This is a genomic window from Nocardia sp. NPDC051030, from assembly GCF_040683015.1.
Classification (GTDB): domain Bacteria; phylum Actinomycetota; class Actinomycetes; order Mycobacteriales; family Mycobacteriaceae; genus Nocardia.
Genome location: NZ_JBFBCD010000001.1, coordinates 294,277 through 409,619, shown reverse-complemented (window position 1 = coordinate 409,619; position 115,343 = coordinate 294,277). Strand labels below are relative to the sequence as shown.

At 67.0% G+C, this 115,343-nt stretch carries 101 protein-coding genes, 1 tRNA gene and 1 pseudogene (1 of these 103 running past the window's edge); 49 read left to right on the top strand and 54 right to left on the bottom strand.

The features are described from left to right. Positions 1–938, bottom strand: partial view of a LysR family transcriptional regulator gene (locus AB0N05_RS01880; protein ID WP_364686223.1) — the 5' portion only. 43 nt of this gene lie to the left of the window's left edge; 938 of the gene's 981 nt are visible here — the first part of the coding sequence; the start codon lies at positions 936–938; its stop codon lies beyond the left edge, outside the window. A gap of 411 nt (positions 939–1,349) precedes the next feature. On the opposite strand from AB0N05_RS01880, the gene sdhC reads away from it, so the two are divergent. Both sdhC and AB0N05_RS01870 read left to right on the top strand, forming a co-directional pair. After that, positions 1,350–1,754, top strand: coding sequence for a succinate dehydrogenase, cytochrome b556 subunit (gene sdhC / locus AB0N05_RS01875; protein ID WP_364686220.1), 405 nt, complete (start codon positions 1,350–1,352; stop codon positions 1,752–1,754). Positions 1,755–1,763: 9 nt separating this feature from the next. Further along, positions 1,764–2,216: a succinate dehydrogenase gene (locus AB0N05_RS01870; protein WP_364686217.1), complete on the top strand. Its 453-nt coding sequence runs from the start codon at positions 1,764–1,766 to the stop codon at positions 2,214–2,216. A gap of 135 nt (positions 2,217–2,351) precedes the next feature. On the opposite strand, the gene AB0N05_RS01865 is transcribed toward AB0N05_RS01870, so the two are convergent. Both AB0N05_RS01865 and AB0N05_RS01860 read right to left on the bottom strand, forming a co-directional pair. Beyond that, positions 2,352–3,593 carry a sigma-70 family RNA polymerase sigma factor gene (locus AB0N05_RS01865; RefSeq protein ID WP_364686214.1) on the bottom strand — a complete coding sequence of 414 codons (1,242 nt, stop codon included), beginning with the start codon at positions 3,591–3,593 and terminating at the stop codon, positions 2,352–2,354. Continuing rightward, entirely contained in the window at positions 3,580–3,927 is a 348-nt protein-coding gene (locus AB0N05_RS01860; RefSeq protein ID WP_364686211.1) for a YciI family protein, read from the bottom strand. Before AB0N05_RS01860 ends, AB0N05_RS01865 begins: the two co-directional genes overlap by 14 nt. 168 nt (positions 3,928–4,095) lie before the next feature. On the opposite strand from AB0N05_RS01860, the gene AB0N05_RS01855 reads away from it, so the two are divergent. Further along, positions 4,096–4,428 carry an EthD family reductase gene (locus tag AB0N05_RS01855; RefSeq protein WP_364686208.1) on the top strand — a complete coding sequence of 111 codons (333 nt, stop codon included), beginning with the start codon at positions 4,096–4,098 and terminating at the stop codon, positions 4,426–4,428. Positions 4,429–4,439: 11 nt separating this feature from the next. On the opposite strand, the gene AB0N05_RS01850 is transcribed toward AB0N05_RS01855, so the two are convergent. Further along, positions 4,440–4,976 (bottom strand): MarR family transcriptional regulator, encoded by a 537-nt coding sequence (locus AB0N05_RS01850; RefSeq protein WP_364686205.1) that lies wholly within the window; start codon positions 4,974–4,976, stop codon positions 4,440–4,442. Between the two features lie 99 nt (positions 4,977–5,075). Between AB0N05_RS01850 and AB0N05_RS01845 the strand changes: the two genes are divergently transcribed. The 3 genes from AB0N05_RS01845 (at position 5,076) to AB0N05_RS01835 (ending at position 8,266) form a co-directional block, all read left to right on the top strand. Next, positions 5,076–5,990 (top strand): EamA family transporter, encoded by a 915-nt coding sequence (locus AB0N05_RS01845; RefSeq protein WP_364686202.1) that lies wholly within the window; start codon positions 5,076–5,078, stop codon positions 5,988–5,990. After that, positions 5,987–6,556, top strand: a complete 570-nt coding sequence (locus AB0N05_RS01840) for an NADPH-dependent FMN reductase (protein ID WP_364686199.1) — start codon at positions 5,987–5,989, stop codon at positions 6,554–6,556. The genes AB0N05_RS01845 and AB0N05_RS01840 overlap by 4 nt, the downstream gene beginning before the upstream one ends. Positions 6,557–6,766: 210 nt before the next feature. Continuing rightward, positions 6,767–8,266 (top strand): serine hydrolase domain-containing protein, encoded by a 1,500-nt coding sequence (locus AB0N05_RS01835; protein ID WP_364686196.1) that lies wholly within the window; start codon positions 6,767–6,769, stop codon positions 8,264–8,266. Between the two features lie 116 nt (positions 8,267–8,382). Here AB0N05_RS01835 and AB0N05_RS01830 read toward each other — a convergent pair whose 3' ends face one another. After that, positions 8,383–9,756 carry an FAD-binding oxidoreductase gene (locus AB0N05_RS01830; RefSeq protein WP_364686193.1) on the bottom strand — a complete coding sequence of 458 codons (1,374 nt, stop codon included), beginning with the start codon at positions 9,754–9,756 and terminating at the stop codon, positions 8,383–8,385. Between the two features lie 87 nt (positions 9,757–9,843). On the opposite strand from AB0N05_RS01830, the gene AB0N05_RS01825 reads away from it, so the two are divergent. Then, a complete protein-coding gene (locus AB0N05_RS01825) occupies positions 9,844–10,935 on the top strand; it encodes a helix-turn-helix transcriptional regulator (protein WP_364686190.1) in 1,092 nt (363 codons plus the stop codon). A gap of 21 nt (positions 10,936–10,956) precedes the next feature. Here the strand turns inward: AB0N05_RS01825 and AB0N05_RS01820 are convergent, their stop codons facing one another. Together AB0N05_RS01820 and AB0N05_RS01815 are read right to left on the bottom strand one after the other, a co-directional pair. Further along, entirely contained in the window at positions 10,957–11,514 is a 558-nt protein-coding gene (locus tag AB0N05_RS01820) for a dihydrofolate reductase family protein (protein ID WP_364686187.1), read from the bottom strand. Between the two features lie 86 nt (positions 11,515–11,600). Beyond that, the gene (locus AB0N05_RS01815; protein ID WP_364686184.1) at positions 11,601–11,918 is read right to left on the bottom strand and encodes a hypothetical protein; all 318 of its coding nucleotides are present in this window, start codon (positions 11,916–11,918) and stop codon (positions 11,601–11,603) included. Between the two features lie 125 nt (positions 11,919–12,043). Between AB0N05_RS01815 and AB0N05_RS01810 the strand changes: the two genes are divergently transcribed. Then, positions 12,044–13,051 (top strand): AraC family transcriptional regulator ligand-binding domain-containing protein, encoded by a 1,008-nt coding sequence (locus AB0N05_RS01810; RefSeq protein ID WP_364686181.1) that lies wholly within the window; start codon positions 12,044–12,046, stop codon positions 13,049–13,051. Positions 13,052–13,067: 16 nt separating this feature from the next. Here AB0N05_RS01810 and AB0N05_RS01805 read toward each other — a convergent pair whose 3' ends face one another. After that, complete coding sequence (locus AB0N05_RS01805; RefSeq protein ID WP_364686178.1) at positions 13,068–13,682, bottom strand: TetR/AcrR family transcriptional regulator; 615 nt, start codon at positions 13,680–13,682, stop codon at positions 13,068–13,070. A 99-nt stretch (positions 13,683–13,781) separates the two neighbouring features. Between AB0N05_RS01805 and AB0N05_RS01800 the strand changes: the two genes are divergently transcribed. Beyond that, entirely contained in the window at positions 13,782–15,269 is a 1,488-nt protein-coding gene (locus AB0N05_RS01800) for an amidase (protein ID WP_364686175.1), read from the top strand. A gap of 216 nt (positions 15,270–15,485) precedes the next feature. Here AB0N05_RS01800 and AB0N05_RS01795 read toward each other — a convergent pair whose 3' ends face one another. Continuing rightward, positions 15,486–16,952: an MDR family MFS transporter gene (locus tag AB0N05_RS01795; RefSeq protein WP_364686172.1), complete on the bottom strand. Its 1,467-nt coding sequence runs from the start codon at positions 16,950–16,952 to the stop codon at positions 15,486–15,488. A gap of 307 nt (positions 16,953–17,259) precedes the next feature. Between AB0N05_RS01795 and AB0N05_RS01790 the strand changes: the two genes are divergently transcribed. Beyond that, positions 17,260–17,661, top strand: a complete 402-nt coding sequence (locus AB0N05_RS01790; protein WP_364686169.1) for a nuclear transport factor 2 family protein — start codon at positions 17,260–17,262, stop codon at positions 17,659–17,661. Here AB0N05_RS01790 and AB0N05_RS01785 read toward each other — a convergent pair whose 3' ends face one another. From AB0N05_RS01785 to AB0N05_RS01765, 5 genes are all read right to left on the bottom strand, one after another. After that, positions 17,662–18,264, bottom strand: coding sequence for a pyridoxamine 5'-phosphate oxidase family protein (locus tag AB0N05_RS01785; RefSeq protein WP_364686166.1), 603 nt, complete (start codon positions 18,262–18,264; stop codon positions 17,662–17,664). Between the two features lie 123 nt (positions 18,265–18,387). Continuing rightward, positions 18,388–19,092, bottom strand: a complete 705-nt coding sequence (locus tag AB0N05_RS01780; protein WP_364686163.1) for a dihydrofolate reductase family protein — start codon at positions 19,090–19,092, stop codon at positions 18,388–18,390. A gap of 164 nt (positions 19,093–19,256) precedes the next feature. Further along, on the bottom strand, positions 19,257–19,478 hold the full coding sequence (locus AB0N05_RS01775) for a GNAT family N-acetyltransferase (protein WP_364686160.1): 222 nt from the start codon (positions 19,476–19,478) through the stop codon (positions 19,257–19,259). Continuing rightward, complete coding sequence (locus AB0N05_RS01770; RefSeq protein WP_364686157.1) at positions 19,445–19,834, bottom strand: hypothetical protein; 390 nt, start codon at positions 19,832–19,834, stop codon at positions 19,445–19,447. Before AB0N05_RS01770 ends, AB0N05_RS01775 begins: the two co-directional genes overlap by 34 nt. 77 nt (positions 19,835–19,911) lie before the next feature. Then, complete coding sequence (locus AB0N05_RS01765) at positions 19,912–20,391, bottom strand: hypothetical protein (RefSeq protein ID WP_364686154.1); 480 nt, start codon at positions 20,389–20,391, stop codon at positions 19,912–19,914. Positions 20,392–20,551: 160 nt separating this feature from the next. Between AB0N05_RS01765 and AB0N05_RS01760 the strand changes: the two genes are divergently transcribed. Continuing rightward, a complete protein-coding gene (locus AB0N05_RS01760) occupies positions 20,552–20,833 on the top strand; it encodes a Clp protease N-terminal domain-containing protein (protein WP_364686151.1) in 282 nt (93 codons plus the stop codon). On the opposite strand, the gene AB0N05_RS01755 is transcribed toward AB0N05_RS01760, so the two are convergent. From AB0N05_RS01755 to AB0N05_RS01740, 4 genes are all read right to left on the bottom strand, one after another. Beyond that, complete coding sequence (locus tag AB0N05_RS01755) at positions 20,826–21,638, bottom strand: inositol monophosphatase family protein (RefSeq protein WP_364686148.1); 813 nt, start codon at positions 21,636–21,638, stop codon at positions 20,826–20,828. The two genes, AB0N05_RS01760 and AB0N05_RS01755, sit on opposite strands and share 8 nt — an antisense overlap. Before the next feature lie 103 nt (positions 21,639–21,741). Further along, entirely contained in the window at positions 21,742–22,779 is a 1,038-nt protein-coding gene (locus AB0N05_RS01750; RefSeq protein WP_364686145.1) for an SIS domain-containing protein, read from the bottom strand. Beyond that, a complete protein-coding gene (locus AB0N05_RS01745; RefSeq protein ID WP_364686142.1) occupies positions 22,776–23,741 on the bottom strand; it encodes an ROK family protein in 966 nt (321 codons plus the stop codon). Before AB0N05_RS01745 ends, AB0N05_RS01750 begins: the two co-directional genes overlap by 4 nt. A gap of 60 nt (positions 23,742–23,801) precedes the next feature. Beyond that, entirely contained in the window at positions 23,802–25,271 is a 1,470-nt protein-coding gene (locus tag AB0N05_RS01740; protein ID WP_364686135.1) for an APC family permease, read from the bottom strand. Between the two features lie 133 nt (positions 25,272–25,404). Between AB0N05_RS01740 and AB0N05_RS01735 the strand changes: the two genes are divergently transcribed. Beyond that, on the top strand, positions 25,405–26,574 hold the full coding sequence (locus tag AB0N05_RS01735; RefSeq protein WP_364686132.1) for an ROK family transcriptional regulator: 1,170 nt from the start codon (positions 25,405–25,407) through the stop codon (positions 26,572–26,574). A 1-nt stretch (position 26,575) separates the two neighbouring features. Here the strand turns inward: AB0N05_RS01735 and AB0N05_RS01730 are convergent, their stop codons facing one another. Continuing rightward, positions 26,576–27,226 carry an SDR family oxidoreductase gene (locus tag AB0N05_RS01730; protein WP_364686130.1) on the bottom strand — a complete coding sequence of 217 codons (651 nt, stop codon included), beginning with the start codon at positions 27,224–27,226 and terminating at the stop codon, positions 26,576–26,578. Positions 27,227–27,388: 162 nt separating this feature from the next. Between AB0N05_RS01730 and AB0N05_RS01725 the strand changes: the two genes are divergently transcribed. Continuing rightward, positions 27,389–28,117 (top strand): alpha/beta hydrolase, encoded by a 729-nt coding sequence (locus AB0N05_RS01725; protein WP_364686127.1) that lies wholly within the window; start codon positions 27,389–27,391, stop codon positions 28,115–28,117. Here AB0N05_RS01725 and AB0N05_RS01720 read toward each other — a convergent pair whose 3' ends face one another. Together AB0N05_RS01720 and AB0N05_RS01715 are read right to left on the bottom strand one after the other, a co-directional pair. After that, entirely contained in the window at positions 28,118–31,480 is a 3,363-nt protein-coding gene (locus AB0N05_RS01720) for a BTAD domain-containing putative transcriptional regulator (protein ID WP_364686124.1), read from the bottom strand. 62 nt (positions 31,481–31,542) lie between these two features. Beyond that, complete coding sequence (locus AB0N05_RS01715; protein WP_364686121.1) at positions 31,543–31,977, bottom strand: helix-turn-helix domain-containing protein; 435 nt, start codon at positions 31,975–31,977, stop codon at positions 31,543–31,545. Positions 31,978–32,069: 92 nt separating this feature from the next. Between AB0N05_RS01715 and AB0N05_RS01710 the strand changes: the two genes are divergently transcribed. The 3 genes and pseudogenes from AB0N05_RS01710 (at position 32,070) to AB0N05_RS01700 (ending at position 33,946) form a co-directional block, all read left to right on the top strand. Beyond that, the gene (locus AB0N05_RS01710; protein ID WP_364686118.1) at positions 32,070–33,458 is read left to right on the top strand and encodes an MFS transporter; all 1,389 of its coding nucleotides are present in this window, start codon (positions 32,070–32,072) and stop codon (positions 33,456–33,458) included. Positions 33,459–33,481: 23 nt separating this feature from the next. Further along, a pseudogene (locus tag AB0N05_RS01705) lies at positions 33,482–33,592 on the top strand (sigma factor); the annotation flags it as partial. 48 nt (positions 33,593–33,640) lie between these two features. Further along, positions 33,641–33,946: a sigma factor-like helix-turn-helix DNA-binding protein gene (locus tag AB0N05_RS01700; protein WP_364686115.1), complete on the top strand. Its 306-nt coding sequence runs from the start codon at positions 33,641–33,643 to the stop codon at positions 33,944–33,946. Between the two features lie 35 nt (positions 33,947–33,981). On the opposite strand, the gene AB0N05_RS01695 is transcribed toward AB0N05_RS01700, so the two are convergent. From AB0N05_RS01695 to AB0N05_RS01680, 4 genes are all read right to left on the bottom strand, one after another. Then, the gene (locus AB0N05_RS01695) at positions 33,982–34,839 is read right to left on the bottom strand and encodes a universal stress protein (RefSeq protein WP_364686112.1); all 858 of its coding nucleotides are present in this window, start codon (positions 34,837–34,839) and stop codon (positions 33,982–33,984) included. Positions 34,840–35,018: 179 nt separating this feature from the next. Beyond that, the gene (locus AB0N05_RS01690; protein WP_364686109.1) at positions 35,019–35,711 is read right to left on the bottom strand and encodes an NUDIX hydrolase; all 693 of its coding nucleotides are present in this window, start codon (positions 35,709–35,711) and stop codon (positions 35,019–35,021) included. 81 nt (positions 35,712–35,792) lie between these two features. After that, positions 35,793–36,272, bottom strand: a complete 480-nt coding sequence (locus AB0N05_RS01685) for a hypothetical protein (RefSeq protein WP_364686106.1) — start codon at positions 36,270–36,272, stop codon at positions 35,793–35,795. Then, positions 36,269–37,516: a hypothetical protein gene (locus tag AB0N05_RS01680; RefSeq protein WP_364686103.1), complete on the bottom strand. Its 1,248-nt coding sequence runs from the start codon at positions 37,514–37,516 to the stop codon at positions 36,269–36,271. Before AB0N05_RS01680 ends, AB0N05_RS01685 begins: the two co-directional genes overlap by 4 nt. A gap of 181 nt (positions 37,517–37,697) precedes the next feature. Here AB0N05_RS01680 and AB0N05_RS01675 point away from each other — a divergent pair, with 181 nt between their 5' ends. The 8 genes from AB0N05_RS01675 (at position 37,698) to AB0N05_RS01640 (ending at position 45,527) form a co-directional block, all read left to right on the top strand. Continuing rightward, positions 37,698–38,060: a hypothetical protein gene (locus tag AB0N05_RS01675; protein ID WP_364686100.1), complete on the top strand. Its 363-nt coding sequence runs from the start codon at positions 37,698–37,700 to the stop codon at positions 38,058–38,060. A gap of 72 nt (positions 38,061–38,132) precedes the next feature. Continuing rightward, positions 38,133–39,095 carry a hypothetical protein gene (locus AB0N05_RS01670; protein WP_364686097.1) on the top strand — a complete coding sequence of 321 codons (963 nt, stop codon included), beginning with the start codon at positions 38,133–38,135 and terminating at the stop codon, positions 39,093–39,095. A 156-nt stretch (positions 39,096–39,251) separates the two neighbouring features. Beyond that, on the top strand, positions 39,252–41,210 hold the full coding sequence (locus AB0N05_RS01665; RefSeq protein WP_364686094.1) for a glycosyltransferase family 39 protein: 1,959 nt from the start codon (positions 39,252–39,254) through the stop codon (positions 41,208–41,210). A 135-nt stretch (positions 41,211–41,345) separates the two neighbouring features. After that, positions 41,346–42,473, top strand: a complete 1,128-nt coding sequence (locus AB0N05_RS01660; protein WP_364686091.1) for a BTAD domain-containing putative transcriptional regulator — start codon at positions 41,346–41,348, stop codon at positions 42,471–42,473. Between the two features lie 63 nt (positions 42,474–42,536). Continuing rightward, positions 42,537–43,772, top strand: coding sequence for a cytochrome P450 (locus AB0N05_RS01655; protein WP_364686088.1), 1,236 nt, complete (start codon positions 42,537–42,539; stop codon positions 43,770–43,772). A gap of 136 nt (positions 43,773–43,908) precedes the next feature. Next, the gene (locus AB0N05_RS01650) at positions 43,909–44,478 is read left to right on the top strand and encodes a helix-turn-helix domain-containing protein (RefSeq protein ID WP_364686085.1); all 570 of its coding nucleotides are present in this window, start codon (positions 43,909–43,911) and stop codon (positions 44,476–44,478) included. Positions 44,479–44,493: 15 nt separating this feature from the next. Beyond that, a complete protein-coding gene (locus AB0N05_RS01645) occupies positions 44,494–44,781 on the top strand; it encodes a chorismate mutase (RefSeq protein ID WP_364686082.1) in 288 nt (95 codons plus the stop codon). 119 nt (positions 44,782–44,900) lie between these two features. Continuing rightward, positions 44,901–45,527, top strand: a complete 627-nt coding sequence (locus AB0N05_RS01640; RefSeq protein ID WP_364686079.1) for a helix-turn-helix domain-containing protein — start codon at positions 44,901–44,903, stop codon at positions 45,525–45,527. Here the strand turns inward: AB0N05_RS01640 and AB0N05_RS01635 are convergent. Then, on the bottom strand, positions 45,516–45,734 hold the full coding sequence (locus tag AB0N05_RS01635; RefSeq protein WP_364686076.1) for a hypothetical protein: 219 nt from the start codon (positions 45,732–45,734) through the stop codon (positions 45,516–45,518). The two genes, AB0N05_RS01640 and AB0N05_RS01635, sit on opposite strands and share 12 nt — an antisense overlap. 7 nt (positions 45,735–45,741) lie before the next feature. Continuing rightward, positions 45,742–47,205: an NAD(P)/FAD-dependent oxidoreductase gene (locus AB0N05_RS01630; protein WP_364686073.1), complete on the bottom strand. Its 1,464-nt coding sequence runs from the start codon at positions 47,203–47,205 to the stop codon at positions 45,742–45,744. A 140-nt stretch (positions 47,206–47,345) separates the two neighbouring features. On the opposite strand from AB0N05_RS01630, the gene AB0N05_RS01625 reads away from it, so the two are divergent. Beyond that, entirely contained in the window at positions 47,346–48,386 is a 1,041-nt protein-coding gene (locus tag AB0N05_RS01625) for an NAD(P)-dependent alcohol dehydrogenase (protein ID WP_364686070.1), read from the top strand. A gap of 1 nt (position 48,387) precedes the next feature. On the opposite strand, the gene AB0N05_RS01620 is transcribed toward AB0N05_RS01625, so the two are convergent. Together AB0N05_RS01620 and AB0N05_RS01615 are read right to left on the bottom strand one after the other, a co-directional pair. Then, on the bottom strand, positions 48,388–49,326 hold the full coding sequence (locus AB0N05_RS01620; RefSeq protein ID WP_364686067.1) for an alpha/beta hydrolase: 939 nt from the start codon (positions 49,324–49,326) through the stop codon (positions 48,388–48,390). A gap of 16 nt (positions 49,327–49,342) precedes the next feature. Beyond that, positions 49,343–50,215 (bottom strand): hypothetical protein, encoded by an 873-nt coding sequence (locus AB0N05_RS01615; protein ID WP_364686064.1) that lies wholly within the window; start codon positions 50,213–50,215, stop codon positions 49,343–49,345. Positions 50,216–50,525: 310 nt separating this feature from the next. Between AB0N05_RS01615 and AB0N05_RS01610 the strand changes: the two genes are divergently transcribed. Further along, complete coding sequence (locus AB0N05_RS01610; protein WP_364687423.1) at positions 50,526–52,043, top strand: amino acid permease; 1,518 nt, start codon at positions 50,526–50,528, stop codon at positions 52,041–52,043. Between the two features lie 176 nt (positions 52,044–52,219). Next, entirely contained in the window at positions 52,220–52,507 is a 288-nt protein-coding gene (locus tag AB0N05_RS01605) for a hypothetical protein (protein WP_364687421.1), read from the top strand. A gap of 47 nt (positions 52,508–52,554) precedes the next feature. On the opposite strand, the gene AB0N05_RS01600 is transcribed toward AB0N05_RS01605, so the two are convergent. After that, positions 52,555–53,217 carry a DUF305 domain-containing protein gene (locus AB0N05_RS01600; protein WP_364686061.1) on the bottom strand — a complete coding sequence of 221 codons (663 nt, stop codon included), beginning with the start codon at positions 53,215–53,217 and terminating at the stop codon, positions 52,555–52,557. 112 nt (positions 53,218–53,329) lie between these two features. After that, complete coding sequence (locus AB0N05_RS01595) at positions 53,330–53,791, bottom strand: DUF6153 family protein (RefSeq protein ID WP_364686058.1); 462 nt, start codon at positions 53,789–53,791, stop codon at positions 53,330–53,332. Positions 53,792–54,128: 337 nt separating this feature from the next. Between AB0N05_RS01595 and AB0N05_RS01590 the strand changes: the two genes are divergently transcribed. The 6 genes from AB0N05_RS01590 to AB0N05_RS01565 all read left to right on the top strand — a co-directional run bounded on the left by AB0N05_RS01590 (position 54,129) and on the right by AB0N05_RS01565 (position 61,749). Next, positions 54,129–55,046: a ribonuclease Z gene (locus tag AB0N05_RS01590; RefSeq protein WP_364686055.1), complete on the top strand. Its 918-nt coding sequence runs from the start codon at positions 54,129–54,131 to the stop codon at positions 55,044–55,046. A gap of 84 nt (positions 55,047–55,130) precedes the next feature. Continuing rightward, positions 55,131–56,807: a DUF885 domain-containing protein gene (locus AB0N05_RS01585; RefSeq protein WP_364686052.1), complete on the top strand. Its 1,677-nt coding sequence runs from the start codon at positions 55,131–55,133 to the stop codon at positions 56,805–56,807. A gap of 202 nt (positions 56,808–57,009) precedes the next feature. After that, complete coding sequence (locus AB0N05_RS01580) at positions 57,010–58,374, top strand: MDR family MFS transporter (RefSeq protein ID WP_364686049.1); 1,365 nt, start codon at positions 57,010–57,012, stop codon at positions 58,372–58,374. A gap of 201 nt (positions 58,375–58,575) precedes the next feature. Then, positions 58,576–59,724 carry a methyltransferase gene (locus AB0N05_RS01575; RefSeq protein ID WP_364686046.1) on the top strand — a complete coding sequence of 383 codons (1,149 nt, stop codon included), beginning with the start codon at positions 58,576–58,578 and terminating at the stop codon, positions 59,722–59,724. 98 nt (positions 59,725–59,822) lie between these two features. Continuing rightward, entirely contained in the window at positions 59,823–60,749 is a 927-nt protein-coding gene (locus tag AB0N05_RS01570) for an LLM class F420-dependent oxidoreductase (protein ID WP_364687419.1), read from the top strand. A gap of 136 nt (positions 60,750–60,885) precedes the next feature. Next, positions 60,886–61,749 (top strand): Bax inhibitor-1/YccA family protein, encoded by an 864-nt coding sequence (locus tag AB0N05_RS01565; RefSeq protein WP_364686044.1) that lies wholly within the window; start codon positions 60,886–60,888, stop codon positions 61,747–61,749. Between the two features lie 92 nt (positions 61,750–61,841). Here the strand turns inward: AB0N05_RS01565 and AB0N05_RS01560 are convergent, their stop codons facing one another. The 3 genes from AB0N05_RS01560 to AB0N05_RS01550 all read right to left on the bottom strand — a co-directional run bounded on the left by AB0N05_RS01560 (position 61,842) and on the right by AB0N05_RS01550 (position 64,339). Continuing rightward, positions 61,842–62,180 carry a DUF1330 domain-containing protein gene (locus tag AB0N05_RS01560; protein WP_364686041.1) on the bottom strand — a complete coding sequence of 113 codons (339 nt, stop codon included), beginning with the start codon at positions 62,178–62,180 and terminating at the stop codon, positions 61,842–61,844. A gap of 186 nt (positions 62,181–62,366) precedes the next feature. Further along, entirely contained in the window at positions 62,367–63,587 is a 1,221-nt protein-coding gene (locus tag AB0N05_RS01555; RefSeq protein WP_364686039.1) for an acetyl-CoA C-acetyltransferase, read from the bottom strand. A 185-nt stretch (positions 63,588–63,772) separates the two neighbouring features. Further along, entirely contained in the window at positions 63,773–64,339 is a 567-nt protein-coding gene (locus AB0N05_RS01550; protein ID WP_364686036.1) for a hypothetical protein, read from the bottom strand. 81 nt (positions 64,340–64,420) lie between these two features. Here AB0N05_RS01550 and AB0N05_RS01545 point away from each other — a divergent pair, with 81 nt between their 5' ends. The 4 genes from AB0N05_RS01545 to AB0N05_RS01530 all read left to right on the top strand — a co-directional run bounded on the left by AB0N05_RS01545 (position 64,421) and on the right by AB0N05_RS01530 (position 69,651). Continuing rightward, positions 64,421–65,809 carry a cystathionine beta-synthase gene (locus tag AB0N05_RS01545; RefSeq protein ID WP_364686033.1) on the top strand — a complete coding sequence of 463 codons (1,389 nt, stop codon included), beginning with the start codon at positions 64,421–64,423 and terminating at the stop codon, positions 65,807–65,809. Between the two features lie 248 nt (positions 65,810–66,057). Then, positions 66,058–67,176, top strand: coding sequence for an AbrB family transcriptional regulator (locus tag AB0N05_RS01540; protein WP_364686030.1), 1,119 nt, complete (start codon positions 66,058–66,060; stop codon positions 67,174–67,176). 691 nt (positions 67,177–67,867) lie between these two features. After that, the gene (locus AB0N05_RS01535; RefSeq protein ID WP_364686027.1) at positions 67,868–68,482 is read left to right on the top strand and encodes a transglycosylase SLT domain-containing protein; all 615 of its coding nucleotides are present in this window, start codon (positions 67,868–67,870) and stop codon (positions 68,480–68,482) included. A 137-nt stretch (positions 68,483–68,619) separates the two neighbouring features. Beyond that, positions 68,620–69,651, top strand: coding sequence for a hypothetical protein (locus tag AB0N05_RS01530; protein WP_364686024.1), 1,032 nt, complete (start codon positions 68,620–68,622; stop codon positions 69,649–69,651). Positions 69,652–69,796: 145 nt separating this feature from the next. Here the strand turns inward: AB0N05_RS01530 and AB0N05_RS01525 are convergent, their stop codons facing one another. Then, positions 69,797–70,141 (bottom strand): DUF6401 family natural product biosynthesis protein, encoded by a 345-nt coding sequence (locus AB0N05_RS01525; protein WP_364686021.1) that lies wholly within the window; start codon positions 70,139–70,141, stop codon positions 69,797–69,799. A gap of 155 nt (positions 70,142–70,296) precedes the next feature. After that, positions 70,297–71,472, bottom strand: a complete 1,176-nt coding sequence (locus tag AB0N05_RS01520; RefSeq protein ID WP_364686018.1) for an acyl-CoA dehydrogenase family protein — start codon at positions 71,470–71,472, stop codon at positions 70,297–70,299. 209 nt (positions 71,473–71,681) lie between these two features. Here AB0N05_RS01520 and AB0N05_RS01515 point away from each other — a divergent pair, with 209 nt between their 5' ends. Continuing rightward, the gene (locus AB0N05_RS01515; RefSeq protein WP_364686015.1) at positions 71,682–72,827 is read left to right on the top strand and encodes a cystathionine gamma-synthase; all 1,146 of its coding nucleotides are present in this window, start codon (positions 71,682–71,684) and stop codon (positions 72,825–72,827) included. Between the two features lie 270 nt (positions 72,828–73,097). On the opposite strand, the gene greA is transcribed toward AB0N05_RS01515, so the two are convergent. Together greA and AB0N05_RS01505 are read right to left on the bottom strand one after the other, a co-directional pair. Next, positions 73,098–73,589, bottom strand: a complete 492-nt coding sequence (greA, locus tag AB0N05_RS01510; RefSeq protein ID WP_364686013.1) for a transcription elongation factor GreA — start codon at positions 73,587–73,589, stop codon at positions 73,098–73,100. Between the two features lie 244 nt (positions 73,590–73,833). Then, positions 73,834–74,250, bottom strand: coding sequence for a DUF4307 domain-containing protein (locus AB0N05_RS01505; RefSeq protein ID WP_364686010.1), 417 nt, complete (start codon positions 74,248–74,250; stop codon positions 73,834–73,836). A gap of 153 nt (positions 74,251–74,403) precedes the next feature. Here AB0N05_RS01505 and mca point away from each other — a divergent pair, with 153 nt between their 5' ends. Continuing rightward, the gene (gene mca, locus AB0N05_RS01500; protein ID WP_364687417.1) at positions 74,404–75,285 is read left to right on the top strand and encodes a mycothiol conjugate amidase Mca; all 882 of its coding nucleotides are present in this window, start codon (positions 74,404–74,406) and stop codon (positions 75,283–75,285) included. Next, a complete protein-coding gene (locus AB0N05_RS01495) occupies positions 75,282–75,563 on the top strand; it encodes a hypothetical protein (RefSeq protein WP_364686007.1) in 282 nt (93 codons plus the stop codon). Before mca ends, AB0N05_RS01495 begins: the two co-directional genes overlap by 4 nt. A 109-nt stretch (positions 75,564–75,672) precedes the next feature. Here AB0N05_RS01495 and AB0N05_RS01490 read toward each other — a convergent pair whose 3' ends face one another. The 5 genes from AB0N05_RS01490 to AB0N05_RS01470 form a co-directional block, all read right to left on the bottom strand. Continuing rightward, positions 75,673–77,301 carry a TROVE domain-containing protein gene (locus AB0N05_RS01490; protein WP_364686004.1) on the bottom strand — a complete coding sequence of 543 codons (1,629 nt, stop codon included), beginning with the start codon at positions 77,299–77,301 and terminating at the stop codon, positions 75,673–75,675. 362 nt (positions 77,302–77,663) lie between these two features. Beyond that, positions 77,664–77,734, bottom strand: a tRNA-OTHER gene (locus tag AB0N05_RS01485). A 61-nt stretch (positions 77,735–77,795) separates the two neighbouring features. Then, a complete protein-coding gene (locus AB0N05_RS01480; protein WP_364686001.1) occupies positions 77,796–78,908 on the bottom strand; it encodes an FAD-dependent monooxygenase in 1,113 nt (370 codons plus the stop codon). A 408-nt stretch (positions 78,909–79,316) separates the two neighbouring features. Continuing rightward, the gene (locus tag AB0N05_RS01475; RefSeq protein WP_364685998.1) at positions 79,317–80,060 is read right to left on the bottom strand and encodes an SDR family oxidoreductase; all 744 of its coding nucleotides are present in this window, start codon (positions 80,058–80,060) and stop codon (positions 79,317–79,319) included. Positions 80,061–80,398: 338 nt separating this feature from the next. Beyond that, complete coding sequence (locus tag AB0N05_RS01470) at positions 80,399–83,185, bottom strand: LuxR C-terminal-related transcriptional regulator (protein WP_364685995.1); 2,787 nt, start codon at positions 83,183–83,185, stop codon at positions 80,399–80,401. Between the two features lie 144 nt (positions 83,186–83,329). Here AB0N05_RS01470 and AB0N05_RS01465 point away from each other — a divergent pair, with 144 nt between their 5' ends. From AB0N05_RS01465 to AB0N05_RS01455, 3 genes are all read left to right on the top strand, one after another. Further along, a complete protein-coding gene (locus AB0N05_RS01465; protein WP_364685992.1) occupies positions 83,330–83,683 on the top strand; it encodes a VOC family protein in 354 nt (117 codons plus the stop codon). A 42-nt stretch (positions 83,684–83,725) separates the two neighbouring features. Beyond that, positions 83,726–84,187, top strand: a complete 462-nt coding sequence (locus AB0N05_RS01460) for a DUF1801 domain-containing protein (protein WP_364685989.1) — start codon at positions 83,726–83,728, stop codon at positions 84,185–84,187. Between the two features lie 252 nt (positions 84,188–84,439). Next, entirely contained in the window at positions 84,440–86,167 is a 1,728-nt protein-coding gene (locus AB0N05_RS01455; protein ID WP_364685986.1) for a DUF222 domain-containing protein, read from the top strand. On the opposite strand, the gene AB0N05_RS01450 is transcribed toward AB0N05_RS01455, so the two are convergent. Together AB0N05_RS01450 and AB0N05_RS01445 are read right to left on the bottom strand one after the other, a co-directional pair. Further along, positions 86,164–87,384 carry a glycosyltransferase gene (locus AB0N05_RS01450; protein WP_364685983.1) on the bottom strand — a complete coding sequence of 407 codons (1,221 nt, stop codon included), beginning with the start codon at positions 87,382–87,384 and terminating at the stop codon, positions 86,164–86,166. The two genes, AB0N05_RS01455 and AB0N05_RS01450, sit on opposite strands and share 4 nt — an antisense overlap. 3 nt (positions 87,385–87,387) lie before the next feature. Continuing rightward, entirely contained in the window at positions 87,388–88,677 is a 1,290-nt protein-coding gene (locus AB0N05_RS01445; RefSeq protein ID WP_364685980.1) for a glycosyltransferase, read from the bottom strand. Positions 88,678–88,718: 41 nt separating this feature from the next. Here AB0N05_RS01445 and AB0N05_RS01440 point away from each other — a divergent pair, with 41 nt between their 5' ends. Then, positions 88,719–89,720, top strand: a complete 1,002-nt coding sequence (locus AB0N05_RS01440; RefSeq protein WP_364685977.1) for a Gfo/Idh/MocA family oxidoreductase — start codon at positions 88,719–88,721, stop codon at positions 89,718–89,720. Here AB0N05_RS01440 and AB0N05_RS01435 read toward each other — a convergent pair. From AB0N05_RS01435 to AB0N05_RS01425, 3 genes are read right to left on the bottom strand one after another with little or no spacing between them, the layout of a single operon-like run. Then, positions 89,703–90,779, bottom strand: coding sequence for an alpha/beta fold hydrolase (locus tag AB0N05_RS01435; RefSeq protein WP_364685974.1), 1,077 nt, complete (start codon positions 90,777–90,779; stop codon positions 89,703–89,705). The genes AB0N05_RS01440 and AB0N05_RS01435 overlap by 18 nt on opposite strands. Next, on the bottom strand, positions 90,776–93,304 hold the full coding sequence (locus tag AB0N05_RS01430) for a thioester reductase domain-containing protein (RefSeq protein WP_364685971.1): 2,529 nt from the start codon (positions 93,302–93,304) through the stop codon (positions 90,776–90,778). The genes AB0N05_RS01435 and AB0N05_RS01430 overlap by 4 nt, the downstream gene beginning before the upstream one ends. Beyond that, the gene (locus AB0N05_RS01425) at positions 93,301–103,431 is read right to left on the bottom strand and encodes an HAD-IIIC family phosphatase (RefSeq protein ID WP_364685968.1); all 10,131 of its coding nucleotides are present in this window, start codon (positions 103,429–103,431) and stop codon (positions 93,301–93,303) included. The genes AB0N05_RS01430 and AB0N05_RS01425 overlap by 4 nt, the downstream gene beginning before the upstream one ends. A gap of 254 nt (positions 103,432–103,685) precedes the next feature. On the opposite strand from AB0N05_RS01425, the gene AB0N05_RS01420 reads away from it, so the two are divergent. Next, positions 103,686–105,014 (top strand): cytochrome P450, encoded by a 1,329-nt coding sequence (locus tag AB0N05_RS01420; protein ID WP_364685965.1) that lies wholly within the window; start codon positions 103,686–103,688, stop codon positions 105,012–105,014. 23 nt (positions 105,015–105,037) lie between these two features. On the opposite strand, the gene AB0N05_RS01415 is transcribed toward AB0N05_RS01420, so the two are convergent. Then, the gene (locus AB0N05_RS01415) at positions 105,038–105,919 is read right to left on the bottom strand and encodes a LysR family transcriptional regulator (RefSeq protein ID WP_364685962.1); all 882 of its coding nucleotides are present in this window, start codon (positions 105,917–105,919) and stop codon (positions 105,038–105,040) included. A gap of 82 nt (positions 105,920–106,001) precedes the next feature. Here AB0N05_RS01415 and AB0N05_RS01410 point away from each other — a divergent pair, with 82 nt between their 5' ends. Then, entirely contained in the window at positions 106,002–106,895 is an 894-nt protein-coding gene (locus AB0N05_RS01410; RefSeq protein WP_364685959.1) for an MBL fold metallo-hydrolase, read from the top strand. 9 nt (positions 106,896–106,904) lie between these two features. On the opposite strand, the gene AB0N05_RS01405 is transcribed toward AB0N05_RS01410, so the two are convergent. Together AB0N05_RS01405 and AB0N05_RS01400 are read right to left on the bottom strand one after the other, a co-directional pair. After that, positions 106,905–107,627: a methyltransferase domain-containing protein gene (locus AB0N05_RS01405; RefSeq protein ID WP_364685956.1), complete on the bottom strand. Its 723-nt coding sequence runs from the start codon at positions 107,625–107,627 to the stop codon at positions 106,905–106,907. 109 nt (positions 107,628–107,736) lie between these two features. Continuing rightward, complete coding sequence (locus AB0N05_RS01400) at positions 107,737–108,171, bottom strand: MarR family transcriptional regulator (protein ID WP_364685953.1); 435 nt, start codon at positions 108,169–108,171, stop codon at positions 107,737–107,739. 45 nt (positions 108,172–108,216) lie between these two features. Here AB0N05_RS01400 and AB0N05_RS01395 point away from each other — a divergent pair, with 45 nt between their 5' ends. Further along, positions 108,217–109,758, top strand: a complete 1,542-nt coding sequence (locus AB0N05_RS01395) for an FAD-dependent monooxygenase (protein ID WP_364685950.1) — start codon at positions 108,217–108,219, stop codon at positions 109,756–109,758. Here the strand turns inward: AB0N05_RS01395 and AB0N05_RS01390 are convergent. After that, positions 109,747–110,526 (bottom strand): NAD(P)H-dependent oxidoreductase, encoded by a 780-nt coding sequence (locus tag AB0N05_RS01390; protein WP_364685947.1) that lies wholly within the window; start codon positions 110,524–110,526, stop codon positions 109,747–109,749. The two genes, AB0N05_RS01395 and AB0N05_RS01390, sit on opposite strands and share 12 nt — an antisense overlap. 138 nt (positions 110,527–110,664) lie before the next feature. Here AB0N05_RS01390 and AB0N05_RS01385 point away from each other — a divergent pair, with 138 nt between their 5' ends. Then, positions 110,665–111,546, top strand: a complete 882-nt coding sequence (locus tag AB0N05_RS01385; RefSeq protein WP_364685944.1) for a helix-turn-helix transcriptional regulator — start codon at positions 110,665–110,667, stop codon at positions 111,544–111,546. Further along, positions 111,539–111,877, top strand: a complete 339-nt coding sequence (locus AB0N05_RS01380; RefSeq protein ID WP_364685941.1) for an alpha/beta hydrolase — start codon at positions 111,539–111,541, stop codon at positions 111,875–111,877. Before AB0N05_RS01385 ends, AB0N05_RS01380 begins: the two co-directional genes overlap by 8 nt. Before the next feature lie 27 nt (positions 111,878–111,904). On the opposite strand, the gene AB0N05_RS01375 is transcribed toward AB0N05_RS01380, so the two are convergent. Next, on the bottom strand, positions 111,905–112,255 hold the full coding sequence (locus AB0N05_RS01375; protein WP_364685938.1) for a hypothetical protein: 351 nt from the start codon (positions 112,253–112,255) through the stop codon (positions 111,905–111,907). A gap of 97 nt (positions 112,256–112,352) precedes the next feature. After that, complete coding sequence (locus AB0N05_RS01370) at positions 112,353–115,238, bottom strand: BTAD domain-containing putative transcriptional regulator (RefSeq protein ID WP_364685935.1); 2,886 nt, start codon at positions 115,236–115,238, stop codon at positions 112,353–112,355. Positions 115,239–115,343 lie beyond the last annotated feature (105 nt).

The following is a 115,343-nucleotide window of genomic DNA, read 5'->3' as shown; positions in this document are numbered from 1 at the left end:
GTGTTGTTCGCCGGCAGGTTGTTATCACGGCGAACCATGCCGATGAACTCCCGGGCGGCGGCCGAGAGTCGTCCGCGGCGAAACACCAGGCTTTCCCGAAAGCTCGGTATCCCGTCCACCGAGATCCAGCGGACTCCGTTCTGGCTGAGCGATTCCGGATCGATCATTCGGCGCGGGAGGAACGCGACTCCCAGCCCTTGATGAACCAATTGAATGGAATGGAGCGGGTTGGACACCTCGAACTGGACTCGACGAACGATTCCGGCCTGTTGAAAGGCGTGGTCTACCAGTATTCGCATACCGGCGCCCGGCGTGCCGTCGATGAAGGCCTCGTCGGTGAGCTGGTCCAGGGTCAGCGATTCGGCGTCGGCGAATGCGTGCTGCGCGGGCAGGACCAGGCCCACCGGATCCTCGACCAGGACGAGGTGGTCGAGTTCGGCCAGTTCCAGACCACTGCTGAGCCCGACCACGGCGACATCCAGCTCACCCCGCTCCACCAAGCGTATGAGCTCATCGGTAAGGCCTTCTCGCAGTGAGACTTCCACGGACGGATAGCGCGTATGGAACTCCGATACCCAGATCGCGGGGACCGGACTGCTGCGATTGGGGTACGCGCCGACTGCCAGCCGGCCGCCGACCAGCTGGCCGTGACTGGCAGCCACCAGCGATGCCTGCTCGGCGGAACGGAGCGTTTCCTCGGCCAGGGGCGCAAAGGCACGTCCCGCGGCGGTCAAGGTGACGCCGCGGCTACTGCGCTCGAATAGTTTTGTGCCCAGCTCCCTTTCGAGTCGGCCCACTTGCTGGCTCAGCGCCGATTGTGCGATCAGCGCTTGCTCAGCCGCTGCACTGAAGCTGCCGGCTTCGGCGATCATGAGAACGTAACGTAACTGGCGTAACTCCACGTCTGGCATGCTGCCACGAGCGGACGTGGCCCGCACACAGTGGGAGATCGACCGGCTTGCCGTTCGGCGGCAAGGGATCTGACGTCACGGACGGTCCTCGGTAGCTGCCCGGCGTGCGAAAACGCCCGGCAACACCGGAGATCTCGGCGCACGATGCGGCGGCCACGCTCGTGTGACGCACACGACTCTCGCTTCGATTTAGTAATGCCCCGTACGGCTGATTACAGTGATGTATCAACGACTTGCCGTGGGGGGCGACCATCAAAAAGGTTGGAAGGCAGCACTTGTGAGCGGCATGGCCGGTACAGGGCGAGACGCCTACTCATCCTCACCCCCCGAACCCGCGCACTGCTGTTCGCTCGCGGACGCACATACTTCGCCTTTCATCAAGGGGCGCGCCAACTCTCGTGTATGGACACATGCAAGGAAGAGCTCGAGGAGGAGCAGGTGACAGCAAGTACGATCTCACTCGGTGAGGAGCTCAAGCGTGGTCGGATCCCGTTCTATCGGGGTGGATTGTCCATGTGGGCGTGGGTGGCCCAGCGGATCACCGGTGTGCTCATCTATGTGTTCCTGCTGATCCACGTCGCGGACAATCTGATGCTGCGGGTATCCCCGGACGCCTACAACGAGGTCATCCACACCTATAAGACGCTGGTGGTGGGGTTGGGCGAGATCGGCCTGGTCGCCGCCATTCTGGGGCATGCGCTCAATGGTCTGCGGATCGTGTTCATCGACCTGTGGGGCAAGGGTGTGGGCAAGACGAACCAGATGTTGTGGGGCGCGGTCATCATCTGGGCGTTGCTGATGATCCCGTTCACCGTCAACCATCTGAGCCATTACTTCAAGTAGGTGAGCATCGTGGCTACTGTTACTCCGATCGAGCGCGCCCTGGGCGCCCCCGGGAACTCCGGTAATTCCAATAACTTCGAGAAGTACGCGTGGCTGTTCATGCGCCTGTCCGGCGTCGTGCTGCTGGTGCTGATTCTGGTGCACGTGTATGTGAACCTGGTCGCCGGTGACGGTGTGTTCAAGGTCGACTTCGCGTTCGTGGCAGGCAAATACGCCAGCCCGTTCTGGCAGCTGTGGGATTTCGCCATTTTGTGGCTCGCGGTGCTGCACGGCACCAATGGTGTGCGGGTCATCATTCGTGACTACGCACCGAGTCTCGGGGCGCGGTTCTGGCTGACCAGTCTGGTCTCGGTCTTCGCGATCGTGATGCTGCTCGCGGGGACCTACACGATCTTCACCTTCGATCCGTGCCCGACGAGCGGCACCGTGCAGAACCTGCCCTCGTTCTGCCCCGCCCGCTGACCGCCTGAGGAGGCACATCATGTCTGTCGGCATCTATTTCGATATCGCGCTGGCCTTTGCGGCCGTGTTCATCATCTGGTTCGCGGCCCTCGTCGTCTCGAAGATGTGACATGAACCCGACTGACGACGCTGCGGCTATATCGCGTCGCGTTTGCGGGCCAGGAATTCTCGTTCGATGTCGTTGCCCGCGAGCAGGATTGCTTCGTCGTAGGCGGCGCGGGCCTCGTCGGCGCGGCCCAGTTGGGTGAGGAAGTGGGCGCGGGCGGCGGGGAGGTATTCGTAGGTTGCGAGTTGGGGGTGGGTTGCGAGGGCGTTCAGGGCGGCGAGGGCGGGTTCGGGGCCTTCGGCGTAGCCGAGGGCTACGGCGCGGTTGAGGTCGACCACGGGGGAGGGGCAGCGGCGAGCCAATTCGTTGTAGAGGCCCAATATTTGGGGCCAGTCGGTGACCTCGTGGCCGGGGGATTCGGCGTGTACGGCGGCGATCGCGGCTTGTAGCGCGTACTTTCCGGGGTTGCGCAGGGAATCGTGTACGAGGGCAAGGCCTTCGGTGATCAGGGCGCGGTTCCATCGGGTCCGGTCCTGGTGTTCGAGGGGGACCATCGCGCCGTCGGTGTCGAGGCGGGCGTCGCGGCGGGATTCGGTGAGGAGCATCAGGGCCAGCAGGCCGGTCAGTTCGGCGTGCTCGGGGACCAGTGTGCGCAGCATGCGGGCGATCTCGATGGCGCGTTCGGTGAGCTCGCGGCGCACCAGTTCGGTGCCGTAGGGGGCGGTGTGCCCGGTCGTGAACAGCAGGTGCACCACGGTCAGTACCGCGTCGACGCGTTCGGGCAGCTCGGCGGGCGCGGGCACCCGGTAGGGGATGCGGGCCGCGGCGATCTTCTTCTTGGCGCGGGTGATTCGGGCCGCCATGGTGGGTTCGGACACCAGGAACGCGCGGGCGACCTCGGCAGTGGACAGTCCGCATACCAGCCGCAGGGTGAGCGCGACCTGTGCCTCGAGCGCGAGGGCCGGGTGGCAGCAGGTGCAGATCAGGCGCAACCGGTCATCGGCGATACGCGGGTCCACGGCGTCCACGGCCTGTTCGGCAATGTCCGCATCGTGCTCATCGGAGACCAGCAGGGGCAGCGCCCGCCGCTGAGTGGCATTGCGCCGCAAGAGATCCAGTGCCCGATTGCGTGCCACCGTGGTGAGCCAGCCGCCGGGTCGCGCGGGCACGCCCTGCTCCACCCAGACCGTCAGCGCCTGGGCGTACGCCTCCTGCACGCATTCCTCGGCCAGGTCGATATCGCGCGTGACGCGCACCGTCGCGGCGAGCACGAAGGCCCATTCGCTCCGGTGCGCGTCCCCGACGGCGGCGGCAATGTCAGCCGACAGCACCCGGTACCGCCCAGATCGGACGTACTTCGACCCCGCCGCCGTCCACCGGCACCTGCTTGGCCACCGCGATCGCCGCGTCCAGATCCTCGGCCTCGATCAGGTAATAGCCGCCGAGCTGTTCCTTGGTCTCGGCGAACGGGCCGTCGGTGACCACGAATCCGCCCGCGCCGTCCGGACGCAGCGATGTCGCGGTGCCGACCGGTTCCAGCGCGTTACCACCGCGCAGCGCCGGGCCATTGGCGGCAATGAAGGCCTGATGCTTCTGCCCCATCTCCGCGGTGTGCTCCTCGATGAGCCGTTCATCCTGGTAGATCAGCACCAGATACTGCGTCATGATCGGTATCCCTTCCTGCGGTGGGCCCGTCCATCGGACCCCTCGATACCTACGACGCGCAAGTCCCGCCGGAATCGACACCGGCCGCGGACCAGTTTCGGCCACCTGTCGATTCGCGTGGGGATCGTGCGTCGGACAGATATGCATCCTGACGACAGTAAGAGTGAGATGACCACAACCCCCGGCACCGAGCGGCGGGCGCGATTCATCGTGATGTGGGACGTGCCTTCCGATATCGCGGCCTTCGAACGTCACTACCTCGACGTCCACATTCCGCTGGCGACCCAGCTACCCGGCCTGCGGCGCTATACCCGCAGCCACAACGCGGCCCCGGTGCGCGGCGAGCCCTACTACATGGTCGGCATGCTGGACTGGGACGATATGGCGTCGCTGAAGGCGGCATTCGGCTCCGAGATCGGCCGCCGCACCGCCGCCGACACCGCCCTCCTGGAGCGCTACGCGACCATGCGCAGCATGATCCTGCAACTCGACGACGTCTAGGCTCGGAGTCGTCAGCGGTCCCCGGTGTTTCCGGTGGCTTCGGCGCGGTCGAGGGAGTCGCCGAAATGTTCCAGGAGACGGCGTAATTCGCCGGTGAAGCTCTCGTAGGTGGCGGGGTCGTAGGCGGGGAGGATGCGGGCTTCGTTCTCCAGGTGGAGGCGGAATACGCGGTCGATGAGGTCGCGGCCGTGGGGGGTCAGGCGGACTCGGACCGAGCGGCGGTCGCCGGTGTCGCGGACGCGTTCGACGAGGTTCCTGGCCTCCAGCCGGTCGATGCGATTGGTGACCGTGCTGGAGGTGATCATGGCGGCCTTCAGTAGTGCGCCCGCGGTCAGTTCGTAGGGGGCTCCGGCGCGGCGCAGGGTGGTGAGGACGTCGAACTCCCACACCTCCAGGTCGTGCTCGGCATAGAAGTTCTTGAGGGCGCGATCGAGGACGCGGGAGAGCCGTTGCACGCGGCCGACGATGGCCACGGGCCACAGGTCTTCGGCCAGGTCGGGGGACTCTTTCGTCCACAGATCGATGATCAGGTCAACGGTATCCGCCACACGCAACTCCTTTATCTCGATATCGAGAGACTTGACGTCGACAGTCTCTCAATGGTTTTATCTCGATGTCGAGATTACTTGATGAGGGAAGGGCGGGACATGGTCACCGTCGCACATCCGGAAACCACCACCACTCGAGCCCGGTCGCCGCGAATGCCGCACGGCGCGGTGCGCGATATCGTGCTGACTGCGCTCGCACCGGCCGCATTCGGAACCGTTTACGCCGCAACGACTTTGCTGCTTCCGCCGGACCGTCCGCTACTGGCCTCGGTGATGCGGGCGCTGCCGGCCGGGCTGCTGATCCTGGCTTTCACCCGCACGCTGCCGCGCGGCGCGTGGTGGTGGAAGTCGTTCGTCCTGGCGATGCTCAATATCGGGGCGTTCCTCCCGCTGTTGTTCATCGCCGCCTACCGCCTGCCCGGCGGGCTCGCGGCCACCTTCGGCGCGCTGCAACCGCTGATCGTCGCCGCGCTCGCGCTGCCGCTGCTCGGTATCCGCACCCCGAGTGTGGTGCTGATCTCCGCGGTCGCCGTCGCATTCGGTGTCGCCTTGCTGAGCTTGACCGCGCCGACCCTGCCCGATCCGGTGGGCGTCGCGGCCATGCTCGGCGCGACCACCCTGCTGGCCTTGGGCATTGTGCTCGGCAAGAAATGGGGTTCGCCGGTGCCGCCGCTGACCATGACCGGCTGGCAGCTCACCCTGGGTGGCCTGGTGCTGGCCCCACTCACCCTGGCTGTCGAGGGGTTGCCGCCCACGCTCACCGGGGCGAACCTGCTCGGATTCGCCTACATCGGCCTGATCGGCACCGTGCTGGCCTACACGCTGTGGTTCCGCGGCGTGCAGAGGCTCGCGCCGACCTCGGTATCGCTGCTGTCGACCACCAACCCGCTGGTCGCCACCCTGGCCGGGTTCCTGCTGCTCGGGCAGACCCTGACCGGCTGGCAACTCGTCGGATTCGCCATCGCCCTGACCGCCCTGATCGCAGGGCAGACCCTGAATAGGAGCCCGAAATGACCACCACCGCACCCGAACTGCGCGTCCTGGCCCTGTCCGGGAGTCTGCGCGCCGACTCGTACAACACCGCCCTGCTGCGCGCAGCACAGAAGTTCAACCCCGGCGGCATGACCATCGACATCTACCCGTCGCTCGGCGAATTGCCGCTCTACAACCAGGATCTCGAGGCTGGTCGGCTGCACTGGGCGGTCGAGGACCTGCGCTACGAGATCGCCCGCGCCGACGCTCTGCTCATCGCGACTCCCGAACACAATGCCTGCATCCCCGCCGTATTGAAGTCCGCTATCGACTGGATGAGCCGCACCCCCGACAGCGCGACCCTTCCGGGTAAGCCGGTCGGCCTGGTCGGCGCGACCCTCGGCGCACTCGGGACCGTCCGCGCTCAACAGTCCCTGCGCCAGATCCTCACCGCCGTCGGCGCGGATGTCCTCGCCAAGCCCGAGGTCATGGCCTTCCGCGCCCACGAACGCTTCGACGCCGACGGCAATGTGACCGACGGATTCACCCAAACCCAGCTCATCGCACTGCTGGACGCGCTCGCCGAGCGAACCCACCGGATTCGCTGACCACCGGGGAGCGACAGCGCGGGCAGCCCTCTCGGGGGCTGCCCGCCTCGCTGTCCGGTCTCTGTCGCTGGGACTGTTCTGGGGTGCAACGGGATCGGTAAGTCTCGGGTTAAGGATCGTTGCGAGATCTGGCGTTGTTCCGGATCCGGCTGGAACGAATGCTGGATGTTGTCACCGATAGCCGATTCGGCGGCAGCGAAGGAGAGGGTAATGCCGGAGAACGTCAGCTGGGATCTCGAAGGGAATTGGAAGGCCAGTGGGGAGTGGGGGACTGCGAGTTCGGGGGGTGGCGTCGGTATCGCCGAGAACCCGAACGATGTGACCGTGAGCGATCGGCGGGTGGATCTGGCGCATTGGCAGCGGCGGCTGGATGAGTTGCGGGCCGCGCATCATGTGCCGGGGGCGGGGTTGGCGTTCCTGGTCGATGGCGAGGTGTATGAGCTCGCGAGTGGAGTGCTGAACCGCCGCACCGGCGTTGAGGTGACCACGGATTCGGTGTTCCTGTGCGGTTCGATCGCCAAGGTCTATACGGCCACGATGATCATGCAGCTGGTCGATGAGGGCAAGCTGGATCTGGATGCGCCGGTGATCGATGTGCTGCCGGAATTCGCCGTTCCGGATGCCGAGGCCACCAAGTCGATCACCACCCGGCAGTTGTTGTCGCACACCGCCGGAGTGACCAATGACTTCAACTTCGATGCCGGTCGCGGTGACGACTGCCTGGCCAAGTTCGTCGAGGCGGCGCGTGAGGTGCCGTTGGATTGTCCGACGGGGACGGCGTTCTCGTACGGCGGTGTCGGCTTCATCGTCATGGGCCGCATGATCGAGGTCTTGACCGGAACCACCTGGGATCAGCAGGTTCAGGAGCGGATCGCGACCCCGCTCGGCCTCGAGCGCACGATAACGCTGCCGGAACAGGCCCTGCGTTACCGCGTGGCCATGAGCCATCTCGGCGAGCCCGGCGTGGATCCGGACCCCGCGCCCGAATGGGATCTCATGCCGCGCGCGATCGGCCCCGCGGGCCGAATCATCTCCAGCGCAGGCGATATGGTCCGTTTCGCGCGGGCGCACCTGGCCGGTGGCGTCGCCCCCGACGGCACCCGATGGCTCAGCGCCGACAGCACCGCCACCATGCAGCGCCGCGAAATCGACTGCCCCGACAAGTGGACCGTCAGCGGCGACGGCCAGGGCCTCGGCTGGGTCCTCAATGACTGGAATGGCGTCGGCGGCTTCGGCCATGACGGCGCGGCCATCGGCCAGTACGGCTACCTGCGCATCGTCCCCTCGGCCAAGGTGGCGGTCGTCCTGCTGACCAATGGCGGTGGCGCACGCCAGCTTTACGCCGACCTGTTCCGGGAACTGTTGCGCGAGTTCGCCGATGTCACCATGCCCGAACCATTCGGCCCGGCCGAGAACCCGCCCGCCATCGACATCATCCCGCACATCGGCACCTACAAGCGCGCGGGCGTAGTCCTCACCGTCAGCGAAAAAGAGGGCAACCCCCACATGCTCTACGAATTCGTAGACGACATGGCCGGGATGTCCCCTCCCCTGAGCATCGACCTCATCCCGGTCAGCGAAACCGTCTGGGCCGGAACAGGTGCGGGCCCCTCCTTCAGTGAGGGCTACATGCCGGTCATCTTCGCCACCCTCGCCAACGGCGTCCCCTGCGTCTACGTCGGCACCCGCGCAACCCCGAAGACCGACTGAACAAACCGGCGGTCATCATGCGAAAGTTCCCTGGGCCGTCCTCGACTCGGTATCTCGGTAGGGGCCGGATTCCGTTGTCGGAAACCGAAATCGAGGACGGTGTCGGGGGTTCCGGGTCAGCCGGTGGGTGGGATGTTCTGGTTGAGCTGGAAGACGTTGTCGGGGTCGAATTGTCGTTTGAGGTCGACCAGGCGGGTCCAGGTGGAGTCGCCGTAGGCCTCGCGGATGCGGTCGGTCTCGTCGGCGCTCATGTGGTTGATGTAGGTGCCGCCCGCGGACCAGGGGCGGAAGCGTTCCCAGGCGGTTCGGGCCCAGTCGCGGTGTTGGTCGCCGGGGTCGGTGGGGTCGGGCCAGCCGGCGATCAGGGTGAGCATGGCTTGCGCCGAGCGGAAGCGGAAGGCGGTGGCGTCCTCGGGGACTCGGGCGATGGCTCCGCCCATGACTCGCAGCAGAACCTGCGACAGCGGGGAGGTGATCTCCACGGCCGCGGTGATCAGGGCATCGATCACGCCGTCGTCGAGTGGGCCGAGCCATTCGGAGCGGGCGTAGCAGGCGAGTCCGGGGGGTGCGCCTGCGTCGACCATGGATTGCAGGACGGTGTAGGGCATGGGGCCGAACAGGTCGGCGATCGGATTCGCCACTGTGCGTAGCGGTTTCGTGAGTTCTATGCCTTCATGCAACGGTCCGGTGTATCCGGCGGCCAGGGCTACTACGGTCGTGCCTTGCATTGATTCGGGGATGAACGGCGCGGGTGGCGCGGTGAGTAGGGCGGCATTGAGCCCCAAGGCATCCGGTGCGTCGGCCGCGACCTTCAGGTAGGCGCGCAGCGCGGGCCGGGCTTCCTCCAGCGGGTAGATGACCATGCCGCCGAACAGTGGCATGGGAATCGCATTGAGCCGGAAGGTGAATCGGGTGACAACGCCGAAATTGCCGCCGCCGCCCCGCAATCCCCACAGGAGTTCGGGATGCCGGTTCTCGTCGACTTCGAGAATGGAACCGTCCGCGGTGACCAGTTCCGCCGCGAGCAGATTGTCGCAGGACAGCCCGTATTGCCGTGACAGCCAGCCAATTCCGCCGCCCAGGGTGAGCCCGGCGACACCCGTGTTCGAGATCTCGCCGCCGGGTATGGCCCGTCCGGCGGCCTGAGTGGCGGCGTCCAGTTCGCGCCAGAGCACGCCGGGTTCGACGACGGCCCGGGACCCCTCGACCCGAACCCCCTTCATCGGCGACAGATCGATGACCAATCCGCCTTCGCAGGTGGAGTGGCCCGGCATGCTGTGGCCGCCGCCGCGCACCGCGATCGGCACGCCGTGCCGGACGCCGAATCGCACCGCTATCGATACGTCCTGCGCCGTCCGGCATCGGGCGATGAAGGCGGGCCGCCGGTCGATCGCCCCGTTCCAGACCCGGCGGGCCTCCTCGTATTCGGGATCGTGGGGCCGCAGTATCTCCCCGGAGAACTCCCCGAGCGATGTATCGAAAAGTGTCATGAACCAAAGGTCGGCCACCGCGGCCCCGCTCACCATCCCCGAATCCGGGGGATCGCGCCCGCGTTCGCCAGGACGGATACTCGGATCATGGCATCAACCGAAGCGCTGACCTCGGCAGTTGAGCGTATCTGCCGCACGGTATCGGGTGCGGTGGCCATCGAATGCGCGATCGCGGAGTTGCTGTGCGAGACCGTCGGATTCGACGCGTGGTGCGCGCTCACCCTCGATCCCGCCTCTCTGCTCCCCACAGGTGGTTTCCATGAGCGGGGTGTGTCGTTCGAGCTGGCGTCGCGCCTGATGGAGATCGAGGTGCGCGGCGGGGACGCCATGACCTGGCCCGCCATGGTGCGTGCGGGGGAGCGGGTGGCGACCCTGGACCGGGCGACCGGCGGTGATCGGCAGGGTAGCGAGCGCTATCGCGAGGTGCTGGTGCCCGCCGGTATGGGCCATGAACTGCGCGCGACTTTCACGACGCCGTCCGGCATCTGGGGCGCGCTGGTCTTGCTGCGCGGTGTCGGCACCGAGGACTTCACCGCCGCCGATATGCGCGCCATCGAGGAATCCACCGCCGGTGTGGCGACGGCCCTGCGCCGGGAGATGGTGCTCACCGATATCGCGAAGGCCGATTCCATCGACGGCCCCGGCCTGGTCATGCTGGACGACTCCCTCACCATGGTCGAAGCCACCCGCACCGGCGGCATGTGGCTGGCCGAAATCGATGACAGCACAGACCCTTTGCGTCAACTCCCGGTGGCCTTGACCATGGTCGCCAACCGCGTGCAAGCCAGCGCCATGCCGGTTCGCACCCGAGTCCGCACCCGCACCGGCCGGTGGCTGACCCTGCACGCCGACCGTCTGGTCGCCACCCCGGAACGCATTTCGGTCATTATCGAACCGGCCCGCCCGGTCGAGATCGCCGAATTGATCGCCGACGCATACGGTCTCACCGCCCGCGAACGAGAAGTGGTCCGCCTGCTCTCCAGCGGCTGCACCCGCCAGGAAATCGCCAGAGCCCTGACCCTCTCCGCCCACACCGTCGACGACCACATCAAACGCATCTTCGGCAAACTCGAGGTCCGCAGCCGAGCCGAACTGGCCGCCAAACTCTTCTACGACCAGCACGCCCCCCGCCTCGCCACAGACGTCCCGGTAGGCGCTTCCGGCTGGTTCATCCGTTGATCCGGCAACCGAAGGCCGAGTTCAGGATTCGGGGATGTAGCTCGAATAGGTGACGCCACACTGGAAGGCCTTGCACTCGCCCAGTCGTAGGCGCGGTCGGCGGTACCCGTCGGGGAACAGGCGTCGCCCGCGCCCTTGAACGACCGGGTAGACGAACAGGCGGTATTCGTCGACGAGTCCGGCTTCGATCAGGGCGTGGCACAGGGTGATGCTGCCGGTGGTCACGATGTCGAGTCCCGGCTGCTGCTTCAGCGCCTGGACTTCCTTCACCGGATCGCCGGACAGGATCGTGCTGTGCTGCCAGCCCGGATCGACCATGGTGGCGGAGATGACGAACTTGTCGACTTCATTGAGGTAGTCGGCGATTCCGGTCGGATCGTCGGTCAGCGTCGACCAGTATCCGCGCAGGTCCTCGAAGGTCTGCCTTCCGGTGAGAAAGGCGTCGGACTGCCGATCCTGTCGGTGCACCTCCGCCAGCAGATCCGATTGATCGAATTGACTCTGCGGTTCGAACCAGTCGTCGAGCATCTCGATGGAACCGTCGACGGTGATGTTCTGGGTGATCACGAGTTTGCGCACTGCGTTCTCCTATCGTCCGGGGTGCGTGCTCCCTTCTTGATTAGACGATGTGAGAGCCCAGGATTAATCGGATGTCGTATCCGCGGTCACTCGGCGAATCCCGCGGCCAGCTTCGCGACCTCGTCGAGTCGGGGCGCGAAGAGGTTCAGAATCGGGATGGTCGTGTAGGTAGGGGTGGTTACTATGCCTGCCGCGCGGGCGGTGGGCAGCAGGGTGTCGGTGACGAACGACTCGAATCCTGCTGCGTCGTCCCATAGTTCGATGATTCGCATTCCGGTTTCCGTGGAGCCTGCGACGTGCAGTGCGATGCCGGGCGCGGGTTTGCCGGTCACGCCCATCTCCGCGATGATCGCGTCGTAGTCGGCCTTGGTCTCTTCCCAATCCATCACTGCCAGAACGGCCATGGTTCGGTTCTCCTGCTTCGTAGAATCGGTACGGTCACCACGGTAGGGAGCGCATCGACCCGCGAATCCGCATCGAGGCGTCAAGCGCCGGACCAAAGACGACAAGTTCGAAGGGTGACTCGGCCATGGCCGTTGATCTCGCAAGAATCCAGGGGACGGTGTCGCATTCGCTGGCCCGGCTGGTGCGCGCGGCCGCGGTGGACGCGGGTGCATCGGCCGCGGAACTGCTGCGAGTGCCGGTCTCGGACACTGCGGATCCGTTGGCTCGCCCGCCCACGACCGCGCTGATCAGGTTGTGGGAGTCGATGACCGTTCGCCTCTCCGATGACGCGCCCGGGCTCGCGGTGGCCGAGCGTGCCGGGTTCGGCACCCTCGACATCTGGGACTACTTGTTCACCAGCGGTGCGACCCTGGCCGAGGGCGCGCGGGCCGCCGCCGAATATCTGCCGCTGCTGGTTGATCCGCTGGCTCGTATGGATGTGGTCGACAGTGGCGGTCAGCTGGCCATTCACTACAGTGCCGAAACCCGTTGGACCGAGCAGGCAGCGCCCATTCATCAATTCCTGCTCGCCCTGATCCTGCGCCGGGCCCGCGAGGCCACGGGCCGGTCGCTCACCCCGGTGCATGTCGGTTTCGCGCATGACGCACCGCCGGATCATCGCTCGCTCGCGGAGGCATTCGGTACCGGGCGCATCGATTTCGGTCTGCCCCGGAATTCGCTGACCTTCCTGACTCGGGACACCGTCACGGTGCCGCTCCGTGATCCGGCCCTGACCCAAATTCTGTGCAGGTCAGCGGGGTTGACGATTGCTGCCGCGTATCGGCAGCCGGAACAGCCATGGCTCAATGAATTCCATGCCGCCCTTGCGGATGCCTTCGCGGAGGGGACACCCTCGCTGCGGGATGTCGCCGCACGGCTGGCCATCAGCCCTCGCACGGTGCAGCGCAGACTCGATGAGGCGGATGCCTCCTGGAGGGAAGAACTGGAAAGGGCACGAAGGGATCTGGCCGCCGAGATCCCTGCGCCGGGCTTCTCCCGCCGCGCTCTGGCGTCGCGTCTCGGCTATGCCGATGACCGGTCCGTCCGCCGGGCACTGCGACGCTGGAACCAGCATCTGCCCGATGAACGGTGAGGACATCCGTTGTGCCTCAACGAGACTCGCCGGTCAGGAAGCTCACCGAGGCTTCGAAGGCGTCGTCCACGCGGGCTCGATCGCCGGTGGTGATGAGGTCGAGTTGGAGACCGCGGATTTGAGCGAGGATGAATGTGGCGGTGCGGGAAATGGTTTCGGGGGGCCAGTCGTAGCGGGCGAGTTCGCGTTCGATGACCGTGAGCCAGTCGGTGACCAGGCGTGCGGCGGGATGGTAGGGGGTGCGGGCGGTGCTGGCGACGAGTTCGAAGAGGATGAGGAATTGGCGTTGTTCGCGGGGCTGGCAGAGGTGTCGCCAGGAGGCGCGCAGGAGGTCGGCGGGGGAGTCGACGCGGCGGATTTCCTCGGAGAGCAGGCGCTGTTCGAAGTCGGTGCGAATGTGCTGCAGGACCTCGGTGAGCAGGGCGTCCTTGGTGGCGAAATGCCGGATCAGGGTGGCGTGACTGACGCCGAGGGCCTTGGCGACCGGGCGCAGGGACAGGTCGCGGGTGCCATTGTCCAGCACGTATTCGGTGGCGGCCGCGAGTAGTTCCGGGCGGCGATGTTGAAATCGCAGCGTGCGGCCGTCGATCTTCTTCTCGCTCACCGCTGGCGCGGTACCCGGTTCGGTCATGACGAAAATTTTAGCGTTCCGACCGGTTACGTAACCACTCGGTACGGCTATTCTCGGGTGGAGGGTCGAACCGGTGGCCCGCTCGTGAGGAGACTTTCGATGAGATTCGACGAATACCGCGCACACGACGCGGTCGGACTGGCCGAGCTGGTCGCCAAGGGCGATGTGCATCCGACCGAACTCTTGCAGGCCGCACTCGACCGCAATGCCGAAATCAATCCGGTGATCAATGCGATGAGCCTGTTGATGGAGGACGTCGGCAAGGAACTCGCCGGTCGGACCGCCACCGGACCCTTCGCGGGCGTGCCCTTCCTCCTCAAGGATCTCGCCCAGGATTACGCCGGATATCCGACCTCCGCCGGGACCGGACCCTTGCGCGGGGTGCGAGCCGCCCGGCACAGCATCAATGTGGAGCGTTGGCTCGCAGCCGGTCTGGTGATCTTCGGCAAGACCACCACCTCGGAGTTCGGCGCGAAAGGGGTCGTGGAGACGAGGACCTTCGGAGCCACCCGCAATCCCTGGAACCCGGATCACACCCCGGGCGGCTCGTCGGGCGGTTCGGGTGCGGCGGTCGCCGCGGGCATTGTCCCCATGGCCGGGGCCAGCGATGGGGGCGGTTCGATTCGAATCCCGGCCGCCTGCAATGGCTTGTTCGGCCTCAAGGCCGGTCGCGGGCTGATCTCCAATGGTCCGGTGCTCGGTGATGCGCTCTTCGGCGCGGTCAGCGAGGGTGTCCTCTCCCGCAGTGTCCGCGACACCGCCGTCATGCTCGACATTCTGAGCCAGCCCGATCCCGGCGGCCCCTACGCCGTCACCCGCCCGGACCGTCCCTTCCGCGATGCCGTGACCGAGCCGCCGCGCCGACTACGCATCGGCTTCACCCACGAATCTCCCCAGGGCACACCGGTCGACGCCGAGGCGGTCCGCGCGGTCGAGGATGTGGCCCGACTGCTCGAAAGCCTCGGCCACACGGTCGAACCCGCCGCGCCCGCCATCGACGGCAAGCAGCTGGCAATGGACTTCATGACCGTCTGGACCGCCCTCGCCGCCGCCGAACTGAAGCACGCCTGCCAGCTGAGCGGCGCGGCCCCAACAGATTTCGATATCGACACCCAGGTCCTGGCCGCTGTAGGCCGCGCCCTCGCGGCCCCTGACGTGATCGAAGCGCACGCCCGCTGGAACGACCACACCCGCGCCCTGTCCGCCTTCCACACCACCCACGACCTACTCCTCACCCCCACCCTGGCCGCACCCCCACTGCGCATCGGCGAAAACCGCACCCCCGCAATCGCCGAAACCGTCCTCCCCCCACTCCTCCGCCTAGGCGCCGGAAAGCTGATGTCCCGCACAAACTTCTACGTCGACCTGGTAACCGCAAACCTCTCCGCCGTCCCCTTCACCCAACTCGCCAACATCACCGGCCGCCCAGCAATGAGCGTCCCCACCCACTGGACCGCCTCCGGCCTCCCCCTCGGCACCCAGTTCGTCGGCCCCTCCGGCAGCGAATACCTGCTGTTGCAACTGGCAGCCGAAATCGAAACGGCCCAACCGTGGTTCAACCGCCACCCGGAGGCCCCCCGCCCGTAGGTCTCCTCGCGGCAAGTCAGCACCCAAAGAACTGAATGGACGTTCAGTGGGACATGAGGCTGGGCGATCCGGACAAAACCCCGGCTCATATCCCACTCGACGGGCAGGGCTGGGGGGTGCCGGCCGGACGCGACGAAGCCCACGTGTTGGGGGCACGCGGGATTCGTTGTTCTTGATGTCGAACCTCGCTGTTCGGCAGCGGGGTTCGGGAGGGGGTCAGTCCTTGACCAGGACCGGGGCCTCGGCGTTGGCCTCGGCTGCGCCGTGGGCCGGGTTGGCGGAGCGGCTGGGGAGTAGGACGGCCATGACGATCACGACCAGGGACAGCACGGCGGAGACGGCGAAGGCTAGGCGCATGCCGTCGATGTGGGCGGTGACCGGGTCGGTGCCGTTCTTGACCAGAGAGGTTGCGCGACCGGTCATTACGGTTACCACCAGGGCGGTGCCGAAGGCGGCGGCGACCTGCTGGAGGGTGCCCAGCATGGAGCTGCCGTGCGAGTACAGGTGCATGGGGAGTGCGCCCAGGCCCAGGGTGAAGACCGGGGTGAAGGCGGCGGCCAGTCCGATCATGAGCAGGATGTGCAGTGCCACCAGCAGCACGTACGGCGTGGTCAGCGAGATCTGGGTGAAACCGGCCAGCGAGGCGGTGATCGCGATGGCGCCGGGGATGACCAGGACGCGGCCGCCGAAGCGGTCGAACAGCTTGCCGACGGTCGGGCCGAGTAGGCCCATGGCCAGGCCGCCGGGCATGACCAGCAGGCCGGTCTGCAGCGGCGAAAGGTGGCGCAGGTTCTGCAGATACAGCGGCAGCAGGATCATCGAACCCATCATCGCCAGGAAGGCGACCGCCATCAGGACCAGCGCCTTGGAGTAGGTGCCGGACAGCAGCACCCGCAGGTCCAGCAGCGGGGTGCCATTGCGCTGCAAGCGCAGCTGGCGGAAGGCGAAGATGGCGACGAGGGCGATACCGGCGGCCACGATCAGCGCGGGGGTGGCGACATTGTCGGTGGTGAACTGGCTCAGCCCGTACACCAGGCTGCCGAAACCGAGGGCCGCGAAGCCCACACTGGGCACGTCGATCGAACCGGTCTGCGGCTCACCGATGTTCTCCAGATGACGCAGCCCGAACGCGGTGACCGCGCCGGCGATCGGCAGCACCAGCAGGAACAGGTAGCGCCACGAACCGACCTGCAGCACCAGGCCGGAAATGACCGGGCCCATGGCCGGAGCCACCGAAATGGCAAGCGTGACATTGCCCATGACGCGACCGCGGTCGGTCTCGGGGACCACGGTCATCAGCGTGGTCATCAGCAACGGCATCATCACCGCGGTGCCACCGGCCTGAATGACGCGGCCGATCAGCAGCACCGCGAACGACGGCGCGACCGCCGACAATGCGGTACCGGCCAGGAACACGCCCATGGCGAGGGCGTATGCGCGGCGGGTCGTAACCCGCTGCAGGAACCAGCCGGTCGTCGGAATGACGGCCGCCATGGTGAGCATGAACGCGGTGGACACCCACTGCGCCGACCGCTCACTCACATGCAGATCGGTCATGAGGCGCGGAATCGCGTTGATCATGATGGTTTCGTTCAGGATCACCACGAACGTCGCGAGCACCAGAAGCCGGATGACTGTCGGTGTCCGCCCTGTGGTGGGACTGGCGGATAAATCGGCGGACATCGGGTACCTCCGGGCGTTCGGGTCAGGACGAGGGGTGGACCAGCGCCGAGTCCACGACTTCCCAATCCCGGCGCTACACGAGATCAGACGGAAGCGGATCCATCAACTAATCGGTCGCGTGCCAGTATCCCTGCCGGGTACGACACAAATCACTCGATTTTCCCCACCCCCGCCCGCCGGACGATCTCAAAAACCCCTGTTCACAAGCACTTTTCACAACCGCCCAACGCCAATCGTGAGGCTGGTCACGTGCCCATCTCGCGCACTGCTCTAGCCCGATATAAAACGATCGCTCTAATATGACTACATGGCCAATCGAGAGATAGTCGAGCAGTTCTATCGAGCAACGCAGGCCGGAGATGGCGAGGGCATCCTCGCGTCCCTGCACCCCCGGTTCGAAGCGCGGGTAGCGCCCGGGCTGCCCTCCGTCGCTGGTGCGAAGTTCCATGGGCCGAAGGCCGCGCTCACCGGATGCTGGGGTCCGGTCGCGCAGGACTACCGGATCGCCCCATTCGCGGAGCGCTGGATCGATGCCCCCGGCGACATCGTCATAGTCACCGGCCACTACCGCGGCGAAGCCCGCGCGACCGGCCACCCCGTCGAAGCCGAATTCGCCCACATCTGGCGCGTATCCGAGGGCAAGATCATCCACCTCCACCAGTTCACCGACACCTGGCAATGGCGAACCGCCCTCGTCCCCGCCGCCTGATCACCCTACTGCGGTCGCGCCGCGCAGCTTGGCGTTCTCGCGTTCCAACTCCGCGACCCGATCGTGCAAAACCTGCAGCGCCTCCACGACCTCCTCGCGCGGATACAACTCCGGAATGTGCTGGCTGCAGTTCCAATCGAACGCCTCCACCTCGATCAGAACAGCCCGCTCGACCTTGGCCTTGTAGTCCGAGTTGCTAAGCGCCGCAATCAGCTTCGGATCGTCGTCGATCTCCACCACGCGTGCCCGCCCAAGAATCTTCAACCGCGTCTTACCCGCATAGTCCATCAAGAACAGCGAAACCCGATCATCGTGATCAAGGTTCCCCCGACTGATGTACTGCCGATTCCCCAGAAAATCAGCAAACCCGATCGTCCGAGCATCGATCACCTTCAAGAGCCCCCGCGGTCCCCCTCGATGCTGAATGTACGGCCACCCCGTCTCCCCAACCGTCGCCATATAGAAGCTGTCCCGCTCCTCGATGAACCAGGCTTCGTTCTGCCCAATCCTGTCGGCAACATCAGGCACCGCCGCCCGCCGCTCATAACTCCGCAAGCTCCCATGCCTGCGCTGATGCTCCCGAACCGATTCGGTGAACGCCACCTGTCCGTAATGCCCAGTCATCCCGGAGCCCCTCTCGGTCAGCCCTAACCTATTATCTATAGTTAGAAGGTTAGAGATGTCGAGTACATTCCCGATCCCGAGAATCTCCTGAGCGCGTTCAGTTCAGGAACCGGCAGTGGTGGCGCTGGACTTCTTGGGTCGATAGCGCAGCACGACGACATCGTCGAGCACCGTGGCGTCGACGAGCTCCAGTCGACGCCGCGAACCGCCCGGGAATTCCGCAGGGTTGACGAATCGTGGTGCGTCGCGCTGTCCGATGAGCAGCGGCGCGACCGCGTAGCGCAGCTCGTCTGCGAGGCCGGCTTCCAGGAACCCGGTGTGAATGTGCGTGCCGCCCTCCACGATCAGCTGCGCGATCCCGCGTTTACCGAGGTCGTCGAGCAGCGCACCCCAGAAATCCGGGTCGGTGATGCTGGTGATTTCAGCAACGGCGTCGAGACTGTCACCGATCTTCTCGGCCCCCTCGGTGGTGGTGTACACCAACGGTTTTCCGGCCTCGACGTGATGGTGGAACATGCGCGCGGAAGGGGCGATATCGCCCGTACGAGTCACCGTCACCTTGAGCAGATTGGCGGGTTTCCCCGCCGCCACACGCGAGTTACGGCGTTCCTCGCTCCGTAGCCACAGCCGCGGATCGTCCCGGCGCACCGTCTCGGCTCCGATGAGGATGGCATCGGACTCGGCGCGCAACTGGTCGACACCGTCGAAGTCCCGATCGTTCGACAGATACAGGCGCTCCGGGATGGTGTCGTCGATGTAGCCGTCGAGGCTGACGGCGACGGAGAGCACTACATATGGTCGTGGCAACTCTCGGCCTCCCAGATGGATTAAACGGTTAGAAGCAGCCCAGGCATTCCCGATCCGAGGTTATTCGCAGACCACCGTCCAGTCGGACCGGACTTCACCCACGAATTGCGCTCTTCACCCACGTTGTTACGTGGGTGAAGAGCGCAATCGGTGGGTCAAGTCAGCTACACCCGCAGCTCTCGGATCAGGACGTGGAGGACAGGAGCATCCGGCCAACTCGGCTGGAGGGTGCCGACTTTCGACCATCCCCAGTTCTTGTAGGCGCGGTAGGCCCGCGTGTTGTCGGGCTCGACCAACAATGTTGCGCGCTGTTCCGGTCGGCTGTTCAGGATCTCGTCGTGCAGGGCGCGAGCTACGCCTCGGCCGGTGAACTCCTTGGACACCATGATTCGGAGAGCGCGAACGTGCGTGTTCCGTCCTCCGTCGTGAACGCGGTGCGGTCCCCACTGTCCAGGCTGAGGTTTGTCCACCAGCGACTGTTCGAGGTGAGCGGCCATCCCCATGTTTGGCCTGCGGGCACGCCGTCGATGTGCCCGACCACGAGCTCGAAGCTGCCTGCCCGTGGCTCGGTGTAGGCGTCGAATCGGCGCATGAAAGCGTCGGGCGCAACGAACACATCACCCGAGTCGATTGCGTCGATATACGCGCTGCGGTAGATCGATTCGACGGTGTCGCGAATCCCGCGTGCCCGGCTCGCGGTGTAGTGGTTGAACGTCAGGCCCTGGATCACGTCGGCGCTCATACGGATACTGTGCGCGCGAGTTCATCGAACTGTCGACAGAACTCGTCGGCCGTGGGCAGATCCGCAGCTGGCCGTCGTCAGCCTCGCGAAGCGCCGTCGGGCCACACGATCTCAACCGGGACGCCCTTCTCCCGAGCCAACTCGACGACCGTGCCGGTGCCGCCCTTCTCACCGGGCCTGCTGTCCCACACCGCGATCAACTTGTCGGACAACCCCACCAGGGCCTCATTCGCCACCTCGTACGCTTCGCGTCCAGCGTCGTCGAAGTCCATCACGTGTACTGCATCGGCGTGACGCAGCAGTCGATCGAACTGCTCGGCGTGATCGGGCTTCACCTTCCGTTCGCGGTAGTTCCGCGACGGCAGAACGACCTCGAGTCGGCCGCCTGCATCCAGAACGGCCTGCGCGAACACGCTATCCGCGCCACGGGCGATGCAGCTGATCCCAACGAGATCCACACTCTCCACTTGCGCCAAAATCGTGGCGACCTCGTCGTACACCAGCGGGACCGTGTCCTCGGTGATGTTCATGTGCCCGGTGACGCCGATGCGAGTCATGCCCACTTCTATACCGGGTTCGCGACCAACGGGCGCATCCTGTCCCGAAGTTCATCGACGACCCGCACGTTCGCGAGATGCTCTGTCCTCGCATATATCTCCAGCAGCTTCACGCGGACCCGATCCGAAGCTGTCCTTTCCACTATCGACAGGGCCGTCGATGAGCGGGGATCCTGACGACTGCAGCTGGCTGCCGACGCCAGAACCTCAGTCGCCCATAGTTCTCGGCCATCGCATGTGGGAGTTGCTCGGCGCTGCGGTGCGGTTGGCGCGAGCCCACGGTACGGACCGCATGGGGGTCGAGCATTTGTTGCTGACGATGTTGGTCGACCCGACCACAATCCCGAGCGATCAACTTCGGGCGATGGGATTGGATCCGGGCGTCGTATTCGCTCGCCTCATGGCGAGCGTGCCGGATCTGTCCGGCAGCGACTTCAATTGATGAAGGATTCGTTTTCCAGCTGAGCGGCAATGATTTCGACCAGCGCGGCGTGAGTTTCTGTGTCGGCGGCGGCTACCAGGCCATAGGGTGCCGTATCGATCGGCTGGCCGATCAGACCCGTGACGACGCATCCTGCGGCTCGGCACAAGGCGATTCCACTCGCGAAATGCACACTGTCACGTAGGTCGCCATCCGAAACGTATGCTGCGCGACGCCCGGCCGCGACCCACGCCACCGCGAGAGTGGTCGACAGTACGCGAGGGCTGAAAGCGGCATTGAACTTTCGGTCTCCGAGTAGGCGTGTGGGCTCGAACCCACCCTCGCCCGGGACCCAGTAGTCGAGGTTGACCTCCACCAGCCGACTGCCGGGATCGGGCACCAACGGCTGGTCCTGGCCGTCCCGGCGCAGCCAGGCGCTCCCACCATCGGTCCAGAACACTTCCCCGGCAAACGGATCGGCAACCACAGCTGACGTGACCGAAGCCCCGATTCGCGTGCCGATATTCACTGCCAGATGTGGTGTGCCCGCCGCGAAATTCCGGGTTCCACAGAGTGGGTCGATCAACCACGCGCGATCCGATTTCTCTTCACCGGTGTCCCCGGACTCCTCGGCGATGAACCGGTCGTCCGGACGGGCTGCGCCGATCACCGCAAGAATGGTGCGCTCCGCGGCGATATCCACGCTGGTCGCGAAATCGTTGTGCCCCTTCGCATAGCGGGTCACCGGGGTCCGGAAGCCCGACCGGATAACACCACTCGCGGCTTGCGCCGCCCGAATGGCCACCGCTGCGTCAGTCTCGTCCACGTCGGCACCCTACTGTCCCGCTCACTTCCCGGCCATTGTTCACTGGTGCAGGCATTCGCCGAGAAGGGTGCTGTGCCAGTGAACACTCGATTGTGCCGGCGGGTCAGTGGGTGAGGGTGACCTTGTGGAGGCCGGTGGGGTGGTCGGGGTTCAGGGCTAGGTGGCGGGAGAGGGATAGGGCTAGTTGTTGGCCTCGGATGGTGGCTAGGAGGCAGTCGGCTAGGTGGGCTTGGGGTGGCCAGGGGAGGTCTGCGTTGATTGATGTGCCTGCCAGGATGATTGGGGACCGGCGGGACTTCAGGGTGGCGCGGAGGTTCAGGGTGTCGGTGTCGGCGGGGCCGGAGCCTGCCAGCAGGACAGTGGGGGTAGTGGGGCCGGTTACTGCTATCGGGCCGTGGCGGAAGTCGGCGGTGGAGAAGCCGTGGGCTAGTAGGCCCGTGGTTTCCTGGAGCTTCAGGGCTGTCTCCAATGCGGCCGGGTAGCACGCACTTCGGCCGACAACCGCCGCGCGATCGACGGTGGACAGGAGGTGGGCGGCCGCGTCCACGCCGGTGGGGTAGTCCAGGAGATGGGCTGCGGCGGAGGGGAGTTCGGCGGCCTCGCGGGCGGACATGCCGTTGGGGGCGAGTCCAGCCGCTAGGGCGAGTACGGCCAGCATTTGGGCGGTTACGGTTTTGGTTGCGGGGACGGCTAATTCGGGACCGGCGTCGAGGGGGACCGTGTAGTGGGCCGCGTTGGACAGGGGGGAGTCGGGGGCGTTGGTGACGGCTACTACCCGGGCTCCGGCGGCGGCGTAGCGATGGGTGAGGTCGACTATTTCGGGGGTGTGGCCGGATTGGGAGAGGGCTATGAGGAGCCAGTTGCGGAAGCCGGTGGGTTCGCGGCCGTAGGCGGTGGCGAGGCTGGGGGCTACCAGGCAGGTGGGGAGACCGGTGTGGAGTTCTATGGCGTAGCGGCCGAGTAGGGCGGCATTGTCGGAGGAGCCGCGGGCCAGGAAGGCGACACCGGCGGGGGGTTGGGTGTGGAAGAGGGCGGCGACTTCGGAGCCGATGGCGGTGAAGCGGTCGGCCAGGGCGGCCAAGACGTAGGGCTGTTCGCGCATTTCGGATTCCATCAGCGTGCCGAGTGCAGCGACGGTCATCGGGGTCCTCCGGAGATGGTCAATCGGGGTGGGGGCGTGGTGGTTTCGGTGCGGACGGCGTCGAGGGCGAGGGTGATCGCGCCGTGCAGGGAGGCGTCGGCCAGGAAGTGGGCGGGGCGGAATTCGGGTGGGAAGGGGGTGGCGGCGGCGACCAGGTCGGTGAGGGTGGGGAGGATCGTGTCGGCGGCGGTCATCATGCCGCCGCCGAGCACGATTCGTTCCGGGTCGACGAAGACCGCGAGATTCGCCAGGGCGGTGGCGAGCGACTCCAGGGTGTGGCGCACGAGCAGCTGCGCGTCGGGGTCGGTGCGCCGGAATAGTTGGGCGCTGGTCACTTTCGTGCCGAGCACGGCGGACGCGCGCTCGGCCAGGCCGCGACCGGCGACCAGCTCTTCCAGGGGAGCGCGGCCCTGCGCGACGGCTCCGACCGGTGCGGTGCCGGGATTCATGTACGCGATCTCCCCGGCGGCATGATGCGCCCCGGGAATCACCTGGCCGCCGACGATCAGCGCGGCCGCGATGCCGGTGCCGAGACTGACATAGATCCCGGTATCGACGCCGCGCAGCGCGCCGAATCTGACCTCGGCCATTGCCGCGGCCCGGACATCATTGGCCACCCGAACCTCGGGCACACCGAATTCCGTTGCCAGACGGGAAGATAGGGCCAACTGCTCCCATCCCGGCAAGTTCGGAGTGAGCTGAATGCCATCGGGCCGAATAATGCCCGGGCACACCGCCGCCCACCCGGCGACCGGCAGGCCGTGCCCCTCACGCCCGGCCTGCTCCAGCCGTCGAACGGATTGTGCTGTGCGAGAGAGAATATCGTCGGGCCCGAGCTCGGTGCGAGTCTCCAAGCGTTCCCGTTCCAGCACCACACCCCGCTGATCGGCGAGCGCCACCTCGGTCTTCGTCCCACCGAAATCGATGCCGATCACGGCGAATCCACCTGCTGTGTAAGGCAATTCATGTCCTCGGAATCGTCGGACCGGGCGAGGGTGGCTCGCCCGGACCGAATGAACGGATCAGCTTACGACGACGTCGGTATCGGGCTCGGCGCTCTCCGTGTGCAGGTACTCCTCTCGGACTTCCTTGGGCCCGAACGGCCAGACCTTCTCGAACCGCGCCCAGATCAGGTAGGCGACCACGCCCAAACCGACCCACGCCAGCGACCATTCGATGGGATGGACTCCCGGATTCGCCTTATCGGCATACCCGTAGATGACCAGCCATCCGATCCCGGCAAGCACCAGTGGCAGTGGGTACAGCAGCATCTTGTACGGCCGCGTCAGATTCGGCTGCCTGCGGCGCAGCACCACAACCGCCGCGATCTGCGCGAAGGACTGCACGATCACCATCACCGTGGTCAGCAGCGAAATCAAAACCGCGAGTGGCGGATGCGTGGCGCTGGTCCCGATATGGCGAGCCAGCAGGAACCCACCCGCGGTGACCACACCCATGGCCGCCAGCCCGAGCATCGGGAACCGATGCCGCGGATGCAGTTTCCCGAAGGAACGGAAGAACACTCGATCGTGCGCGGCATCGAACGGCACCCGGGAACCCCCGAGTAGCCCGGCCAGCACCGAGGCGAACGCGGTGATCAGAATCAGCACGGTCACGACCTGCGCCGCGCTCTTACCCATGGTGGTCTCCAGCACCGCCGAAGCCACCGACTGCGCGGCTATATTGTCCGGGTCGGTCATGTCCTGCCACTTGATCACGCCCAGCACGCCGATCTGCATGAGCAGGTAGACGACCATGACCGCGCCGATCGCGTACACGATGGAGCGCGGCAGCACCCGCCCCGGATTCTTGATCTCCGCGCCGAGATACGCGGTGGTGTTGTAGCCGAGGTAGTCGTAGATGCCGATGGTCAGCCCGGAGGCGAACCCGAGCCAGAAGGTATTGCTACCCAGATCGATCGCGTGATCGGGCCAGGTGAAGGCCATATCCGCATCGAAGTGCGTGAACGCGGCCAGGATGACGGCGGTGACCGAGATCAGCATGACCGTCCACATGACGACGGCGAGCTTGCCGATGCTCTCCACCTTGCGCCACAGCAGCAGCACGGCCAGTGCGACCACGGCGATACCGACGATATCGCCCTGCCCGGTGGTCATGGACGGCCACAGATAGGTCAGGTATTGCACCAGCCCCTGCACGCCGGTGGACATGATCAGGGGAATGAAAAGCATTGCGGTCCAGACGAACAGGAACGGCATGAGCCGCCCGGTCCGGTATTGGAATGCCTCGCGTAGATAGACGTAGGTGCCGCCCGCGCCGGGCATGGCGGCACCCAGTTCGGCCCAGATCAGCCCGTCGACCAGGGCCAGTACGGCCCCGGCTAGGAAGCCGATGACGGCGTGCGGTCCGCCGAAGGCGGCGACCATGAGCGGAATGGTGACGAACGGGCCGATGCCGACCATCTGGCTCATATTGATGGCGGTGGCTTGGAAGAGCCCGATTTTTCGGGGGAGTCGTTGAGGGCCGGTCATGGCTTCCTCCGGTGGAGCGAATGCGGAGCGGATTGGTTTAGTAAAGTTAAGTTCCTTTACTATTGCCGTCAAGAGGTAATCAAGATTCGTATGCCTAGAGTTGGCAGCACGACCCGAGGTAGAACGGAAGGCGATGGACGAACTCCCCTGGAACCGGCAACGCCTGCGCAGCAACAATGAGTGGCTATTGCTGGAGCACCTGCGTAACGAGGGTCCATCCAGCCGCGCCCAACTCGCCAGGGACACCGGACTTTCCAAGCCGACCGTGTCCAGCGCCCTTGCCGCGCTGCAGAGCAATGGACTGGTCCGCGAGGTCGGCACGGTCGCGTCCGAGCGCGGGCGCACCGCCGTCCTGTACGAGCCCGATCCCACCGCGGGCTACGTGCTGGGCATCGATATCGGCCGCACCCGGGTGCGCGCGGCGGTCGCCGACCTGTCGGGAAAGGTGCTCGCCCGCAACGACATTGCCAACAGAGCGCGCACCGCGGCGGCCGTCGCCGAGGTGGCGACCCAGGCCGCCGATCAGGTGCTGGCCACCGCCGAGGTGGCCGCCGACCAAGTGGTGCACGTGGCCCTGGGCAGCCCGGGCGTCTTCGACCCCGAGGACGGGCGCGTCCATTTCGCCGTGAACCTGCCCGGCTGGGGTCGCGCCGGACTCCTCGGTGACATCGGCAAACGGCTCGGCGGCCTGGAACTGTCCATGCACAATGACGCCAATCTCGCGGCGCTCGGCGAATACGAGTTCGGCGTCGGCCGCGGCAGCCGCCTGTTCGTCTATGTGCTACTCGGCACCGGCCTCGGCGTCGGCATCGTCTCGCAGGGCGAACTGTTCACCGGAGCGCACGGCGCGGCGGGCGAAGTCGGTTTCCTCCCAGCGACTTTCGGTGCGCCGAAGGCCGAAAGCCACCGGCGCGGAGCCTTGGAGGAGGCGGTGTCGGCCGAGGCCGTCGTCCGGGCCGCGAAGGACCGCGGGATGACCGGCAGGCTCACCGCCAAACGCGTCTTCGAGGCCGCCCGAGCCGGTGACCCGATCGCGGCCGATGTGGTGCGTCAGGAAGGTGAGCGCGTCGCCCTGGTCGTCGCCGCGGTCACCGCCGTACTCGATCCGGATGTGATCGTGCTCGGCGGCGGGCTGGGCCACAGCTCCGACCTGCTGCTCGATCAGGTCCGCGCGGCCCTGCAACGCTCGACGCCGCTGCGCCCCACCGTCGCATCCAGCGAATTGGGTGATGACGCAGTACTTCTGGGCGCGATAGCCACCGCCTTGCGGATCGCCAGACCGCAGGTCTTCGGCCGCCGATGATTCAGGCGAGGATGGCCTGATCGATCGGCGTTGCGCCGGAATTGAATTGGATCATCCGCCCGATGGTGGCCGGTTGATCGAGAATGGCCGCAATGACGCTCGCGACATCATCGCGGCTCACCGATCCGCTCCCGGCTCCCTGCGCCGCCGTCTCGATAAGGCCGGTAGCCGGGCCGAGGGTCAGCGACGACGGTGCGACGATGGTCCAATCGAGCGAGCTCTTGCGGAGATAGGCGTCGGCCGCCGCCTTCGCCTCCGCGTAGTGGAAGAACGAATTATCCGGGGGCACACCATGATCCGTGCGCGCCCCGAAATACGACACCAAGAGGAACCGCCGCACCCCGGCCGCGGTAGCCGCATCGATGCTGCGCTCGGCCGCGTCACGATCGACCGCATAGGTGCGCGCCGGGTTCCCGCCACCCGCGCCCGCCGAGAACACAACAGCATCGTGTCCGGTGATCAGATCCGCGATCTTCTCCGTCGAGAGATTCTCGATATCGGCGACCACCGGCGTCGCACCGGTCGCCGCGACCTCGTCGACATGATCGGGATTGCGGAACAGGGAGCTGACTTCATACCCCTCGCCGGTGAGCAGTCGCGCCAACCGCAGCGCGATCTTCCCGTGGCCTCCGATAATGGCGACTCGTGTCATGTGAACCGTCCTCCGTTGCGGCAAAGGTCTCCCAACGAACGTAGTCGATGGGACAGGCGTAGCGCGTGAGCTGGGCGTTCTGCGGGCGTTCAGCGGTCTTTGAGTCGCCGGTCGCATGGTCTGTCCGAACGCGGAACAGCCGCTGAACCGGAGGAGAGATCAATGACCGACAGCAATGCCACCCCGAATGTGCTTCTCGTACACGGCGCGTGGGCCGACGGCTCCAGCTGGAGCAAGGTGATCGAGATCCTGCATGCCGAGGGCTTCGGCACCGTGGTCGCCAGCCAGCTGGGCCTGCGCAACTTCGACGACGACGTGGCCACGGTGAGGCGCGACCTCGCCCTGCTCGACGGCCCGACCATTCTGGCCGGGCACTCCTACGGTGGCGCGGTGATCAGCCAGGCCGGTGCCGACCAGCCGCAGGTCGCGGGTCTCGTCTACGTGGCCGCCTACGCGCCGAAGGCCGGGGAGTCGGCCTTCTCGATCAATCAGGAATTCGGTGTCCAGCTGCCCAGCGGCGCGGACCTGATCAATATCGGTGCCGAGGACGCCCCCGACTTCCTTGTCGACAGGGCCCGCTTCCACACGGACTTCGCCGCTGACCTGACCGCCGCCGAGGCCGCCGTCCTGGCCGCCGTCCAGAAGCCCACCTCGGTCCTGTCGCTGGCCGGTGCCGGTGACAAGACGCCCGCCTGGGAACGGCTGCGCGCCAACACCTGGTACCAGGTGTCCACCGAGGACGCCATGATCCACCCGGATCTGGAGCGCCAGCTGGCCGCCCGGATCACCGAGGACGAGCGCATTGTCGAACTGGCCGCCGGGCACGCGTCCATGCTGAGTAAGCCCGCCGAGATCGCCGACCTCATCGTGCGGGCGGCCCGGAACATCTGATCAGTCGCTGCCCCGCTGTCCGGCGACAATGGGGTCGGACCCGGGGGTGAGGCGGTGCACCAACCCGTCGATCGAGTCGAGATACCCTGCGGCCGAGATCGATTCGGCGAGGGTGCGGGCCTCCCACAGCAGACTCCGCGCCCGCTCGGGATCGCCGCACGCCTGTGCGAGATCCAGCAGCGCCGGAATCAGTTCCACCGGTGACTCGGCGGTACGGAGCCGATCGACCGCACGTTCCAGGAGGTCCAGGTCGGTCCCGCCGGGGGCCGCCAATGCCATTGCGCGCATGGTTCTTCCGAGTGCCTGCGGACTGTTCCAGCGCTCCGCGAGCACGAGCTCGGCGGCGGCCAGCTCGCGGGCGCGCTCACGCTCGCCCAGCCGCAGGAGTTCCAGCGCCGCCATACTGCGCCACGGCAGATTGGCGGGGTTGGTGGTGCCCGCCGCCCCGACCCGCCGCCCGCAGTCCAGATAATGGGCGATCGCCTCACGCGTGAATCCGCGTGCGGCGGACAGCATGCCGCGAACCCGAAGGGCCACCGTCATCTCCCACGTCTCGGGATCGGCGGTGGCCATGGCGCGGTCCAGCCACTGCTCGGCCTCGTCCACGCGCCCGAGCGCGAGCAGCGCCTCCGCGTACTGGACCAGCAGAGTGGCGGGGGGCGTGAGCAATTCATCGTCGATCTCGCCGACCACCGCGCTGACCTCCCGCAGCACCTGCTCGAATGCGCCCCCGCGCAACAGCACCTCCACCCGGATAATGAGACGGTAGGTGTCGATGGTGCCGAAATGCTGGTCGCCGCCCCGATCGCTGAGCTGCAAGGCGGTGGTCAGGTCCCCGGCCCACATGCTCAGAATGGCCAGCATGCCGTAGAGCTGCCTGGGCGGGGTGTCCACGTGATTGGCAATGCGGTCGAGCGCCAGCCGCTCGACCGCGGTGCGCGCGTCGATCTGGGTGCCGTAGACCTGGTCCCAGGTGAGTACCGCGGTGGTTATCCGGTCGGTCACCCCACCGGCGCGCAGGTCCGCGGTGTAGTCGCGCCAGGTCGGGGCGGTCAGCGCGGCCACCATCCACTCGGAGGCGCGAATGGTGTGGGCGGCCACCGGATCCCGGCCTTCGGTCTCCGCGAGCACCTGCTTCACCAAGGCCATGGCCGCCACCGCTTCGCGACGTGTCGCCAATGTCCACGCCAGCGGGATGAGCGCGGTGGGCGCGACGGCCCGGGCGCGCTGACTGCGCAGTGCCTCGCTCAGGTGGGCGCGGGCGGCGGCGGGGTTGGTCCACAACTCCAATTGGCCGAGCCTGCACAGCAGATCGTCGCGATCCTCCGGTGTGCAGATGCGCAGAGCCGTTTCCAGCCAGCGCACCGCTTCGGGAATCAGGTTGCGGCGCAGGCATTCTTCGGCGGCGTCGATCAGGACCACCGTCCACGGGGCGTACCGATCGCCGCTCAAATCCTGGAGATAGGCGGCCACCTGTCGCGCCGAATACCCGGCGGCGCGGGCCTGGGCCGCGGCAGCCGTCCGGAATTCGGCGGCTTCCACGCCGGGGCAGAGCCAGCGAATGGTGTTGGCCAACAGTGGATGGCGGAACCGGGGTGGATCGGCCGCGGCGAGAATGCCCACCGTTGCGAGCAATTCGCAGCGGTGCCGCACCACCGCGACGTTCTCACCGCAGGCCGCGGCCAGGATATCCGCGGTCGGGCCGAACTCGTGCAGCACGGCCAGCGCCTTCAGCATGCGCACTCCGGCCGCCGAGTACCGGCCGAGCTGGCGTTGGATCGATCGCGAATAGCAGCCCTCGGGGAGCCGGTCCGGGACATGTGAGCCGTCCCGGAGCGTGGCCAGATCGGTGATGAGCGCGCCCGCCACGAGCGGTATTTCGCCCGTGGCGCGCTGGATTTCCGCCGCGAGCCCGGGCGGGCAGGGCTTGCCGATGCGGCGCTCGTAGAGTCCGGCGATGGCGGCCTCGCTCAGGCCGCCCGGTCGCAGCACGGCCGCCGCGGCCGGTTCGAGTGTGGCGTGCAGGTTGAGTACCGGCCGGTCCCAGGATCTTTCATCGAGGGTGAGCACGATCAGCACCGGCAGGCCCCGCAATCGCGGTGCGAGGGAAGACAGAATTCGTGCGGAACGATCGTCCATGCGCGTGGCGTCGTCGATCAGCAGCACCAGCGGCCGCCGCGCGGACTGCCCGGCGAGAGCCGCGTAGAGCCGATCTCCGGCAGTTATTTCGTTGTCGCTCAGCGAATCACGGTCACCGAGCCGCTCCAGCAGCAGTCCGACCAGGTCCTGATCGCCGGACGGTGAGGTCAGATCCACCCGCAGTGCGTGGCGATGTTCGCGGGCAACCTCATTGAGCAGCTGCGTCTTTCCATATCCCGGGCGACCGGTGATGACCACCATGCCGCCCACCCCGGTCGCCGCGCGGCGCGCGCACGCGGCGATCCGGGCCAGTTCCTGCTCTCGGTCGAATACCAGTGGCAGCGCCGAATCGTCCTGGGGGAGTGCCAAATCGTCCTTGGGCGGCATCGAATCGGATTCCGGCGCAACCGGGTTCGGGCCGCGGTCGAGAGCCTTGCTCCGGGGACGGTCCGCAGGCTCGGCTCCGCTGAGGATCTGCTCCTGCAAGCGGCGCAGTTCCGCGCCGGGCTCGACGCCCAGCTGTCCGACCAGCACGCGGCGGGTATCGCGGTACACATCCAGGGCCTCGGAGCGGCGGCCGCCGTCGGCGAGCGCGCGCATCAATGCCGCGCGTGGCCGTTCCCGCAGGGGATATTCCGCGATCAGCATGCGCAGGCTGTCGATCGCCGCATCGGTGCGACCGCGCAGCACGGCGATATCCAGACTGTCCTCCAGCACCGCGAGCCTGCGCTCGGACAGCGCGGCCCGCTGCGATTCGGCGAACGGCCCCGGCACTCCGGCCAGGGGTTCGCCCGAATACAGGGCCAGCGCCTCGGCATACGAGCGCTCGGCACCCTCCCAGTCGCGCGCCTGCCTGGCCCGCGCGGCCTCGCCCACGAGTCGATCGAAAACGCCCACATCGAGCTGGTCCTCATCGATGCGCAGCTGATAACCGCCGTGCCCGGACAGCAGTACGGTCGGCGGCGTGCGCGGCGTCCGATCGGGTTCCAGCACGCGGCGCAGCGCCGAGATGTGGGTTTGGATCACGCCTATGCCGCTGGCCGGGAGCGCGTCCTCGTACAGCGCGTCCAGCAGTCCGGCCGCCGAGATCCACTGGCGTCGGCGCAAGGCCAGCGCGCACAGCACCGCCCGGCGCTGGGGTGGTCCCAATGGTTCCACGTGCCCGTCCCGGCGTACCTCGACCCCGTTGAGCAGCGTCACCTCGACTGCTCCAGGCTGAACCATCTGTACTCCACACCTTCTCGACACCGGCACCTTCTCGACACCGGACGGACAGGGGTAGAAGGCTACAGACCGGGATGCAGTGAGACGCGGGCGCGGGCCATTTCTTGAATATCAGTGATCAATTTTTCCCTGTCCCGCAATGCCTGTGCCACGAGATCTTTTTTATCCTCGGGAATGGGTCGGTATTTAGCAGACCACAGCATTATGTCGACGAGCATCGGTACCAGATCCACACTGCGCTCGGTCGGGCCGTAAACGTACTTCGAGTGGTTCGTCGGATCCAGTGATCGACTGATCAGTCCCACGTCTTCGAGATGTCGCAGCCTGCTGGCCAGGATATTGGTGGAGATCCCTTCCTCGGACGCCGCGAACTCCCCGTAGGTGGACTTACCAGCCAGGATCATGTCGCGAATGATCAGCAAGCTCCACTTGTCGCCGAGGATCTCGGTCATGTAGTTGAACGGGCAATCCGAACGCAGGGATGGCGACTCTGGCATGGATCCACTCTATCGATACCACTTGCATCTTGCAAGTGCTCGAGTTACGGTTTTACTTGCAAATTGCAAGTTGACTAGAGAAAGTCAAACCCATGAATCGATATTGGGTGCTCGCGCTGGCCTGCATCGCATCGTTCATCACCGTGGTCGATCTGGCCATCGTCAATGTCGCCCTACCGGGCATGAAGGCCGACCTGGGACTCGGCGAGGGCACCCTGCAATGGGTCGTCATCGCCTACGGCCTCCCCTTCGGCGGATTACTGCTACTGGCCGGAAGACTCGGCGATATCTGGGGTCGCCGCCGCGTACTCCAAGCCGGAATCACCATCTTCACCCTCGCCTCACTGACCGCCGGGTTCGCCGATACGACCGCCGCCCTGATCGCCTCCCGCGCGGCACAGGGCGTGGGCGCGGCGCTCATCGCGCCCTCGGCCCTGGCGGTGGTCGCCGCCACCTTCACCGAACTGAAGCAACGCAATTCGGCGCTCGGCGTCTACGGCGCGACGGGCGGCGGCGCGGCCTCGGTCGGCGTGCTGGCGGGCGGACTGCTGACCGATGGCCCGGGCTGGCGCTGGATCTTCTACGTGAATGTCCCGATCGGCGTGCTGCTCGTGGCCGCGAGTTTCGTTCTGCTGCGCGATGATCGGGGCGATCGGGCGGGCGCGGGCTTCGACCCCCGCAGCGCGCTCGCCGCGACCGGCGGACTCATGCTCGGGCTGTACGCACTGAATCGCGGGGTCGAGGACGGCTGGACCGCCACCTCGACCCTCACGCTGTCCGCGGTGGCCTTGGCCCTGCTCGCCGCGTTCGTCCGGTCGGAGCAGCGCACGGCCAAACCGCTCGTCTCGCGCGAATTGCTCCGGAATCGCCCGATGATCGTCGCCGATCTCACCGCGCTGTTCGGCTTCGGCAGCTTCTTCGCCTTCATCTTCCTGACCACGCTGCTCATGCAGCAGCAACTCGGCTACTCCGCCACCAAGACCGGGCTGGTCTGGCTGATCACCTCGATCAGCGCCTTCATGATCGCCGGGCTCACCGGCGCGGTGCTGGCCGAACGATTCGGGGCACGGCGAATGCTCACAGTCGCTTTGCTTCTCATGGGCGTGGCGGCCGGGCTGCTCACCTTCATACCGGCCGATCCGAGCTTCGCGGTCGACTTCCTGCCCGCGCTACTGTGCGCGGGACTGGCCGTCGGCATTCTCGGTCCCACGGTTCAGATCGCCGCGCTCGCACAGGTCCACGAGGCCGGATTCGGTGGAGCCTCGGGCCTGGTCGAAACATCCCGGGAACTGGGTGGGGCCATGGTGATCGCGGTGGTGTCAACGGTTCTCGTCGCGGGCGGATCGGAGACGGCACTGCTCACCGGTCTGCATGACGGCTTCGGCGTCATTACCGGAACCGCGCTGGCGGGCACGCTGGTGGCCGCGATCGGCTTCGGGATCCGGAGTCGTCGAACGGTCGTCGCCCCGGTCCCGGCGTAGGCCCACAGTGCCATCGGGCCGGAATCCAAGGACAGCCACCTTGGATTCCGGCCCGGTACGACGAACGACGCGGCTCACTGCGCACCTGGCTGTACCGGATCGCCACCAATGCCTGCCTGACCGCGATCGAGCAGCGCGGTCGGCGGGCACTGCCGACGGGGCTGATCGGCCTGTCCGAGGAGGTGGTCTTCCCGCCGCCCAAGCATCCGGAGATCTCGTGGATCGCACCGATTCCCGATGTGCTGCTGGGCGATTCGGCCGATGACCCCGCTCGGGTGGTGGTCGCGCGCAGCGGTATCCGGCTCGCTTTCATTGCCGCACTGCAATATCTGCCCGCCCGGCAGCGGGCGGTGTTGCTGCTGCGCGATGTGCTCGCGCTGTCCGCCGCCGAGACGGCCGAGATGTGCTCAGCGGGCGGGGCGAGTGGATCGAGCGGATCACCGTATTCGTCGAGCCCGATCTGTTCCGCCTCTTCGGGCTGCCGCTGATGATCTGAGATGGCTTGCGCGCGGGGGTTATTCGCTCAGGCGTTGCCGACGATCATGATCGGGCTGTCCACCGAGAGCAGCAGCGACTGACTGGTGGACCCGAAGACCCGGCTGGCGAATCCGCCCCGCCCGCGCGTGCCGACCACGAGCAGCTGCGCGCCCCTGGACCATTCGAGCAGCGAGCGTTCCGGGCGCTCGTGGGCGACCTCGCGCTGAATGCGGACGTTCGGATAGCGCTCCTGCCAGCCCGCCAGGCTCTCGGCGAGCACATAGTCGTCGAGGGCGTCCATCTCGGGATCGTCGGACTCACTGCCATCCGAGCCGCTCCAGGCATGCAGCGCAATGAGATCCACGCCGCGCGCCGACGCCTCCTCGAACGCCACCCGCACGGCCGGTTCGCTCACCGCCGTCCCGTCCACGCCGACCAGCACCGGCCGGGTATGCAGATCCGGGGGTGCGTCCACGCCATCGCGCACAATGGCCAGCGGGCAATGCGACCGCCGCGCCAGCACCGCACTGACCGACCCGAGCAGCGCCCGCCGCAGCGTTCCCAGCCCCCGCGCGCCACCGACCAACAGGAACGCCTGATGCGATCGATCGATCAGGGTCGGAGCGACCGCCCCGTGCACCAGCTCCGTGGTGATCTCCACCCCGCCCGCCTTCGCGGCCACCTGCTCCGCGGCATCGAGCAGCGACTGCCCGCTCGCCTCGAACAGCGCGTAATCGTCCTCGGTCAGCGCCGTCCCGAGCCCGAGCCCGAGATCGGGCGTCAACTCGAGCACATGCAGCAGATGCAAGGGCCGGTGATGCAGTGCGGCGGTACGCGCCGCCCAGGCAACCGCCGATCCGGCGGATTCGTCCACGGCGACCACAACGGATTCAATGCTCGGCATACCCCGACCCTACGGCGTCGCCGCCGAGGGCGTTCCGTACCCCGCCGAGGGGTGTACGTGGGACTCGGCGGGGAACGGCCCGGACCGATGGTCGGCCCGAGTGCTCGGGGTGGAGCCGCTGCCGACGGCAGCCCGACCATCCTCATACCTCAACAAGGGTTGAAGTCAAGCCCGCTGGATCAGAGCCGATCAAACAGCTGATTCGGGCGCAGGAGGAGGTCCTCGGTGGGGCGTTGGTAGAAGGGGATCGGGCCCTCGGTGAGGCGGGCAGTGCGACTGGTCGGTTCGCCCGAACGGTAGATCCAGGCGAAGCCTTGCGCGGTGAGGTCGACCGTGCGGGGGAGGACGCGGGTGATTTCGCGGGGGTTGGTGATTTTGCAGAGGGTGTCCGAGTCGGCCAGGTAGAGGGGTTCGGCACGTAGGCGGGGCCAGGCGGCGCGGAAGTCAGGGTGCAGGGGGAGGTCGGTGACTTCGGGTTCGGGGATCCAGCGCAGGGCGTCGCTTTCGTGGTCGGCGACGGTCGGGAGCGGAATGGGGGCGTCGGCCACGACCGTGGTGTAGGTCCAGCCGCCCAAAGCGGTGGTGGTGATGCGTTCGGCGCGAATCATGATCTGGCGAGGGGAGATTCGAGTTTCCTCCCAGGCCTCGCGCACGGCGGCCTCGACCGCGGATTCATGGCTGTCGCGGGCTCCGCCGGGGATGGTCCAGGTGCCGCGGGTGTCGCGGCGGCCGCGGGCGCGCCGCTGTAGAAGGACCGCGGTGCGGCTGGATTCGTCCAGGGGTGCGCGCAACAGCAGCCCGGCCGCGCCGTAGCGGCCCCAGTGCGGAATGCCCTCGAGGTCGCGAAACCAGCCATTGCCGTCGCCGCGCATGGGGTTCGGTCAGTTCTCGATCGACGTGACATGCATGTGTTCCACCTTCGCGTATCGGGTCGGTCGCGGGCGGTGGATCGGTCAAGGGCGTTCGGCTCCGGGCGGCCAGACCACGGTGACCGGCAGTGCGCGTTGCCGGGCGGCCGCGACCACATCGGCGGTGCCGCCATACCCTCGGGCGGGGCGGCCGTCCCAGACCGCGAGGAGTTCGTCGGCGATATCCAGCATGCGGAGACTGGCGGCCTGATGGGCGCGGGAATCGGAGTCGTCGCGGTCCAATTCGATCACCTCGCTGGCGGCGGCGAGCAGGTCATCGTAGGTTTGATGATGGTCGGCGGGCAGGCTGGCGCGGTAGGCGCGGGCGGGGACGATGGCGATCAAGCGGCCGCCATGGCCGAGCACCAGCTGCGCGAAGAGCGAATCCGGGCCATCGGCAAGACAACTCACGCCCACCAGGTCCGCGCCCGCGCGCTTGGACACCTCGGCGTGCATGGCGTGCAGGACGAGCGCGAGCGTCTGCGGCGGTAGTCCGCGATGCCCGGTGATGGCGACCCGCGTCATCGATCGTCTCGTCCGTAGAGGGTGGCGAGGGCACCGTCCAATGCCCTGGCTTCGACGGTACGCGGCGGCAGTCCGGCACGGAATGTCCTGGCCAGGCGGGTGATTCGCTCGCTGTGATAGGTGAGGCCGACGGTCAGCGCCTCGGCCGCCAGCGCGCAACCGCCCTCGATATCACCGCTACGGGCCAGCACCTGGGCGTGCTCGACCTTGGCCAGGGCGCGCGGCTTCTCCGCCGTCAGCGCCGAATCCGCGGCTCTAAAGGCGAGCTGGGCGGCGCGATGATCGCCCAGGCGGGTGAGGGCGCTGGCCTGATAGCGGGCGGCCTTCGGCCCGTCGAACGCGAACACCCACGGCCACTGCGGTTCCCCGCGTTGCCGATCCACCAGGCGTTCGGCCCGGCGCAGGGCGGCCAGGGCGTCGGTGCGGTCACCGGTGGCGGCGTAGGCGACCGCGAGCAGCGAGGCCAGCCAGGCGGCGGCGCTGTCCGGGGCTTCCGCGCCGAGTTGGGCGGAGGCGGCGCGCAAGAGCGTCAAACCCGCTCTGGCATCGCCCATTTCGACCGCGTAATGGCCGAGGCTGGCCGTCATGTACGAGACCAGCAGGGGGTGATGGGTGCATTCGGCATGCCGGATGGCCTCGATATAGCGGCGGCGCGCGGCCGCGTCATCACCGCGATCGGCGGCCAACCAGGCTGCCAGACCGGCGATCTCGGACAGCGCCCGGAATCCGCCCGACGTGCGCAGTCGATCGCGGACGATCCCGGCCACCAGATTCAGGTGCGCGTCCACCACGGGAGCCAGCCGATCCGACGGCACCGACGATTCCATCCGCCGATAGTTGGAGGTCGGCCCGGCCATGGTGTCGATCAGCTCGGACTCGGTCGGGGCCGTATTCGCCAGTACCGCACCCGTGGTCACCACGAGTGCGCTGGAGAGGAACTGCTTGCGGTTCACGCTCTCGTCATCCGATGTGCGGCGGGGTTTGGCGAAGCCCAGCTCGGCATCGGTCGCCATATTCAGGACCGCGCGCAGGGCGGCGCGGTAATGCCTTCTCGGCCACGTCGTTTCGCCTCGCTCCCACTTGCCGACGTGTCTTTCATCGACGGCGCCACGCTTGCCGGTGGCCCGGAAGACCTGGTCGTTGACGGCATCCGCCAACTCGCGGCGAGTCATCGGCTGACCCGGCGCTCCGGGCGACTCCATGCGCGACCGAGCCTGCGTGAGCAGCTTGTTCCGTCCGGTCACGGCATGCGGCCTCTCTGTCGGACCTCTTGTCCGAGGATAGGTCTTCCACGGATTTGCCGCGCCGCCACGACCCTTGTTTGCCCAGTACTTTCCCCATCGCACGCCATCGCTCATTCGCAAGCTCCGGACGAACCTTGAAGTCGGCAGCAGCCGCAGGCGGCAGCACAAGCAGGGGATAGCCATGACAACTGAACTCAGTGCGATCGGATGGTTGCGGAGCGACATCTCCGGTGAGCGGCAGGGCTGGGACGAGGCCCGCATCCGGGGGTTGGCGCACCGCCTCGGCTACGACCTGCGCAAGACCGTGGTCTTCGGCCCGCGCACCGATCGCCCCCTGCATCGCTTGCGGGTGTTGGTCTCGCGCCTGGACCTCGATGCCGTGATCGTGCCCAGCATCGAACATTTCGAGGGCGGCGAGGTTCCGGTGGAGCTGGTGGAGGTGGCCGACATCATCACGGTGCAGCCGCGCAATACCTACGCCCGCTACGCAACCGTCCGGTCGGGATCTGAAATCGACCGGGTGATCCACCTCACTCGCCCGTAGGTTGCGAGATACCCCTAGGGGGTATTAACTTTCCCTCTGTAAGCAACGAAAACGCTTGAGAGGGGCCGAGAAATGACCACCAACGCGCAGGCCGACCATGCCACCCACACCGCCCACGGTGACCACCAGGCGCACGGTGAGCACGCCGCGCATCACGCCCCCGCCGATCACGCTGCGCATGCCGCCCATGTCGATCACGCTGCGCACGCTGATCATGCCGCCCATGCTTCGCACGCCAACCACGATGCTCATGCTGGTCACGCCGGTCACGGCGCTCACGCCGCGCACGCGGGTCACGATGCGCACGCCGGACACGGCGGCGGGTTGCCGGGCGGACTTCAGATCACCCAGGATGGCTACACCCTGGAGCTGGCCGAAACCATCACGCGCCCAGGCGATATCGACTTCCGCTTCCGGATCATCGGCCCGGACGGGCTTCCGGTCACCGAGTACGCCGACCTGCACGACCGCAAGCTGCACCTGATCGTCGTGCAGCGCGAGCTGACCGGGTTTTGGCACGTGCACCCGGAACTCGCCGCCGACGGCACCTGGGCCGTCAAGCTGAATCTGCCGGAGGCCGGGGCCTACCGCGCCTTCACCGATATCGCGCCCGTCGCGCTCGGCCAGACCATCACGCTCGGCGCTGATTTCGCCATCACCGGAGCCTACGAACCGCAGCTGACCCCCGAGGCGGGCCGGACCGCCCTCGTGGACGACTACGAGGTCACCCTCGACGGCGATCTCGTTGCGGGAGAAGGACGTCTGCTCACCCTCACCGTGCGCAAGGGCGGCGAACTCGTCACCGACCTCCAGCCCTACCTCGCGGCCTTCGGCCACCTGGTAGTCGTACGCGCCGGGGATCTGGCCTACGTCCACGTGCATCCGAACGGCGAGCCCGGCGACGGCGTGACCGCCCCCGGCCCCGACGTCACCTTCCACACCGTGGTCCCGGGCCGCGGCACCTACCGCCTGTTCCTGGACTTCAAGCACGGCGACGTAGTCCGCACCGCCGCCTTCACTCTCGCCACCGCGTAAACCACCGCGCGGCAATCGACAAGGTTCCGCTGTGCGGACCGCCGGACGCGGCCACTCACAGGGAACTCCCAGCGGAGGTGGAGGTTCGGGCCAGGCGGCCGCCCTAGGCTCCGCGAGTCGAGGTGCGGAGTCGGGACAGGGATGGAAGGGCGGGTAATGACGACCATGACCAGCGTCGCGGGCGATGCGGTACCGGTGGGGGAGGGCGGTGTGCCGCGCTGGCGGGTACTGCTCACCGGGCCGTCGGATCGGCCGCGGTGGGAGCGGCCGGGGCTGATCGGGCTGCTGGTCGCGACGGCCGTGCTGTATTCGTGGGGACTGGGCGGGGCCGGATGGACCAACCAGTACTACGCGGCGGCCGTGCAATCCGGGACGCAGAGCTGGAAGGCGCTGCTGTTCGGATCGCTGGATCCGCAGAACGCCATCACGGTCGACAAGCCGCCCGCCGCCCTGTGGGTGATGGGATTGTCGGGGCGGATCTTCGGCTTCAATTCCTGGTCCATGCTGGTGCCCGAGGCGCTCATGGGTGTGGCGGCCGTGGCGCTGCTGGTCGCGGCGGTGCGCCGCTGGGCCGGGCCCGCGGCCGGACTGATCGCGGGCGCGGGGCTCGCGGTGACTCCGGTGGCGGCCATGATGTTCCGCTACGACAATCCGGACGCGCTGCTCACCCTGCTGCTGGTCGCCGCCGCGTATTGCACGGTGCGGGCGATCGACGCACCCGGCCCGCGCTGGTGGTCGGTCAGCACCGCATGGCTGGCCGGGGCGGGCGTCCTCATGGGCTTCGGCTTCCTCGCCAAGATGATGCAGGCCTTCCTGGTGCTGCCGGGGCTGGCACTGGTTGTGCTGGTCGCCGCACCGGGCGGAGTGGGTTCGCGCATTGCGAAACTGGCGACGGCCGGAGCCGCGCTGGTGGTGTCCGCCGGTTGGTATGTGGCCCTGGTTGCCCTGTGGCCCAGCGGTTCCCGGCCCTTCATCGGCGGCTCCACCGACAACAGCCTGTGGGAGCTGGCCGTCGACTACAACGGGCTCGGCCGCATCCTCGGCAATCAAAGCGGTCATTCCGGCACGCCGAATCCAGGCCCGGGCACGGGTAGCCAATTCCCGGCTGGTGGTCAATTCCAAGGTGGTTTCCCGGGATTCGGCTCGCACCCGGGCATCACCCGCCTGTTCTCCGGTGAACTCGCCACCGAATTCTCCTGGCTGCTGCCCGCCGCGCTGATCGGCCTGATCGCCGGGCTCTGGCTGACCCGCCGCGCACCCCGCACCGATCGCGTTCGCGCCGGACTGCTGCTGTGGGGCGGCTGGCTGCTCGTCACGGCGGCCGTGCTCAGCTACATGAGCCGCAGCTTCCACTCCTACTATTCGGTCATGCTGGCCCCCGCCATGGGCGCACTCGTCGGCATCGGCGTCACCCAGTTGTGGCAGCGCCGCGAGCATCTCGCCGCCCGCGCCACGCTGGCCGGAATGTCGGTCGCCACCGGCGCATGGACCTTCGTCCTGTTGCATCGCACGCCCGAGTGGTTGCCCTGGCTGCGCTGGGCGATCCTCGCGCTCTCGCTGGTGGCCGCCGCATTCGTGGTGCAACTTCCCCGATTCCGCCGCTACGGCCTCGTCATCGGCATCATCGCACTGCTTTCCGGTCTGATCGGCCCCACCGCATACGCCGTCGAAACCGTGGCCCAAACCCATTCAGGCGGCAGCCCCATTGCCGGTCCGCCGCGCCCGAGTCGTGGTGGTTTCGACCGCTCCGCCGGATCCGATCCCCTGTTGGACGACATGATCACCGCCGCCGACACCCGCTGGGCCGCCGCCGCGGTCGGCGCTTCCGATGTCAGCGCCATCGAATTGCGCACCGGCGCACCACTGCTGGCCGTGGGCGGATTCAGCGGTCGCGACGAGTCCCCGACCCTCGCCCAATTCCAGCAGTACGTGACCGACCACCAGATCACCTACTACCTGGTTCGCCAACGCCAGCAACGCAATTCGGACGAGCCCGCCCAGCAGGAGCGCTCCGAACAACAGCAAACCCCCTCCGCGCAGATCACCGCCTGGGTAAAGGCCAATTTCCCCGAAACCACCATGGGCTCGGTGGAGGTCTATCGCCTCAACGGCTGACACCCTCCGCGACGTTATGAAACCGGCTCCCGAACCGACCAGTTCAGTGCAGGGATTTCCGGTGAATGACGTGGGCGGGGCGGGCCGTGAAAAGTTACAGTGACGGTCGAAGCGCAGGCCGTGAGGAGTTCGGCAATGGGTGAGGTGCGGGCACAGTTGGGGGTGCTGGGCCCTGTACAGCTCACGATCGATGGGGTACCGCAGCAATTGGGTGGGCCCAAGCAGCGGGCGGTGCTTGCCTATCTGGCTATCAATGCCAACCGGCCGGTATCGGTCGATGCGCTGGCCAGCGCGGTCTGGGAGGAGAACCAGCCCCCGGATGTCCGGGTCAGCCTGCACGCCATCGTGTCCAACCTGCGCAAACCCCTGCGCGACGGTGGAATCGACGCGCGCACCGTGCTCCAGCACATGGGCACCGGATATCGGATCGTGGTGGACGACGCGGCCTGCGACGTCTTCCGATTTCGGGCACGCAGGGAGAACGGCCTGCGCGCCTTGGCCGCCGGGCGATTCGCCGCCGCGAGTACCGCGCTGTCCGAGGCGCTGGGCCAATGGCGCGGACCGGTGCTGTCGGACCTGCGCGGCCTGGGCTTCGCCGACGCCTACGCCGTCGCGCTCGACGATGAGCGGCTCGGCGTCATCGAGGCGCGGGCCGAGGCCGAGATCGCGCAGGGCCGCGCCGATGCCGTCGTCTCCGAGCTGGCCCTGCTGGTGCGGGATCATCCCCTGCGCGAATCCCTCTGGGAGCAGCTCATCACCGCGCTCTACCTGGCCGGGCGGCAGTCCGACGCGCTGGAAGCGGCGCGCCGACTGCGCGGTGTGCTCGCCGATCAACTCGGCATCGATCCCGGGCATCGCATTCGCGATCTCGAGGCCAAGATCCTGCGCCAGGAACCGCTCACCGCGGTCTCGGCGGGGGCGGCCTCGGCCACCCGGGCCACCACCATTGTCGACCGGAGTTGGCATGAACCGCAGGCGGTCATGCGCGACCGGATCGGGAATGTGTATCCGATCGTCGGCACCGTCACCCGCATCGGGCGACTCTCGGACAATGACATCGCGTTGGCGGACGGGCGGGTGAGCAGGCATCACGCGCTGGTCGTGGACAACGGATTCACCTACGTGCTCAAGGATCTGAGTTCCTCCAATGGCGTCTACATCGACGGAGTCCGGGTGGTGGACAGCGGGATTCTGGCCGACGGCGTGCGGGTGCGCATCGGCGATACCGAGCTGACCTTCATGCTGATCCGCGATCCCGCCTAGGACAGCGCGGGCGAACTGAAACAGGTTCTAGACATATCGGGAGATTTGTCTTACGGTCGGTGCATGAGTTCAACGGCGTCTCATGCGGTCAGATTCGAGCTTCGCTCCGGTGCGACCTGGCGTGATCCCTGGCCCATGTATTCCGCACTGCGCGAACACGATCCGGTACATCGGGTGATCCCGGAGGGTCACGAATCCGACGACTTCTATGTGTTGTCCCGGCACGCCGATGTGTACGCGGCGGCCCGGGATCCGGAAACCTTCTCCTCCGCCAGCGGTTTGACCGTCGACTACGTCGGCCTGGAAGCCGCGGGCGTCGGCACGCATAAGCCGTTCGTCTTCATGGACCCGCCCGAGCACACCGACTTCCGGCGGCGGGTGTCACCGGGATTCACACCGCGACAGGTGAATTCGGTGGAGCCCGCGGTGCGCGAGTTCGTCGTCGAACGCATCGAGCGACTGCGCGCCGCCGGTGAAGGCGATATCGTCGCCGAACTCTTCAAGCCATTGCCCACCATGGTGGTCGCCCACTATCTCGGTGTGCCGGAACAGGATCGGGGCAAGTTCGATCACTGGACCGAAGCCATTGTCGGCGGTGCGGTCGCGGGTGCGGGCCTCGCCTCGGGCGGCCAGGAAGCACTGACCGCAGTCGGCGAACTGGTCGGCTACTTCTCCGAGCTGATCGCCCGCCGCCGCGCCGAACCCGGTGACGACACCATCTCCCATCTGCTCGCCTCCGGCCTGGGCGCGGAGGGCGACAATGACGGCCTGGTGGCCATGCTCGGCTTCGCCTTCACCATGATCACCGGCGGAAACGACACCACCACAGGCAATCTCGGCGGCGCGGTCCAACTCCTCACCGCCAACCCCGACCAGCGCCGACTCCTCGCCGACGACACGTCCCTCATCACCGACGCAGTCGAAGAATTCCTGCGCATGACCTCCCCCGTCCAAGGCCTGGCCCGCACCGCCACCCGCGATGTCGAACTCCACGACACCACCATCCCCGCCGGTCGCCGCGTCCTGCTCCTCTACGGCTCCGCCAACCGCGACGAACGCGAATTCGGCTCCACCGCAGCCGAACTCGACGTCCGCCGCAACCCCAAGCGCATCATGACCTTCAGTCACGGCCACCACCACTGCCTCGGCGCGGCCGCCGCCCGCATGCAAGCCCGAGTCGCCCTCGAAGAACTCCTCACCCGCTGCCCCGACTTCACCGTCGACCTCGACAATGTCCGCTGGGCCCACGGCAACTACGTCCGCTGGCCCGCCTCGGTCCCCTTCAAGGCCGCGGCATGAGCGACGACCGGCGAGTTCCGCGGACGCGCCGCGGAAGTGGCAGTGGAGGGAAGTCGGCGCGGCGACCTACGACCGACGGCTCACAATGGTCGGCGGGGCGCTGCACGGGCGGCTCGCTGAGTCGAAAGGGTGCTGCATGAGCAGCGACTGGCTGTCGGATGACCGGGCGGACCTGGCGGCTGAGCGGATTCTCGACGCTGCCGCAACGCTTTTCGCCGAGCGAGGCGTGGTATCGGTCGGGATGGGGGACATTGCCAAGGCCGCCGGGTGTTCCCGGGCCACGCTGTACCGGTACTTCGAGAACCGGCAGGCGGTGCGGCTGGCGTTCGTGCATCGCGAGACCCGGCGGATCGCCCCGCGCGTCGAGCAGCGGGTCCGCGATATCGCCGACCCGGGCGAACGGATCGTCACCGCCATGCTGTGCGCGGTGGCCGAGGTGCGCGCCGACCCCCTGCTGATCGCGTGGTTCCGGCCGGGAGACGCCGGGGCCGCCGGGCGGATCAGCCAGGACTCCGACGTCATCGAATCCATTGCCGGGGGGCTGTTCACACCGGCCGGGCTCTCCGATCCGGAGCGCAATCGCCTGGCCCGCTGGCTCACCCGAATCATCGTTTCCCTGCTGGCCTCGCCCGGCCGAGACGAGGACGATGAGCGGACCATGCTCGAGGAGTTCGTCGCCCCCGTGATCATCCGCGCCTTCGTCTGACTAGGGTTGAGCATTGTGTCTGCTCCGCAATCGCTCGCCGAGGTCCGTACCCGCATCGACGCCATCGACGGTGAGTTGATCAAGCTCCTCGCCGATCGACAGGAATTGGTCCGTGCCGCAGCCGGTTTCAAAAACGACGAGCAGGCCGTGCGCGCGCCCGATCGCGTGGAGCGGGTGGTGTCGCTGGCCCGCGAGCGCGCCGCCGAGGCCGGTCTGGAACCGGCCGTCGCGGAAGCGGTGTGGCGGGCCATGATCGGCGCGTTCATCAACCTCGAACTCACCGAGCACGCTGCCAAGCACTGACGCCGATCACCGCCCGCCGCTGGCGGTGACGCCGCCGTCGACGGCGAGGCTGGTGCCCGGCGTGTACTCGGGAACGGACATGATTCATCCTGGCAGTTCGCTTCGTACACAATGACCCCATGTCATCGCTTCCCATGCCGGTTACGTTCACGACCGTGCACCCGCTGTCGGACAGTCAGCGGGAGCGAAGGCAACGCCTGCTCGCCGCGGCCCGGGAACTGGCGACCGAGGGCGGCTATTCGGCGGTGACCATGCACGCGGTGGCCGACCGCGCCAGGCTCGCCCGCGCCACCGTCTACCGGTATTTCGGCAGCAAGGACCAACTGCTGACGGCGGTCGGGGCGGAGTGGGCGCGAGAAGTCACCGGCGCGCAGCACGCCGTCACCGGCGCGGCGCTGCGGCCCGGCTCCGTGCAGGCCACCGGTCCGGCCGAGCGGGTCGCGGGAGTGCTGGCCGAGATCATCGACCGCACCGCCGCGGAGCTGCCACTCTGCACGGCCGTGGTCTCGGCGGTCATCTCGGGGGATCGGACGGCGGATTCGGAACGCAGTGGGCTGTACGCGCTGTGGATGGGACAGTTCGACGAATTCATCGGAGACGCCGTCCCTGCCGAGGAGCGCGCCGAAATCGACTATCTGCTGGGGCAATTGCTGCTCGCCGCCTTCACCAGCATGTGCATGCTCGCGCAACCGAAGGAACAGGTGCGGGACATGCTGATCGGTGCGGCGCACCGCCTATTGCCCTGAGCGGTAACCGGTGTGGTGGCCGTACACGCCCTCGGTGAGCATGCCCGACAGATCGGCCACCGCCTCCCGCGCCGGTTTCATGGGCATGGCGTGAAAGACATGCCACAGCCCCCGATACTCCCGATGCCGCAGCGGCGCACCGGATTTCGCGGCCCACGCGGCGAGTCGGCGGGCATCCCCGACGAGCAGATCCAGCGAAATCAGCACGGCCCGCTCACTTCTTGCTCGCGACCCGGCGGTCCAGGCGATAGTCGATCGGATCGGGCGTGCGGCGGATCAGCTTCTCGTATTGTCCCGGGCTCCACGGCCACAGCTCCGGAATCCCGTCCTTGCCCAGGTACCAGCTCTGGCACCCGGTGGTCCACACGGTGCTCGGCGCGGCCGCCCGCATGCGGGCGTTGTATCGATCGGTGGCGGCCCGGGTGGGCGCCACGGAATCGAATTCGCCTGCCCGCCAGCGCTTCAGCCAGCTGACGATGCGGAAGGCCTGTGCTTCCGCGACTGCGGTGAGTGGATGATTGGCGAAGGGGCTGTGCGGTCCGACCAGCATGAACAGATTCGGGAAGTCCGGCATCATGACGCCCTCGAAGGCGCGCGGTCCATCGGCCCACGCCTGATCCAGGGTGCGCCCGTCGGTCCCGGTGATCGCCATCGGCCGCATGAAGGCATGCGAATCGAATCCCGTTGCCAGTACGAGGATGTCGAGCTCGTGCAACTGCCCGTCGGCGGTCACCACCCCGTGTTCCTTCACGTGGTCGATGCTCTCGGTGACCAGCTCGACATCCGGTCGCTGCACGGCGGCATAGAAGCGATCCGACACCACGAGCCGCTTGCACATGGCCTGATAGTCCGGCGTCAACTTACGCCGCAGCTCAGGATCCTTGACCGACTGGAGGTTTCGCGCCACCACCCACTGGATAAGGCTGCGTATCCGGCCCGGATGCACCAGCCCTTGCGAGAACGCCGCGAAGATCGCGCGATTCGCGTAATAGGCGAGATTGCCCAGCGCGGGCACCCGCCGGTACACCTGCTTGGCCACCGGCGAGTACGCGCGATTGACCGTCGGCAGAATCCATTGCGGAGTCCGCTGGAACATAACAACTTTGGGCACCTGCCCGGCCAGCGCGCTCACCAATTGCGTGCCGGTGGACCCGGTACCGATCACCCCGACCCGCTTACCGGTCAAATCCACCTCGTGATCCCAGCGCGCCGAATGCATGACCGGCCCGCCGAAATCATCCAGTCCCGCGATATCCGGCCGATTCGGGTGATGCAGGAATCCCGTTGCGCACATGACGAAGTCGAAGCGTTCGACCGCCCCGGTGGAGGTGGTGACCCGCCAGGCGGTGTCCTCGAATTCCGCCCCGACCACCTCGGTGCCGAATTCGGTGCGCCGGTCCAGCCCGTGACCGCGCGCGACCCCCGCGAGGTAGTTCTTGATCTCCGGACCGGTCGAATACAGCTGCGACCAATCGGGATTCATGGCGAAGGTGAATTGGTAGTACCGCGACGGCACATCGCACACCAGTCCCGGATAGGTGTTGTCGCGCCAGGTCCCGCCGTAATCGTCGGCCTTCTCATACAGGGTGAAGTCGGTGAATCCGGCGCGTTGCAATGCCACGGCCATGCAGATTCCGGAGATGCCGGCGCCCACGATGGCGATCCGCGGTTGGTTCATGGGACGGCAGCCTAGACTCGCGTCTCACTTCGCGTACAGCTTTTCGGGAACATCGTTAGACATTCCGTCATTCGATAGACGCAATGTCCAGTGAGTGCTACGTTGTGCGCCAGATCACAAGCTCGAGCTGAGGAAGAACTATGCGAGCACTCCAGTGGACCGGCCCCGAGTCGGTGGTAGTCAATGACATCCCGGTCCCCGATATCGGCCCCGGCGACCTCTTGATCAAGGTCGGCGCGGCCGGGGTCTGCCACTCGGACCTGACCCTGGTCAACTTCCCGATCCAGCTGCGCGAGGACCCGCTCACCCTCGGCCACGAGCTGGCCGGAACCATTGCCGCCGTCGGCTCCGACGTCGTCGGGCGCGAGGTCGGCGAACGCGGTGTGGTGTATCTGTTCTGGACCTGCGGCGTCTGCCGCGAATGCGTGAGCGGTAATGAAAACGTCTGTCTCGCAGCGGGTCGCGTGGCCATGCCGCCGTGCCCGGGCCTCACCGTCGAGGGCGGTATGGCGGAATACGTTCGCATTCCCGCGAGTACGTTCGTGCCGATCGGCGACCTCGACTTCCTGCAGGCCGCACCCGTAGCCGATGCCGCGCTGACGGCGTACCACGCGATTCGCGGGGCCCAGGATGCGCTGCGGCCCGGCGGCACCGCCATTGCGATCGGCATCGGCGGTCTGGGTCACGTGGCCCTGCAAATCCTGCGTGCCATCAGTGGAGTCCGCGTCATTGCCGTCGATGTGGCGAAGGAGAAACTCGATCTGGCCGCGGAATGCGGTGCGGACCTTGGCATTCTGTCCGGCGACGACACCGCGAAGCAGATCCTCGATCTCACCGACGGTCGCGGTGCCGACGCCGTCTTCGACTTCGTCGGCGTGGACGCCACCGCCAAGCTGGCCGTGGAAACCGTCGCCCCCAATGGCGCGTATCGCATGGTCGGAATCGGCGGCGGCGCACCGGAAATCACCGCCGGACCGGCCGGTGGGCCCGGCTGGCCGTGGGGTGCGTCGGTGCGAAAGTCGCTGGGCGGCACCCGAAGTGACCTACACGCCTGCGTCGCACTCGCGCAGGCGGGCAAGATCCATATGGAGGTAGAGCGCTTCGACCTGGCGGACGGGCCGGACGCCTTCCAGCGCTTGGACAAGGGCCAGATTCGCGGCCGGGCCGTCCTGGTGCCCTGATCTAGCCGTCGCCGGGCTCGATTTCCCCGAGGAACGTGGCCATGCGGGCCGCGATCTCCTCGGGAAACTCGCCATTGATGGCGTGCGAGGCCTCCGGCCACACCTCGATCTGCGCCTGGGGCAGGATCTTTCGTGCGCGAGCGGCGCGCCTGCGGGCATTGTGCACAATGCTGCGCCCCGCGAAGATGCCCAGGAATGGGACCTTCAGCGCCGAAAGTTGTTCCTTGGAAGGCTGATCCGTCATCGGCAGGAAGGCCGCGAAATCCTTCATGCCGGAGGCGATCAGCTTGCCCTCGGGCAGATCCTGCGGCGTCTGCGCTCCACCGGAGATCCAGCCGAGCAGCTTATTGCGCCACTTCTCCGGCATGCCCGGCAGCACCGAGCCGAGCGAGACCACGATCATCTTCCAGCTCACCGCGCCGAAGACGAAGGGCGCGTCCAGGATTGCCAGCGAGGCGACCCGCTCCGGATGGTGCACGGCCAGATTCACCGCCGACCAGCCGCCGATCGACACTCCGAGCACATGGACCGGTTCCGGTTCCAGGACGCGCAGGCATTCCGCCAGCCATTCGGCCTGATCGACATCATCGGTGAGCGGCTCGGATTGCACGCTCAAACCCGGTTCGCCCAGCAGATCCAGGGTGATCACCGGGCGAATCGCGATCAGGCCCGGCAGATTCGCGGCCCACAGAGGCGTCGCGGCCTGCCGCCCCGGAAGCAGCACCAGCGGGGTGCCGTGCTCGGGCCCGAACCGGTAGGCGCGCACCGTGCCGAAGCGGGTCGGTACATCCACCGATTCGCGCGGCGGCGGGAGCAGATCGAATCCCTCCTGGTAGGCGCTGCGATAGCGCTTCCACCCGGCGGCATCACGGAAGTAGCCGATCCGCTTGCCCTTCCAGGTGTCGCCCACATGCTGTTCCGGATAGTCGACAGTCGTCACCGGTCCAGCATCCCAGTCAGCGCAAACCGGTAATGCGCCGCGCCAGCCAACTGCGGGTCTCCTCATCGCGGGCCTGGTCCAGGAGTCGGCGGCGGGCCGCGGGGGAGAGTGCGGCCAGCAGTTCGCCGACCCGCTTACGCGCGCCCCAGCTGAGCAGATAGCGGACCGCGCCCGCGGCGGCGCGATCATCGGCCACCTCGATGGCGCGGGCCAGGTCCAGGCTGTGCTCGCGATCCAGGAACTGAGCCGGAATCCCTTCGTGCACAGGGAATCCCGAGTAGGCCCCGGTCCCGGAGGCATACCAGGTGAGTAGTCGGACAATGCGTTCCACCACATCCGGGTAAGCGGCCTGCAAGTCTGATCGCGCTTGGGTGACCCGGGATTCGCTCAGGGTGCCGCCGGTGCGGGAGGTCTCCAGGAATTCGGTGGTGCAGGGAGTCAGGGGTTCGGGGATCTCGGCGGTCCAGAGCCGGGCCGCGCGATCGGTCTCGGCTTGGCGGCGTTCGGCGGCCCGGAACTCGGTCAGCGGTTCGGTCACGCCGCGCACCGCCAACCACTCCAGCGAGCGCACCCCGTCGGCGAGTTTCGCGTCCATCGGCCAGCCGTCCCAGCGCAGTGAATAGCCGTGGTGCAGGGTCACCCGGGTGAGTTCCGCGCCCGCCGCGTCGTCGAAGAGCAGGGTCACATCGCCCCAGCACATACAGATGAATCCATCCAGATCCGCGACCCGCAGCGCCTCCCGCAGCGCTCTCAGGGCAACCGGATCGGATTCCTCCAGCAGGACGGTCGAATCGCGGGTCACCTCCCGGACTCTGACCCGGTGCGCGCCGGCCAGCACGCGGTCCAATGCTTCCAGATCCCGACTGGCGGTATCTCCCCCGAACTGCATACCAAAACAGTAGCGGGACCGGCCGGTTTGCGGCGTGTCGCCGAATCGCGTGCAATCCGGCGAATATTGTCCACATGGTTGCTGAACTGGTACGAACCAGTGGGTGATACGGTTCGATGTGACGCCGACAACTCTGGTCGCTACCCCTCGACCGAGAGCATTCCCGGGGCAGGACCAGCACTTCTGTCTGTCGGGCTCATGCGAGGGCGAAAGAACCTGACGCCGGGCTGTCTGCTCCTACAGGAAATGTGGCCGCTCAGCGCTGAACTGCATTGTTGCCGAGAAGTCAGAAATAGGAGAGACAGTGGCGATATCGGACCCTCAGCGCGAGGCGATCCCGCCGTCGGCCGGCCGGAGCACCGGCCTGTTCCGCGTCAAGTCGATCGAGCAGTCCATTCGTGAGACCGACGAGCCGGACACCAAACTCCGCAAGGACCTCACCTCCTGGGACCTGACCATCTTCGGCGTGGCCGTGGTGGTCGGCGCGGGCATCTTCACCCTCACCGCGCGCACTGCGGGCAACCTCGCCGGGCCCGCCGTCTCACTGGCCTTCGTCTTCGCCGCGGTGGCCTGTGGCCTGGCCGCGCTCTGCTACGCCGAATTCGCTTCGACCGTTCCGGTCGCGGGCAGCGCGTATACCTTCTCCTACGCCACCTTCGGTGAGCTGATCGCCTGGATCATCGGCTGGGACCTCATCCTGGAATTCGCGCTCGGCACCTCCGTCGTCGCCAAGGGCTGGTCGCAGTACCTCGGCGTGGTGCTCGGTGGGCGGCAGCCGATCTGGCACTTCGGTTCACACAAGTTCGACTGGGGCGCAGTACTTCTCATCGCCATCCTGACCGGACTGCTGATCATGGGCACCAAACTGTCCTCGCGGGTCTCGGCCGTCGCGGTCGCCATCAAGCTGGCCGTCATCGCGCTCGTGGTCATCGTCGGTCTCAAGTACTTCAAGTTCGACAACCTCAAGCCCTACATCCCGGAATCGGTGCCCGGCACCGATGACGGCACCGGCAAGCTGCACCAGACACTGTTCTCGCTCGTCACCGGCAGCGGGCACAGCACCTTCGGCTGGTACGGCCTGCTCGCCGCGGCCTCCATCGTGTTCTTCGCGTTCATCGGCTTCGACGTGGTCGCCACCGCCGCCGAGGAGACCAAGGACCCGCAGCGCAATGTGCCGCGCGGCATCCTCGGCTCGCTGGCCATCGTCACCGTGCTGTACGTGGCGGTGTCGCTGGTGCTCACCGGCATGGTGTCCTACAAGGACCTCCAGGGCGACGACGCCACCCTCGCGACGGCCTTCGCGCTGCACGGCGTCACCTGGGCCAAGAACATCATCTCGATCGGTGCGCTGGCCGGACTCACCACCGTCGTCATGGTGCTGTTCCTCGGGCAGACCCGCGTGCTGTTCGCCATGGCTCGCGACGGCCTGATGCCGCGCAAGCTGGCGCACACCGGATCCAAGGGCACGCCGGTGCGGATCACCGTTATCGTCGGCGTCATCTGCGCGCTGCTGGCCGGTTTCGTCGACTTCGGCACCCTCGAAGAGATGGTCAATATCGGCACGCTGTTCGCGTTCGTGCTGGTGTCCGTCGGCGTGATCGTGCTGCGTCGCACCCGCCCGGATCTGAAGCGTGGCTTCCGGGTGCCGCTGGTGCCGTTCGTGCCGATCCTGTCGGTGCTGGCCTGCGCGTGGCTCATGTTCAACCTGTCGGTGGAGACCTGGCTGCGGTTCATCATCTGGATGGCGATCGGCATGGTCGTGTACTTCGCGTACGGGCGACGGCACTCGCTGCTGGGACTCGCGAAGCCGGATCTCACAAAGGAATAGCGGCCCTCATTGGCCAAAATCGGTAGCTGATCGGCTGCTCGAGTTCGGCGCTGGTGGTGTGTCGAGGCGACTCGACCTCGCGGAATGATGTTCAATTGCTCTGAATAGTGAGAGTTGTGCCACAAGTTCCGCCCGCCAGCGCCATCTCAGCATCCCGAGAGGAACCGATCGTGAGCATGCTCCTCGTCGTGCACGACGCGTATTCGAACGTGGTCGCGCAAATCGGAAACCCGACGCCGGAGACCCCTCCGGTGGCGGACAAGTTGATGAAATTGGTCCGATACTTCACCTGGTTCACCATGCTGTCCGGCGTCACCGCCATCACCTACGGCGGCGGCCGGTTCGCCTGGGAGAAGTGGAGCGGAGGCGGTCTCGAATCGCCGAAGATGGTGGCCGGAGCCATGATCGGCGGGGCCACCGCCACCAGCGCCGGAACCATCATGAACGCCGTCATCGGAAGTTGAGAACCACGGGTGCGCCAGAGTCGGCGCACCCGTTGTCATTTCGGTGACTAGCCCTTCGCAAGCATTCGATTCATCTGATCGATCTCGCCCTGCTGCGCGCCGACAATGGCCTGCGCCATGGACTTCGAATCGGCATTGGAGCCGTTCGACAATTCGGTATTCGCCATACCGATCGCGCCCTGATGGTGCTCGATCATCATCTGCATCCACAGCTTGTCGAATTCCGCGCCCGACAGGCTCTCCAGCTTGCTCATCTGATCCTTGGTCATCATGCCCGCCATGCCCTCATGCCCCATGCTCGCGCTGGGCGCACCCTTGCCGAAAGCCGTGAGCAGCGTGGCGATCTGCTGCATTTCGGGCGACTGGGCCTGCTCCACATTCTTGGCGAGCGTGCTCAGCTCCTGATTCTGTGAGCGGCTCGGCACCAGCTTCGCCATCTCCACCGCTTGCGCGTGATGCGGGTACATCATCTGCAAGAAGGTGATGTCGGCATCGTTGAAATCGGAGCGGGTGGCAGCCTGCGCGGAAGTGGTTGCGCCATGGTTCATGCCGGGCATGGACGCGGAAGACGACGCGGGCGCGGACGGCATGGTGGTGGAGCCGTGATCCATGCCGGGCATGGAGTCGTTGTTACCGCTGCAACCCGCGGCGATCAGGGCGACGGCGGCGGTAGCGGTGATGGCGGCGAGCTTGATACGGGTGGTGAACATGCTTGAACTCCTTGGCAATTAGGGGATGGACCTGGAATGGGCATGCGAAAGCCCGTAGGCAGGCATGCGAAATCGCGCGTCCGCGTGGGGGATACGCGGCGCGGCCGATCCATCAGATCCGCAGAATCGCCAATTCGGCCAAGGAGAGCACCGTCCACGGCGGTGGACGGGCGCGATGCGGGCGCGGTTGCCGCACCTTCGTGGTGGCGGCGTCATAGCCACCGAGGCCGACCCAGCCGAGTAGCGCCAAGCCGAGTCCGAGCAGCAGGGCTGCCAGCACGAACAGGCAGCCGTGCATTCCGGCGTGCCCGCTGCCACAATCGCTGCCCGTGCAGGCGGCCATGGGGTGGCCCTTGCCCATGACCGTCGCCATCGCGATGGTCATGGTGTCTTGGACGGCGGCCGGGTTCAGGGCGGCCGGAGCGCTCATGGCGTGCTCGGAATTCATAGCGTGCCCGGGGCCCGAATGACCCATGGTCAGCACGATGGAATGCATGAGCGCGAGACCGGCGAGCAGTGCGAACAGGCCGAAGGCCCGGATATACCGGGTGCCAGGCGTCCGCTGTTCGACCACGCGGCCAGTCTAGTGGCCGGGTCCCGGCCGGTCTCGATACCCCCTCTCGGTATTGCCGGGGAGGAATACCGAGAGGATCGCGGGACCGGGCGGTAGCGTCTCTGATCGGCTGAGTGATCCTGCCGATCGTGCGCACGTCCTGGTGCTGCCGCACAATTGCGGAACCAGCCCGTGGGGCGTGTCCCTCCGGACGCTGACCAACCCGACCGAGGTGCGGATGGGGGAGGGAACCCTGCGTCGCCTGGGCACAGAGCGGAAAGTGGTTGAACCGACACGACTTTACCGCCCCACCCATGATGCCATCGGAAAACTAAGGAATTGAAGTAGCCTGGCGGCCGTGTCACAGCGCGAACTGGTCATTCTGGGAACGGCCAGCCAGGTACCGACCAAGCAGCGCAATCACAATGGCTACCTGCTGCGCTGGGACGGCGAGGGAATGCTGTTCGACCCGGGCGAGGGCACGCAGCGGCAGATGATCTACGCCGGGGTATCGGCCACCGATATCACCCGCATCGGCATCACCCACTTCCACGGCGACCACAGCCTGGGCCTGGCGGGCGTGGTGCAGCGCATCAGCCTGGATCGGGTGCCGCATCCGGTGGACGTCTATTACCCGGCCTCCGGTGAGCAGTACTTTCAGCGGCTGTGCAATTCCACGGCCTATCACCAGACGGCCGAATTGCGTCCGCACCCCATTGCCGGACCCGGTGAATTGCCCGCGCTCACCGCCCCTTTCACCCTGCATACCGCGCATCTGTCCCATCCGGTCGACGCCTACGGGTATCGCCTGGTCGAATCCGACGGTCGCCGTATCATTCCCGAACGCCTCCAGGAGCTCGGCCTCTCCGGCCCGGCGGTCGGTCGCCTGCAACGCGATGGCCAGGTCGAGCACGACGGCCGCACCGTGACGCTGGACGAGGTGAGCGAACTCCGCCGCGGCCAGAGTTTCGCCTTCATCATGGACACCCGCCTCTGCGATAGCGTCCACCAGCTCGCGCAGGGCGTGGACATGCTGGTCATCGAGGCCACCTTCCTCGATGCCGACACCCACCTGGCCACCGAGTTCGGCCATCTCACCGCCGGACAAGCCGGTTTCGTCGCCGCCCGGGCAGGCGTTCGCACTCTCGTCCTGACCCACTTCTCCCAGCGCTACCGCTCTCTCGATGAGCATCTGGCCGAGGCCCGGGCCGAGTTCACTGGCGAAATCATCGTCGCCACCGATCTCATGCGCATCCCCCTCCCGCCCCGGCGCTGAGTTTCGGTGGTCGCGCCCGGCGCGTCGGGTGCGAAGTTCGCGTGTGCGTTCCGGTGGGCGGGGGCGGCGGGCATGATGGATCGCATGGATGCGCACGACGAACTCATCGCTCTTGCCGACCGCTACTGGGACGCCATGCTGGAGTCCGCCCCCAGTGAAGCAACCCTGTTGGGGGACAGGCGATTCGATGACCGGATCGAGGACTTCTCGGAGGCGGCCGAGGCTCGGCTATTGACCACCTGGCGGGGGTTGCTGGCCGACGTGGACGCGCTCGATCCGGAGCGGCTCAATGCCGAGGACCGGGTGACCCGGAGCCTGCTGCGGAACGAATTGTTCGGCGCGGCCTCGAATTTGGAGTGGCGGCCGCTCGAACTGGCCTCGGATCAGATGACCGGGGTGCACGCGGGGATGCTCACCATGGCTCCGCAGCTCAATGCGCCGGAGCCGGAGAACGCCCTGAAACTGGTGCAGCGCTTCCGGCAGTTCGCCTCGGTCGCGACGCAGGCCACGGAGCGGTTCCGGGCCGGGCTCGCGGCGGGGCGCACTCCCGCGCACATTGCCATCGAGCGCTCGATCAATCAGCTCGACGGCTATCTGGCCTCCGATCTCGCCGAGGACCCATTCGTCACCTTCGCGGGCCCGGCGAACTGGGATGGCGAAACCGCTTGGCGCGCAGAACTGGTCGAAGTGACGCGCGATGTCATCCGCCCCGCCTTCGCCGCCTACCGGGAAATGCTGGCCACCGAACTACTGCCCGCCGCCCGCCCCGATGACAAGGCCGGACTGTGCTGGCTCGGCGACGACGGCGCGGACATCTACAAGCGCCTGCTGCGCTACCACACCACTCTGCCGGATCTGGGCGCGGAGGAGATTCACCAGCTGGGCCTGGACGAATTGGCCGGGCTGCGAGCCGAATACACCGAGGTCGGCTCCCGCCTGTTCGGGCTGTCCGATCAGACCGAGATCTTCGCCCGCCTGCGTGAGGATTCCGCCCTGCGCTACGGCGACGGCGAAGAGATCATGGTCGACGCCCGCGCCTACCTGGCCGCGGCCAACGCCGAAATGGGAAATTGGTTCGGACGCCTCCCGGTCCAGTCCTGCGACATCCTCCCGGTCCCGGAATTCCTCGCCGGTGACGCCCCCGCCGCCTACTACTTCCCACCCGCCGCCGACGGCTCCCGTCCAGGCGCGTACTACGTCAATCAACACGAACCCAAGAGCCGCAATCGATACGAAACAGCATCGGTCGCCTACCACGAGGCCATCCCGGGCCACCACCTCCAACTAACCATCGCCAACGAACTGACCCACCTCCCCCGCTTCCAACGAATGTCCTTCTCCAACACCGCATTCGTAGAAGGCTGGGCTCTCTACACCGAACGCCTCGCCGACGAAATGGGTTTGTACCCGGACGATCTCGCCCGAATCGGCATGCTGGCGGCGGACTCGTGGCGTTCCTGCCGCTTGGTGGTGGACACCGGCCTACACGCCAAAGGCTGGTCCCGCCAGCAGGCCATCGACTTCATGCTCACCAACGCCCCCGTGGGCGAGGCCGAGATTCGCGTCGAGGTCGATCGCTATATCGCCATGCCGGGCCAGGCCGTCGCCTACAAGGTCGGCCAACTGGAGATCCGGCGGCAGCGGGCGGCGGTCGCTGAACGTCTCGGCGCAGCATTCGACATCAAGGCCTTCCACGACGTGGTGCTCGGCGCAGGCTCGGTAAGCCTGCCGGTGCTCCGCGAGCTCGCCGCAACGCTATGACAAATCCCCACCGTCCCCCGCAGCCGGTCGGCCCCGAAATCCGCTGAGCCCGCAGGTTGCTGACCTGTGGGTGAGGAAAATCATGGGATGTCGTGGCTTACGTTGTGTTCGACTCATCTGTGAGTTGAGCTAACGAAAGGGGTCGCCGGTGACGGCCACCGAAACGAAGTCGTCCATTGGTCTGCGCTCTGAGCGTGGGCCGATGTTGGCGGCGATCATGTTGGCGACCGCGCTGGTGGCTTTGGATTCGACGATCATCGCGACCGCGGTGCTCAGCATCACCGATCAGCTTGGCGGGTTTGCTCAGTTCCCTTGGCTGTTCAGTATTTACCTGCTGGCACAGGCGGTTACGGTGCCCATCTACGGCAAGCTGGCGGACATGATGGGGCGTAAGCCCGTCATGCTGTTCGGTATTGCGGTGTTCGCGCTCGGCTCACTGCTGTGCGGTATTGCCACCAGCATGCCCGCGCTCATTGCCTTCCGGGCCGTGCAGGGGATCGGTGCGGGGGCGGTCGCCCCGATGTCCATGACCATTGCCGGTGATATCTACACCGTCGAGGAGCGCGCCAAGGTGCAGGCCTATCTGGCCAGTGTGTGGGCCGCGGCCTCGGTGCTCGGCCCGCTGCTGGGCGGCGTGTTCTCGGATTATGTGAGCTGGCGCTGGATCTTCCTGATCAACCTGCCCTTGGCGGCGGTGGCGGCCTGGATGATCCTGCGGAAGTTCACCGAAGTCGCACCGCGCCAAAGCCATCGGATCGACTACCTCGGTGCGGTTCTGCTGACCGTCGGCGCGGGTGCGCTGATCCTCGCCCTGCTGGAGGGCGGCCAGGCCTGGTCCTGGACCGCACCCCAGAGCATCGCCCTCTTCGCGGGCGGCATCCTGGTGCTGATCGCGTTCGGCCTGGTCGAGCGGAGCGCGGCCAATCCGATTCTGCCGCTATGGGTTTTCACCCGCCGCATCCTGGTCGCCAGCAGCCTGATCTCGCTGCTGGTCGGGGCGGTCCTGCTCGGACTCACCTCGTATGTGCCGACTTTCGCGCAGGGCGTGCTCGGCAGCGGCGCGCTGGTGGCGGGCCTCACCGTCGGCGCGCTCACGCTGGGCTGGCCGGTGTCGGCCTCGCAGGCCGGAAAGGTGTACCTGCGCATCGGGTTCCGCTCCGCCGCCCTGATCGGCAGCGCCCTGTCCGCCGTGGGCGCGGTCTCGCTGCTGCTGGTGGACTCCGGTTCCTCGCTGCTCCAGATCGCGGTGAGCTGCTTCATCGTCGGCCTGGGCATGGGCCTGGTGGCGAGCCCCACGCTGATCGCCGCGCAGTCCAGCGCCGAATGGCATGAACGCGGCGTGGTCACCGCCACGAATATGTTCGCCCGCAATATCGGCAGCGCCGTCGGTGTCGCGGTCTTCGGCGCACTCGTCAATTCGAGGGTCGGAGATGTGGATCGCCCGGATCCGGAGACGCTGTCCTCGGCCGTGCATCTGGTCTTCATCGGTGTGGCCGTCATGGCGGTGGTCATGATCGCCGCGTCCGCCATGATGCCGCATAAGAATCCGGAACCGAGCGCGGCCTGACGGGCCGATATCGGAGCTTGGTGCGAATTTCAGGCAAACGTTCCGGGCCGCACCGATTGTGAAGGTTGCCCAGGCTCCGGCCGGGCATTCGTCTCGCGAACCAGTCTCGGAGTGCGGCGCTCGTTTTCCTGCAAATATCCGACCCGCCCCGCCGGGCCGCCCGACCGAGACTATGCGGCAATGATCTAGCACACTGTAAGAGTGCTTGAGGTCGAAGACGTGCTGAGCCAACTGCGGCGGTATCCGGATGTGGAGGCGGTGAACCTCTACGCGGTGGATGCCGCCGATCGGTTGATGCTCGATGTGGCCGCCGATTCCCTCGCCGCGGCGGGCGACGGCCGGGTGGCGGTGATCGACGACGGCTATGGGGCGCTCACCCTGGGCGCGATCGGCGCGCACGATCTCCACGGCGTGCGGGTGCACCAGGACCTGCTGACCGGAGAGTTGGCGCTGGCCAACAACGCCCGCATCGTCGGCCTCGCCGATCGGTATGCCGCACACGAACTCGGCCGCGGCCTGCTCGATGATGTGCGCGTGGTGCTGTGGCGGCTGCCCCGCGCGCTGTCCGGCCTGGCCGAGACCGCGGAGGCCATCGCCCGCTACGCCGCACCCGAGGTCGAGGTATTCGCGGGCGGCCGCGACAAATACCTGACCCCCGCCATGAACGAGGTGCTCGCCGAATCCTTCGCCTCGGTCAGTGCCAGCCGGGGCCGCCAGAAGTCCCGCATCCTGCTCGCGTCCGAGCCGAAAACCATTGGTGAGGACCGCTTCCCGATCCGGAACCGCCTGGAGGATCACGACCTCGAAGTGGTCGCGCACGGTGCCGCGTTCTCGGGCCCGAAGCTCGATATCGGAACCCGATTCCTGCTCGACTATCTGAAGCGCATGAAACCGGACGCCCGCGAGGCCATCGACTTGGGTTGCGGGACCGGCATTCTCGCGGTGGCGCTGGCCAAGTCGCGCCCCCGGATTCACGTCACCGCGACCGACCAGTCCGCCGCCGCGGTCGCCTCCACCCGCGCCACCGCCGCGGTCAATGAGGTGTCGGACCAGGTGACGGTCATGCGCGATGACGCCATGTCCAACTCGCCCGACAACAGCGCGGATCTGGTGCTGTGCAATCCGCCGTTCCATGTCGGCGCGGCCGTGCACACCGGCTCGGCCATCAAGATGTTCCAGCAGGCCGGTCGCGTCCTGCGCCCGGGCGGTGAGTTGTGGACCGTCTACAACACCCACCTCAATTACCGGGGCGTCATGGAACGCATGGTGGGCAAGACCGATGTGATGGGCCGCAATAAGAAGTTCACGGTCACGCGCTCGGTGCGAGGCCTGCACAGTGTCGATGAATAGCCGCGGTGTCGATGAATAGCCGCGGTGTCGATGAGCCGGGCGTCCGGGGCCGAAGGCTCCGGCAATTATCGGAGCGTACGGTTTTCTGAATGGGACGAATCGATCTTCGTATCTTCACGGAACCGCAGCAGGGCGCGTCCTACGACACCCTCCTGACCGTCGCCAAGGCCACCGAAGACCTCGGCTACGACGCCTTCTTCCGCTCCGACCATTACATGGCCATGGGCGACGCCGACGGACTCCCCGGCCCCACCGACGCCTGGATCACCCTGGCCGGATTGGCTCGCGAAACCAAGCGCATCCGGCTCGGCACCCTGGTCACCGCCGCCACCTTCCGCCTGCCCGGCGTGCTCGCCATCCAGGTTGCGCAGGTCGACGCCATGTCCGGCGGCCGCGTCGAATTCGGCCTGGGCGCAGGCTGGTACGAAGCCGAGCACAAGGCCTACGGCATCCCCTTCCCGGCCGACAAGTTCCCGCGTTACGAGGAACAACTGGCCATCCTCACCGGCCTGTGGGGCACCCCGCCCGGCGAGACCTTCTCCTTCTCCGGCGAGCACTACACCCTCACCGACTCACCCGCCCTCCCCAAGCCTGCGCAGTCCAAGATCCCCGTCGTCATCGGCGGCATGGGAGCCAAGCGCACCCCGCGCATCGCGGCCAAGTACGCGGCCGAGTTCAATGCCCCGTTCCAGTCCGCCGAGGCCAGCGCCGACCAGTTCGAACGAGTTCGCCGCGCCGCCAAGGAGATCGGCCGCGACCCGAACGAGATCACCTTCTCCAATGCCCTGGTGGCCTGCGTCGGCGCGACCGATGCCGAGGTCGCTCGCCGCGCCGGAGTCATCGGCCGCGAGGTCGACGAGTTGAAGGCCAATGGCCTCGCGGGCAGTCCGGACGAGGTGGTCGACAAGATCGGCCGCTACGCCGAGATCGCGGGCACCACCCGCATCTACCTCCAGATCCTGGATCTCGCGGATCTCGACCATCTGGCCCTGATTTCCGACAAAGTCATGAGCCAATTGGGCTAGCACGCCTCGGCACGCAGGGTAAAGGTCGGGTAAAGTCCGGTTGGTCTGATCCGGGAACTTGCCAAGGGCTCGGGTCGTTGACCGGTTAGAACGAGGCCACGACCCTGTGCGCCGCGACTCCAGAAAGGGACGCATAGTGCGCTCCACATCCAACCCGGTTTTCCGGAACCTGGCACCGCAGCAGCAGGGCGGCGGCTACGCCGGCTTCGGCTCGGCGGCAGCTGGAGCCGGACAGTTCGCGAACCAGTACGGCCAGCAGCCGCCGCAGTATCCGCCCGCCGGGTACGGGCAGCCGCCGGTGCCGACCACTCGCCCGATGACCATCGACGATGTGGTGACCAAGACCGGCATCACGCTCGCCGTGGTCACGGTCGGCGCGATCTTGTCCTATGCACTCACCGCCGCGAACCACGGGCTGGCCCCAATGTTCGTGATCGTCGGCGGCCTCGGCGGTTTCGTGCTCGCCATGATCGCCAGCTTCGGCCGTAAGTCGGACAACCCGGCGCTCGTGCTCAGCTACGCGGCACTGGAAGGCCTGTTCCTGGGCGCGCTGTCGTTCATGTTCACCAATATCAGCTACGGCGGTGTGGGCGGCGCGGGCCTGATCGCACAGGCGGTGCTCGGCACCTTCGGCGTGTTCTTCGGCATGCTCGTCGTCTACAAGACCGGCGCGATCCGCGTCACCCCGCGCTTTACCCGCATGATCGTCGGCGCGCTGATCGGCGTCATGGTTCTGGCGCTCGGCAATATCGTCGCCTCCTTCTTCGTCTCCGGCGGCCTCGGCCTGCGTGACGGCGGCACCATGTCGATCATCTTCAGCCTGGTGGTCATCGCGGTCGCGGCGTTCAGCTTCCTGCTGGACTTCGACGCCGCCGACCAGCTCATCCGCGCCGGCGCGCCGGAGAAGGCGGCCTGGAGTGTGGCGTTCGGCCTGACGGTGACGCTGGTCTGGCTGTACATCGAGATCCTGCGCTTGCTGTCCTACTTCCAGCGCGACTGAGTTCCTGCGCCTCTCGGCGCTCTCACGAAATCAGGTGAACGGCTCCCCACTTCAAGTGGGGAGCCGTTCTTTGTGCCGACCGGCTGGGACCATCAGCCCTGCGCCGCTGCGCCTTTCAGAACATCGGTAGCGACGTGGTCGGCATCGCAGCCGTCGGCGAGGATGGCATTCCCGACGGCATTATTGGTGCGCAAAGGCAGAATCGCCTGATAGGCGGGGGAGGCGTACCAGTCCAAAGTCGCCTGGTGAGTGGGGAATTCGATGACGACGACATTGCCGTCCGCCGGACCCTCCTTGACCACCTGAGTCCCGCCGTGCACGAGGAATTTGCCGCCGAACGGGGCGAGGGTGGCGTCGATGCGCTCGAGATATTCGACGATCTCGGCGTTGACGTCGATATTGCTCAGGTGGGCGATGGCGTAGCCGGGCATCTCGGGCTCCTCATTCGGTACTGCGTACTGCCTTGTTGCCCTTTATGTTTCCCGGCCCGGGTAGTGAAGTCGATTACCTGATAGGTAATAACGAAGGCGGCCGCCCGACCTGTTAGGTCGGGCGGCCGTTTCGCTTGGGGTCCGGGGGCGGACCCCCTATATCTCAGCCCCGAAGGGGCGAGCGTCTCAGCTGAGGCGCTCGATGACCATGGCCATGCCCTGGCCGCCGCCGACGCACATGGTCTCCAGGCCGAACTGCTTGTCCTGAGTCTGGAGGTTGTTGATCAGGGTGGCGGTGATGCGGGCACCGGTCATGCCGAACGGGTGGCCCAGCGCGATCGCGCCGCCCGAAATGTTCAGCTTGTCCTCGTCCATGCCCAGGGCACGGGCCGAACCCAGCACCTGAACGGCGAAGGCTTCGTTGATCTCGTACAGATCGAGGTCGCCGATCGCCATGTTCGCGTTGCCGAGCGCCTTCTTGACCGCCTCGATCGGGCCCAGGCCCATGACCTCGGGGGACAGGCCGGAGACGCCGGTGGACACGATGCGCGCCAGCGGGGTCAGGCCCAGCTCCTTGGCCTTGGTGTCGCTCATGACGACGAGCGCGGCGGCGCCGTCGTTCAGCGGACAGGCGTTACCGGCGGTGATGGTGCCGTCCGGGCGGAAGACCGGCTTCAGCTGCGAGATCTTCTCGTAGGTGGTGCCGGCGCGCGGGCCGTCGTCGGTGGTGACGATGGTGCCGTCGGGCAGGGTGACCGGGGTGATCTCCCGCTCGAAGAAGCCGGACTTGATGGCCTCTTCCGCGCGGTTCTGCGAGCGCACGCCCCAGTGGTCCTGGTCCTCGCGGGAGATGCCGGTGAACTGGGCGACGTTCTCGGCGGTCTGGCCCATGGAGATGTAGACGTCGGGCAGGATGCCTGCCTCGCGCGGGTCGGTCCACACATCCGCGCCGCCCTCGGCGCGCTTGGCGGTGCGGGCCTCGGCGTCGGCGAACACGGCGTTGTGGGTGTCCGGCCAGCCGTCGGCGGTGCCCTTCGGGAAACGCGAAACAGTCTCGACGCCAGCGGAAATGAAGACATCGCCTTCACCGGCCTTGATGGCGTGGAAGGCCATCCGGGTGGTCTGCAGCGAGGACGAGCAGTAGCGGTTGAGGGTGACGCCCGGCATGAAGTCGTAGCCGAGCTGCACGGCGACCGCGCGTGCCATATTGAAGCCGCCTTCACCGGCGGGCTGACCATTGCCCAGCATCAGGTCGTCGACCAGACGGGGATCCAGCGCGGGCACCTTGTCCAGTGCCGCGCGGACCATCTGAGCCGCCAGATCGTCCGGCCGCATGCTCACAAGCGAGCCCTTTCCGGCGCGGCCGATCGGTGAGCGGGCGTACGAAACGATTACGGCCTCAGCCATGAGGACTCCTTAAGCGCAGGGGTGAACCTCTTCGAATTTACGACGAGTGTGTCCGAGCCCAAACATCCGGTATGCCGGTATCTCAGTGACTGAACTGTGGGATAACCCTCACTCTCGGAGCTCTCGTGCCCGCTGCCTGGTCGGCAGCGGGGCACGGGGGAGGAAAGGGGAGAGCGCTCGGGCTTCTACTCGCTGTCTTCAGGATCCGGGGCGGGTTCCAGACCGGGGGCGAGCGCGTCCGGCGGGGTGGACGCTGGTGGGGGAGCGACGGCTGCCGGGGGAGGGGCGGCTTGTGCTGGGACGTCGAAGGAGCCGTGCTGGGGGATATTGATGGTGTCGGTGTACGCGGTGACATCGATGCGGCCCGGGCCGGTGTCCTGGTATTGGGCGTATTGGAGGCTGCCGTAGAGCCCGGCCTCGACATTGACCCGGTATTCGCCGACCGCGCCGGTAGTGAGGTTGCGCCAGGCGACGGTGGTCACCGTTTCGCAGACCGGCGCGAAACTCCACTCTCCTGGACCGATCCCGACAATGGGCAGTGCCCGCACATTGAAGATGGCCCGGCCCGCCCACTGCGGGTCGGTGTCGGCCCAGACTCGGATATTGGTTCCGCAGATGCCTTCCCGGAACACGGCCGGCACCTGCGGGAATTCGACGGTGCGGGCCTGTGCCGGGGCCGGAATCGCCAGCCCGCTCACGGTGCCCAGGCACCCCAGCAGCACAGCGGCGCGCACCCTGCTCGGCGTCGTCATGCGGCCAGGGTAATTTCCCGCGACCGCGATATCTCCGACGTGCGCGTAAGCCCGCATCTCCTTTCTGCAACGATGAGGGGTATGCGCATCGCTAACCATGTCGTCGATCTGATCGGAAACACCCCGCTCGTTCGATTGAACTCCGTGGTGGGTCCGAACTCGGGACTGGTCGCGGCGAAGGTCGAGTACCTGAATCCGGGCGGCAGCTCGAAGGACCGCATCGCCGTCAAGATGATCGACGCCGCCGAAGAGGCCGGGCTATTGAAGCCGGGCGGCACCATTGTCGAGCCGACCTCCGGTAATACCGGTGTGGGTCTGGCCCTGGTCGCGCAGCAGCGCGGCTACAAGTGCGTGTTCGTCTGCCCGGACAAGGTCAGCGAGGACAAGCGGAACGTGTTGCGCGCCTACGGCGCCGAGGTCGTGGTGTGCCCGACCGCGGTCGCGCCCGAGGACCCGGACAGCTACTACAACGTGTCCGACCGCCTGGTGCGCGAGATCGACGGCGCGTGGAAGCCGAACCAGTACTCCAACCCGGGCGGCCCGGAATCGCATTACGAGACCACCGGCCCGGAGATCTGGCGCGACACCGACGGCAAGGTCACGCATTTCGTGGCGGGCGTCGGCACCGGCGGCACCATCACCGGCACCGGCCGCTATCTCAAGGAGATTTCCGGCGGCAAGGTGAAGGTCATCGGCGCGGATCCGGAGGGCTCGGTCTACTCCGGCGGCACCGGCCGCCCGTACCTGGTCGAGGGTGTCGGCGAGGACTTCTGGCCGTCCGCCTACGACCCGGCCATCCCGGACGAGATCATCGCGGTCTCCGATGCGGACTCCTTCGAGATGACCCGTCGCCTGGCCCGCGAGGAGGGCCTGCTGGTCGGCGGCTCCTGCGGTATGGCCATGGTGGCCGCGCTCAAGGTCGCCGAGCGCGATCCGGATGCCGTGGTGGTCGTGCTGCTGCCGGACGGTGGCCGCGGCTACCTGTCCAAGATCTTCAACGATCAGTGGATGAGCTCCTACGGCTTCCTGCGTTCGCGCCTGGACGGCTCCACCGATGAGGTCCATGTCGGAGATGTGTTGCGCGGCAAGTCGGGTGAGCTGCCCGACCTGGTGCACACCCACCCGCAGGAGACCCTGCGCGACGCCATCGAGATCCTGCGCGAGTACGGCGTTTCGCAGATGCCGGTCGTCGGCGCGGAACCGCCGGTCATGGCGGGCGAGGTCGCGGGCAGCGTGACCGAGCGCGATCTGCTCTCGGCCGTTTTCGAGGGCCGCGCCAAGCTGACCGACCCGGTCTCCAAGCACATGAGCCCGGGCTTCCCGCTGATCGGTGCGGGCGAGCCGGTCTCGGCGGCCACCAAGCTGCTCGAAAGCACCGACGCCCTCATGGTTGTCGAGGATGGCAAGCCGGTCGGCGTCATCACCCGCCACGATCTGCTGGGCTTCCTGAGCACCGGTGTGATCGCCTAGGCATCACCGCTTCGCCAAACCGCCTGCCCGGACCGATCTTTCGGTCCCGGCGGGCGGTCTGCGTTTGTCGGCTGTTTGCCCGAGCGCCCGGATCGACTGTGACGTAGCGGACGGTCGAATTACCCGCCTGTGATTTGTGGCCTCTGCCTTGGGGATTCGCTTCTGCATCGGAGATCACACAAGTCCCGGATGTCCAGATAACTGCACCGTTACTGTCTGTTCACGCTTGGCGAGCAAGATTGTCTTGTATGAACCTGAGACAGGCCCTCACCTGGGTGGCGCTGTCGGCCGCGGTGCTCGGCGGTGCGACGCTGCTGGATCGCATGGGATTCCCGGCCCCGCAAATGATTCTCGCCATTGTGGTCGGTGCGGGCCTGGCCATGGCCGGGCGGCTTCCGAAACCCCTTCCGCGACAGGTCGGTACCGCCGTGCAGGCGCTGCTGGGTGTGCTGATGGGCAGTTATCTCCAGGTGTCACTGCTGACTTCGATCGGGCTGGATCTACTGCCGGTGCTGGCGGTCACCGCGGCGACCATTGTGGTGAGTGTGGCCGTGGCATTGGTTTTCGCGCGGGCCGCCAAAGTGGATGTGCCGACCGCGACGCTGGGCCTGCTGGCCGGGGGCTCGGCCGCGGTGGTCTCGGCCGCCGATGAACTCGACGCCGATCCGCGGCGGGTGGCCTTCATGCAATACCTGCGGGTCGCGCTGGTCGCGCTGAGCGCACCCGCCATCGCGGCCATGCTGGACGATGAAGAGGGAATCCCTTACAGCTCAGCGTCTCTCGGTGGTTCGGTCACCGATCCGTCGCTGCCGTGGTGGATGATCGTGGGCCGCGGCGATCAGGTCGCGGGCATCTCCACCGCGATCGTGTTGTGCGTCATAGGAATCTGGGGCGGGCGTCGTCTCGGCCTGCCCAATGCCGCGCTGCTGGGACCCATGCTGATCACCGCCGTGCTGACCGCCGCGGGCATCAGCCACGGTTACGCGCCCACGCATCTGTTCAAGGATCTGCTGTTCGTGCTCATCGGATTCGAGGTCGGCACCCGCTTCACCCGCGAGGTGGTGACCGAGATGGCCCGCATGCTCCCCGGCATGACGGCCGCCGTGCTCGCCCTGTCCGGACTGGTCGCCGCGCTCGCCCTGGGCCTGGCCTACTTCGTCGATCTGGAGATGTCGGATCTCTACCTGGCCACCACACCCGGTGGCATCAATGCCGTGCTGGCCACCGCCGACAAGATGAACGCGAACCTGCCCTTGATCACCAGCGTGCAGACCATCCGCCTGCTCCTCATGATGCTGATGCTGCCCCTGCTAATGCGATCCCTGCGCCGCTTCAAGGTGCCGGAGCCCGAGCCGGTCCCGGCATGAGCGGGATAGCGCGCTGGGTTACGGCTCCGGGCGCTCGTACGGCCGCCTCAGGCCGCCTCAGGCGCGGTCCCAGCGTCCGGCCGACCTTCCAGATGCTGAGCGGACCGCGATGGGCGCGCTCTTGGGCGCCTGCACATCACCGCCCTATTACGGACCGGGCACAATGATCATGATCGTGGTTGCCGGATGGTCGCTTCGGTAACGCGAAACGCCGAAAAAACGGCCATTCCGGGTATATCGCAATATGCAGGCTAAATTTCTCTGTGATCTGAAACACTTTGTGTTTCGAATTGAATCGCCTGGTCAGTGCTTGTATTAATGCAGGTACCGCAGTTGCCCGACAAGGCGGTTCGCTTTCTGTTCACCTTTGGTTCAGGCTGTGTTAACTAAGCGCAATCAAGCTGTGACCTTGTAGGAAACAGACCCCAGGTCTGGACGACGCAAGGAGACGTGAACCGACATGCGGAACGTGTCACCACTTCGGTGCGATGAGGCTCTGCGGCCCAGCTAGCCGCGAACGTCTCCGCTGGCCTCCTCGAGAGCGTCGAGTTCCTTTGGCCCGTAACGGGTCCCACAACAGCAACGCACAACAGCCCTAGCGCGACAGGTGAGCGCCGATTGGCGCACGCGTGTTCAGCGCTGCCTTCTTCAGGCCTGCGAGCCCGAAACCGAACAGGAATCCAAATTCGCCATGCCCACGAATGCCCTGACTGCACTGCGTGACCCTGCCAGACGTAGCAAGGTGGCCGCTGCCACCCGCACGGTCGGCACCGCCGCTCTCGCCCTCGGCGTGTTCGGGTCCATCATCACCGCCGCCGGACACGCGTCCAGCGATGTGCGCCCCGTCGCACTGAAGGCCACCCTCGCCGCGGCGGCTCCCGCCGTCGCGCCGGTCGCGCCCGCCAATGAGCAGCAGCCCGCCGTTCCGGCCCCGGCCCCCATGCCGGCTCCGCTGCCCGTCGCGCCGCCCGCCCCGCCGGTGTACGCGAACAACCTCGACGGCTGGATCCGTCAGGCCCTCGACATCATGGCCGCCAATAACATCCCCGGCACCTATGAGGGCATCCTCAAGAACGTGCTGCGGGAGTCCAGTGGCAACCCGCAGGCGATCAACCTGTACGACTCGAATGCGGCCATGGGCATCCCGTCCAAGGGCCTGCTCCAGGTGATCGACCCGACCTTCAACGCCTACCACGTCGAAGGCACCTCGTTCGACGTGTGGGATCCGGTCGCGAACATCGTGGCGGCCTGCAACTACGCCGCCCACCGGTACGGCTCGATGGACAACGTCAATAGCGCGTACTGATCCCAGCGAACCCTGAGCACTCGAATTGGCAACTTTTTCGCAAACTGCCAATTCGGGTGTTCGCGTAGGGGGTATAACCGCCCTTGGAGCAAGTTCCGGCAACTCGGTCGGAACGGATAGCGAAGGGTTGGGGTTACATGCACACCTCGAGTTTGGCTATCGATATCCAGACGGGCCTCTCGAATGCCTGGAGTTCCATCGCCACGTTCGTGCCGAAGTTCGTCGGCTTCCTGGCCATCCTCGTCATCGGCTGGATCGTGGCGAAGATCGTCGCCCGGCTGGTCACCCGGATCTTGAATCAGATCGGCTTCGACCGCCTGGTCGAGCGCGGCGGCATCAAGGATATGCTGGCCCGCAGCCGCTATGACGCCACCGGCATCATCGCGAAACTGGCGTATTACGCGGTCCTGCTGCTCGCCCTGCAACTCGGCTTCGGCATCTTCGGCCCGAACCCGATCAGCACCATGCTCAATGGGATCGTCGCCTGGCTGCCCCGGCTCGCCATCGCCATCGTGATCGTCTGCATTGCGGGGGCCATCGCCCGCGTGGTCATGGACATGATCGCGAATATGCTCAGCGGCCTGTCCTACGGCCGCATGATGGGTCGCATCGCGGCCGTATTCATTTGGGGCATAGGCATTATCGCCGCGCTCAACCAGATCGGCGTGGGTACCTCGGTCACCATGCCCATCCTCATCACCGTCCTCGCCACCATCGCCGGTGTCCTCATCGTCGGCATCGGCGGCGGCCTCATCCGTCCCATGCAACAGCGCTGGGAAGGCTGGCTGGAAACCATCGAAGGCGAAATGCCCGAAGTGAAGGGCCACGCCGAAGCCTTCCAGCGCGGCCGCGAAGACGCCGCCCGCCAGCGCGCCATGATGGAGCAGCAGCGGTCGATGATGAGCCAGGGCATGGGCGGCCAGCACATGCCTCCGGGCAAATGGGCCGAACAACCCGTCGGCCCCGCCGGTTACAGCCAACAGGGCTACGGCCAGCAGCGTGGCTACCCGGGCTCAGGGCAGATGCCCGGTCAGGCCGGTCAGATGCCCGGTCAGGCCGGTCAGGGCGGTCAACCCGGCCAGATGGGTCAACCCGGTCAGATGCCCGATCGCGGTGGCAGCCAGTCCGACTGGCAGTCCGATCGTGGCAATGAGCCGGGCATGATCTAGCCCGCGTCGAATCTCGAAGCGGCCCGTGTGCATGAGCACGCGGGCCGCTCGTCTGCCTCGGCAGCGCTGGAACAAGATCAGGGAGCTCTGGTGGCGGGGAATCGAGGTGGATTCCGCCGCCAGTGCTCCTTGATCTTGCTGGGGATCAGGTGGCGCGGGAGAGGGCGCAGACTCCGGCCAGGCGGAGGTGGATCCAGTCGGCGGATTGCCAGTCTTCGGGGGCGTCCGGGATGGGGTTACCGGATTCGCGGAGATCTTCCAGGAGGCCTCGGGCGTATCCGGCCAGTAGGACGCTGACGGGGACCTGGCTGGAGTTCTCGACGCCGAGATCGAGGATGTCGCGGACCGCGGCCGCATGCTGATCGACCGCCGCGGCCACACCCGGAAACTCCTTGACCGCCAACAGTGCCGGGGCTCCGTGTGTGCGTTGCAGGCGGTTCAAAGTCTTACGCGCCGAAACGACGAGCAGGGCGGAGCCGGGCAGAAACACCTGGTCATGCTAGCAATTCGGGCCGATTCGCGGACCCGGCTGTGAGATATCGCGCACTTCGCCGGAAGTGCCTCGATCGGTGCCTCGCGGCAGTGGCTGAGCGGCGTCACCGCGAGGGCGGACCATCGCGGTGACGCGCTCGGCGTGGGGATGATTCAGCGGAAGGCTTTGGAACCGGTGAGGGCCTCGCCGAGGACGAGTTGGTGGACCTCCGCGGTGCCCTCGTAGGTGAGGACGGATTCCAGGTTATTGGCGTGGCGCAGGACCGGGTATTCGAGGGTGATGCCATTGGCGCCCAGGATGGTCCGGCATTCGCGGGCGATCTTGATGGCCTCGCGGGTGCTATTGAGTTTGCCCGCGCTGATCTGCTCATTGCTGATCTCGTGGCGGTCCTTCAAACGGCCCAGGTGCACGGCCAGGAGCTGGCCCTTGCCGAGTTCTAGGGCCATATCGGCCAGCTTGGCCTGGGTGAGCTGATATCCGGCCAGGGGCTTGTCGAAAACCTCGCGAGTGCGGGCGTAATCGATTGTGGCGGAAAGACAATCGCGGGCCGCGCCGAGCGCGCCGAACACGATGCCGAAGCGCGCCTCGGACAGGCAGCCGAGCGGAGCGGCGAGGCCGCGAGCCTCCGGAAGCATGGCGTCGGCGGGCAGTCGCACACCGTCGAAGGACAGTTCGGCCGTGACCGAGGCCCGCAGCGACAGCTTGTGATGCATCTCCCGGGCGCTGAAACCCGGTGTGTCCGTGGGGACTACGAAGCCGCGAATGACATCACGCTCACCCTCCCGCGACTGTGCCCACACGATCGCCACATCCGCGACGGACCCATTGGTGATCCACATCTTCGACCCGTCGAGGATCCAGTCGTCGCCATCCCGCTTGGCCCGCGTCCGCATCCCACCCGGATTCGACCCGAAATCCGGTTCGGTCAGCCCGAAGCACCCGATCAGCGTGCCCGCCGCCATCTCCGGCAGCCACCGCTGCTTCTGCTCCTCCGACCCGTACTTGTGAATCGCCGTCATGGCGAGCGACCCCTGTACCGAAACCATGCTCCGCACACCGGAATCCACGGCCTCCAACTCCAGGCACGCCAGCCCGTAAGCGGTCGCGGAAGTCCCCGCGCACCCGTACCCCTCCAGATGCATCCCCAACAGCCCGAGCTTCCCCAGCTCCGGAGCCATCTCCCTCGCCGGGAACGTTCCCGCCTCGAACCACTCGGCAACATTGGGCCGCAACCGCTCCCCGGCGAACGCGCGCACGGTGTCTCGAATCGCACGCTCCTCGTCACTCAGCAGGGAATCGATCGCGAACAGCTCGTCTACGGTGACCATGCCGCCCAGCCTAGGACGCCCGCCCAGCTCCGGACCACGAACTCGGCCACACCACTCGCCGCGATACCCCGAGCGCCAGCTCGCTATCAAGATCAGGGAGCTCTCACGGCGGTGAATCGCACGGATTTCCGCCACCAGAACTCCTTGATCTTGGTGTGCGTGATGGCCCCGGGGCTGGGGCGTTGTGGGCGCGTCCTTAGGCTGTCTGCATGAGCGATCAGCTGGGTTTCTCCACGCGGGCGGTGCACGCCGGGTTCGATCCGGACCCTCAGACCGGTGCGGTGAATGTGCCGATCTATGCGAGTTCGACGTTCGCCCAGGATGGTGTGGGCGGGATGCGCGGCGGGTATGAGTACGCGCGCACCGGTAACCCCACCCGGACGGCCCTCGAGGCCAATCTGGCGGCCATCGAATCGGGCACCTACGGGCGGGCATTCGCCTCCGGTATGGCGGCCACCGACTGTGCGCTGCGCGCCAACCTGCGTCCCGGCGACCACCTGGTCATTCCGGATGACGCGTACGGCGGGACCTTCCGGCTGATCGACAAGGTCTTCACGCAGTGGGGGATCGAGTACTCGGTGGCGGCCGTCTCCGATACCGATGCGATCGCCGCCGCCATGCGGCCCAATACCAAGTTGGTGTGGATCGAGACGCCCACCAATCCGCTGCTGAATATCGGCGATATCTCCGCGATCGCCGAGATCGCGCACGCCGGTGGCGCGAAGCTGGTGGTGGACAACACCTTCGCTTCCCCGTATCTGCAGCAGCCGCTGCTGCTGGGCGCGGATATCGTGCTGCACTCGACCACCAAGTACCTGGGCGGGCACTCCGACGTGGTCGGTGGCGCGCTCATCACCAATGATCAGGAGCTGGACGTCAAGTTCGCGTTCCTGCAGAACGGTGCGGGCGCGGTGCCCGGTCCGACCGACGCGTTCCTCACCATGCGTGGCATCAAGACCCTCGCCCTGCGGATGGATCGGCATTGCGACAATGCCGAGACCCTCGCCGAGTTCCTCTCCAACCACCCGAAGATCGCCCAGGTCATCTACCCGGGCCTGCCCGAACACCCGGGTCACACCGTCGCCCAGAAGCAGATGCGCCGCTTCGGCGGCATGATCTCGGTGCGCGTGCACGGCGGCAAGCAAGCGGCCCTGGACTTCTGCGCCAAGACCAAGATCTTCACCCTCGCCGAATCCCTCGGCGGCGTGGAATCGCTCATCGAGCACCCGGGCGCCATGACCCACGCCTCCACCGCGGGCTCCGCCCTCGAGGTCCCCGCCGACCTGGTCCGCCTCTCGGTCGGCATCGAAGACATCGGCGACCTCCTGGCAGATGTCGAGCAAGCGCTGGCTTGACCGCCTCCCCGCGAACTTCAGCGCGCGGCTGAGAGCCGTTCACCGTTGTAGACGCGTGGTGCGGTTAGGTGCGGCACCGATTTTGGGGGTACCCCCGGAGTTACCCCGAAGCTCGCGAAATCAGTTGTCGCGTTGATTCAGGTGATCAGATCCACGAACAGCGAAGCGCCGCACCGGATTCGGTGCGGCGCTTCGTCGTTCACCGGCGTAAATGCACTGCGGCCCCCGGTTCGTCGGGAACCGGGGGCCGCGCAGCACGAAAGTCTTATTTCAGCTGTGGTAAGGCTGCGCGGAAACCAGCGTGACCTTCATGCTCTTGCCGTTGGGCAGGGTGTATTCGCGGGTGTCGCCGACCTTGGCGTCGATGAGGGCGCCGCCCAGCGGGGAGGCGGGGGAGTAGGTCTCGAGGTCGCCGCCGTTGAGGCCCTCTTCGCGGGTGGCGATGAGGAAGGTCTCGGTGTCGTTCTCGTCGCCGTCGTAGTAGACCTTGACGACGGAGCCGGGGAGGGCCACGCCCGCCTTGGTGGGCGCGACGCCGACCTTGGCATTATTGAGGAGTTCCTGCAGCTGGCGGATGCGCGCTTCCTGCTGGCCCTGCTCCTCGCGGGCGGCGTGGTAGCCGCCGTTCTCCTTGAGATCGCCTTCTTCGCGACGCTCGTTGATCTCGGCCGCGATGACCGGACGGTTGGCGATGAGCGCGGCGAGTTCGCTCGTGAGCCTCTCGTGCGACTCCGGTGTCAGCCAGGTCACGTTCTCAGTCATCTCGATCACTCCCTAGTAGTTGTCCCCGGCAGGCCGGGATTCCCTATGCCTGCCGCTACTTCCACCCGAAGATGGGCACAGCAACAGTGGACGGCCGGAGCAGTCCTGGGGGAGATTCCCGACCGCTCGGGGCGTCAATGCAAGCAAACACGGCTCCGAAGTCCGGAACCGTGTATCGAGCTATTTTAGCACGAATCGCAAATATGCAGGTAGAAGCACCAAAGCGGGTTATGTATCGGACTTTTCACCCGGCGCGAAGATAGGCGGGGACCTTCTCGCTGCATCCGTAGATGTTGCCGGCGCCCGCGCGGGCGACGGTCCGCAGCGTGGTTGTGAGTCGCACCGTGCCGCTATCGGATGGCGGGATGAGCACCTCGCGACGGCCGACCTCATTGGTATCGCCGTCCATGGCGCGAATGAAGCAAACGACCGGTTTGCTGGGATCCTTGCGGGTGACCTTGAAATCGACGCTCACGGTCGAATCGTCCAGCACCGTGTACCCCAGGCGATCAGGCTCGATGTCCTTCGGCCCATAGGTCTTGTAGCCCATGAACGCCACCCCGAGCCCGGCCAGAATGACCACCGCGCCCAACGCGAACGGCAGCCAGCGGCGGTTCTTCGACGGCCGGATGCCATAGCGATCGGCCGGTCTCTCCGTCATGACTGGACGCTCCCGGGGGGTAGGTCGGAACAAATAACGATCGGATGGAACTATAGGGAATAGAAATTTGCACCCCTGCCTGGACTCGGCGAATAGCGACAAGGTGACGACTGTGATCGGTGAGGTGAACGAGTAGTGAGTGGTCTTCGCCTCATGGCGGTACACGCACACCCCGACGACGAATCCAGCAAGGGCGCGGCGACAACCGCACGCTATGCCTCGGAAGGTAATGAGGTGCTGGTCGTCACGCTGACCGGCGGGGAACGCGGCGACATTCTGAATCCGGCGATGGATACGCCGGGCATCAAGGAGAACATCTCGGAGGTGCGCCGCCAGGAAATGGCCGCCGCCGCCGAGGCGCTCGGGGTGCGGCAGACCTGGCTCGGATTCGTGGATTCCGGTCTGCCGGAAGGTGATCCGCTGCCGCCGCTGCCCGAGGGCTGCTTCGCGCTGGTGCCCCTGCAGGAGGCCACCGAGGCGCTGGTGCGGGTCGTGCGCGAATTCAAGCCGCACGTGATCACCACCTATGACGAGATGGGTGGCTACCCGCACCCGGATCACATCATGTGCCACAAGGTTTCGGTCGAGGCATACGAGGCCGCGGGCGATCCGGAGCGCTTCCCCGACGCGGGCGAACCCTGGACGCCGTTGAAGCTGTACTACAACCACGGGTTCAGCCTGGCCCGCCTGGAGATCTTCGCCGACGAGTACGCGCGCCGCGGTGAGCCGTTCCCCATGCAGGAGTGGATGGACCGCATGCGCAAGTACGCGGCCGAGCGCGGCGACATCATGGGCCGGGTCACCACCCAGGTCGAATGCGCCAAGTACTTCCCGGCGCGGGACGAGGCGCTGCGCTCGCACGCCACCCAGATCGACCCCAATGGCGCGTTCTTCGCCATTCCGATCGAGCTACAGCAGAAGCTGTGGCCGACCGAGGAGTTCGAGCTGGCCAAGACCCGGGTCAAGACCGCTATCCCGGAAACCGATCTGTTCGCGGGAATCGACGACGCCGACAGCGAGGACGCCGACCGATGATCCTGACCCTGCTCGCCCAGAGCCCGACTTCGCCCACCGGCCCCGAATTCGGTAAGGCGTCGCCTCTGGGCCTGGTCATCATCCTGGTCCTGCTGGCAGGCACGGTGCTGCTCGTTCGCAATATGAACAAGCACATCAAGGGTCTGCCCGCCACGTTCTCCCCGGAGAGCCCGGAACCCGATCAGGAAGCCGACGAGGGCACCGAGCACGGGATCACCCAGCGCGAGGACGAGGACGCTCCGAAGGCTCCGAAACCGGAGTCCTCAGGACAGTCCTGACGCCAAGCAACCTGCGCCCCCGGTCCGTATGGACCGGGGGCGCAGTGCATTACAGGCGTGTGCCCGAATCCGACGCGCCCGCTTCGGTTTTCGGAGCGGGCGAGGTCATTCAGAACGGCCACTCGGCATTCTGGCCCGCCTCGATCAGCGGGATCATGGCGAACGCCGCATCGGTCAGGCCGCCGAAGGCGTGGCGGTTGCGGCGGCCGGTGGGGGCGTGGCCGTGCTGGTAGCCCGCCAGGTTCCAGGTGTAGAGCGGAACCGCGGCGGGGACGGCCTTGCCGACATCGCCGCCGGTGGCCTGCTCATCGGTGAGGATGACGACGCGGTCGTGACCGGCGAAGTGCTTGCGCACCGCGCTCGCCGTATCGGTGCCCGCACCGATGAAGAAGCCGTCGGACTTCCAGCGCTCGACCGCACGCAGTACCGGCTCGTTCTTGCGCGGCGGGAAGACCAGGCTGGCCGCGTAGTCGCGCCCATTCCAGTGCCCGGCCTGCGAGAAGGACACGACATCGGCCTGCTCGCAGCGCGCCGCGAGGGCGAGGCCGAACAGGGTGGCCGCGTCCCAGCGGTGCAGCGTGCCATCCCGCGAGAAGCCGGAGTCCATGGAGCCGGAGGTGTCGACCAGCACCAGGGTGCGGCCGGACAGCACCGGCACCGACGCCAGCGAGTGGGTCAGCGCCTGCTCCAGGGCATGGCCCCAGCGCAGTGACGGCGCGGCCCGGTAGGCCGACAGGAACCGCATGGGCAGCTGCTTGGAGGCGGCCACCTGTGCCGGATCGGCAAGGCGCGCAGCGACTTCCGCCGCTACCTCATCGGAGACACCGGCCTCGTCGAAGTTGCGGAGGTTGCGCAGCACGGCCATGTAACCCATGGACGGGATGAGCGCCTCCCACACCTTGGCGTCGAGCGGACCCTGGAGCCAGCCTGCGACGGCCTCCCAGGTCATGCCTGCGGACCGCAGGGTGTCGCGGGCCTGGTCGGCATTGTCGAAGAGGGCGCGCCGCTGCGAGATCGGGACGGCCAGGAACTCCGCCCGAGCGCGCAGGACCAGCAGATCGTCCGGGATCGGGTTGTCGCGATTGTGGCGACGATCCAGGGCGTGCGTGAACAGTGCTCCCTGCCAAGGCTTTTCGGGTGCCGGGGTGGGGTGCGTCAGGTCGATCACGTCACCGAAGCGGTAGGCGCGAGCCGCGCTGTCCCACTTGGCGAGCGCGCGCTCGTCGTACAGGCGGCGGACGGCATCGGCGATACCGCGCTTGACCGGCTTCGGCAGGGCGCGACCGTAATTCGCGTGCCAGTAGGCGATGAGCTCGCCCGGCTCGTCGGCACGGCGCAGGACGGAATCGATTGCCTGACGGGACATTCCGGCCGCGCCGTCCTCCAGTCGGGCCTTGGTGAACTCGGCCGCGCCCACCAGGGCCGCGCTGCGCATATTCGCGCTGGTACGCAGCCACTGCAGGAAGCGGGCGGTCCACTCCGGATCGGTCCGGGTGGCCTCGCGCACGAGGGTGGCGTAGCGATCGTCATGCTCCTCGCCGGACTCGTAGAAGGTGTTCTCTCCCACCATGTTCGACACCGCCAGCAGGAACAGCTCACCTTGCACCGCGCGCCGGTAGCCGGGCGCGCCCTCGTGGGTGCGGCCGGACGGGCGCTGCTCGCCGCGAATCGGCGAGGTAGCGGTGGCAGAGGCGGGCGCGATGAATGCGCGCAGGCGGGCGATATTGAACTTGGACATGGGAATTCCCCCAAAATATTGCGGAGGGAGGCAAGGGCGGCCCGAGTTCGAAGCGACGACGGAAATGCATCCACCACCGAACGTGACAGTACGGTGGCCGGAATCGAACCGCATGGGATGCGCGCCAGGAGTAACCGTTGTCTGCGCACCGGGCCGGTGCACCTTGCCTCCCGAGATCTATTGTCGCCCACGGTATTTGTCGTTTCATCGTTCGAAACCGAACTCCGCGAAGGAACCGTGAGCCGCGCACCGGGAGGTGCTTTTCGCTATGTTCCGTGCCGGACACGGAAATTTGTAGGTGCGTCCGAGATCGAAATCGGCGACGGTACAAGCTGCTCTACCAGCTGAGCTACCGGATCCGAAGACCCGGGCGGGATTCGAACCCGCGACCTGCCCATTACGAGTGGAAGTAACCGTTGCCTGCGCACCGGACGCAGTTCAAGACTGTAGCGGCGATCATCCCGATACCGCATCCGATTATTCGGCGACGATTGCTACGGCGCATCCCGGAGCGGGGCGTAGTCGGCCTCATACATGCGATTCGCGGCAAGCCGGAGCACGGTATTGCGGATCGCCGGGGCCAGGCTCCTGGTGCGGTCGCGCCGATGCGTGCGCGCCTGCATCCACCGGGTGCGTGGGAGTCTGCGGATCCGATACCGTTCCAGTAGGTCGGCGATATCCCCTGCGCCGGACAGTGATTCGGCCAGGACCAGGGCGTCCTCGACCGCCATGGCCACGCCCTGCGCCATATTCGGTGAGCTGGCGTGCGCGGCGTCGCCGACCAGGACGATGCGATCGGTCCGCCAGGTCGGATCGGTGACTTCCTCGATGGTGGAGTAGTGCGCCTGCTGCGCTTCCGGGGTGGCCAGCAGCTCCCGGACTCGGCTGTCGAAGTCCGAAAAGCGTTCTGTGAGTAGAGTTGCGCCCTCGACGGGGTTCGCGGGCAAATCGGTCGATGCATCGGCGTAGCAGTACAGCCGGTTCTCGCCCATCGGGACGGCCAGGAATGTGGTGCCGCGGCCGAGCCATACGGTCCACCGGTCGATTCCGGCATTATTGGCGGTCAGGAAGCGCCAGCAGATCTGACCGACATATTGCGCTTCGGCGTCGGGATTCACTCGCCTGCGCAGGTTGGAACGGATGCCGTCGGCGCCGATCACCACGTCGTAGCGGCCGCTCCCGCCGTCATTGAATTCGACCTGGACTCTGTCGCTGGTTTCGGCGACCGAATCCACGGAGATGCCCGTTCGTACCGGCACGCGCAGGTTTTCGCGAAGAATGGAATGCAGTCGGCCGTGGGTGATGCCCAGGCAGTGCCCATTGTCGCGCCACAGGGCGGTGGTGTCGATGTCGGCGAGCACCCGCCCTCGATGGTCCCGCAATTGCTGATGATGAATCGGCACACCGAACTCGGCCAGGCGATCCCTCACACCGAGCGCGGTCAGCGCGCGAACCGAATTGCCGGGCAGGAAGAGTCCGGCTCCGGACGGGTTCTCGGACCGGCGCTCGATAATGTCCACCGCATGACCGCACTGCTCCAGCGCGACGGCAGCGGCCAACCCGGCGACTCCGGCTCCGACGATCAGGACTTCGAGTGATTGCGGCATATGCGGATTCTCCTCGACGGGAGGACACCCTGGAATCCGTCGAAGTACTGCATCGATGACTTAGTCGCGGGCGGCGACGGTGGACGCGGCTGCCGAGACGGTGCGCGCCATCTCGAGTGAGGGCATGGGGTCGGGTGTGGAGCGCGTTCCGGAGGCCTCGGACGGCTCCGAATTTCTCCGGTCCGGAAAACTTCCGGACCGGGCGCGAGCTGCGAAGTTGATCATGTTTCCGGAATCTGCGGAGGTGCGGACGGGTGGTCGTTGCCTAGCGTTCAGGTAGCCCACCGAGATGCGTGATCCGGAGCGGGCCGCGCCGTCCGGGCAGTGGAGGGGACCGTCCGGGCGGCACGATTCTTATCGGCGCGGGGCGGAAGAACGGGTGGGGTCCCGTTTCATGGAGGCCGACGACTAGCCGCGGCCGAAGAGGGTGCCACCGTTGATCTGCAGGATCTGCCCGGTGGTCCACGCGGCGTCCGGCGCGGTCAGGTAGGCGATGCCCGCCGCGATCTCCTCCGGAGTGCCTGCCCGGCCCAGCGGGATCTGCGCGACCCGGTCGTGGTGGGACCGGGGTGTCAGGCGTCCGGCCCAGAACTCGGTGTCGGGCACGTAGCCCGGCGCCACGACATTGACGGTGATGCCCTGCGGCGCAAGCTGATACGCCAGACCCAGCGCCCAGCCGTGCAGGGCGGCCTTGGATGCGGCGTAGGCGCCGATGCCGCGCAGGGCGGCGATCGAGCTGACCGAGACGATGCGCCCGCCCGGCCGGGTGAGGTGGGGCAGCAATGCCTCGGTCAGCAGCACGGCGGTGATGACGTTCATGCGGAAGTTGCCCAGAAACGCGGTCGCGGCGCCCTCCAGCCCCTCGGCGCCGGTGCTCGGGCGGCCGCCCGCATTGTTGACCAGGATATCGATATCACCGTGTGCGGTGAGCTGCGCGGCGAGCGCACGCACCTGCTCGGGTTCGGCGAGATCCCCGCTGGCGATGCTGACGCGATCGGCCCCGAGCTCGGTATTGATCTCCTTGGCCGCGGCCTCGAGCACATGCCGCCGACGACCGACGATCGCGACCGCACACCCGTCCGCGGCCAATCGCCGCGCCGCCGCCTTACCGATCCCGGTGCCCCCGCCGGTGACGATCGCACGTCGAGTCATGGGAGTTCCTCTGGACTGAATCTTGTTCACTCAGGACTGATTCGAACGAGGCCGGACCGAGACCGGTTCGCCACTCCACAATGAGTCGTACACGCCGACTATCGCCATCGCGCCACATGCCGATTCCAGCTGCCATACTACCCGGGTCGACCCCGTCCCGCGCGCTGGGAGCGGCGAAATCAACCACTCCGCACGATCGAATTCCCGTGCGGTACAACTTCTTTGGCGAATACGCCACGAACCGGTCGGCATTGACGGACCTCCGGGGAACCGCACAAATCGGTAACCGGCGCAAGGTCACGTGGGCCGTAGGTTCGCCGACAACCGCCCGATCGTCGTCACGGCGGGGACATCGGGGCGAGGCCGAGATCTGCCAGCTCGGCTGCGCCCCGGGCGGCTTGGTCGCCTTCGGCGAGCACTCGGGTGCGGGCCGCCTGGTAGCGGCACCCGACGGCGTCGAAGGTGTCGGCGGTGGCGAGTAGACGGGCGCGGTCGTCGGTCAGCAACGCTTCAGCACGTTCCACGATCGCGGTGGCAATGGGGTTTCCGGCCACCAGGTCTCGGGCCTCGGCCAGGTGGTCGGCGGCATCGGGGCGTCCGGCGAGGACGGTGGCTTCGGCGCGCAGGGCCACGTACCAGTGCAGCCAGATCCAGGTGAGCCAGCGCCATGCCTCGCCGGGCTCGGCGGAGAGGCGTTGCAGTGCCGCGTCCGGCTGGCCGTGGTGGAGCAGGGGCAGCGCGTCGAAGACCGTGCCGTAGCCGCGGGCCTGACCCGGGGAGCTGTCGAGTTCGGCCAGGACCGAGTGCCATTCGCGGCGGGCCGCCTGATCGTCGCGGAGGCCGTGGATCATGGCCACGCCCGCGACGGCCGGGCCGAGGACCGATCCGGCGGGGCGGCCCGCGCGCTGCCAGGCCTCGAGGAAGCGGTCGGCGACGGTGAGCACCTCGTCGACTTCGCCTGCGAGCGCGCCGGTGACGAGGAGCCAGCCGGTGGCGCGATGCCCGACTTCCGCCAGCAGGGGGTGTTCGGCGAGTTGGCGGGCCCAGCGGCGGGCGGCGGGGAGGTCGCCCGCGCCGAGGCTGGCCTCGGTGGCCTCGCCGAGTGCTTCGATCAGCTCGTGGGTTCCGGCGGGGGTGGCGGGTGCGAACTCCAGGAGCGCCATGCGCTTGCGGGCCGTGGCCGCGGCGGCGAAAGTGTCACCGGCCCAACTCTGTGCGCTCGCGAGGGTGTCGAGGGCGGCGGATTCGGCGAGCGGATCGCCGATGCGATGGGCGAGTTCGACTGCCTCTTCCGCGCACGCGATCGCCACCGGAACGGTATTCGCGGCGGGTTCCGGTGCGCCGATGGCGGCGGTGAGAAACTGCCCCGCCTCGGCCAGCGACACCGCGGCCAGGGCGGCGGGGTCGTCCCCGGCGAGCTTGCGCGCCTTGGTGATCAGCGCATCCGCCTCCTCGGGCGGCAGGGGCCGGGCGAACTTGCTGGAGAACCGGTAGGCATTGGTGGCGGCGGTGGCCAGGTCGCGGGCGGCCGCGGCGGTGTCGCCGGACCAGTCGGCGGCGTCCGCGGCGGCGCGCTGGAAGCGGTACATATCGTCGCCGCGCATGCGGCAGGCGGCCACGGCCGCGGCGGCGCGCAGCAGTTCGGCCGTGACGGCCAGATCGTCGGCGAGTTCGGCGGCCTGCTCGTAGCGGCGCTGGGATTCGCCGATCTGATTGCGGGTGAAGGTCAGATCGGCCAGGTACCGGGCCAGGCGGTGGGCGTCGGCGCGATGTTCGGATTGATCGGCGGCCCAGGCGAGGGCGGCGCGGAAATCATCGGCGACCCGGTCGAATCGGGCCCGCCAGTCCTCGCGGACCACACACAGGTCGGCGGCATTGGCCAGGCACCAGCGCAGGTGCCGGGAGCGGGTATCGGCCAATTCGTCTGTGGCGGTGAGGCGTTCGGTGCCGTACTGGCGGATGGTCTCGAGCATGCGGTACTCGGTGCCCCGGGGTGAGCGGGTCACCACCAGCAGGCTCTGTTCGGCGAGTCGCGCCAATCCGTCTGCGACGGAACCGATATCGGTGTCCGCCACCTCGGCCGCCGCCTCGACGCTGAATGGTGCGACGAACACCGATACCCGGCGGAGCAGTTGCCGCGCATCGGGTTCCAGCAGGGCGTGGCTCCAGTCGAGGGCGGCCCGCACCGAGCGGTGCCGGTCATCGGCGCGGGAGCCGCCGGACAGCATGCGCAGCGGGTCGGACAGCCCGGCGGTCAGGCCATCGAGCCCGAGCATGGCGCAGCGGGCCGCGGCGAGCTCTATGGCCAGGGCCATGCCGTCCAGGCGGGCGCAGACCGCCGAAATGGCTTCGTGCTGAGATGGATCCGGCGGCCAGCCGACCGCCGCCGCTCGATTCATGAACAGCGCCACCGCATCTGGCTCGCCGTCACCGGTAAGTGCCAGCGGCGGCACCGGATACACCCGTTCGAACGGGACCATGAGCCGGGCGCGGCTGGTCGCCAGCACCGTCACGCGCGGGCAACTGCCTAGCAGCCGTTCCAGGAAGGGGGCCACCCCGTCCAGTACCTGCTCGCAGTTGTCCAGCACCAGCAGGGCGTGCCGGTCGGTCAGTGCGGCGACCACCGATTCGTCGATGCTCCGGCCGGGCTGCTCGCCGAGGCCGAGCGCGCCCGCGACGGCGGCCGCGACCATGCCCGGTTCGGTGACGCGGACCAGGTCGACGAACCACACCTCGTGCGAGAACTCTCCGGCCGTCTCGGCGGCCACGGTCAGCGCGAGCCGGGTCTTGCCCACTCCGCCGGGTCCGACGGCGGTCACCTGCCGATTGGTGGCGAGCAGTTCGGCCAGCTCTGCCCGTTCCTTGACCCGGCCGATGAAGGGGGTCAGGGGTGTCGGCAGGACCGGTATCGGATGTGAGCTGTCCTGGACGGCCGATTCGGAGGCGTGCTGGGCGAGTGCCCGCCGGTCCGGTACCCCGAGTTTGCGCAACAGCGAGGACACGTGGCTTTCGACGGTCCGTACCGAGATGAACAGCCGCGCCCCGATCTCGGCATTGCTGAGATGCGCCCCGACCAGGGCTAATACCTCGGCTTCGCGCGCCGAAACCTCCACTGTCGCAACCACCGACTCATTCTCCCGTACCCCCTCCGTGCTTGCGCTCCGTATTCCGTTCCGTGGTCGGCACGGATGTGACCGGACCCCTCCGGACGGGATGCTTTTTACACAGCCACCACGGCAAACACGACCCCCACGAATTCAGGAGTGACCATGGCCGACTCCGGCACCAAGGGAATCAAGACCGTCCTGCACCCCGTCGCCGATCTGGAGAAGGCAAAGGCCGTCTACACCGCCCTGCTCGGTGTGGAGCCGGCCACCGACGGTCCCTTCTACGTGGGCTTCGATGCCGCCGGTCAGCACATCGGCCTGGTTCCCGGTGGCGGCCCGCAGGGCATGACCAGCCCCGTCGCCTACTGGCACGTCCCCGATATCGAGGCCAAGCTCGCCGACCTCCTCGCCACCGGCGCCACCGTCAAGGAGCCGGTCCGCGATGTCGGCGGCAACCGCCTGGTCGCCGCGGTCACCGACCTCGACGGCAATGTCCTGGGCCTGATCCAGGACTGACCACCCTCCCCTTTTCCCGAAACTCATTGCAAAGGACCCGCTATGACCACCAAGACCGCCGCCACCAAGTCCGCCACCGTCGGCTTCACCGACGAAGAGCGCGCCGCCATGAAAGAGCACGCGAGGGAGTTGAAGGAGTCCGCACGCCGCACCTCGGCCGCAGCCAAGGCGGAAGGTGACCGAAACGACGTACTCGCCAAGATCGCGGAAATGCAAGACCCCGACCGCGCACTGGCCGAACGCATCCACGCCATCATCACCACCAACGCCCCCGAACTGGCCCCCAAACTCTGGTACGGCATGCCCTCCTACGCCCTCGACGGCAAAATCGTCTGCTTCTTCCAAGCCGCAGAAAAATTCAAGGCCCGCTACGCCACCTTCGGCTTCAACGACATCGCCAACCTCGACGACGGCTCCATGTGGCCCGCCGCCTATGCCCTCACGAAGCTGACCTCAGCCGACGAGACCCACATCGCGGAACTGGTGAAGAAGGCAGTGAGCTGACCCCCACCGCCGCCCGACAACCGAATGCCTTCCGCTAACCGCCAAACGCGGTCAGCGGAGGGCATTTTCGCGCGGACCGGTTGCGGTGCGAGCCGACAGGACCTAGTCGAATGTGGCGATTGCGCAACACGTCAAGGACGCCTGCGTCGAAGCCGATGGGCTGAACGGTCGTGGTATTGAATTCTGTTGTTTGCCACAAGGTTACAGAGCGTGTCGCTCTGATCTCGGTTTCGTGTCGGGTGATTCGAAACTATGATCGAATACATGGTCGATTGTGCTGATGACAGGTTCTCCGCCCTGGAGGTGGTGGAGCGGCTTCGTGTGGTGCACTCGATGATTGCTGTTGCGCAGGCTGAGGAGGTTGAATTGATGACTCGGCTTTACCGGCTGCGACGCGGACAGCAACTTGCGTTGGGAGTGGGACAGCTTTACGCCGGGGAGGATGCGGCTACCGAGATCGGGATTGCGCTCAAAGTGTCGCAGCGGGCGGCTGATGGGTTGATCGGGCTTGGGCTGGGATTGGATCAGCGTTACCCCGCCGTGCGGGAGGCGTTCAGCGACGGTCGGTTGGATCTGGCTCGGGTGCGGGCGATCAGCGACACTTTCGCCGCGGTTGCGGAGGAGTTGGTTGCGGTGTTGGAGCCGCGGATCGTCCCGTATGCGGAAAACGCTGAACCGCAGCGGATTCGGCGGACGTTGCGGCGGTGGTTGTTGGAGGCGGACCCGGAGGGGCAGGCGGTGCGGCGTAAGGCCGCTGAGGCGGAGCGGTATGTGAAGGTCACTGCCGCCGAGGACGGGACCGCTCGGCTCGAGGGGGTGCTGCCTGCTGCCGGTGGACAAGCGCTGTTCGAGCGGTTGCGGGAGATGGCGGTTAGCCAGTGTTGTGGGGATGATCCGCGCACGACCAGTCAGCGGCGTGCGGACGCGTTGGTGGCGTTGGCTGATGGCAGCGGGCGCTTGACCTGTCGGTGTGGGAAGTCCGATTGCCCGCGTACCGATCTCGCGGCCCCGGCTGCAGTCGCGCGTAAAGCCTTGGTACAGGTGGGTGTGTCGGCGGAGACCCTGATGGGGGTGCGGGACAATCCGGGTCTGTTGGCGGGGTTCGGTGCGATCGATGCCGATCTGGCGCGTCAGATCGCGCGCCACGCCCGTTTCGACGTCCACACCGAGACCGCCGTGGGCCTCCCCGCCTACGTCGCCGTCCCCGCCTCTGTCGGTACCGCTTGCACCGCCTCTGCCTCGGCTGACACTGCCATGGACGTCCGCGCCGCTGCCACGGTCGATACCGCCGTAACCGCTTCTGTCTCTGTCGATTCCGCCGTGGACGTCCCCGCCTCTGTTGGCACTGCCGCCACGGCTGCTGTCGCTGCCGACGTCTCCATGGACATCACCGCTCGCGCTTCCGTTGACGGTGGTGCGGATGTGGGGCTGCGGTATCGTCCGGCCGCCCGCGTTGCGGCGCGGGTGCGTGCTCTTGACGGCGGGTGCCGGGCTCCGGGGTGTGGGGTGCCTGCTTCGGGGAGCGATCTGGATCATCAGGAACGGTTTGATCACCGGGATCCCGGAAATGGTGGGCGGACGGTGGAAGGCAATCTTGGATGTCGTTGTCGCCGTCATCACCGGCTGAAGACTCTGGCCGATAATGGTTTGAATGGTTGGCAGGTGATTCATCACCGCGATCGGCGGGTGGAATGGCGCACGCCCAGCGGCGGGTCGATCACCACCACTCCCGAGGGGGCGAAGTTCTTGTTCCCGCGCGTGGCGGTGCCCCCGGTAACCGCGGGTGGGGTGGCTGAGGCTGCACCGATACGGCCGTTGATCGATCCGGGTCCGGTGGTTAATGAGATGACAGAGTTGGTGCACGTGTATTGCACTCGCGCACAGCGCAAGGCGTGGGGACAGGCACGGCGCACGCCTGGTGGCGGGATCGCTGCGCAGGCCGGGGTCCCGGCTGCGCTCGACACGGCACCTCCGTTCTAGGTGGTGAGGGCTTCGGTGTAGACCGACAGGATTTGGGTGATGTGCCTTGATTGGCGTGGTTCGTCGGCGTGCGCGGCGAGGGCCTTGCGCATCTGGGGGAGGCGGGATCGGTTGTGGGCGAGGTCTTTCAGGACGGTGGCGAAGGACTCCACTGAGGGATCGAGGGTTTGGATGCCGCCGTCTTCGGGGACCGTTTCGGAGAGTTCGGGATCGCAGTAGATGATGGGCAGGCCCATGGCCACCGCTTCGAGCAACACCATGCCCTGGGTGTCGCAGTCTGAGGTTAGGAGCAAGAGGTCGTGGTCGCGCATGGCGCGCAGGACTTCGGGTTGATCGACCTCGCCGTGAAGGTGAACACGGTGGGCGAGTTCGGCTTTGGTGATTGCTGTCTGGGCTGAGTCGGCGAGGGCGCCGCTGCCGTAGATGTCGAGGGTGCAATCATCGACCAGGCGGGTTACTTCGATTGCTTCGAGGGGGCGCTTTTCCGGGGATAGGCGGCCGCACCACAGGGCGCGCAGGGGAGCGTCCATTTCGGTTACCGAATCGGCTGTGCCGCGCAGGCTGTCGAGTAGTGCGTCGTCGATTCCGTTGGAGACCACGTGAATTGGCTTATCCACGCCTCGGTCCGCTAGGCGGCGGGCGAAGTGGTGGGTTGGGACGATCACCCGATCGGTTGCCTGGGCCTGCGCGATCATGGGACGCCAGGCGAGTCGGGTGGTGCGGGTGTCGCCGTCGTAGGCCGGTTGGGTGCGCAGTGGCACGAACCAGCCGTGTAGCAGACGCATGGTGAGGGCGGCTAAATAGGGGGAGGGGGAATACTTTTCGATGACGGTGTCGTCGCGGCTCTGCATGGTTTGGACGACTGGGATGTTGTGTCTGCGGGCGGCGCGGATGCCTGAGATGCCGCAGCCGTAGGTGGTGAGTGAGTGCACGAGGTCGATCGGGGCGCGTTCGGTGAAGGCGGCGTCGATCAGGCGGCGATTGGCTCGGGTTGGGAGGACTACCGGTAGGCCGTTCGCCATCGAGAAGGGCACTGATTTCAAAATCACCGTATTGGCGTCCGACGGGACGGATCCCGGTGCGGGGGCGGAGAATACGGTTACTCGGTGGCCGAGTTCTCGTAGGGCGTCGCACAGGGAGCGCATGGCGGTTTGTACGCCGCCCAGGGTGGCCGGGTGGAAGTCGGTGAAGATCGCGACGTGCAGGGAATCGGTCATGGGTCAGGCGGATTCCGTCCCGGCGAGCTTCTCCACCGCGTCCGCTGTGGCGCTGATGCCGTTTTCGGCGGCGACCTTCTTGCCCAGTTCGATGGCCAGGTCGCGCGCCTCGGGGGTCAGGGTTTTGACCAGTGCGTCGTGCAGGCGGTCGGCGGTCAGGGACGGGTATGGGAAGTCGGCTCCGATGCCGAGTGCCGAGATTCGCCAGCCGTAGAAGAACTGGTCGCTGTGCACGCCGATGACTACGGCGGGTAGTCCGGCGCGCAGCACGTCGTGGGTGTTGCCGCTGCCGCCGTGGTGGACGACGGCCCGGCAGCGCGGGAGTATGCGGTCGTAGTCGAAGGAGTTCAGGACGAATAGTCGCCGGTCGTAGCCGATGCCGTGCGGGTAGCCTTCGCCCTTCACGGTCAGCAGTGCGCGGACGCCCAGGCGCTCGCAGACGTCGGCGATGAGATCGCAGGAGGCGGCGGGGTCGAGGATGGGCATGCCGGTCAGGCAGAAGTAGACCGGCGGTTCGCCTTCGTCGAGCCATTCCTCCAAAGCCGGATCGACCTCCGACTCGCCCCAAGCCCCGCGCATGTGGGTCGGCAGGATCGGTGCGCCGACGATGGTTGAGCGCTCCGGCCAGTCGGCCGGTTTCGGGAGCAGTACCGGACTCACCATGTGCACCAGCGGAATTCCGTCCTCGCGAATGCGGCGGAACGGGTTGCGGGGCTTGCCGGGCAGTCCCATCATTTCCCGGACTCGGCGATCCATTTTGCGGTAGGCGATGCCATACGCGAGTTCGAAGGCTGTGTAGCTGAACAGCCGTAGTCGTCGCGAGGACAGCATGTGCTTGACGGTGAACGAGGAGGGGAAGTCGGCGGTGCGTTCCAGGGGGTACGGGAGGCCGCCGATCACGGTCTGGCCGGTCTTCTCGCGGCGTTCCATGGCCCACGGCAGGGTGGAGGCGCAGGAGACGATCACATCGGCGGATTCGCAGGCATCGGTGAGCACCTGATGCATTTCCGCGCCGCGCTCCCCGGCCATGATCTTGACCGTGTCCAGCATGATTTGCAGGAACGGCAGCGGATTACCCGAGGACAGTCCGCGTTTGGCGGCGGGCGATTCCAGCAGTTCGGCGGAGTTGAACGGGATGACGTGCGGTTCGAAGCCGGAGCGCCGCACCACGTCGGCGTAGTTCTCGGTGGCCGTCATCTCGACATGGTGTCCGCGCGAACGCAATTCATCGGCCAGGGCCAGATACGGCTGATGATCGCCTCGGGTACCCGCTGTCAGCAATGCGATACGCATACTCTCGACTTCCGTTCGTGATCTCTTGTTAGTGTCTGGCGATGACCGAAGAACAGCGTCCCGGGCTCCGTATCGGGATTCTCGGTGCGGCGAATATCGCACCGGCGTCCCTGATCGAACCGGCGAAGCGGAATCCGGAGGTCGTCGTGGCGGCGGTCGCGGCACGCGATGGGGCGCGGGCGGAGCAGTTCGCGCGCAAGCATGGGATTGCGCGGACCTACGACAGTTATCAGGCGCTCATCGACGCACCCGATCTGGATGCCGTCTACATTCCGCTGCCCAATGGGCTGCACGGTCGCTGGACGCGCGCCGCCATCGCGGCGGGCAAGCATGTGCTGTGCGAGAAGCCGTTCACCGCGAATGCCGAGGAGGCGCGCGAGATCGCCACGCTCGCAGCCGAATCCGATCGCGTCGTGATGGAGGCCTTCCATTACCGCTACCACCCGCTCATCACGGCCGCCGAGCAGATCATCGCGTCCGGCGAGCTGGGAAAGCTGGTGCGTGTGGAGACCGCGCTGAGTTTTCCGCTGCCGAAGTTCTCCGACATCCGCTACAACTACGACCTCGCGGGCGGTGCCGTCATGGACGCGGGCTGCTACGCCGTGCACATGGCGCGCGTGCTGGGCGGGGCGACGCCGGAAGTTGTTTCGGCACAGGCGAAGCTGCATGATCCGCGCATCGACCGCGCCATGACGGCCGAACTGGCCTTCCCCGCCGGGCACACCGGGCGCATCAGCTGCTCGATGTGGTCGACGGACATCTTGCGAATCAGTGCCAAGGTCGTCGGTGAGAGCGGCAGCATGCGACTGATCAATCCGGTGCTTCCGGGGATGGGTCACCTGATGGTGGTGCGTACCGAAAAAGGCAGGCGCATACGGCAGTTCGGGCGTCGACCCTCCTACGACTACCAACTCGACGCCTTCGCGGGCGCGGTGCTGCACGGTGAGCCGATCCCCACCACGCCCGAGGATGCGGTGGAGACGATGACGGTCATCGATGCTGTCTACCAAGCCGCTGGCCTGCCGCTACGCATTCCGAGCTGAGGTCTCGTCGAGGAAATCGACAATGTGCCCGAAGACGTCCAGGGCCGCGCCGCGGCCGATGAACGTGTCGAGGTGGCCGTAGGACGGAATCTCGGTGTAGCGCACGTCAACACCGGGATTCCGGGCCGAAAGCACCTCGTGGCACAGCTTGTTGGAGTCCAGCCAGGCCTCATTGCGGCTGCCGGACAGCAGCAACACTGGGCAGTCGATGCGATCGGCCGCGTCCAGAGCGTTCTCGGGGAGCGCCTGGTAGCGCTCGTCGTCGACATTCCAGCGGACTACGGCGTGCGCCAATTCCATCTGCCGCAGATGCGGGAGCACGGACAGCGGTATCGCGCCGAACAGCTCCGCGAGCCGGTCGTGAGTGCGCGGGTCGAGGTGGTCGTGTTCGAAGAGCTTGGTGCCCATGCCCCAGCCGTGGTGCACCAGGCGGCAGGTCGGGTCGGGGCAGTCGCCCTTACGCGAGAGCGCGGCGTAGAGCAGGGTCTTCTTGGACCACAGGCCGACCTTGCGGAAGTCGGATTCGAGGTGGGTGACGCGGGAACCCATGAGTTCGCTGCCCACCAGCACGCGCATGCGCGCCGAGGTGCTGACCTTGGGGGTCAGGAACACGCCTTGCGCGACCACGCCTGCCAGGCCGGGGAGCAGCCCGGCGGTCAGGCTCAATGACAGCGACAGCGCTCCGATGCAGTGCGCCACCACGAACAAGGGCTGGTCGCCGATTCGCTCCCGGACCTGCGCGACGGCGGCGGGCAGGTCGTAGAGCGCCACATCGTCGAAGGTGTAGGGGCGACCGGATGTGTTGTGCGACAGGCGAGAACTGCCTCGCCAGTCGAGCAGCCACGACTGGTAGCCCGCATCGGCCAGCACATCGGTCACATTGCGAATCTCGGGCAGCGCGAACATCTCCGACGACACCCCGTGCCCGTGTACCAGCAGCACGGCGGGTGCATCGACGGGGCCGACGCGACGCAAACGCAGCTCGACGCCGTCGGGTGTGTGGAATGAAAACTCCTCTGTGACCGGCTGTTCCGTGCGAAGCGAGACCATATCTGTCATCGGCGCTGCTCCTTACGCATGGCTCGCCGCAGGTCGAGTAGGTCGGTGCCCACTCGGAGAAACGGTTCCATGAGGCTCTTTCCGAGTTGGGATCCGAACCAGCTGAGCCACAGGAGTTTCGCGAGGCGCTGCTGTCGTTCGGGCAACCGCGGGTCGATCCGGATGCCGTCGATCTGGTCGGGCAGGTAGGTGTGCATGGGGACGGAGACCTCGCCGGTGTAGGAGGCGGGCTCCCCGGTGCGGCCGATCTCGATCACCTGTGTGCCGAGCTGGCGGACCAGGCGTCGCCGGGCGGCGGCGAACTTATAGCCCTCCAGCCACCAGGTGCCGCCGGACGAATCACGCAGTGTGAGTTGGTAATGCATGATCGGATGCCGGGTCTCGTGGGGCAGTGGTATGCCGTCGTGGGGGCGGACGATCGCGGTGCCTTCGACGGTGAGCGGCTCGTCATGCAGTGGGGCGCAGACGAGTTCGCCGCTGACATCGAGCGTGCGGGCGGCGAACGCCTGGGCGCTGCTCGCCACGGAAAGGGTCAGCCGCAAATCGCAAGGGATATTCGTGGTTTCGCCGATAGGGCCGACCGTCCCGGCGAGGGTTTCCTGGAATCGCAGATACGGGTTCTCGCCCGGCTGCGGCCCCATACCCGGCATGGCGGCGAGCATCTTGCCGCGCGCCGCCGGACCGGCGACGGTGGGCGCGGGCAGACCGTGTGCGGAGACGAAGGCATCGGTACGTGTGGCCGAGGAGGGCGAGGCGGTCACCATGGCCGCCAGCTGCCGCCGGGCCACAGGACTCTGTAATACCTGAGCCAGCGATTCCAGTTCCGGGACAGGTGTTTCCCGGATCAGCCGCACTACGTCCTCGCACCACTGCTCCCAGTGCTGAACGCGAATACCCAAGCCGCCCACCGTGGTTTCGGCCACGATCTGCTCGAGCGAGGTAGGCGCGCCGGTCAGGTGATAGGTGTGGCCCCACGCGCTCGGCGTGCCGACGATCTCCGCCGCCACCCGGCTCACCCAGTCGACCGGTGCGCCATTCAGGTACCGGAATCCCGGCACCGTGCGAAATCGCATGAGCGCCGCGGTGATTCCGGCATTCAGGTCGCGCGGATTGTGCGCGCCAGTCTCCGGGTGGCTCCCGATCCCGCCGGGACGCAGGATGGTGACCACGAGCCCATGCTCACTCGCCCGCCGCAGTACGGCCTCGGCCGCCCACTTGGACCGGTCGTACCCGATCGGCAGCCTGGCCACATTGGCGGTCGGTTCATCCTCGCTGAGTACGGCCGCATCCGAACCGTTGAACACCGCCAGCGACGAAATATGGTGAATCGGCTTCGGCCGGTCGGTGCAGGCCAGCTCCGCGAGAGTCAGTGGCCCGAGCACATTGGTCCGCCGCAAGGAGGGATACCCCCGCAGGAAGTCCACGGCCGCACCCGCATTGACGATCGAATCCACCTCCGCCGCAAGCTGTTCCCACCGTTCGTCCGACAGCCCGAGCCGAGGTTCACGCAGATCCCCCGCGAGCGGCGTCACCCGCCGCAGCACCTCCCGCGACCACGGCAACGAGAACCGCCGCAGCGCCTCCTCCAATCGCCGCACCGCCGCCTGATCGTCCTCGGCCCGAATCAGGCACACGACATGAGCCGCACTGTGCCGCAGCAGATCCAGCAGAAGGTGGCTACCCAAGAACCCGGTAACTCCCGTCAGCAGAATGCGATTCGGCGCAACCCGCTCCGGCGCGGCCACGATCGGAAGCCGATCCGCACCGGCCAGATCCGCGAACAGCTGCGCGAGATCGTCATCGGCATCATCCCCGGCCCGCGCGGGCTCCACCGCACTGAATCGGCCGGTTGTCTCCGGCTGTGCAGCTGGCTGGCGGTTGTCCAGCTGCGATTGCGCACCTGCGAGCCGGTTGTCCGCCTGCGGCTGCGGACCTGTGGGCCTGTGGTCCGGCTGTGCCGCGTCATCGAGTGGGTTGTCCAGGCGCGGCTGGACCTCTTCCGGGTTGTCAGCCAGCCAGCGGCGGGCCAGTCGGCGCGGGCGCGCGTCGAAGAACACCGTGTCGAGATCCGGGTGGATATCGAGCTCCCGCGACAGCGCCGCAACCAGTTCCACCGCGGCCAGGGAGGTGCCGCCCGCGTCGAAGAAGTCGGTGTCGGCATCGATGGGCTTCTCGGAGAACCGGTTCGCCACCTCGGTGATCGCGGCGGCGAGTGTCTCGATATCCCACCGACGCGAGTGCTCCGGCCGTGCGCTCGGGGGCGGTGTGCCGGTGCGGGCGAGTAAGCCTGCGACGTCCAGCCCGGCAGCACCGCCACGCTTGGAGGCCTCGCCGCGTTCTGCCTCGACAGGCGATGCGCTGTGCGGTTGCTCCAGTGGTGCGCTCGGTGTCGCGGTGGGGGTACCGGTGCGCGCGAGCAGCGCAGCGACATTCAGCCCGGCCGGGCGTCGTTCGAGGCTTTCGCCGCGCACCCGCCGGTCGACCGCTGAATTGCGGACCGTGGTTGGTTCGTCGATATCGGTCACGGTGTCACCTCCTCACCCAGGGGCTGCGGGTCCCAGGATCGGAATTGGCGCAGCTGGTCCAGTGTCACTGACACGTTCAGTTGGTGCTCGGTGGACGTTCTGCCGAGTAGGCGGGAGGCGAGTCGGCGGGCGGGTTCGTTGCGGGGGGTGTGCTCGACTGTGATTCGTACTGTTGAGCAGCCGAGGGTGGCGGCTCGGTCGGCTACCCGGGCGAGGAGGCGTTCCTCGACGCCTCGGCCGAGGGCGCGGCAGCTGAGTTGCCAGCCGTCGATCCACAGGGTGTCCCCGTCTACGCGCAGGGCGAGCACGGAGATCAGGCCGTAGTCGCCGAAGCGGTCTCGGGCGGTTGCGGTCCATACTTCGCCCGCTTCGCGCCATCGGTCGAGATCGGTGACGGTGACGGTGGCGAGGGTGAACTGGTTGGTGCGCCGCACGAGTTGCGCGGCCCGTTCGGCTGTCGCTCCGGTCAGTGGTTCGATATCGACTTGGAGGTCCAGCTGTGCGAGGAAGTCCGCGAATTCGGCTGTGGCGCGGACTTGATCGCGTTCCTGTTCGTGGCGGTAGAAGTCGGCGCGGGCCCGGTCCTCCGCTGTGGCCGCGATCGGCACCATGGGCCACAGGCGGGGGAGGAAGGATTCCAGTTCGTTGGCGGGCGGGCAGGTTACGGACAGCACTTCGGGTAGTTGGGCGCGCATGCGCGCCACTTCGACGGGATTGTCGTCGAGGTAGCAGAAGGTGTCGAGGCCCAGCCCGAGCGTGCGGGCGACCTCCTCGAGGCGCTGCGGCTTGCCCTCCCAACCGGCGGAGATTGCGGCGAAATCGTCACTGCGCAGCGGGCTTTCGGGGCGGTCCAGGATGGCGCGGACGGTGTCGGCGTCATTGTTGGTGACCAGGACGAGGAGGGTTCCTGCTGCGCGCCACTGTGCCAAACGCCGGGCCAAGGCCAAGCGTGGGACATCGAAACTGACTGCTTCGGAGCCGATTTCGCCCGCTGTGCCGCTCCACAGGGTGTCGTCGCCGTCCACGGCGATCACCTTGGGCGCGGGTTCGGTTACGGCGTCGACGGTTGCGACCAGGGTGAGCGCGACCGCCGCCTGGAATTCGGGGGTGAAGGGCAGGTGCGCCAGGATTTCGGTGCGATCGTCGAATGGCGCTGCCACCGCGTGGTCGCGGGTCCATTCACTCGATTCCAGCAGTGCGACACCGGGGATCTCTCGCAGGCGTTCGGCGACGAGCCGCTCCCATTGCAGGAATCGTTCCGCCGGGGCGGCCGATGGCAGGATGCCGACGATGATCGGCTTGCGGGTGCGTTCGGTCAGCTCCCGGATGGCCGCCGGGTAGTCGGCGGCGAGTTCGGCGAGCAGATCGTCCGAGAGCGGGCCGAACCGTTCCAGGTCCGCCGCACGCAGCAGCACGATGCCCAGGGCCATGGACGGCTGCGCGAAGACCCCGGCCGGGTCTCGCAGTCCGGCAAGCACGTGGTGGTAAGGCGCTTCCGCAATGGTGATGGCCGTGCCCTCCGAGGAGGCCGCGGTCAGCAATTCGGGCAGCCTGCCCAGCGCGAAGGTCGCGCCGAGTGCCACGCGCACGCCGGAAACCGGCCGCAGCGCGGTGGTCGCGGGAAGTGCGGCCACCTCGGGATCGAGGATCGCCGCCGCGATGGTGGCCAGGTATTCCCGGCCGAATCGGGTGCAGGTCTGTGCGTCGATAATGTCGCTGTTGTAGGTGAACCACACCTGGTTGGTGTCCGGCAGCACCGCCACCATGAGGTCGAGGTCGGAGTATCCGGTGCTCACCGGAACGATCTCGGCCGTCGATACGGCGGAGTTGGCGCGCAGGTAGTTGAAGTACACCTCGACCAGCGGGGCATTGTCGCGGTGCAGGCCGCCGGTGGCGAGTGCGGCGAGCACGTCGGCGAAGCCCGCGCCGGGCACGAGGAGATTCCGCAGCCGTTCCCCGGTGCGTCGCAGGACGTCCGAGACCGAGTCGCCGGTCGCGACGGTGGCCGGGAAGGGAACGGGGACACCGAAATAGCCGACGGCGTCGGTCGCGTCGGCGTGCATGCGGGTGTCCACCGGCACCGCCAGCGCGAAGCGATCGATTCGCTGGCGACGGGTGAGCAGCAGGGTCAGCGCGCCGAGGAAGACCGCGGCCGGGGTGAGGCCGAGTTCGCGGGCGCGATCGGCGACCCTATCGTGCAATCCGGCGGGCATGTCGATCGCGATCGCTCCCGCCCCGTAGCTGCGCTGCGCCGGACGTGTTCGCGCCCAGGTCAATTCGAGTCGGCGCGCACCGGAGAAGTTCTCCCGCCAGCGCGTGACCGCCGTGTCGTCGCCGCCGCGCTTGCTCTGCTGGGCGGCGAGCAGTTGATGCATATCGCGGTTGGTGACGGCGTCGTCGAGCGGCACGCCGGACAGCTCAGCGGCGAGTTCGCCCGCCACGAGCAGCATGGACTGCACATCGCTCATGCTGTGATGTGCGCCGAAAAGCAATACGGGCTGGGCATTTTCGGCGTGCAGCAGTTCGAAGCGCCAGAGCGGACCCGTCTCCAGGTCGAACGGACGCGCCATGAGCGCCCGGAAATGCTTCTGCACCACGGCGTCATCGAGGTGGTCCAGGTCGTGCCATCCGGCGAGGTCGCCGGGCTCACGGTGGATCTCGAGCTGGCGTCCGCGCTCCGCACCGGCTCGAATGGTGGTGCGCAGTGCGGCATGTCGGCGTGCGAGCCGGGCCACCGCCTGCTCCAGCAGGGGCCGGGTGACTGCGGTGGACAGTCGCACCGCGACGCCGCCGGTCTGCGCGGCGCTCGGGATGCCGAGCTGTTCGGTGCGCAGCAGGCGCATCATGTCCCGGGTCACCGGGAGCACTTCGAGTTCCGGTACCTCGGTCGGTACCTCGGCGGAGGCGCCGGTCTCGCTCTGCCGCAACACTTCTCCCACGAGATGCCCGGCGAGGTCGGTGAGATTCTGTTCGGCCAGGATGGTGCCCAGCGGCACCGAGATGCCGGTGTGCTCACGCACCTTATTGCGCAGTTCGATCGCCATGAGCGAATCCAGGCCGAGGCTCTGGAAGGTCTGCTCGGCCGAAACCGTCTCGGAGCCCGTATGACCGAGCACCTGCCCGGTCCACTCGGCCACGGCGGCCATGGTCAGGGCGATCGCCTCGGCGCGCGGGACGGACCGGAGTTGTTCGGCGAAGCGCGATCCCGCTGCCACGTCGATGACGGCGGTATCGGCGACGGCCCGGCGCGGTGCGCGGCGCGCGAAGCCGCGCAGCAGCGGCGGGACGGCGGACGCTTGCCGCAGCACGGCGGTATCGAGCATGAGCGGGACCAGGATCGGATCACCGAGCCGCAGTGCGGCATCGAAGCAGGCCATGCCCTGCGGCACCGAGAACACGCGAATGCCCGCGCGTTCGATGCGGCGAATATCGGCCTGCGCGTAGTGGTCGTGCATGTCGACTTCCCAAGCGCCCCAGGCCAGGGACTGGGCGGCGAGGCCGAGGGAGCGGCGGTGCAGTGCCAGTGCGTCGAGGTAGGCATTGGCCGCGGCGTAGTTGGCCTGTCCGGGCGTGCCGAACAGGCCGCCCGCCGCGGAGAAGAGCACGAACATCGACAGGTCGCGATCCGCGGTGAGGTCATGCAGGTGTTGTGCCGCATCGACCTTCGGGCGCAGCACTCGATCGAGCCGCTCGGGCGTCAGCGAGCTGAGGATGCCGTCGTCGAGGACGCATGCCGCGTGGATGACACCGGCCAGGGGCAGGCCGTCGAGCAGTTGGGCGAGGGCCGAGCGGTCGTTCAGATCGCAGGCGGCGAATCGTACTCGCACGCCACGGCTTTCGAGGTCGTCACGGAGTTCGAGGCCACCCGGGCCGTCGATACCGCGGCGGCTGACCAGCACGAGATCCCGGGCACCGTAGGCGTCGGCGAGGTGCCGGGCCAGCGCCGAACCGAGTCGGCCGGGCGCGCCGGTGATCAGTACGGCACCGTCGCCGAGGGGTACCCGGCCTTCCAAGGTTCGTCCCGAGGTCTCCGGCAATCGAGCCAGGCGAGGCAGGAACGCCACGCCATCACGCACCGCCAGCTGCGATTCGCCGGTGGCGAGGAGTGCGGCCAGATCCACGTCGGAGTCGGCCGTATCGATCAGCACGATGCGGCCGGGGTTCTCCGACTGCGCCGAGCGCACCAGACCCCAGATGACCGCACCCGCCGGATCCGGCACCTGCGCATCGGGCACCGATACCGCGCCGCGCGTGCGCACGACCAATGGTGTCCGCTCGAATCGACTGTCGCTCAGGATGGTTTGCAGCGTGGCCAGCGTGTGCTGGGCGATCTCGTGCACCTGAGCGGGCGAATCACCTTGGGGCACGGCGAGAGTGATCGCGTCGGCGGTTCCCGCGTCGGTGGAGTTCCACTCGCGCACGGTGACTGCCCGGCTCTGCGTGGGAAGCGAAAGCTCCGTCCACTCCATCCGGAACAGGCGACGGTAGGCGGGCGCGAGCGATGCGGCATCCCACTGCGCCGCCGCGACCGGTCGCAAGAGCACCGAACCCACCGACACCACCGGACGACCGGTCCGATCGGTCGCGGTCATGGAGACGGTATCGGCCCCCGACTTGGTGAGTCGCACGCGCAGTGCGGTGGCTCGCGAGGCCCACAAGGTCACATCGGTCCACACGAATGGCAGCAGAGCATGTTCACCCTCCGCGCCGAACAGCGCGGTGGCGTGCAGGGCGGCATCCAGCAGAGCCGGGTGAATACCGAATTTCGCGGCATCGGCGTGCGCGGACTCCGCGAGCTCGACCTCGGCGAAGATTTCGTCCCCGCGTCGCCAGGCCGCGCGCATGGCCCGGAATGCCGGGCCGTACTGGTGGCCGCGGGCGAAGAGTTCGGTATACAGGGCCTCGGTATCGACGCGTACCGCGTCCGCCGGTGGCCATGCTGTCGAATCAGCCTGCGGTGGAACGGGTTCGGTGTCCTCGGACAGTCTGCCATTGGCGTGCAGCGTCCACTGGGCATCCGGCTCGCGTTCGTCGCGAGCGTAGATGCGCACCGCCCGGCGGTCGATGGCGTCCATGCCGTCGACCACCGCCTGGATCTGCACGCCGCCGTGCTCGGGGACCAGCAGCGGGGCGCGCAGAACCAGCTCGCGCAGCACCGGGCTGTCCACCTCGTCACCGGCGCGGATGGCCAGTTCGGCCAGTGCCGCGCCCGGCAGCAGGATCGCATTGGGGCCCGCGTGATCGGCCACCCACGGCTGCAGGCGGGTCGACACCCGGCCGGTCAGAATCGCCCCGCCCGAATCCGGCTGCGGGACAATGGCACCCAGGATGGGGTGCGCGACTTCGCCGAGTCCGAGTGCGGACGTATCGCGGCTGATCCGCTCGGTCCAGAATCGCTTCTCGTCGAAGGCATACGTCGGCAGGTCCACCGGGTCGTACTCGGGAAGCAAACCGGCCCAGTCGAGTTCATGCCCTCCGACGTGGAGTTCGGCCATAGCCTTGGCCAGGCAGAGCGGTCCGTCCTGGTCGCGGACCAGCGAGCCCACGGCCACGACCTCGCGGCCGAGCTCCTCCGATACCGAGTGGACCGCCGCGGTCATGGCGGGATGCACGCCGAGTTCGACGAAATACCGGAAGCCGTCGGCGATCATGCGCTCGACCGTGGGGGCGAATCGCACGGTTTCGCGTGCGCTGCGGTACCAGTAGCCGGGTTCGATCGCCTCGGTGACCGGTGCGCCGGTCACGGTCGAATACCACTGTGTGGCAGGAGTATCCGCGACGATGTCGGCCAGTTCGGCGAGCATCGGTTCACGCATGACCTCGAGCAGTTCACAGTGCCCGGCGAGGCCGGGGCCCGCCGAGCCGAGACGGTTGTAGATGCCCTCGCTGTTCAGGTCGGCCAGTAGCTGCTCCACCAGGGCCTGTTCACCGGCTACCACCGTCGATCGCCGAACATTGATGGCCGCGATCGACACCCGCCCGTCGAAGGCCGCGATCCGCGCGCTCACCTCGGGTTCGGGCAGGCCGATAACCGCCATGGCGGCCGGTTCGTCGATCGCCTGCAATAGCCGGGCACGGGTGATGACAATGCGTGCGGCATCGCTCAATTCGATGACACCGGCGCAGTAGGCGGCGGCGATCTCACCGATGCTGTGGCCGATCACGGCGTCCGGGGTGACGCCCGCCGCGCGCCAGGTCGCCGCGAGCGAGACCATGGTCGCGAACAGCAGCGGCTGCACGACGGGGAAATTGAGGACGTCCATGTGGGTCATGGTGTGCAGGCGGTCCACCAGTGACCAGCCGGTCTGTGCGGCGAACGCCTTGTCGCACTGCTCGAATTCGGCGCGGTAGACCTCATCGGAGGCGAGCAGGTCGCGCGCCATGCCGACCCACGCCGTGCCCTGTCCGGGGAAGATGAACGCGGTCTTGGCATTGGTGAGCACCGCGCCCGTGCCGAGGATCGCGTGGGCGGACGAATTGCCCTCCGCCAGTTCGCGGAGTGCGCCGATCATCTCGTCGCGATCGGTGGCCACCACCACGGCGCGGCGCTCGAATCGGGTGCGCTGCAAGGCCGATGAGCGGGCAACCGGACCCGGGGTCAGGGTCGGATCGGCGACCACCAGATCGAGCAGGCGTGCGGCCTGACCGCGCAAAGATGCGTCGCTGCGAGCCGAAAGCGGGAGCAGCACAACGCTCTTGTCATTGTCTGGAGAGGCGGTCGCTTCCTTCGCGGGCTCGGCCGGAGCCTCCTCGAGGATCAGATGCGCGTTCGTGCCGCTCAGACCGAAGGCGCTGATACCCGCACGACGTGTCCGATCGCCGCGACGCCACGGCAGCTCCTCGGCGGCCACGGCCACGCCGCTGCGCTCCCAATCCACATGTGCGGAGGGCACAGTCGCATTCAAGGTGGCGGGGATGCGCTCATGCTGGAGTGCGAGAACCAGTTTGATGACACTGCCCACGCCCGCCGCGGCCTGGGTGTGTCCCACATTGGATTTCAGCGAGCCGATGCCGAGCGGCCGGGCCGGGTCGCGATCCGGGCCGAACACGCGCGCCAGTGCCCGCGCCTCGATCGGGTCGCCCAGCGCGGTGCCGGTACCGTGCGCCTCCACATAGTCGATATCGTGCGGCGACAGGCCCGAGACCCGCAGCGCCGAACGCAGAACCTGTTCCTGGGCAGCGCCATTGGGGGCGCTCAGGCCCTGACTGCGGCCGTCCTGATTGATGGCGGACCCACGAATGACCGCGAGCACGCGATCCCCGTCACGGCGCGCGTCACCGAGCCGCTTGAGCAATACCAGGCCCGCGCCCTCGGCCCACACTGTGCCATCCGCCTCGGCGGAGAACGGGGCGCACCGCCCGGTGGGGGAGAGGACGCCCAGCTTGCACAGTTCGATATGCGCGATCGGCGACATGAGCAGGGTCGCGCCGCCCGCCAGGGCGAGATCGCATTCCCCGGCGCGCAGGGCCTGTATGGCCGAGTGCATGGCCACGATCGAGGAGGAGCAGGCGGTGTCCATGGTGACCGCCGGGCCGTGCAGGCCCAGCGTGTAGGAGATGCGGCCCGAGGCGACGCTGGGCGAAAGCCCGGTTCCCACTTGGCCGTTCAGCTGCTCGGGGGCGGGATCGGCCAGATAGCCGGTGCCGTAGACGCCGAGATAGACGCCGGTCGCACTGCCGTGCAGGGTGCGCGGATCGCGGCCGGACCGTTCGATGGCCTCCCAGGCGAGTTGCAACATCATGCGCTGCTGCGGGTCCATGACCGCGGCCTCGCGCGGGCCGATGCCGAAGAAGGCGGCGTCGAAGCGATCCAGGCCGTCGACGTAGCCGCCGCGGAAGGTGTAGGCCTTACCGGAGGCGGTGGTGTCGGGGTCGTAGAGGCCCTCGATATCCCAGCGGCCCGCGGGCACCTCGCCGAGACCGTCGAGATTGCCGTCCAGGAGCTCCCACAGTGCCTCGGGGGAATCCACCGCACCGGGGAATCGGCAGGCCATCGACAGAATGGCGATGGCGTCATCATCCGCGTCGTCGATGCTGTGGTCGGCGGCGGTGTCGTTCGCTTCGGGCTGCGCGGCTGCCGCGTCGCGACCGGCGGAACTCGGCTCGATCGGCGTGGCGGGCGCGAGGGCCGTGGCCACACCGTCGATGGTGGGGTGGTCGAAGAACATATTGGTGTCGACGAAGCGGCCCAGGAAATCCGACAGCTCGACGACCAGCTCCACCAGATCGTGTGAGCCCAAACCGAATTCGACCATAGGCAGGCGGATGTCGATGCGCTCCGGATCCAGCTGCGCCTGCTGCGCGATCGCGGTCACCAGCCAGGAGCGAATGGCTTCGGCGGAGATCTCGTCCGCCGCGTCATTCGCGGATTCCACTGTGGCCGTGACAGGTTCGACGTCGAACAGCTCGTCCTCGGGCGACCGCAGCGGGCCGACGGTCAAGACGAGCAGTTCGCCGGACCGATACGCCGCCCGGCAGGCCGAGCGCTGGATCTTGCCGCTGCTGGTCTTGAAGATCGTGCCCGGCCGGATCAGGAATACCGAGGCGAGCGTGATGCCGTGCTCGGTCGCCACCGCGCCGCGCACCGCCGTCTCGATATCGGCCAGTTCGGCCGGATCCTCGCCGCGCACCTCGGCCACCACCACCGGCTGCTCGCCGGTCGTCCCCTGGTCGACGGAGAAGGCCGCGATACATCCGGGCCGGATACCGTGGTGGGCGGATTCGACGGTCGCCTCGATGTCCTGCGGATAGTGATTGCGGCCGTCGATGATCAGCAGATCCTTGCGGCGACCCGTCACGAAAAGCTCTCCGTCGAAACGGATTCCGAGATCGCCGGTGCGGAGGTAGCGGCGCTCGTCGCCGGGCAGTGTTGCCCCGAACACCTCGGCGGTGGCCTCCTCGTCGCGGAAATAGCCTGCGGCGACGCTCTTTCCGGCAACCCAGATCTCGCCCTCGTCCCCATCGGCGCGTTCGGTGCCGTGCTCGGGATCGACAATGGCGACCGACATGCCCTCGACCGGCAGCCCGACGCCGACCAGTTCGCGGCGGCCGTCCTGGTCCTTGATTTCGCGGATAGTCGGGTTCTCGGCGGTGGAAGACCCGGTCACGATCAGCGTGGCCTCGGCCAGACCGTAAACGGGCTGATGGGATTTCGCGCGGAATCCGGCGCGGCCGAAGGTGTCGGTGAAGCGTCGCATGGTCGCGGCCCGCACCGGTTCGGAGCCATTGAACGCCGTCCGCCAACGGGTCAGGTCCAGGCCCTCGATCTGTTCCGGCGTGATCTTGCGGGCGGCCAGCTCATAGGCGAAGTTGGGGCCGCCGCTGGTGTGGGCGCGGTAGGTCGAGATGGCCCGCAACCAGCGCTCGGGGCGCTGCAGGAAGTGCAGCGGTGACATGAGGACCGAGTTCGCGCCCAGGTAAACCGTATGCAGCAGTGGCGCGATCAAGCCCATATCGTGGTACATCGGCAGCCAGCTGGCGAACAGCGCGCCATCCCAGGAATCGGCGAATTCGCGGCCGTGGCCGAGACCGCTGGTGAGCGCGACCTGATTGTGCAGCAGGTTCTCATGCGTGAGCAGGACGCCGCGCGGCGCACTGGTCGAGCCGGAGGTGTACTGGATGAACGCGACCGAATCCGGGCCGAGATCCGGTGCCCGCCAGCGCGAGGCCTGATCATCGGTGATCCGGTCGGTGGCCAGCCAGGGCAGGGCGGCCAGTTCGGGAATCTCGGCGCACAGCGTGGCCGAATCCGCGACCACCCGCTGCGGTGCGAGCACCACCTCGACCTCGGCGTGGGTCACCATGCGGCGCAGTCGGCGCAGGGAGCGGTTGTCCCATTCGGGCAGTGGCGCAGGTACGGCAATGACCCCGGCCGCGAGGCAGCCCAGGAACGCTTCGGCGAATTCGGGACCCGCCGGGTACAGCAGTAGCGCGCGGCGAGGCTGTGAATCCTGAAGTGCGGAATCCTGCAGTGCGGCAGCGATCGCCTGGACCCGGTTGCCCAGGTCGGCGTAGGTCATTTCGCGGACGACGCCTTCGACGTCACCACTGTCCAGGAACCGGTACACCAACTCGGTCGGCCGGTTATCGACCTGGGAGAACAGTGTTTCGACGAAAGTGTTCAGCACGAGCTACTTCCTCTAACGATGAAACTCGAGATTCGGCCGTACTTCGTCCCTGGCACTGCGGGTCCGCGGAAGCCGCGCAGTGGACGAATGGCGCTTCACAATAAGTCACTTCTACGCCTTGTGGCCAACTTCGGCAAATTCGGGGATGCCTGAGGTGAGCCCCTATAAATGGGGGCACGAAAGGGTGTGACATCCGTTGTGAATCAAGCGATTTCAAGATTGCGTGTTGTCGACCGAACAGTGAGGATGGCCGAGTGTCACAACCCCCCATCTCGCTGCACCGGCTTCCCCGGCTGCGCAATCGCGAACTCGCGCAACTCGGCGGACTGATCCGCCCCGGCACCCATGCCTCCTCATTGCTGGACTTCGGGAAACGCTTTGTCGTATCCCCGCCGGGCTTCCCGACCATGCTGGTCACCCACGATATGGACGATGTTCGCGAAGTATTCGCCAACCACGACGACTTCTCGGTCGGGCAATTGATGAGCCGGTTGTCCAGTCACGATCGGGTATTCGGCAAGGAGACCCTGATCTTCCTCGAGGGCGATGATCATCGCCGCGAGCGCCGGCTGTTCTCCCCGCCCTTCCAGAGCAAGGCGCTCAAGTCCTACGAAGACCTCATGATCGAGGTCGTCGAGCGTGAGCTGCCCACCTGGCCGATCGGCGAGCCGATCGAGTTCCTGCAGGTCGGCTACGACCTGGCAATCGGCGTGCTGCTCAATGTGATCTTCGGTGACGTGGCCCCGGAACGCCGGGAACGATTGAAGCAGGCCGTGAAGAACTGGTTCGGCGCGATCGAAAGCCGCGGCTTCCTGGCCGTCACCCTGCTCACCCCCGTGCTCGGCGGCTACACCCTGCCCTACCCGCCGCTCAATCGCGGCCAGGCCGCCGTCGACGCCGTGATCATCGAGGAGATCGCCGCGCGCCGGGCCGCACCCGACGGCGGCAGCGACCGCCGGGACATGCTGGCCCGCTACATCAATACCGATCTGGACCAGCACGACGATGCCGCGCTGTCCCGCAATATGCGCGGAATCCTGTTGGGCGCGTACGAAACCACCGCGATCACCCTCGGCTGGATCGCCACCATGCTGGCCGGGCATCCGGAGGTCATGGCCGAACTGGACGCGGCCATCGACGCCGGGGACGGCCCCCGCATCGACGCCTACCTCGATGCCGTGGTCGCCGAAACCATGCGACTACGTCCCGTCTCGCCATTCACCGGCCGCCGGGCCCTGCGCGACACCGTGGTCAATGGCCTCGCAATCCCCAAGGGCACCATCGTCATTCTGCCGATCCTGCTCATCCACGAGAACCCGGAGCTCTACCCGGACCCCCTGGAATTCCGCCCCGAACGCTTCCTCGACGAGCGCCCGAACGGCCACACCTGGCTCACCTTCGGCGCGGGCCCGCACCGCTGCCTCGGTGCCTCCTTCGCCCTCGTCGAAGCGCGAATCCTGTTCCGCGCCATCCTCGAACAGCGCCGCATCCAAAAGGCCGACGGCCCCCTCGAGCCGCCGCGCCGCCTGCACACCGGCCTCAGCCCCGCCAATAACGCATTGGTCACCCTGCTGCCTCGCTGACACACGGCCTCGGTGTGCGGGTTTCAGCGCGCCGGTGCGGTGTCCGCCGGTGGATAGGCTTCCGCGGCGATCCGAGCGAACGAGCGAATGAGTGGATTGGGGTCACCCGTGCTCCAGGCGACGACCAGGCTACTGGGTGGCATGTCCGCCAAGGGGATTGCGATCAGGCCGTCGGGGAGAGCATGGGGGAGCGGAGTGAGGCCGATGGTGTCGTTCCATAGGACCGCCTGCAGGCATTCCTGTGCGGTGCGGACTATCGGCCCGTCGCGGGGCTCGTCCTCGGGAGCGGCATTCCAGTAGGCGCGCCACAGCGGGTCGGTGCCTTCCGGGAGCCGAAACCAGGTGCGGGCGGCCAAGTCTCGCAGGTATAGGACGGGGCGGTGGGCCAGCGGGTCGTCGGCGCGGAGCACGACTCCGACCGGGTCGGAGCGCAGCAGCACGGTGCTGATGCCGGTACCGTCGAACGGTGCACGGGTAAGGGCCACATCGACCAGGCCGGTGCGGAGACCGGCGGTGGGATCGGTGAAGTCGGTCTCGCGCATGCGGATTCGGACTCCCGGGTGGCGTTCGCGGAAGATCGCCGCCAGGCCGATACCCGCCTGGGCGGCGCTGTCGGCGAGGGTGCCTATGGTCAGGGTGCTGCCGCCCGCGGCGGCAGCTACCCGGGCGCGGGTGAGATCGGCCTGCTCCAGGAGTGCGCGGGCGTCGTCATAGAGCACCGATCCCGCCGGGGTGAGGGTTACCCCCGCCGCGGAACGATTCAGCAGGGCCGCGCCCAGTTCGGACTCCAGCTGTTTGATGGCCCGGCTCAGTGGCGGCTGGGTCATGCGCAGGCGTGCGGCGGCCCGGCCGAAGTGCCGTTCATCGGCCACGGCCACGAAATAGCGGAGCGTGCGCAGGTCCATCGACAAGCGACGATACCCGCACGGTATCGGGTGTACGGGATGGGTCTTGGACCCCGGCGACTTTCGGCGCTGGACTGGGGTCATGACCGAATACGTTCAGACCGACCCCGTCGTGCGGGTTTCCGGAGCGCGGGAAATCGCCCGCGATCTAGTGGTGATCCCGAATCGGAGTGTGGAGTTGGTGCCCAATATCGGTGTCATCGGCGGCACGGAGGCCGTGCTGGTGGTCGATACCGGGATGGGGCCGGGCAATGCGGATCAGGTGCTCGCCTTCGCGACCGAATATGCCAAGGGGCGCAGGCTGTTTCTGACCACGACGCACTTTCATCCGGAGCACGCGTTCGGTGCGCAATCGTTCACGGGTGCGGCGACTTGGCTGGTCAATCGGTCGCAGGCGGATGACCTGGAGTCGAAGGGACTCGGGTATCTGGAGATGTTCCGGGGGCTCGGCGCTCCGGTTGCACGGCAGCTCGAGGGTGTCGAATTGGTTGCCCCCGATCTCGTCTATGGCGAGTCTCACACTCTCGATTTGGGTGGCCGCACAGTGCATTTGCGCGCCACCGGCCGGGCTCACAGCAAGGGCGACCAGGTCGTGACCGTCCCCGATGCCGGGGTGATGTTCACCGGAGACCTGGTGGAAGCGGGCCAGTTCGCGATCTTCCCGTGGTTCCCGCCGCACGACACCGATGTCTCCGGCATTCGCTGGATCTCGGTGCTGGACAAGCTGATCGGCGAGCAGCCACGCACCGTGGTGCCCGGCCACGGTGACCTCGGCGGCCCGAACCTACTGACCGACGTCCACGACTACCTCCGGCTGCTGCGCGACGAAACCTGGATCCGGCGCGACTCGGCCATGAGTGAGGACACCATTGCCGAGGAGGTTCGAGCGCTGATGATCGAGCGGCATCCGGATTGGGCTGGGCAGGAATGGATTCGGACGGGCGTCGGCTGCCTGTGCGCCGAGCATCCGGCGTAAGGGATCTCGCTACTTGACAGCGCCGATGTAGGTGACCTGGCCCACGTGGCGAGTCTTGGTGATGGTCAGGTCATTTCCGGTGAGGGCGTCGCGAAGTTGTTTGCGGCCTACGAACTTGACGCCGGACACCGCTTCGAAGACGCCCGGGCGTTGCAGGAATAGGCCGATCGGACCGGTGGTGGGGGCCATGATCGCGACATGCCCGCCGGGGCGGATGACGCGCATGAGTTCATGCACCGCTTGCATCGGATCCGGCATCAGGAACAGGGCCAGGAAGCAGCTCGCGGAGTCGAATGTGCCGTCCGCGAAGGGCAGGTCGAGGGCGTCGCCGCGCAGATAGGCGACATTGTCGTGACGGGTTGCCGCCACGGCCTGCCCGAGCATGGTCGTGGACAGATCCAACCCGACCGCGAGACCTTCGGGGCCGACGACCCCGCCGTACCATTCGGTGAAATTGCCCGGCCCGCAGGCGACATCGAGCACGGTATCGCCGGGCTTCAGATCCAGCAGCTCCCGGGCCAGCGCCCGCTCCGAGGCCACCGACTGCCCGAGCAGCACGCGCGTGCCCAGCGCCCGCCACGGGCGATAGATCAGCGGATAGAACGCGGACTGCATGATGTTCTGCCCGAACCCGTTCGAGCGATTCTCCGCACCGAGCAGATTCACGTATCCATCGGAAACGTCGAAGTCGCCGGACGATTGCACCCGGTCTCGATCGATCAGGTCCGTCAACCTCTGTATGGCTCGGGTTGACCGGTTATGGGCGGTATGCGGCACGAGACCTCCTTGTCCCCGTTCACACTATGTTGTCTCAGACAATCTGAAAACCCTGTGCGGGCCGTTATTTCTCCCTGTCGAGATTGTTGTTGACGCGGGTCAGCAGATCCTCGAGGGTGCGGATCTCCTCGGCGGTGAAGCCCGCGATGGCCCGCTGGTTGAGGTCGGCCATCCGCAGGCGTGCCGCGGCCGCGCGTTCGGCGGTTTCGGCGGTCAGCGTGATGGTCTGGCTGCGTGCATCGCGGGGGTGTGGTGTGCGACGGATCAGGCCATCCCTTTCCATGCGGGTGAGTAGTTGGGCCATGGAGGGCTGCTCGATGCCGGTGGCCTCGGCCAGGTCTTTCTGTGTCAGCTCCGAGCCCTCGCGGGTCAGTGCGAGCACGGGGACCTGGGCGTAGCGCATGCCGAGCGGTTTGAGTGCGGCGTCGCCATCGCGTGCGAGCGCGCGGGCGGCGCGATTGATCAGCTGGGCCAGGCTGGGCATCGACGGGGTGTCCATGCCAACACTTTACATAGGAGCCTATCTACTGTTACATAGGATCCTATGAATAGTCTTTCTTCCTCATCCATCGCCCAAGTCGTCATTGCCGGTGCGGGCCCGACCGGCCTCATGCTGGCCGCCGAACTCCGGCTCGGCGGCATCGATGTCGTCGTGGTCGAGAAGCGACCGGCGGGCACGGTCGGTGAATCGCGTGCGCCGGGCATCAATGCCCGCAGCATGGAGGTGTTCGCCCAGCGCGGCTTGGCCGAGGAGTTCCGCAGCCGCGGCAAGGTGCTACCCGGGGTGCTGTTCTCCGGCATCCCGATGGCCCCGCACAAGCTGGATCCCGACTGGCCCGCGGCGCTGATCCTGCCGCAGCACGAGACCGAGCGAATCCTGGCGGCCCGGGCCGTCGAACTCGGCGTCCGATTCCTGTGGTCCACCGCCGTCGCGGGGTTCGAGCAGGACGAGGAGGGTGTCGAGGTGCTGCTCGAAGGGCCGTCCGGAGTGGCGTCCCTGCGTGCCGATTATCTGGTCGGCTGCGACGGCGGCCATAGCGTAGTGCGGAAGATCTCCGAAATCCCGTTCCCCGGAGACGAACCGGTCTCGTTCTGGGTCGTCGGCGATGTGCACCTGGACTCCCCGCCCGACGGCAGGGGAGTCTTCGGCCGCAATGAGCGGATCGGCACCTATCAGATTTCGCGGGCCGAGGCGGACTGGTTCCGCCTGAGCCTCATGCGCGCGACGCCCCCGGCCGACCGCAATGCACCGGTCACCCTCGACGAACTGCGCGAGGTCATGATCGACGGCCTGGGCACCGATTACGGTCTGCGAGAAGCGCGTTGGATGTCGCGATTCTCCGACGGCTTCCGCCAGGTCACCCGCTATCGCCAGGGCCGGGTCTTCCTCGCGGGCGATGCCTCGCACACCCATTCGCCGATCGGCGGACAGGGCCTGAACCTCGGCATTCAGGACGCGGTGAACCTGGGCTGGAAACTCGCCGCCGTCCTCAATGGCACCGCACCCGACGCCCTACTGGACACCTACAACGAGGAGCGCCACGCCATCGCGTCCACCGTGCTCCAATTGACCAAGGCGCAAACAGGATTGATCAAGCCCGGCGCACAAATGGACGCCCTCCGCACCGAAGTAACGGCCATGCTCGCCGTCCCCGAAACCTGCCTCCGCCTCAGCGGCATCCTCAGCGGCCTGAACCTGCGCTACGACCTCGGCGACTCCCACCCCCTGATCGGCCGCCGCATGCCCAACCTGCCCCTACTCACCACCACGGGCCCAACAGACGTGTATTCCCAACTACACCAGGCACATCCACTCCTGATCAACCTCGGTTCCGCGGGTCTGACCGGCACCCCGGCCCCCTGGTCGGACCGCGTCGACTACGTTGCCGATCAACCGAAAACCCTTCAGGCCAACGGCAATTGGCATCTCCCTGTCTTCGGAGACATGCCCGCCGTCGACGCCGTCCTCGTCCGCCCCGACGGTTATGTCGCGTGGGTCAACCCCGCCACCGAACCGATCGACGAGGCCGCGCTGAACGCCGTACTCACCCGCTGGCTGGGACCCCATGCGATCTCATCGGTGTAGGTGCAGGCCGAAACCTGTGCGGCCTGCGGGCTCCAGGCCGTCCTTCAGGTGCAGGGAGGGGATTTCGTAATCGCCGAAGTTCTGGCGGCGGAAGGGGATTGGGTCGGTCGAGTTCAGAGTGAGTAGGCGGTTCTCCCAGGCCTTGGCGACATCCGGGTAGTCCTCGACGGTGATGCGATCGGTGCTGTACACCACGAACGGCGGCAGTACCTCGACGCCCGGGTAGTAGAGGATGCCGTGTTGGAAGGGGAACAGGAGGTCGTCGATCGGGCCGTTGATACCGCGGGCGGCATAGTGTGCTTCCGGGCCGCCGACGGTTACCGACAGCAGGGCCTTCTTGCCTGCGAGGGTGCCTTCGCCATAGCGCTCGCCGTATTGGGTGTCATTGTGTTCGCCTACGCCGTAGGCGAATCGGTAGGTGAAGACTCGGTCCACCCAGCCTTTGAGGATCGCGGGCATCGTGTACCACCACAGCGGGAATTGGAAGATGATCGTGTCGGCCCACAGCAGTTTTTCCTGCTCGGCGCGGACGTCCTCGGTGAGCGTGCCGGTTTCGAAAGCGCGGCCCGAGTCCGCGGCGACATGTAGCGGGCTCGAGGCCGCGGAGCCGTAGTCCGCGGCATTCACGACCGGGTTCCAGTTCATCGCGTACAGGTCGCTCACCCGCACCTCGTGCCCGGCTGCCTCCAAGGTGGATACCGCGAGGTCCTTCAGCGAGCTGTTGAGCGACTTCGGTTCCGGGTGAGCGTGAACGATGAGCGTCTTCATGGGAACTCCTTCGGATCGGATGCTTTCGATCCTGGGCGTCGCGGCGCCCGGCGTTCAGGGGCGCTTCTTCCACCGGACTGGACTTCCTGGTAATGGCAGGGCCACCTTCGTGGGCCGCGCCGCGGCCATACTGGGGTCATGGACGATCTTGCGGGCTTCCTGCGGACTCGGCGTTCCCGAGTCGACCCGGCCGCCGTCGGCATCCCTGCCGAAAGGTACCGCCGCGTCGAAGGACTGCGCCGCGAAGAGGTCGCGCACCTGTCCGGTGTCAGCGTCGACTACTACGTGCGCCTGGAACAGGGCCGCGCCACCCAGCCGTCCGAGCAGGTCCTCGACGCGCTCGCGGGAGTTCTGGGCCTCGACGAGACCGAACGCGAACACCTCTACCGGCTCGCCCGTCAGCGCCGCCGTCGCGCGAAGACACCGGGCGGGCGGATCCGGCCGGAGCTGCTGCGCACCCTCGATCTGGTCGCCGACGCCCCCGCGCTGATCGTGGACCACCGCCTGGATGTGGCGGCCGGTAATCGCTTGGCGGGTCTGCTCTACGGCCGCCCGATGCCCGGCCTCAATACCGCCCGGCACATCTTCCTCGAGGAAGCCGGGCGCGGCATCTACGCGGACTGGGAGCAGTGCACCCTCGACGTGGTCGGCCACCTGCGCCTGGCCGCCGGAAAATACCCCGACGACCCCCGCCTGGCCTCCCTCATCGGAGAACTCTCGATGGGCAGCGACCGCTTCCGCCGCCTCTGGGCCCGCGCCGACGTGCGCGCCCGCACCCACGGCCGCAAGGCCTTCCACCACCCACTGGTCGGCCTGCTGGAACTGCATCAGGAAAACTTCGGTCTCCCAGGCGAATCCGGTATGGAACTGATCGTGCTGTCCGCGGCCCCCGGCACTCCCGCCGAGGACGGGCTACGCCTGCTCGCGGGCCTCGGCGCGGACGACGCCGCCGAACACCTTGCCGGAACAGCAAAATTGCGTGCCAGGAAAGGCGAGGACTGGAAAGACTCGAATGCGTGAACGAACATGCGCCCACGCCGCTCCGGCCGTCCCCGCGCCGCCTCTTACGACCCCCGGTGACCGTCATCCTCGCCGTCCTGCTCATGATCGCCGCTTCGAGCTCTACCGCGCCCTGGACAAGGATGTCAGCGACACCGTGGCGGATGCACCGACCGATGTTCCGACCCTGCTCATGACCGCCCAGGGCCAACTCGATCCGATTCGAGCCACCGTTGCCCCGCGCATGACCAATATCGTGTGGGCGGTCGACGTCCCGCACGCGGGGCACTGGCTCGTCGAGGAGAACCCGGAATTCGTCACCGCGGAATTGCTGCGTTTCCTCGACGAGTGACCCAGGCCCCGAGTGGGTTTCGAAGGGCTACTGCGTGGACCCGGTCTGGGCGGGCTGCACCTGGACCGTGAAGGTGTCCAGGTCCGCCCCATTGCAGAACGCGTTCACCTGATGGGAGCCGCCGGAAATCCCGGTGACGGTCTTCGACGCCGTCCCCGGATCGGCGAATACCAGGAAATTCGAGTCCGGCACGATCGTGCCGTCCACTCGCACAGAGCAGTTCGCCCCGGCCCCGTCGGCCTGAACGGTCACCTCGATCTGGCCCACCCCGCCCACCGCGCTCGACCCGGTTGCCTGCGCCTGCGCCGGTGACATCCCGGCCACCGCCAACCCCGCACACCCCGCCGCTACCAACACACCCGCTCGGATTCGGTTCATGGCCCGGCACCCTACGTGACGAGACGGGGCAGACTCATCGGTTTATCGCCGACCCGGCGCGCCGCTCCGAGACGTGTCGGCGTTTCCACTCGGTGGGCTATGCGCTGGGCGGTGTCGGATTTGCTCGGGTCTCGGGGAGTTGTGCTTCGACCAGGGGAAGGCCGCCGAGTCGCTCCCGCATTCGCGATGCGATGTCAAGGATGGCCTCGGCTTCCGCGTCATGACCCAGGGCGATGAGCGCCCTGGCCTGGATCATCAGGAGCCGGACCTGGCCGCCGGGCTCGTGTGCGTCCTCGAGCGCTTCCATGCCGTCGGCCGCGTATCGGGCGGCGGTCGCGGCGTCGCCGGACCGCAATGTCACATCCGCCAAACGGCTCAGGGCCCAACCTTCTTCGAGTCTGCGGTGGGCGGCGCGCGCGATATCCACGGCTTCCCGGCAGGCCGCGAACGCGGGTTCGGTCGGTCCATCGCGCAGGGACAAGGCCCAGCCGAGTTCGCCCAGCGCCCAGGATTCCATACCGCGCGCGCCGATCTCCCGGCTCAGCACCAGCCCGCGCTCGGCGGCCTCGATGGCTTGATCGGCCAGTCCGCCGTAGCACGCCGTGCGGGCGGTCGAGGTCCAGCCGATCGCTTGCTGCCAGCGGTCGCCGAGCTGTTCGGCCAGTGTGATCGTGGTATGGAAATGCGCGATCGCGATATTGACGAAGCCGCCGACGGTCGCGGCGGTTCCCATGAGGAGCTCTGTCTGGGCGATGACCGGAAGATCATCGTGTTCGCGCAGCAGGTCCAGTGAGGAATGCAATTCCAGGTATGCCGCGACTCCTTCGCTGAGTCCGAGCAACTTCGCCAATGCCAGGGTGGTGCGCGCACGGCCCTCCGCCATCCGGTCACCCGCCGCGACGGTCGCGGCGACCAGGGCCGTCAGCGGGTCGACCAGTTGCGGCACCATTTCGCCGGCGTGCATGGTGCCGACGATGAGCATGGCCATATCCACACTGGTCGCCAATAGTTCCGTGTGACAGACGATCCCGCGATACAGCGCGAGCAGGTTCGACTGTTCGGCATCGAGCCACATACCGGTCTCGATGTCGTCGGCGAAGGTTATGCCGGGATGGGTGGCGGTGGCGAGGTGGTCGAGTCCCATGCCGGGATTGCGGGTGGCGGTGAGGTTCCGGACGGTAGCCAGATAGAAATCGACTGCGCGCGGCAGGACCACCGCCCGTGCGCCCTCCGGATCGGGCAGGTTTCGCGCGAAGGTCCGGAGCAGGTCGTGGTACCGATAGCGTTCTCGCTGCGGGGATTGCAGCATTCCGGCGTCCACCAGCGATTCGCAGAGCTGTTCGGCATCGTCCACGGCGGTGCCCAGGATCGCGGCCGCCATCGCCACCGGGATATCGGGACCGTCGAGCACGGAGAGCAGTTCGAACGCACGGGCCTCCTCGGGCGCCAAACCCGTGTAACCGGCCTGGAATACCGCATCGACGGTCCGGCCGTCGGAGCTGAAGGGAGCCAGGTCGTCGCTGGCGATCAGCCGTTCCACCTCGGAGGCGATCGTCCAGGTCGGCCGGGATGCCAAGCGCGCGGCCATGATTCGGATGGCCAGCGGGAGGTATCCGCACAGCTCGACCAGGCGGGCGACGGCCTCCGCCTCGTCGGCGACCCGATCCCGGCCGACAATCCGGCCGATCAACTCGATGGCCTCCGATTCCTCGAACATGGCCAGATGATCGATGCGTCCCCCGGCGAACGTGGTGATGGGCCGCCGGGAGGTGATCAGGGTCGCGCAGTGGCGGCTGCCCGGCAGCAAGGCGGACACCTGGGTGGAGTTCGCCGCATTGTCGAGGATGATCAATACCCGGCGTTCGTCCAGCACAGAGCGATACAGCGCGGACCGTTGCGCCAATCCGGCGGGAATATCGCTCTCCGTGACATCGAGGGCGCGCAGGAATTCGCCGAGCACCAGCTCGGGATCGGCGGGCGGCAATCCGCCCGCACCGTGCAGATCGACGAACAGCTGCCCATCCGGAAACTGTTCGGCCAGTTGATGACCGACCCGTACGGCCAAGGTCGTCTTGCCGAGTCCGCCCATGCCGGAGATGGTCTCGATCGCGGTGGATTCGGCGCCGAGAATGTCCTCGACGAGTCGGGTCACGGTCGCTTGGCGTCCGGTGAAATCGACTGCGTCGGGCGGCAATTGCGCGGGAGCCTGCGATTGCCGAGCCGCTCTGGTGGGCACGCTCGTCACCTCATCGGCGAGGATTCGCCGGTGCAGGTCCGTCAATTCATGGCCCGGTTCCAGACCCAGCTCGCCGATCATTCGCCGCCGCACATCCAGGAACACATTGAGCGCGTCCGTCCGGCGGCCGCCACGGTGGAGGGCGGTCATCAGCAAGGCCGGAAAGCGTTCATTGTGCGGCTCGTCGCGGAGCAGGGGCTGGAGTTCATTGATGGCCCGCTGATTGTCGCCCCGCTCTATCGCGATCTCGATCCCGGACACCAGCAATCCGGTGCGGAGTTCACGCAGCCGGGCCCGCTCGCCCGACACCCAAGGCCCCGCGAGACCGCCGAACGGATCCCCCCGCCACATCCCCAACGCCGCCTCGACCGCCTCACTCGCGGCCTCCCACCGCCGCTCACCGCGCGCCGCCTCCGCGACCGCCCCCCACCGCTCCACCTCGTCGAGATCCACCCACACACCGACCGCATCCGACAGCCGATACCCCCGATTCAGCGATTCGATCCCGGTCTCTCCCGGCCCCGCTATCGCCTTCCGCAGCGACCAAACATTGTTCCGCACGGCCCCCACGGCCGAGGTCGGTGCATTCCCCTCCCAGATCCCGCCGACAAGCTCCTCCACCGACACCGCCCGCCCCCGCCCGACCACCAGCATCGCCAGCACAACCTGCTGTTTCGGCTGTAGCGATAAGCGCCCACCCCCGTCGATCGACACTTCGACAGGCCCCAGCAGCGAGAGACGCAACATCCGCCGACTATCTCATTTGGAAGGATCACGCGGGCCACCTGGTGCGCTTGCCGTATCCAAGGCGAGGGCTCAGGTTGTAGCGCTCGATCACGTCGCCGAATTCGA

Coding starts and splice junctions, on each gene's coding strand:
- AB0N05_RS01860 (WP_364686211.1), bottom strand. CDS start 3,927: ATGACGCAGTATCTGGTGCTGATCTACCAGGATGAACGGCTCATCGAG.
- AB0N05_RS01855 (WP_364686208.1), top strand. CDS start 4,096: ATGACCACAACCCCCGGCACCGAGCGGCGGGCGCGATTCATCGTGATG.
- AB0N05_RS01845 (WP_364686202.1), top strand. CDS start 5,076: ATGGTCACCGTCGCACATCCGGAAACCACCACCACTCGAGCCCGGTCG.
- AB0N05_RS01840 (WP_364686199.1), top strand. CDS start 5,987: ATGACCACCACCGCACCCGAACTGCGCGTCCTGGCCCTGTCCGGGAGT.
- AB0N05_RS01835 (WP_364686196.1), top strand. CDS start 6,767: ATGCCGGAGAACGTCAGCTGGGATCTCGAAGGGAATTGGAAGGCCAGT.
- AB0N05_RS01830 (WP_364686193.1), bottom strand. CDS start 9,756: ATGACACTTTTCGATACATCGCTCGGGGAGTTCTCCGGGGAGATACTG.
- AB0N05_RS01825 (WP_364686190.1), top strand. CDS start 9,844: ATGGCATCAACCGAAGCGCTGACCTCGGCAGTTGAGCGTATCTGCCGC.
- AB0N05_RS01815 (WP_364686184.1), bottom strand. CDS start 11,918: ATGGCCGTTCTGGCAGTGATGGATTGGGAAGAGACCAAGGCCGACTAC.
- AB0N05_RS01810 (WP_364686181.1), top strand. CDS start 12,044: ATGGCCGTTGATCTCGCAAGAATCCAGGGGACGGTGTCGCATTCGCTG.
- AB0N05_RS01805 (WP_364686178.1), bottom strand. CDS start 13,682: ATGACCGAACCGGGTACCGCGCCAGCGGTGAGCGAGAAGAAGATCGAC.
- AB0N05_RS01800 (WP_364686175.1), top strand. CDS start 13,782: ATGAGATTCGACGAATACCGCGCACACGACGCGGTCGGACTGGCCGAG.
- AB0N05_RS01795 (WP_364686172.1), bottom strand. CDS start 16,952: ATGTCCGCCGATTTATCCGCCAGTCCCACCACAGGGCGGACACCGACA.
- AB0N05_RS01790 (WP_364686169.1), top strand. CDS start 17,260: ATGGCCAATCGAGAGATAGTCGAGCAGTTCTATCGAGCAACGCAGGCC.
- AB0N05_RS01775 (WP_364686160.1), bottom strand. CDS start 19,478: ATGGTGTCCAAGGAGTTCACCGGCCGAGGCGTAGCTCGCGCCCTGCAC.
- AB0N05_RS01770 (WP_364686157.1), bottom strand. CDS start 19,834: ATGAGCGCCGACGTGATCCAGGGCCTGACGTTCAACCACTACACCGCG.
- AB0N05_RS01765 (WP_364686154.1), bottom strand. CDS start 20,391: ATGACTCGCATCGGCGTCACCGGGCACATGAACATCACCGAGGACACG.
- AB0N05_RS01760 (WP_364686151.1), top strand. CDS start 20,552: ATGAGCGGGGATCCTGACGACTGCAGCTGGCTGCCGACGCCAGAACCT.
- AB0N05_RS01750 (WP_364686145.1), bottom strand. CDS start 22,779: ATGACCGTCGCTGCACTCGGCACGCTGATGGAATCCGAAATGCGCGAA.
- AB0N05_RS01740 (WP_364686135.1), bottom strand. CDS start 25,271: ATGACCGGCCCTCAACGACTCCCCCGAAAAATCGGGCTCTTCCAAGCC.
- AB0N05_RS01735 (WP_364686132.1), top strand. CDS start 25,405: ATGGACGAACTCCCCTGGAACCGGCAACGCCTGCGCAGCAACAATGAG.
- AB0N05_RS01730 (WP_364686130.1), bottom strand. CDS start 27,226: ATGACACGAGTCGCCATTATCGGAGGCCACGGGAAGATCGCGCTGCGG.
- AB0N05_RS01725 (WP_364686127.1), top strand. CDS start 27,389: ATGACCGACAGCAATGCCACCCCGAATGTGCTTCTCGTACACGGCGCG.
- AB0N05_RS01720 (WP_364686124.1), bottom strand. CDS start 31,480: ATGGTTCAGCCTGGAGCAGTCGAGGTGACGCTGCTCAACGGGGTCGAG.
- AB0N05_RS01715 (WP_364686121.1), bottom strand. CDS start 31,977: ATGCCAGAGTCGCCATCCCTGCGTTCGGATTGCCCGTTCAACTACATG.
- AB0N05_RS01710 (WP_364686118.1), top strand. CDS start 32,070: ATGAATCGATATTGGGTGCTCGCGCTGGCCTGCATCGCATCGTTCATC.
- AB0N05_RS01695 (WP_364686112.1), bottom strand. CDS start 34,839: ATGCCGAGCATTGAATCCGTTGTGGTCGCCGTGGACGAATCCGCCGGA.
- AB0N05_RS01690 (WP_364686109.1), bottom strand. CDS start 35,711: ATGCGCGGCGACGGCAATGGCTGGTTTCGCGACCTCGAGGGCATTCCG.
- AB0N05_RS01685 (WP_364686106.1), bottom strand. CDS start 36,272: ATGACGCGGGTCGCCATCACCGGGCATCGCGGACTACCGCCGCAGACG.
- AB0N05_RS01675 (WP_364686100.1), top strand. CDS start 37,698: ATGACAACTGAACTCAGTGCGATCGGATGGTTGCGGAGCGACATCTCC.
- AB0N05_RS01670 (WP_364686097.1), top strand. CDS start 38,133: ATGACCACCAACGCGCAGGCCGACCATGCCACCCACACCGCCCACGGT.
- AB0N05_RS01665 (WP_364686094.1), top strand. CDS start 39,252: ATGACGACCATGACCAGCGTCGCGGGCGATGCGGTACCGGTGGGGGAG.
- AB0N05_RS01660 (WP_364686091.1), top strand. CDS start 41,346: ATGGGTGAGGTGCGGGCACAGTTGGGGGTGCTGGGCCCTGTACAGCTC.
- AB0N05_RS01655 (WP_364686088.1), top strand. CDS start 42,537: ATGAGTTCAACGGCGTCTCATGCGGTCAGATTCGAGCTTCGCTCCGGT.
- AB0N05_RS01650 (WP_364686085.1), top strand. CDS start 43,909: ATGAGCAGCGACTGGCTGTCGGATGACCGGGCGGACCTGGCGGCTGAG.
- AB0N05_RS01640 (WP_364686079.1), top strand. CDS start 44,901: ATGTCATCGCTTCCCATGCCGGTTACGTTCACGACCGTGCACCCGCTG.
- AB0N05_RS01630 (WP_364686073.1), bottom strand. CDS start 47,205: ATGAACCAACCGCGGATCGCCATCGTGGGCGCCGGCATCTCCGGAATC.
- AB0N05_RS01625 (WP_364686070.1), top strand. CDS start 47,346: ATGCGAGCACTCCAGTGGACCGGCCCCGAGTCGGTGGTAGTCAATGAC.
- AB0N05_RS01615 (WP_364686064.1), bottom strand. CDS start 50,215: ATGCAGTTCGGGGGAGATACCGCCAGTCGGGATCTGGAAGCATTGGAC.
- AB0N05_RS01605 (WP_364687421.1), top strand. CDS start 52,220: ATGCTCCTCGTCGTGCACGACGCGTATTCGAACGTGGTCGCGCAAATC.
- AB0N05_RS01600 (WP_364686061.1), bottom strand. CDS start 53,217: ATGTTCACCACCCGTATCAAGCTCGCCGCCATCACCGCTACCGCCGCC.
- AB0N05_RS01585 (WP_364686052.1), top strand. CDS start 55,131: ATGGATGCGCACGACGAACTCATCGCTCTTGCCGACCGCTACTGGGAC.
- AB0N05_RS01580 (WP_364686049.1), top strand. CDS start 57,010: ATGTTGGCGGCGATCATGTTGGCGACCGCGCTGGTGGCTTTGGATTCG.
- AB0N05_RS01560 (WP_364686041.1), bottom strand. CDS start 62,180: ATGCCCGGCTACGCCATCGCCCACCTGAGCAATATCGACGTCAACGCC.
- AB0N05_RS01555 (WP_364686039.1), bottom strand. CDS start 63,587: ATGGCTGAGGCCGTAATCGTTTCGTACGCCCGCTCACCGATCGGCCGC.
- AB0N05_RS01550 (WP_364686036.1), bottom strand. CDS start 64,339: ATGACGACGCCGAGCAGGGTGCGCGCCGCTGTGCTGCTGGGGTGCCTG.
- AB0N05_RS01545 (WP_364686033.1), top strand. CDS start 64,421: ATGCGCATCGCTAACCATGTCGTCGATCTGATCGGAAACACCCCGCTC.
- AB0N05_RS01540 (WP_364686030.1), top strand. CDS start 66,058: ATGAACCTGAGACAGGCCCTCACCTGGGTGGCGCTGTCGGCCGCGGTG.
- AB0N05_RS01535 (WP_364686027.1), top strand. CDS start 67,868: ATGCCCACGAATGCCCTGACTGCACTGCGTGACCCTGCCAGACGTAGC.
- AB0N05_RS01530 (WP_364686024.1), top strand. CDS start 68,620: ATGCACACCTCGAGTTTGGCTATCGATATCCAGACGGGCCTCTCGAAT.
- AB0N05_RS01520 (WP_364686018.1), bottom strand. CDS start 71,472: ATGGTCACCGTAGACGAGCTGTTCGCGATCGATTCCCTGCTGAGTGAC.
- AB0N05_RS01515 (WP_364686015.1), top strand. CDS start 71,682: ATGAGCGATCAGCTGGGTTTCTCCACGCGGGCGGTGCACGCCGGGTTC.
- greA (WP_364686013.1), bottom strand. CDS start 73,589: ATGACTGAGAACGTGACCTGGCTGACACCGGAGTCGCACGAGAGGCTC.
- AB0N05_RS01505 (WP_364686010.1), bottom strand. CDS start 74,250: ATGACGGAGAGACCGGCCGATCGCTATGGCATCCGGCCGTCGAAGAAC.
- mca (WP_364687417.1), top strand. CDS start 74,404: ATGGCGGTACACGCACACCCCGACGACGAATCCAGCAAGGGCGCGGCG.
- AB0N05_RS01495 (WP_364686007.1), top strand. CDS start 75,282: ATGATCCTGACCCTGCTCGCCCAGAGCCCGACTTCGCCCACCGGCCCC.
- AB0N05_RS01490 (WP_364686004.1), bottom strand. CDS start 77,301: ATGTCCAAGTTCAATATCGCCCGCCTGCGCGCATTCATCGCGCCCGCC.
- AB0N05_RS01480 (WP_364686001.1), bottom strand. CDS start 78,908: ATGCCGCAATCACTCGAAGTCCTGATCGTCGGAGCCGGAGTCGCCGGG.
- AB0N05_RS01475 (WP_364685998.1), bottom strand. CDS start 80,060: ATGACTCGACGTGCGATCGTCACCGGCGGGGGCACCGGGATCGGTAAG.
- AB0N05_RS01465 (WP_364685992.1), top strand. CDS start 83,330: ATGGCCGACTCCGGCACCAAGGGAATCAAGACCGTCCTGCACCCCGTC.
- AB0N05_RS01460 (WP_364685989.1), top strand. CDS start 83,726: ATGACCACCAAGACCGCCGCCACCAAGTCCGCCACCGTCGGCTTCACC.
- AB0N05_RS01455 (WP_364685986.1), top strand. CDS start 84,440: ATGATCGAATACATGGTCGATTGTGCTGATGACAGGTTCTCCGCCCTG.
- AB0N05_RS01450 (WP_364685983.1), bottom strand. CDS start 87,384: ATGACCGATTCCCTGCACGTCGCGATCTTCACCGACTTCCACCCGGCC.
- AB0N05_RS01445 (WP_364685980.1), bottom strand. CDS start 88,677: ATGCGTATCGCATTGCTGACAGCGGGTACCCGAGGCGATCATCAGCCG.
- AB0N05_RS01440 (WP_364685977.1), top strand. CDS start 88,719: ATGACCGAAGAACAGCGTCCCGGGCTCCGTATCGGGATTCTCGGTGCG.
- AB0N05_RS01435 (WP_364685974.1), bottom strand. CDS start 90,779: ATGACAGATATGGTCTCGCTTCGCACGGAACAGCCGGTCACAGAGGAG.
- AB0N05_RS01415 (WP_364685962.1), bottom strand. CDS start 105,919: ATGGACCTGCGCACGCTCCGCTATTTCGTGGCCGTGGCCGATGAACGG.
- AB0N05_RS01410 (WP_364685959.1), top strand. CDS start 106,002: ATGACCGAATACGTTCAGACCGACCCCGTCGTGCGGGTTTCCGGAGCG.
- AB0N05_RS01400 (WP_364685953.1), bottom strand. CDS start 108,171: ATGGACACCCCGTCGATGCCCAGCCTGGCCCAGCTGATCAATCGCGCC.
- AB0N05_RS01395 (WP_364685950.1), top strand. CDS start 108,217: ATGAATAGTCTTTCTTCCTCATCCATCGCCCAAGTCGTCATTGCCGGT.
- AB0N05_RS01390 (WP_364685947.1), bottom strand. CDS start 110,526: ATGAAGACGCTCATCGTTCACGCTCACCCGGAACCGAAGTCGCTCAAC.
- AB0N05_RS01385 (WP_364685944.1), top strand. CDS start 110,665: ATGGACGATCTTGCGGGCTTCCTGCGGACTCGGCGTTCCCGAGTCGAC.
- AB0N05_RS01380 (WP_364685941.1), top strand. CDS start 111,539: ATGCGTGAACGAACATGCGCCCACGCCGCTCCGGCCGTCCCCGCGCCG.
- AB0N05_RS01375 (WP_364685938.1), bottom strand. CDS start 112,255: ATGAACCGAATCCGAGCGGGTGTGTTGGTAGCGGCGGGGTGTGCGGGG.
- AB0N05_RS01370 (WP_364685935.1), bottom strand. CDS start 115,238: ATGTTGCGTCTCTCGCTGCTGGGGCCTGTCGAAGTGTCGATCGACGGG.